The following is a 111,352-nucleotide window of genomic DNA, read 5'->3' on the forward strand; positions in this document are numbered from 1 at the left end:
GGAGTGCCAGACCCGCTCGGCGAACTGGGCCAGCTTCTCCTGCTTCTGGGCCGCCTGCTCGCGCAGCAGAGAGGGCAACACCACCGCCAGGCTCTGGGCGTGATCCAGCCCGTGCAACGCGGTGAGCTGATGGCCGATTGCATGGGTGGACCAGTCCTGGGGCACACCGCGGCCGATGAGGCCGTTCAGCGCCAGGCTGGCGGCCCACATCAGGTTCGCCCGCACCTGGTAGTCGGTGGGGTCCACCAGCGCCCTGGGGCCGTTGTCCACCAACACCTGCAGCAGGCCCTCCGCCAGCCTGTCCTGCACCTCGCCGCCCACCGGGAAGGTGAGGTACTGCTCCGTGATGTGGACGAAGGCATCCACCACGCCGTTGCCGATCTGGCGCACCGGCAGGCTGTAGGTGGTGGTGGGATCCAGCACGGCAAACTGTGGCAGCACGTGCGAGCTCATGAAGGAGAGCTTGGCCTCCCCCCGGCTCACCACGGCGGCGGGATTGCTCTCCGAACCCGTGGCGGGCAGGGTCAGCACGCAGCCGAGGGGCAGCGCGGCTGAGACCTCGGCCTTGTGCAGCAGCATGTCCCAGGGATCCTCCCCAGCGAAGCGGGCGGCGGCGGCCACGAACTTGGTGCCATCCACCACGGAGCCGCCCCCCACCGCCAGCAGGAAGTCGATGCCCTCGCGCTTCACCAGGGCCACCGCCTCCATCAGCTGATCGTACTGAGGGTTGGCACCTATGCCGGGGAACTCCTGCCAGTCCATCCCAGCCAAAGCATCACACAGCTGCTGATAGACCCCGTTCTGCTTGATGCTGCCGCCCCCGTAGAGCACCAGCAGGCGACTGCCCGCCGGAATGAGCTCGGGCAGGCTGGCTATCTGACCCTCCCCGAAACAGACGCGGGTCGGATTGGCATATTGGAAGTTGTACACGGCAAGGCCCTCGGTTGAATACATGCAGGGGGATTGTGCGCCCCCGGACGGGCGAGGTCAAAAAACGGGAACACCCTGCCAACCTGCCAAATTGAGGGGAACCACGCGAAGGGGATGGTACTCAGGTGTGACTTTGCTATGGTGGTAACGGGAAGCGGCCACCCGGCCCTTGCCATCGTCGGCTCATCGTTGCCACTTCGCCATCGGGGCGCACCATTTTCTGGTCACAGGATCTTTATGATGAAACTGAAACACGCTTGGATTGCTGGTCTGCTCACCCTCTCGTCGGTCTCCCTCGTGCAGGCCGCCGTGGTCACCACCAATGTGGCCGTCACCCCCGGGGAGGCGAGCCTGGCGGAGGAGGTCACCGCCAAGGCGACGGTCACCGCCATCGACCTGGCCACCCGCAAGGTCAGCCTGACGAATGCCGAGGGCAAGCCCTTCGATCTGGTCGCCGGGGAAGAGGTCACCAACCTGCAGAACATCAAGGTGGGGGACGTGGTGGCGCTGCGCTACCTGCAACTGCTGGATCTGGAGCTGCTCAAGGGCACCGCCGGGGTGCGCAAACGCCTGGTGGAGGTGGAGGGGAGCAAGGCCGCCGCAGGAGACAAGCCGGGGGCCGGAGCCGGCATGCAGGTGACCATCTACGCCGACGTCATCGAGGTCGACAAGGCGACCCAGACCATCAAGGTCAAGGGCGTGGACAAGACCCTAACCGTCAAGGTGAACGACCCGGCCCAGTTTGCCCTGATCGCCAAGGGGGATCAGATCAAGGCGGTCCAGACCACGGCCATCGGCATCGGGATTGAGCCGGAGAAAAAATAAGGCGCTGGCGGTTCAACCAAGAGAGGGAGGGGATCACCCTCCCTCTCTCGTCATATCACCTGGTCCCGACGGGCAATATCTTGCCTCCATGACACAGAAGATTGCCATTTGGGTCATAACCCCTAGGCGATCGTCACTTCCGATTTCTTGCCGGTGAGTTTCTCCATGGCCGCCTTGAGCATGGCGTCACGCTGCTCGGTCAGGGCCCTGGTCTGGGTCTCCCGCTCCTCGCTCGACAGCTGTTTGTTGCCGGCCACCTCTTTAAGCTGACTCTCGAGATCGTCAAATTTCTTGCGATCGAAGCCCAGGGCCTTGTCCACCAGCTGCTGCACCACCGCATTATTGGCGCTGCCACTCTGGCTCGCGCCCTTGCCGCTCCTGGCCAAATGTTCATAGGTCAGCACCTGCTGCGCCTTGCCGGTCATCACCTGACTGGAGAGGCTGACCTGTTGATCCCAGCCGCCCCCCTGCGGGCTGTCACTGGCGCTGAGGGTGGCCAGGGCCCGTTGCTGGGACGCGCTCTGGGCGAGTTGTTGACCATAGGGTTTGATATCCATGAGGGCTCCACGCTGTCTGCCGGCCTTGCCGGCGTTTGGGGATGTTTCCCCGTCATGGCTAGAGCAGAGCAAGTTGCAGGCCAAGTTGCCGCAGTAGCATCCAAACAGCACCATTCACCGCAAGTCATATTGCCCGGATGAGACGAGACCGCCGATCTCGCCGGCCATCCCCCCCTTTACCGAATGAAAGCCAGGAATGAACCGGAGATCACAAAACAAACAACCACAGAGGAATAAAATGCCAGCGCACAATATGGTCAGGACGCGGTATTGTGGATGAACTGTTTGCGATATCAATAATATGCAGACCAATACACCGGCATCTTCCATTGCCGTCAGGGGCCTGCGGCAAGCCCCATCTCATCACCCAACCTGACATTCATCGACTATCAGCTTCGGGTCATTTCATGAAAAGACACACTTTGAGTCTCCTCTCCGCCACCCTGTTAACCCTGCTCGGCACCAGTGCCGACGCCTGTACCGGCCTCATCGTCGGCAAGGGCGCCAGCGCGGATGGCAGCGTGATGATCGCCAGAAACGAGGACTTCGGCGTCAACAACTGGAACAAGCACCTGGTCTTCCATCTCGCCCGGCAGAACGAGGGCAAGCTGTGGAAGCTCGGCAACGGGCTGGAGGTGCCCATGCCCAAGGCCTTCCTCGCCTACTCCGCCATCCGTGACTGGGACGCCGCCACCGGCGAGCCCGCCGGCGGGTACTACGAGGAGCGCGGCATCAACGAGGCCAACGTCGCCATCTCGGCCACCACCAGCGCCGAGGTCAACGAACGGGCCCAGAAAGCCGACCCCCTGATCGAGAACGGGGTCATCGAGGCCGTCATCCCCACTCTGATCCTGCCCCAGGCCAGGAGCGCGAAGGAGGGGGTCGAGCTGCTCGGCCGCTATGTGGAGCAGCATGGGGCCGGTGAGGGCAACAGCCTCTATCTGGCGGATGTGAACGAGGCCTGGCTGATGGAAATAGGTTCCGGCCACCACTGGATCGCGGTGCGGGTGCCGGACGACAGCTACGCCATGGTGGCCAACGGCCTGCGCATCCACGGGGTGAACCTGGACGACGCCGATGTGCTGCACTCTCCCAAGTTGTTGGAGTTCGTGCGTGAGCACAAGCTGCTGGATAACGCCGATCCGAAAGATTTCAACTTCGCCAAGGCGTTCGGGGTCATCGCCGATCCCTACAACGTGGACAGGGAGTGGCTCGGCCAGCAGATGCTGAGCGCCTCCCACAAACAAGCCACCCGCCAGGCGCAGTACCCCCTGTTCATGAAGCCGGATGCCCCCATCGCCGTGCCGGACGTCACCAGACTGCTGAGCGCCACCTATCAGGGCACGCCCCTCGATGGCAAGGCGGAGCGGCCCATCCGCATCGATCGGCAGCTCGAGTCCCACATCATCCAGCTGCGCAAGGAGATGCCCAAAGAGTTGCAGGGCCTCATCTGGCAGAGCTACGGCGTGCTGGCCGAGTCGGTGATGGTGCCCCTCTACAACACCCTGGAGTCCTATCCCCTGCCCTATCAGAGCGGCAGCGACACCTACTCCGACGACTCGGCCTACTGGCAGTTCCGCAGCCTGACCGCGCTGGCCAACACCAACCCGGACAAGTACCTGCCCCTGCTGCGGGGGGTCTGGCACAAGCAGAGCGACAAGTACTACAGAGAGGTGGCGGTGCTGGACAAGACCCTCAAGCAGACCTACGCCAGCGACAAGGGCACGGCGCTGCAACTGGCATCGGATTACTCCTACGGCCAGCTGGAGCAGAGCTATCAACTGGCGAAAGAATTGCGCTACAAGCTGATGACGGATCTCACCAAGAGCACGGAGAAGAAGTATTCGGAGGAGGAGTTCAAGAAGATCATGAGCCTCTAGGGTTCGGCAAACGGAAGAGGCACCCTGGGGTGCCTCTTTTCATTGCGTCACCGGGCTCAGCGGCGGCTGATCTGGAGCGGCCCGAAGGTCTGGGCCACCGGCATGATTTCTATGCTGTTGATGTTGACGTGGGCGGGCTGCTGGCTGACCCAGAGCACGGTATTGGCGATATCTTCCGGCTGGATGGCCTGCACCCCCTGATAGACGGAGGCCGCCTTGGCGTCATCCCCGTGGAAACGCACGTTGGAGAACTCGGTGCCGCCGCACAGGCCCGGCTCCACGTTGGTGACCCGGATGGCGGTGCCCGCCAGATCCGCCCTCAGGTTCAGGCTGAACTGCTTCACGAACGCCTTGGTGGCACCGTAGACGTTGCCGCCCGGATAGGGATAGGTGCCGGCGATGGAGCCGATGTTCACCACGTGGCCGCGGTTGCGTTCAACCATGCCCGGCAACAGCAGGCGGGTGAGCAGGGTCAGGCCGCTGATGTTGGTGGCGATCATCTGCTCCCAATCCTCCAGCTCCGCCTTGTGGGCGGGCTCGAGCCCGAGCGCCAGGCCGGCGTTGTTGACCAGCAGATCCACCTGTTGCCACTCGACCGGGAGGCCCGCGATGGCGGCACGGGTAGCGGCCTTGTCCTGCACGTCGAACACCAGGGGCAGGAAGCGCTCGCCGAGTTCTTCGGCCAGGGCGGTCAGCCGCTCGGCCCGTCGGCCCGTGCCTATCACCCGATAGCCGGCGTTCACCAGCAGGCGGCTGATGGACTCACCAAAACCGGACGAAGCGCCCGTTACCATTGCAATCATCTGAACCTCCATTGTCATCTATCTTGTTGATAGCTAAAAACAATTCAATTATCTCGCCCAGGATCCGCGAACCGTCGCCAGAGAAACACCAGCAGGTGCAGCCCGAACAGGCCCGAGCCCCCAAGGGCGAACAGCAGGGCGGTGAGGGCATTGACCGAGGCATCGGCCCCCAGCCACCACCAGGCCAGCCAGCCGACCAGGCCAATGGCGAAGGTCTGGCCGGCGCAGACCGGGCAGCGCCCCAGCCTGGCGCGGATGGCGGTGGCGAGGCAGTCATCACAGCTCATGCCAGCCCCTCGATGCCTCGCGGCTTATTCCGCCCCGGATGGCGGCGAAGCCATCGTCGCGGCTCATGCCCGATCCTGTTCAACGGGCCGCAGTGACAACACCAGCCGGTGTGCATGCTGGCCCGGCCCGTAATAGTCCGGCAGCCTGAGCCGGGAGCGAAATCCCAACCCATGGTAGAGGGCACCGGCCTCGGCATTGGCATCGGCCACCTCGAGGCGGATGGCCCCCCAGCCTGCGGCCCGGCCCTCGGCGATCACCTGCTCCAGCAGGCGGCGGGCCCAGCCCTGGCGGCGCACGGTCCAGCGGATGGCGAGGGTCTGGATGGTGAGCCTGTCCCAGCCCCTGTGCTCCAGCACGCACAGATAGCCCATCAGTTGCTCCTTCTCATCCAGCAACAACAGGGTGCGGCCCCTGGCCTGATTGAGCAGATAGTGCCAGCGGCTGCGGCCGAAGGCGACCTCGGGGGGAAAACAGTAACGCTCCAGCCGGGTGATGGCGCCCAGATCGTCGGGTTGGGCGGCACGTAGGGTCAACAAGGCGTGTCCTCGTTCGGTTATTTATCCTCAGCACCAAAAATGCGACTTGTATCACAAGTTACCAAGGCAGATAGTAGGCACTGTAACCTCTTGTTTCCCCTCGCGCCATTGTCGTGCTTGTCGGTGCATCGAAGCCCACTGGGGAGACTGCCATCCGGGCAGTCCTTTTTGTGGAGCCGAAAATATGAGTACCTATGTCATCGTCGAGGAGTTGGGCGACTGGCCCTGCCATGCCGACTATCTGCTGACCGCCCGTACCTACCTGCAGCACGGCCTGCCCACCACGGGGGGGCGTCCCCGCATCATCAACCTCTGTCGCAGCCTGGAGCACCTGAGCGCCGGCTACTACTGCTCCCTGCTGGCCCAGGCCCGCAGCCACCACTGCCTGCCCGGCTTGCAGGCCATCAGCCAGCTGCAACCCCAGCAGCCGCCGGCCAAGCTGTGGCGCAAGCTGCAGGGCTGGCTGAGCCGCCAGAGCGAGGACAGGATCCGGGTACGCGCCATCTTCGGCCAGTGCGAGCAGAGCGAATTGGCGGGGCTGGCCCGCTACTACTACGGCCTGAGCCAGTTGCCGCTGCAGGAGCTGACACTCAAGCGCGGCCGCCACGGCTGGTCGGTGCGCCAGCAGCAGAGCCTGTCACCGCTTGAGCTGAGCCAGGGCGAGAAGGAGCTGATGCTGCAGCACGCCCAGGCCCTGGTGGGGGCCAGCGACGAGGAGCAGGCGGCGCCGCTCTATCAGCTCGCCATCCTGGTGGATCCCAACGACGGCCGTGCCAGCAGCGACGAGCTGGCCCTCGGCCGCTTCATCCAGGCCGCCGCCGCCCAGGGGATCCGGGCCGAGATCCTGGCCCCCTCCGCCATCGAGCGGCTGCCTGAGTTCGACACCCTCTGGCTGAGATCCGAGACGGCGGTGGGCCACTACACCTTCGAGTTCGCCCGCCGCGCCGAGCAGCTCAAGATGCCGGTGATCGACAGCTCCCGCGCCATCCTCGCCTGCAGCAACAAGCTCTACCTCTACGAGCTGATGGTGCGCAGCGGCGTGCCCATGCCCCCGACCATGGTGGTGACCCGCCGCGGTCGCCACCATGTGGACGAGCTGGTGCAGCGGCTCGGTCTGCCGCTGATGGTGAAGGTCCCCGACGGTGCCCAGGGGCGGGATCTCGCCATGGCGAGCGACGAGCAGCAGCTCGCCCGCCTGCTGGACGAGGGGCTTGGTCGCTCCGCCCTGCTGCTGGTGCAGAGCCGGATCCCCGCCGAATTCGACTGGCGCATCGGCTTCCTCGACGGCTCGCCGCTGTTCGCCTGCCGCCGCTTCCGCCCGGAGCCCGGCAACCGGATCCGCCGCCGCAAGCACCCCCTCGACCTGAGCCGCATCGAGGCGCTCCCCCTGAACGAGGTGCCGGAGCGGGTGCTGCAGACCGCGCGCCGCGCCGTCCATCAGCTCGGCAACGGCCTGTTCGGAGTGGACCTGCGCCAGCAGGGGCGAGACTGCGTCTTGCTGGAAATCATCGACAATCCCTGGATACGTGGCGATATTGAAGACAAGGAGGCGAAGGACCTCTATGAGCGCCTGGCCAGGGCCTTCCGGCAACGGCTGGAGAACCGGGGGCAGGGCGCGGCCGGATAACAAGATCGAATGCAGAGGTGAACATGATGACAACGCAGTGGTGGGACATAGCGCCCCTCGGCTGGGAGAACATCCTGGCCTGTCTGGTGTGCGGCGGTCTGGTGGGGCTGGAGCGCCAGCTCCACGGCAAGCCGGTCGGCATTCGCACCTCCTCTCTCATCGTGCTCGGCACTTACTGTTTTCTCGCCATCGGCGCCGCCGTCAGCACGGTAGCCGCCGATCAGGCCCGGGTGCTGGGCCAGCTCATCACCGGCATCGGCTTTCTCGGTGCCGGCGTCATGATGACCCGGGATGGCCAGGTTTTGGGGGTCACCTCGGCCGCCACCATCTGGATGCTGGCGGCCCTCGGTGCCCTCATCGGCATCGGATTGCTGCACCAGGCCCTGCTGCTCACCGGCGTCACCCTGGGGATCCTGGTGGGGGTTCACTACCTGGAGACCAGCTTCAAGAGCCTGCGCCGCGGCGTACACGACAGGCTGGAGATCTGGCGCAACGGCAATGGCCATCCCCCCGCCGGCAACCACAGGGACGAGCTCGGCAGCGGCATCGAGAAGTAACGACGCCTCGAGGGCGGATCAAAAAGGGCTCCCATGGGAGCCCTTTTTCCTGCCTGATGCCCCTCGTTATTGCAGCAGCAGGAAGCGACCCGTCAGAGGCGGCAACTCGACCGTCACGCTGCTGCCGCCGATGCTCAGGCTCTCGCCGCTCTGCAAGTCCACCAGGGCGCTGCCGCTGCGCAGCTTGCCGACCGGCAGGCTGTAGCTCTGGGGCGTGCTGGAGACGTTGAGCAGATAGACGATCTGCTCGGCAGAGTTCTGCTTGATGTCCCCGTAGACGCTGCCGTCCGCCACCAGCTTGACCCGTTCCCCCTGATAGAGGGCGGGGTGAGCGGCACGCAGGGCCAGCAGCCTGCCGAGCCAGGCCTTGAGATCCGCCTGCTCGCCGCTCGGCACGAAGCCGGTGACGCCCGGTACCTTGCCATCGCTGCGGGCCACGTGATCGTCGCACAGCCCCTGGGCCGCACAGTCGCCGCTCACCGCCTTGGCGAAGCCCGGTACCTCGTCGCCGAACTCCTCCCCGTAATAGAGGGTGATGGGACCGGAGCGGGCCGCGAGGAAGCTCAGGGCCGCCTTGTGGCGCAGCCAGTAACCCGCCGGATCGAAGTCGCCGCGCTCCAGCAGGTCGCCGAAGCGCACCAGATCGTGGTTGCCCAGCATCAGGTTCGGCATGGCATGGTTCGGGTAGTTCTCCACCTTGTTCCAGCTGGCGTCGAGCACGCTGGCCCCCTGCCCGCCCTTGCCGGACTCCTCCACCGCCAGGGCCTGCACCAGGCCGTAGCGCAGGGGGAAATCGAACGCCGAGGGGAGCGCCGGCTTGTCGCTCGGGCCATAGGCCTCGCTGCGGATCTCGTCCGCCCCCTTCCACACCTCACCCACCATGTATCCAAGGGTACCCCACTGCTGACCGGCGGCCTTGCGGGCCGCGCTCGCCTGCTCCACCTCGGCGCGGATGGCGCGCCAGTCGTCGAGACCCAGCTGATAGGCCTGATCGAGGCGCCAGCCGTCGATGCCGTACTGCTCGATCCAGTGACGGGCCACCTCCCTGAAGTAGGCGAGGCTCTCGGGCTTGCCGTAATCCACCAGTTGGCCGGGATAGCCGGCGCCGCCGCTCTTGAGGGCTGGCAGACGCCCCTCCGGAGAGGGCTTGCTCACCCCCACTTTATTTACGTGGCCGAACACACCATCGAGCAGGACATAGAGTCCCCGCTTGTGGGCCTCGTCCACCAGGGTCTTGAGCTCGGCATTGGTGCCGAAGTTGGGGTCGATGTTGAAGAAGTCACAGGCGAAGTAGCCGGTGGCGTCCAGCCTGTCGTCCCCCCCCTGACCGGCGCAGGAGTCGAAGACCGGGGTCAGCCAGAGGGCGTTGACGTTGAGACTCTTGATGTGGTCCAGGCTCTGGATGATCCCCTGCAGATCGCCGTTATGCTGGGAGGGGCCATAGCCAACCCCGTAGTTGGCACCGCCGTTCCCGTCGACGAAGGATTCCACCATCACCTGATAGATCCTCAGGTTGCAGGCGGCCAGATCCGTGCCATAGCAGGCCCGGGCGGCCGCAGGCGGAGGCGGAGGCGGATTGACCACGGGCGGCTGGGTCTCGGCATTGGAGCCACCGCCGCCACTGCCGCACGCAGAGAGGAGCAAGGCTGCCCCCAATAGAGCGCCATGGCGCAACTTTCCCTGTTTCATTGTTATCTTCCCGCTGTGGAGGTGCAGGCGCAGGGTGCGCCGTACTGCTGCCATAATAACCAGCGGGCAGAAGGGGGTCTGTGACTGAAAACGTTATCTGGTTCAGCGTGTTAGCGCAGCCGGTTCAATGCAGGTTGCGGCTGTTGAACGCCTCGCGCTCGTCGATGGGGGTGATGAGGTGATAGACCTCGTGGGCGGCCAGCACGCAACCGCCCGGCCAGGCCAGCTGATGGCGGTCGTTGATGAAGACCCGGGCGCAGCGCCGCTCGGTGGTCAGGGTGGCGAACAGGGGCTGGTCGCGCCAGGGGGTCAGATCCAGCGCCCCCGTGGTGCCGTCGGAGAGCACCACGAACAGGCACCACCCCTGCAGATACTCCACATCCAGAAAGACCGGCATGATCTCGGCTCCATTCGAGAGATACCGGCGCCATTATAGAGAAGCCCGCCCCCGGCTTGGTGATGGCAGTCACATTTCAATCAGCCGTTTATACCATCGACTCACCAATAAATGATGGTAAAACAGCGAGATGGCTCCCCGATACACATTTTTCCTGCCCCCGGCAGCAACCTTATTGCATTGCCACTGTCATATCCTTGCAACACAATAAAAAGTGGCCCCGGATGGGCTCTACAAACAGGCTTTTTTCAGGAAAAACAATGACAAGGATAAGGAATTGGATGGGACCTTTTTGGCCCATAGCCGTGTTTTCGGCGATCGCGCTAATCACCCTCTCCGCGAGCCGGATAGGCCTGGGACTCTGGCAGCAGGAGCGGGTTGACGCCGTCGACGGCTGGTCACAGCTGTTGCTGCAAGGCCTGAGGGTCGACTTCGCCACCCTCTGCTGGGTGTGGGGCGTGCCCGCCGTCTTCACCCTGCTGCTGGCCGGCCCCCATACCCTCGGTCGGCTCTGGATGCAGTTGATCCGGGTCTGGCTGACCCTGGGGCTCTGGCTGATGCTGTTCCTCGAGATCTCCACCCCCTCCTTCGTCACCGAATACGGGGTGCGTCCCAACCGTCTCTACGTCGAATACCTCATCTACCCGAAAGAGGTGCTCGCCATGCTGTGGGCCGGGCGCAAGGGAGAGCTGCTGCTCGCCCTGGTGTTCAGCACAGGCGTACTGGCCGGCGGTTGGTGGCTCGGCGGCCGCCTGATACGGGATCTCAGCTTCCCACGCTGGTACTGGCGGCCCGCCTTCGCCCTGCTGATCCTGGCCGTCGGCTTCCTCGGCGCCCGCTCCAGCCTGGGCCATCGCGCCCTCAACCCGGCCATGGTGGCCTTCGCCAGCGATCCCCTGATCAACGCCCTGGTGGTCAACTCCTCCTACTCCCTCTTCTTCGCCATCAAGCAGATGGGGGCCGAGGAGAATGCCGGCGAGTTCTACGGCGAGCTGCCCAGGGAGCGGATCCTGGCGCTGGTGCGTGAGGAGAGCGGCCGTCCGAGCCAGGATTTCAGCTCCGAGACCCTGCCGAGCCAGAGCTTCAACGAGGCCAGCCATACCGGCAAGCCGAAGAACCTGGTGATCCTGCTGCAGGAGAGCCTGGGCGCCCAGTTCGTCGGCTCCCTCGGCGGTCTGCCCCTCACCCCCAATATCGATGCCCTGTCGAAGGAGGGCTGGGCCTTCAACCAGCTCTATGCCACCGGCACCCGCTCGGTACGCGGCATCGAAGCGGTGCTCACCGGCTTCACGCCGACGCCGGCCCAGGCCGTGGTCAAGCTCGGCAAGAGCCAGACCAACTTCTTCACCATCGCGGACTTGCTCAAGCAGCGGGGCTACAGCACCAGCTTCATCTACGGAGGCGAGAGCCACTTCGACAACATGCGCAGCTTCTTCCTCGGCAACGGCTTCAGCCACATCGTCGAGCAGAAGGACTTCGAGAACCCTGTGTTCGAGGGCTCATGGGGCGCCTCGGACGAGGATCTGATGACCAAGGCGGACGAGACCTTCCGGGCCCTGAGCAAGGCGGGCAAGCCCTTCTTCAGCCTGGTGTTCAGCTCCAGCAACCACGATCCCTTCGAGTTCCCTGACGGGCGCATCGAACTCTTTGAGCAGCCCAAACAGACCCGCAACAACGCCGCCAAGTATGCGGATTACGCCGTCGGCGAGTTCTTCAAGAAGGCACGCCAGTCGGATTACTGGAAGGACACCCTGTTCCTGGTCATCGCCGATCACGACAGCCGGGTCGGCGGCGCCAGCCTGGTGCCCATCCCCCGCTTCCACATCCCCGGGGTCATCGTCGGTGAGGGCATAGCCCCCCGCCAAGATCAGCGCATCGTGAGCCAGATAGACATGGCGCCGACCCTGCTCTCCCTGATGGGGATAAGCGCCGACTACCCCATGCTGGGCAAGGATCTGACCCGGATGCCGGCGGACTGGCCGGGGCGCGCCCTCATGCAGTACGACAAGAACTTCGCCCTGATGCGGGGCAGGGACGTGGTGATACTGCAGCCGGAGCGGGATGCGGAGGGCTATGTGTATGATCCGGCCAGCCAGCGGCTCACCCGGGCACAGCAACCGGACGCCATGAAGGAGGCGGCGCTGGGGCTGGTGCTCTGGGGCAGCCTGGCCTATCAGCAAGGGCTCTACCAGACAGCGCCGGACAACTTGACCGTGCTGAACTGATGAGGGTCTAGAGACAAAAAAACCGCCAACTGGCGGTTTTTTTGTCTCTTGCGCGGCTCAGGGCTGGGAGAAGCAGGGCAATGAGCGGCTGAACTTGTGCTCGAACACCAGGGAGGTCTCCAGATGCACCACCTCCTCCCGCGCGGTGAAGTGATCGAACACGAAGTTGCGCAGATGTTCGGTGTCGGCGACGCACAGATGCACCAGGAAGTCGTCCTTGCCCCCCATGTGGAACAGGCTGATCACCTCGGGTAGGGCCAGGATGGCGTCGCGGAAGGCGTCGATGATCTGCCGGCTGTGGCGGGCCAGTTGCAGGGACACCATGGCCTGGATATGACCACCCAGCGCCTGATAGTCCACCTCGCAGTGGGCCCCCTTGAGCACCCCGTCCTGCTGCAGCTTGCGGACCCGCTCCAGACAGGTGGACGGAGCCACCCCGACCAGGGCGGCCAAATCCTTGTTGGTCATGCCCGCATCGCGAAACAGATGGGCCAGGATGTCCAAGTCCAGTTGATCCAGGTTTCTCATCTTCACTCCTTGCATCACTCGATTTTTTTAAGACTCTGCCCGTAAACCGGGCCGAACACAACGCTCATTGACATGGCAATCACTGTCTCTATGCTTTGCCGCACTCGGGCCCGGCGCCGACAGATCCGTTCAACACCAAGCCACCCTCACAAGGAATCCCATGCACCCCTCCCACCCCTTCTGGAGCCTGGAAGTTCCCCGTCTCGACGGCCAGTTGCTGCTGACTCCCTGCCCCGGCACCCAGCAGGTCCCCGCCCCGCAAGCCCTGAGCCAGCTGCAACTGGCCGGGGCCCGGGCACTCATCACCCTGGTGACGACTGATGAACTGGAGGCCCTGGGCCTGAGCCGGCTCGGCGCCGAGGCAAACGCCAGGGGCATGGGCTGGTTCCACCTGCCCATTGCGGACGACGAGGCACCGGATGCCGACTTCGAACAGGACTGGCGCCGGCTGTTGCCGGAGCTCATCGCCCTGCTGCGGGACGGCAAACAGGTCGCCATTCACTGCCGCGGGGGGAGCGGTCGCACCGGCCTGGTGGCGGCCGCCCTGCTGATGGCCCTGGGCCAGCCGCAATCGGAGGCCATGGCCGCCATCCGGGCCCGTCGGCCCAAGGCCTTCACCCTGGCCAGCCACCGCCTCTGGCTCGATGGCTGGGCAAGGAAGCTGGCCGACTGAGGGCATGACTCCTTGGGCTGCGGGTAAACGAACACCTTGCCGATGTCTTCCACCCGATGATCTCTAGGGCTTGGGCTGCTCGTAGGTGAACACCTTGCCGATATCCTCCACCTTGTAGCTGGTGAGCTGGTAGACGTAGTAGTTGAGCCAGTTGGAGAACAGCAGGTGGCCGTGGCTGCGCCAGCTGGCGCGGGGCGTCCGGGTCGGATCGTTGGCCGGGTAGTAGTTGACCGGCACGGCTGGGGTGAGCCCGGCCGCGAGATCCCGCTGGTACTCCCCGTCCAGGGTCGAGGCGTCATATTCCGGGTGGCCGGTGACGAACACCTGGCGACAATCCTTGGTCGCCGCCAGATAGACCCCCGCCTCCTCCGACTCGGCGAAGATCTGCAGATCGGTGTGGGCGCGAATGAGATCCCCGTCGAAGGCCGCATAACGGGAGTGAGGCGCCACGAACTCGTCATCGAAGCCGCGCAGCAGCGGCTCGTGCTCATCGAGACGATGGTGGCGATAGACCCCGGACAGCTTCTCGCCGTGGGTCTGTTTCTCCATGCCGTACAAGGCTTTCAGCGCCGCCTGCACCGCCCAGCACAGGAAGAGGGTGGAGGTCACATGCTGATGGGACCACTCGATGATCTCGACGATGCGCGGCCAGTAGACCACCTCCTCGAACTCCACCAGCCCGAGCGGCGCCCCCGTGATGATCATGCCGTCGTAGTTGTTGCCCCGCACCTGCTCGAAGTCATGGTAGAAGTTCTCGAGGTGAGCCTGAGGGGTGTTCTTGGACTCCCGATCGTCGATGCGCAGCAGATCCACGTCCACCTGCAGCGGCGAGTTGGAGAGCATCCGCATCAGCTGGATCTCGGTTTCTATCTTCTTGGGCATCAGGTTGAGGATGAGCACCCGCAGGGGGCGGATGTTCTGGGTGACGGCCCGGGATTCCGTCATGACGAAGATGTTCTCTTCCCCCAGCACTTCGGCGGCGGGCAACTGGTCCGGGATCTTGATCGGCATGCTGACTCCCTGTACTGCATCGGTAAATATGTCTGGACATCTAGAAGCCTATAATAAAGCGCCGGCCCTGTCATCAGATACCTTTTCTTCATTCCACCCTTTGACTAGCATACGACTTCACTCTGTTTCTCATGTCCAAGCCCATGACAGGTATCAAGATCTCGGTAGATCGGCTGCAAGTCGGCAATTATGTCTCCCTGCCACTGGGCTGGCGCGAACACCCCTTCCTGTTCTCCAGCTTCAAGCTCAAGAACGAGCAGGAGATAGCGCTCATCCGCCGGCTCGGCCTCAAGCTGGTGACCATCATCCCCGACAAGAGCGACACGCCCCCCAGGCCCGTCGACCAGGTCAGAGCGCCATCGACCGACGGCGGCACCCTCGCCAGCCGCCAGCAGGAGATGCAGCAGGAGAAGGCCAGGCGCATCGAACAGCTGCAGCGCTATCGCCGGGATCTGCAGCAGTGCGAGAAGCACTTCCAGCAATCCCTGGCCCAGGTGCGCAACCTGATGGGCAAGATCCAGTCCCGCCCTCTCAACGCCATCGGCGAGGCCAGGGAGCTGATCAACGCCATGACGGAGCAGCTGTTGTCGGTGGACGAGATGGTGCTGCACCTGGTGTCGGGCAGCGAGGATGACAACAGCCTGCAGTTCCACTCCCTCAACGTCAGCGTGCTCAGCATGCTGCTGGCTCGTGAGTGCAAGCTGCCGGCTGAGGCGATCCGCCAGGTCGGCATGGGGGCCCTGTTCCACGACATCGGCAAGCTGAAGCTGCCGAGCCAGTTGCTGCGCAAGAGCGGGCCCCTCACCAGGCCTGAGCAGAACCTGATGGCCCAGCATCCCCGCTACGGAGTGGATCTTCTGAGCCACGCCAAGGATTTTCCGGAGCAGGCCAGGAGCATAGTGCGCCACCACCACGAGTACCTGGATGGCAGCGGGCCAGAGGGGCTCAAGGGGGCGCAGCTCGATCCCCTGACCCAGATAGTCTCCCTGGTCAACGAGTACGACAACCTCTGCCATTTGAAGGCCAAGGTGCCCTACTCCGCCCTCGGCAACCTCTACAAGTTGCGCAAGGGGCAGTTCAACATCGACTACCTCGGCATGCTGATCCGGCTGATGGGGATCTACCCGCCGGGCAGCGTGGTGCAGCTCTCCAACGGCCAGGTCGGGCTGGTGATGTCGGTCAACAGTGCCCGCCTGCTCTACCCCGCGGTGCTGGTGTACGATCCGCGCATCCCGCGCCAGGAGGCGGCCATCATCGATCTCGAGCAGGCCGAACTCACCATCGCCAAGGTGATCCACCCCAAACGGCTGCCACCGGCTGTGTTCGAGTATTTGAACCCGCGCACCCGGATCAGCTACTACTTCGAACACGGCAAGCCCTGAGCAGGGCACTCATCTTTGACCTCAGGAGTCTGCATGCGCATCGAGATAATCAGCACGGGGGATGAAATCGTCACGGGTCTGGTGGTGGACACCAACGCCGCCTGGCTCAGCGCCCTGCTGCTGGAGCAGGGCTGGCAGGTGCGCCGCCGCGCCGCCGTCGGCGATAACCTCAAGGACCTCAAAGCCGTGCTGCAAGAGAGCAGCGAGCGCGCCGAGGTGGTGCTGGTATGCGGGGGGCTTGGGCCCACCGCCGACGATCTCACCGCCCAGGCGGCGGCCGAGGCGTTTGATCAGCCACTCACCCTATACCCAGACTGGCTCGCCACCCTGGAGGCTCGCTACCAAGCCCGGGGCATCCCCATGCCCGCCAGCAACGCCAAACAGGCCCATCTGCCCCAGGGCTGCGAGATCTTGGACAACCCGGTGGGTACCGCCTGCGGCTTCCTGGTCCGCCATAGGGCCGGCCACGGCCTGAGCCAGCTGTTCTTCACCCCGGGCGTGCCGTTCGAGTTCAAGCAGATGGTGCGCGAGCAGATCATGCCGCGCCTCAAGCGCCTCGCCGGGGAGCAGACCGACACCGAGTTGCGCCGTTTCTATACCTTCGGCATCTCGGAATCGGCGCTCTCCGACCGGCTGGATGCCGCCCCCTGGCCGACGGGCATCGAGCTCGGCTATCGCTCCTCCATGCCGCTCATCGAGTTGAAACTCATCGGCCACGGGGCGAGCGTGGTAGACATGGATGCCGCCGAGGCGCGCCTGCTCGGGGAGATCTCGCCCTGGTTGGTGGGACGGGGGAACCAGGAGCCGGCCAGCCAGATCCTGGCCCTGTTGGGCGAGCGGCCGCTCACCCTGATGGAGGGGGAGAGCCGGGGCGCCCTGCTCGGCCTCTGCCACGACTATCCCCAACTGCAGGCGCACTTCGACCCTCAGCTACCCAGCGAGCTGGCGCAGCTTGCAGGTGCAGGAGCTGGGCTCAGCCTCACCATAGGAAGGGCGGGAGCCGATGGTGTGCCCCTGATGCTGTGCGCCGATGGCGAGTCCATCGGCCAGACCCTGAAGGTCCGCCACCCGGATCCGGGCAGCGGGCGCCGGATCCTCGCCTTCGCGGCCCTCGACATGCTGCGCCGCCACCTCTTGGGGCTGCCGGTGATCGCGGACTACCTCACCCTGCCAAGAAGCGCCGAGCGCCGGCGTTAGCCTCCGTCAGCGCCAGTGGCCCCGGGCTCAGAGGATCGGCAACAGGGATGCCAGGGTTCCCAGCCCCTGGCCACCCTGAACCCAGTAACTGGCCAGCGCCAGGGTCAGCAGGCAGAAGGCCGCCTCGTAACCGCCCCCGCTCTTGAGGGGCAGGCCGGGCAACCGAAAGCGCCGACGCAGGGGCCAGAACAGGGGGATCCCCGCCGGGGTCAGCCAGTCCCCCAACAGATGGCTGAGGTAGCCGATGATGAGGGCATCCTTCACCGCCACCGAGATAAGGCCGGGCCCCTGAAACTGCGCCAGCCCCCAGACGCCGGCCCCCACCGCCAACAGGCTGTGGGTGAAGCCGCGATGACCGAACAGCCGCGACAGCGGCCCCGAGATCCAGGGCAGGCGCCGACCGAGCAGGGACTTGGGGTGATCGAGATCCGGCAGCAGGGCGCTGGCCAGGGCCAGCGGCACCAGTTGCCAGAGGCTGGCATCTGCCAGGGCCGGAGTCAGCTCCAGCTTGTGGGCGATCAGGGTGCAGGTAACGGCAAACAGCAGGTGGCCTTGGGCGGTCATGATGGGGAGCGATGGAGCAAGAGATGGACGGATGGGGTGCAGGCCCGGCGAGACCGGGCGGCCGATTAGAATCCCTCCCGTCGCAATGAGCAAGACGAATGTTGCTCAAACCTCACTTTCACAGTCACTTATGCCAGAGAACACCCGTCTCAATCGTCATTTACGACTCATACAGCACCAGTCTCACCATCCGACAAGAAGGTCGACCAGCCAGAGAAGGCCGGCCGACCCGGATCAATCCAGGCTCTTCTTGAAGCGGCGGGCGGCCAGGGTCAGCATCAGCAGGGTGAAGCCCGCCAGCCAGAGCACGTCCGGCAGCAGATCCCCCATGTCGCCGCCCCTCAATACGATGCCTCTGATGAGCCGCATGAAGTGGGTGGCGGGCAGCACCTCGGCGACCCACTGGGCCGGCACCGGCATCCCCTCGTAGGGGAACATGAAACCCGACAGCAGGATCGACGGCAGCAGGATGAACACCGTCATCTGCATCGCCTGCAACTGGGTCTGGGCCAGGGTGGAGATGAGCAGCCCCAGGGTCAGACTGGCGGCGATAAACAGCAGGGTCGCCAGCAGCACCTGGCTCAGGGCGCCGTTGATGGGCACCGCAAAGATGAGGTGGCCGAGGCCGAGGATGATCACTACCTGGACGAGCCCCACCACTATGTAGGGCAGGATCTTGCCGATCATCAGCTCCAGCGAGCTGACCGGGGTGGTGATGAGCAGCTCCAGGTTGCCGCGCTCCCGCTCCCGCACTATGGCCGCCGAGGTGAACATGATCATGGTCATGGTCAGGATCACCCCGAGCAGGCCGGGCACTATGTTGACCGCCGCCCGGCGGGAGGGGTTGAAGTAGAGCACGGTCTCGAAGGTGGGGGGGGCGCTCTCGGCCCCCGGCTTGAGTCCGGTGAGGGGCATGGCGCGCAGCCCCAGCAGGGCGCCGGCGATGACGGTATCCGAGCCATCCACCAGCCACTGGCCCGCACTCTCCCCGTCGCTCAGGCGGCGACTCAGATCCCGGGGCAGCACCAGCACGGCGCGCACTTCCCCCCGGGTCAGAGCGGCCTCCGCCTCCTGCAAGCCCACGTAGCGCCGCTCCATCTGCACCACCTGGGTGGCCTTGACCGCCTCCACCAGCAGCCGCCCCGGCACGCTCTCGCTCATGTCCACCAGCCCGGCCGGGATCTGGCGCACGTCCGTGTTGATGGCGTAGCCGAACAGCAGCAGTTGCAGCAGGGGGATCATGACCACCATGCCGAAGGTCAGCCTGTCCCGCGCCAGCTGCCTCAGCTCCTTCTGGGTGATGGCCCAGAGCCGCCTCAGACTGTTCATGCCCTGCGCTCCTGGCCGGTGCAGCTGACAAAGACGTCTTCCAGGCTGGGTCTGACCGGAGCCAGGCTGGCGTCCGCCAGGGCCGGGCAGGCCTGCCGCAGCCAAGGCACTGGATCCGCCAGCTCCTTGTCCACCAGCACCCGCAGCCGCTGGCCGAGCTGGGCGGCGGAGCGCACCGGCGCCAGTTGCAGCAGCTGCTGCTTGAGCAGCCGCAGATCATTGGCCTGCACCTCCACCACCCGGGTGCTCATGGCCTCCATCAGCGCCTGGGGAGAGCCCTGGGCCCGCACCTTGCCCGCCTCCATGATGGCGAGGCCGTGACAGCGCTCCGCCTCGTCCATGTAGTGGGTGGTGACCAATATGGTGGTGCCCCCCTCGCTGAGATCGAACAGCTTCTCCCAGAAGTCGCGCCGGTTCTGGGGATCCACCGCCGAGGTGGGCTCGTCCAGCAGCAGCAGATCCGGGCTGTGGATCACCGCCGCCGCCAGTGCCAGCCGCTGCTTCTGGCCGCCGCTCATGGCCCCGGCACGGCGCCGTGCCAGCGGAGTCAGCTCATAGGTCGCCAGCAGCTCGTGCAGCCGGGCGTCGAGGGCCCGGCTCCCCATGCCGTGGATCCGGCCCATGAACTCCAGGTTTTCCCAGGCGGTGAGCTCGTCGTAGAGAGAGAACTTCTGGGTCATGTAGCCGATGCGCCGGCGCAGCGCCTCCGCCTGTTTCGGGATGGAGAGTCCCAGCACCTCTATCTCCCCCTCGGAAGGGGTGAGCAGGCCGGTCAGCATCCGCAGGGTGGTGGACTTGCCACAACCGTTGGGGCCGAGGAAGCCCTGGATCTGCCCCCTGGGCACCGCCAGCGCCAGCCCGTCCACGGCGAGGAAGTCGCCGAAGCGGCGGCTCACCCCGTGGGCACTGATGGCGAGATCCCTCAGGGATGCGTCACTCATGGGCCGGCTCCGCGCCATCGGTGGGCTCCGCCTGCACTGGCAGGCCGCTCGGCAAGTCCTTGGCAGCCGGCAGATCGATCTCCGCCAGATAGACCAGCCGGGCCCTGTCCTGTTCGTTGAGGGCATAGTAGGGGGTGAAGGCGGGCTCTTGGGAGATCCAGCGCAGCCGCCCGCTCAGGGGATCCGCCAGACCGTCCACCCGCACCCTGATGCTCTGGCCCACAGGGTAATTCGCGAGGGCCGTCTCCGGTACATAGACACGGGCATAGGGGGCGCTGTCCGCCTGCAGGGCCGCCAGCACGGCACCGACTGGTACCCGCTCGCCGAGGTTGTAGGGCAGGCTGTCGAGGCGTCCGCTGCGGGTGGCCACCACGGTGAGATCGGCCAGTTCACGCTCGGCCAGCACCACATCCGCCCTGGCCGCCTCGAGTTTGGCGGTGGCTTCGTCTATGTCCTCCGCCCGCACGCCCCGGGTCAGCTTGTCGAGCTGCTGACGGGCACCGTCCCGCTCGGCCAGGGCCCCATCCCGCTCGGCGCGCGCCTTGTCGAGCTCGGAAGGGCTCTGCAGCTTCTGCCGCACCAGTCGCTCGGTGCGCTGGAAGCTGCGTTCCGCCTCCCTGAGGTTGGCCTCGGCCTTGTCGAGGCTGGCGCGGGCCGCGGCTATGTCCTCCGGCCGTTCCCCGTTGGTCATCCGGGCCAGGGCCGCCCGGGCGCTCGCCTCCTCGGCGCGGGCCCGGGCCAGCACCGCCTGCTGGCGGCTGTCGTCGAGCCGGGCCAGCACTGTGCCCTCCTCCACCCGGCTCCCTTCCGCCACCGGCAGGGCACGGACTATCTCGTTGGCGGTGGCGGTGAGCAGCACCCTGTCCCGCTCCAGGGTGCCGAGCGCCTCGCCACGGCGATCGGGCTGGCAGGCACCCAGCAGACCCAGCAGGGGGATGAAGAGCAGGCAGTGACGCAGCATGGGGGCTCCTTGGTGCGGCTCCCGGGTCTGGCCCGGAACGGGTATTGATGCATGACTGTCGCCAGCATACCCACTGTCAGCTTATTTTTCCTCAAGCCAGCTCACCCATTTGCACCGAGCTCGTTGACCTAAAAAGAAAAATATCAGAATACTGCGGTTCAGGGCCGCCCAGGCGGCATCCCTTCTGGCCGGCATGGCCCCGCCGTCGGGAGAGGCAGGGAGAGACAAGGAGGTTCCCGGTGTTAGACAAAGCGTGGTTTCAGCTGTCGGCGGACATGACCTATGTCTGCCTGCGCATCGCTCCCGGCCTCACCAGCCCCGTCACCGAGCGCGATGTACTGAGCCTGCTGCGGGCCTCCAACTGCCGCCGCTACCAGCCTCTCACCGAGGGGATCCGGCAGGCGGTCGCCCTGCTCGGCGCCCTGCACGACAATCCCGATGCCCCCTCCCACGCCCCCGTGCCCATCGCCCAGCGCCAGGACGCCCGCCTCTTGCTGCTGGTGGAGAAGGACCAGATGAGTGCCAAGGCCCAGATCACCGCAGACTGGGGGGGCAAGCCCCTGACCCTGGAGCAGTTGCAGCAGGCCCTGGCGGCGAGCCAGATCAAGCGGGGGGTGGATCCGGCCAGGCTGGTTGCCGCCGTGCAGGCCGCCAAGGAGGCGGATCCCGGTGCCCAGCTCAACCCCGTCATCGCCCTGGGCCAGGCCGCCGAGCACGGGCTGGATACCCGGCTGGAGCGGCTGGTGGAGACGGCGGCGGAGCGGATCCTCAAGCCCCAGGAGCGGGATCACGGCAAGGTGGACATGCGCGACCTCGGTACCCTGCTCACCGTCAAGGGGGGCTCCCAGTTGATGCGGCGCCACCCCGCCACCCAGGGCATCGACGGCTTCACCGTGACGGGCCAGCCTTTGCCCGCCAAGGCCGGCAAGGAGAGCGCCATGGTGGCGGGAGAAGGCACCAGCCTCTCCCCCGAGGATCCGGATCTGCTGCTGGCGACCCGGCCCGGCCTGCCCTGCCAGGAGCGGGCCGGCATGCGGGTCGACGAGGTGCTGAGCGTCAAGCAGGTGGACATCCGTCACGGCCACGTCATCTTCGAGGGTTCCCTCCTGGTCACCGGGGACGTCATGCCCGGCATGCGGATCAAGACCAGCGGCGACGTGGTGATCGGGGGCTTCGTCGAGGGGGGCCATATCGAATCGGGGGGCACCATCACGGTGCGCGGCGGCGTCATCGGCCGCAAGCAGGAGAACGACGAATACCTCTGCCACCTCTACGCCGGCGGCGAGATCCATGCCAGCTACGCCCAGTACGCCCGGCTGGAGGCCGATGGCGACATCCATATCCAGAGCCAGCTCAGCCACAGCTATTGCCGCAGCGGCCAGGATCTGAAGGTGGGGGACAGCGCCATGCGCAAGGGCCACCTGATCGGGGGCATCAACATCGCCAACCGACTGATCATGGCCCCGGTGCTCGGTGCCTCGGCGGCGAACCGCACCCGGCTGCAGATCCTCGGCGGCTACTTCAGCCACAAGGAGCAGGAGCAGGTCCTGCGCCAGCGCAAGCAGGCCTGCCGGGAGCAGCTCGACAAGCTGCAGGATCTCATACTGCGGCTGCTGCAACTGCCCCGGGAGAAGCGCAACCCCGAGACCCTGCAGAAGATCAAGGAGCTACGCACCCGCCAACTCGACGAGAGCCAGTTCCTCGACGAGCAGCTGGCGGCGGCCCAGCTCGAGCTGCAGGCCCTGATGGCCAAGATGGATATCATCGCCACCCAGCGCCTCTTCCCCGGTGTCGAGGTGGAGATGGCCCACCATCACAACAGGGTCGACATAGAGCACGGCCCCATCCACTTCGCCATCCGGGACGATCAGCTGCAACTGAACCCGTATCAGGGTCACCGCTGAATCCGGGCTCCCTCTTCAGGGAACACGTGCCAGCGGCTTGGCGTGATCCCGGCGGCGATTTTCGCTACACTCGACCCCCCATTGGCCCCATGGGGCGGGCCAGCCAGACTCAGGTAGTGAGAGATGTACAAGCTGATTGCATTGGATATGGATGGCACCCTGCTGACCCCGCAAGGCCGGATCACCCCCCGCACCCAGGCCGCCATCACGGCCGCCCGCGCCAAAGGCGTCACCGTGGTGTTGACCTCGGGTCGGCCGCTGGAGGGCATGACCCCCTATCTGGCCGAGCTCGGCCTCACCGGTCCTGATGACTACGTCATCTGCTACAACGGTGCCCTGGTCCAGAAGGTGGCGGATCAACGCATCATCCGCAGCCAGCTGCTGACCGGCAAGGACGCCAGCGCCATCGCCCATCTGGCCGATGAACTCGGGGTCAACATCCACGGTTTCTCCGTGCGCCAGGGCCTCATCAGCCCCAGGGTCAGCACCTATACCGAGCACGAATCCCAGCTGGTGGACATGCCCATCAACCTGGTGGACTTCGCCACCCTGCCGGCCGACGAGCAGATCATGAAGGTGATGATGATAGACCCCGAGCCCCAGCTCTCCCGCGCCATCGCCCAGCTGCCCGCCGAGCTCTATGAGCGCTATACCGTGGTGCGCAGCTCCCCCTACTTCCTCGAGTTCATGAACAAGCTGAGTAACAAGGGCACAGGGGTCGCCGCCCTGGCCGAGCACCTGGGCATCACGGCAGACGAGGTGATCGCCGTGGGGGATGCGGGCAACGATCGCCACATGATCGAGTACGCCGGCCTCGGGGTTGCCATGGGCAACGCCACCGACGAGATCAAGGGGCTGGCTCAGCACATCACGGCCCGCAACGACGACGATGGTGTCGCCAGGGTGATAGAAGAGTTCATCCTGAACCCTTGATCCTGACCGGGGCACCACAGGGTGCCCCGCATTTTTCACCATCGATTCTGCATGTTTAATATATCCACCACGATTACCCACTCATCTCGCGGCATCTCCCCTACAGCCCCCTGATAACGGGACTCAAGCTGGCTCAGGCCTCGTGAAAATTAACATAATCGCATCATTTCGTTTGACATATTGAACGGCCTTGGCAGACTGGGATCAGGATCCAGGCTGTCATCGCCCAGGCTGACCGACGATTCTGGCACCCCGGCACGACCCCGGATCCCATGACCATGCCTTGAGGCATGCCCTTGCCGCCGAGGCGCGGAAAGGGCCTTCCCAAGGCGCAGGATGAGACCGCCAAGGATGCGACCTATGCCCAACCCCTCCCGATCCCATGCCAAACCCGTCGTGCTGATGACCATGGGAGCCCAACCCCGCAACGGCCACCCCTATCAGGTGATGACCCACAAATACATCAAACCCCTGGTGGAGATCAGCGGCTGCGTGCCCCTGCTGGTCCCCACCTGCTGCGGCGCCGAGGATCTGGAGCAGTATCTGGATCTGGCGGACGGCGTCTATCTGAGCGGTGCCGGCTCCAACATAGACCCCGCCCTCTACGGTCAGGAGAACCTGACGCCGGACAAGCCCCAGGACAGGGACAGAGACCTGTTCGACATTCCCCTGGTGCGCGCCGCCATCGACAGGGGCCTGCCGCTGCTCGGCATCTGCCGCGGCATGCAGGAGATCAACGTGGCCCTCGGGGGCGACATCCATCAGAAGGTCTATAGCGAGCCCGGCTATGCGGATCATCGGGAGGATGCAGAAGATACGGTGGAGGATCAATATGGCCACAGCCACCAGGTCAGCCTGGTGCCCGGCAGCTGGTTCGCCGAGCTGATGGGGGAGGATAGGATCCCGGTCAACTCCTTGCACGGTCAGGGGATCAAGACGCTGGCCAAGGGGCTGGCCCCCCTGGCCTATGCCGAAGATGGCTTGATCGAAGCCATCCATGCCCCCGAACTGCCCCAGTTCACCCTGGCGGTGCAGTGGCATCCTGAGTGGAAGGCGAGCGAGAATCCCCACTCCATCAAGCTGTTCGAGGCCTTTGGTGCCGCCTGCCGTGAGCGCAGGCAGCAAGGGAGCTAGTCGCCAAAACCCTTGGTCTTCAGTCTCGGCAGCGCCCCCCGATCGGGGCGCAGGGTGCGGCAGACATCCAGCCCCTTGAGCCCCCGCTGGATATGATCCGGGGCCTGGCCGAGCACCATGCCGTTGCCGCGATAGAGCCTGGTCTCTTCCAGTTCGAACAACTCCCCGCCGATCAGGAGTTGCTCCCGGCCGTCCACTATCTTGCCCCGCTTCAGGGGCAGGGTCATGTCCACCAGGATCTCCCCGGTGGCGCAGCCCTCGCGCCAGCTCGCCTGATCCGAGAAGGGGGAGAGGGTGATCTCCCGCCAGGAGCCATCCCTGAACTCCATCCGGTAGTGATCCCTTAGCAGATCGCACCCCGCCAGCATCATGGGGATCGCCAACCAGAAGATGTTCTTTATCCCGCTCAAACGTTTCACTCCCTCGTCAACTTGCGCCAAGGATAAAGAAAAACCCGCCCTCTCGCATCCCTTGCGAAGGCAGGCGAAGGGATGGCAAGAGGGCCGCTCACTGCGCTAGCATGGGCACCTTACCCTCTGCGAGACAACACCATGTTACTGATGGCCATGGCCCTGGGCGCCAGCCTGCAATTTGACTGCCCACCCCGGATAGAGAGCCGCCAGCAACTGCTGAGCACACACACGGGTTGGCAGGGAGTGAGCCGGGATCTGGCAGGCCAGCCGAGCGAGCGCCTGAGCCATCGCCTCGACAACCTCTCCCTGTTCGACGGGGATCCCGCCGAGCTGGCACAGCTCAAACCGGACAACGGCGACAGCAGCGAGACCCACTACTGGAGCCTGGACAAGCGCAACCCGCACCCCTTCTATCTGGTCTGCCACTATCAAGACAGCGCCATCCGGCTGCAGCAGGCGCTACCATCAGGCGTCAGCCATTGCCGGGTCAATGAGACCGGCCCTTATAAGCCGATCGGACTGATCTGCCGCCGATGACCCTCACTCCCCCTCAGAGCAACAGCTCGGCCAACTCGCTCAAGCGGCTCAGCTCCACGTCCGGCAACAGTCGCAGGCTCCGGGCGGACTGACCGGTCTCGTTGAGCCAGGCGGCCCGAAAGCCATGCAATCTGGCCCCCAGCACATCGCTCTCGGGGTGATCCCCCACGTGCAGTATCCGATCGGGAGGCAGCCTGAGGGCCGCCTGCACCGCCAGAAACATGTCGGGAGCCGGTTTCATCCTGGCGCCCAGCCCGGCCTTGCAGACCAGGGTGAAGTAGTCCGCCAGTCCGGCCTGCGCCAGATCCAGGTTGCCGTTGGTGATCACCACCAAGGGATAGCGCGCACCAAGGCGTGCCAGCAGATCGTGGGTGTCTCTGCTGATCTCAATTTTCGAACGCTCGGTGAGGAAGGCGTCAAACACCCGCTCGGCCTCTTGCTGCGCCTGATCCGCCCCCATGCCCCCCTGCACCAGGGCCTCGCGGATCCCCTGCTGACGCGCCAGGCTGACGTCGTCACGCAGCTCGGGGCGGGTCAGCAGCAGGTCGCGCTTGAGGGCGAGCCAACTCGCCTTGTCGAGCATGGCGGTGGCCAGGTATTCGCTGCGCAGGTGTGCCAGCATCCACTGCTCCGCACGGGCAATGGCGGGACCGTTGTCATAGAGGGTGTCGTCGAGATCGAACGAGATGGCGGCCACCGGCTGCCAACGGCGATAGAACTGCATGGGCTCTCCTCTGGGTGGCATGGCTGCCCCCTATTCGTTTTCCTCTGAACCCGGATCCCGCTTGGCTCTGGGATGAGCGCCGTCATACACCTTGGCCAGGTGCTGGAAATCCAGGTGGGTATAGATCTGGGTGGTGGAGAGATCCGCATGGCCCAGCAGCTCCTGCACCGCCCGCAGATCCCCCGAGCTCTCCAGCATGTGGGTGGCGAAGCTGTGGCGCAGCTTGTGGGGATGCACGTGGGCGTTGAGCGCCTGCTTGTTGCCCCAGCCGTCGAGGCGCTCCTGCACGGAGCGCGCCGACAGCCGCTGTTTGCGCTTGGAGACGAACAGCGCCTCTGTCTCATCCCCCGCCAGCAGGGGGCGCACCTTGAGCCACTTCTGCAGCCACTCCACCGCCATCCTCCCCATGGGCAGCACCCGCTCCCGGGATCCCTTGCCGGTCACCCTGAGCTGGCGCTCGTCGAGCTTGATGTCCGCCAGGTTGAGCCCCACCAGCTCGGCCAGACGCAGGCCGGAGGAGTACATCAGCTCCATGATGGCGCGATCCCGCACCGCCAGCGGATCCTGCTCGTCGGTGATGTTGAGCAGCTGATACATCTCGTCCACGTCGAGGTTCTTGGGCAGGGGCCGCCCCTGCTTGGGGGTCACTATGCCCCGGGCCGGATTGGCGACCAGCCGCCCCTGGCGCACCTGCCAGTCGCAGAAGCTGCGCAGGGCGGAGACCTTGGTGGCCAGCGAACGGGGCGCCAGCCCCCCCTTGTGCATCCTTGTCACCAGGCTGCGCACCTGACTCGCCTCCAGCCTGGCCCAGTCATCGAGACCGAGGCGCACCAGCTCGGCGGTCATGGATTCCATATGGGTCTGGTAGTTGCTGCGGGTGTGGGGGCTGAGCTGGCGCTCCACCCTCAGGTATTCGATAAAGGCCGCCAGTTCGTCCGCCAGCGCGGCGGGCAGAGGCTCGGCGGCAGGGGGCTGCGCCTTGGTGGCTGATCTGGCCGGCCCCTTAGCCACGGGCCAGCTCGGGCAGGCGCAGTTGCAGCAGACGGCCGAGCTGACCCAGCAGCAGGGTGTCGTTGTGGGGGGCGAAGTGGCTGGGATCCGAGCTCGCAAACGCCAGTACGCCGAGATCGCCAATGCGCATCAGGGCAACGGAATTGACCAGCACATCGCTGCCAAACAGCGCCTGTTTCTCGCTCTGATTGAGCCGGCCGAAGTAATAGTCCGTTCCCGGCAGGCGCTGGCCCAGCAGCTGATCGAGTTGTTTGCCGTCCGCGAGGAAACGCTGCTCGGGGCCGCTCAGCGAGCACTTCTTCGGGCTCAGCCAGAGGCGCACCCCGGTCAGGCGCAGCCGCTGCACGAAGGCCTTGCCCATGACGGCGCTGACTTCGAACAGGCTCTGGCAGCCGTACAGCTCACCGTAGAGGTCCGCATAGATCTTGAAGATCCGCTCGTTCTCGCTGGCGATCCCCATGAGCTCGGTGATCTCCTGCTCCAGCTGCTCGATACGCTCCCGCTGCCTGTCCATCTGCCGCTCCACCAGGGAGACGCTGCCCTTGCGCTCATGGGGAATGCGAATGCGGTCCAGCATGGCGGCGTGGCGCTGGAAAAACTCGGGGTAACGGGCCAGGTACTCCAGCACTGTGGCTTCGTCCATCAGTGATTCCTGCCGTTTGAGTTCGCTCATAACTTGGTTGATCCATCCGAAAAAGGGGCACAAGGCCCCGACATCTGCTTGTGGTAGAGGGGCTTGCCGCCCCCCTTCATGATTCCATCTACAGCTCTATCTGGCCATCGAACACGTGTTCGGCCGGCCCCGTCATGTAGACCGGCTGACCCGGCCCCTTCCAGGCGATGGTCAGCTTGCCCCCCGGCAGGGTGACGGTGACCCGCTCCTTGAGCTTGCCCTGGCTGATGCCGATCACCACGGCGGCGCAGGCGCCGGTGCCGCAGGCGAGCGTCTCCCCCACCCCGCGCTCGAACACCCGCAGCTTGATCTCGCTGGCGTTGACCATCTCCATGAAGCCGACGTTGACCCGCTCGGGGAAGCGCTCGTGGCGCTCCATGATGGGGCCCAGAGTCTCCACCGGGGCATCGGCCACCGAAGGGACCTCGATGACGCAGTGAGGGTTGCCCATGGAGACCACACCGCACATCACAGTATGCTCCTGCGCGCGCAGCAGGTAGGTTTTTTCTGCCTTCTGGGCCCGGAACGGTACCTTGCCAGGTTCGAACTGGGGCACCCCCATGTTGACCGTGACCTGGTTCTCCCCCTCCAGCTGCAAGGTGATGCGGCCGCGAGCCGTGCTGACCGCGATCTTGTCCCGGTTGACCAGCCCCTTCAGGCGCACGAAACGGGCGAAGCAGCGGGCACCGTTGCCGCACTGCTCCACCTCGCTGCCGTCGGCATTGAAGATACGGTAGTGAAAGTCGAGCTCGGGATCATAGGGGGGCTCCACCAGCAGCAGCTGATCGAAGCCGATCCCGAAATGGCGATCCGCCAGCTTCTTGATGACATCGTTGCTGAAGAACACCTTCTGGGTGACGCCGTCCACCACCATGAAGTCGTTCCCCAGCCCATGCATCTTGGAAAAATCTATCAACATCCTGCGTTCCTCTACCCCTTGGGCAGTAAATCCTCACCACACCGGCGACTGGTCAACGGCTCACGCTCTCGACTCGGCGGAACGTCTGAAAAACTCCGTGAAACCCGCGTACTCAGGGCAGCAGGTGCTCCCCGCGCCAGAGATCCGCCAGTTGCTCCCGCTCCCGGATGAGAAACGCCTTGTCCCCGTCCACCAGCACCTCGGCCGCACGGGGACGAGTGTTGTAGTTGGAGGACATGGTGAAACCGTAGGCACCGGCGGAACGCACCGCCAGCAGGGAGCCCTCGGCGATCGCCAGGGTGCGCTCCTTGCCGAGGAAGTCGCCGGTCTCGCACACCGGGCCCACCACGTCGTACAGCGCCTTCTCGTGGCTCGCGCGGCTGTCCACCTCGATGATGTTCATCCAGGCGCCATAGAGGGAGGGGCGCAGCAGGTCATTCATGCCGGCATCGATCAGCGCGAAGTTGCGGGTCTCGCCGGGCTTGAGGAACTCGACCCGGGTCAGCAGCACACCGGCGTTGGCGACGATGGCGCGGCCCGGCTCGAACAGCAGGGTCAGATCCCGACCCGCCAGCTTCTGCTTGAGGGCCTCGGCATACTCGCTCGGATGAGGGGGCTGCTCGGCCCCGTAGTTGACCCCGAGGCCACCACCCACGTCCAGGTGATGGATATGGATGCCTTCGGCCGCCAGCTCGTCGATGAGTCGCAGCAGCTTGTCCGCCGCCTCCATGAAGGGATTCAGTTCGGTGAGTTGAGAGCCGATGTGGCAATCTACCCCCTTGATCTCTATGTGGGCCATGGCCGCCGCCTTGCGGTAGATGGCGGGGGCCTGCTCGATGGGGATGCCGAACTTGTTCTGCTTGAGACCGGTAGAGATGTAGGGATGAGTGCCTGCGTCTATATCCGGGTTGACCCGCACCGACACCCGAGCCACCTTGCCCATGCTGCCGGCCACCCGGTTCAGGCGCTCCAGCTCGGCTTCGGACTCCAGATTGAAGCAGAGGATCTCTTTCTCCAGGGCGAGGCGCATCTCGGCCTCGCTCTTGGCCACCCCGGAGAAGACCACCTTGGCCGGATCACCGCCCGCCGCCAGCACCCTGGAGAGCTCCCCGCCGGAGACGATGTCGAACCCGGACCCCAGACGGGCCAGCAGGTTCAGCAGCGCCAGGTTGGAGTTGGCCTTGACCGCATAGCAGATCAGATGGGGGATGTCGCCCGCCGCCTGATCGAAGGCGTGCCAGTGGCGCTCAAGGGTGGCGCGGGAGTAGACGTAGAGCGGGGTGCCATACTGCTCGGCAAGTTGTTGCAGGGGCAGTTGCTCGACCTGCAGCTGGCCGTCGGCGTCGTAGTTAAAATGATCCAAGGGGGCGGTTCCTTCCTAAATTATTGCGGCGCGGCCTCGGAGGCCGGTTTGGCGGTCGCAGACGAGGTGGCTTGCGGTGTACTCTCTGTCTTGGATGGGGCAGGCTTGGGCTGCTCCGTCGGAGCGGGTTGCTCGGGGGGCGGCATGTAGAGCGGCCCCGTCAGACCACAGGCGCCCAACCCAAGGGAGAGAAATGCGGCCAACAGGCACTTGGTGAACTGGGTAGTCATAATGGTTCGCTGCGAAAAAATTTTTGGCCCTCTATAATCGCACTCACATTGTTAAAAGCAACAGGATAAACCGATGAAGGATCACGAGTATCACGCCCTGACAGACGCCTTTTTCCAGTATGTGGAGGACGTCATCGACGAGGGGTATCCGGATATCGACTGTGAACGGGCCGGCGGCGTGCTGACCCTGAGTTTCGAGAACAAGACCAAGGTCATCATCAACAAGCAGGAACCCCTGCACCAGATCTGGGTCGCCACCCGGGAGAACGGCTTCCACTTCGAGCTGCGCGGGGAGAGCTGGATAGACAACCGCTTCGGCGAAGAACTCAAGACCCTGCTGACCCGGGCCTGCACAGCCCAGGCCGGCGAGCCGGTGCGCTTCCCATGATAGATCTGCACCCCGACGGCGCTCGCCATGCGGTGATCTGGCTGCACGGGCTGGGGGACTCAGGCGCCGGTCTGGCGCCCCTGGTGGATGCCCTGGCGCTGCCCGACTCCCTGCCGGTGCGCCACCTGCTGCCGGACGCGCCGGAGCGGCCCATCACCATCAACATGGGCTACAAGATGCGCGGCTGGTACGACATCCGGAGCTTCGAGCACCCGGAAGATCGCGCCGTGGAGTCACATGTCCGTGAATCCGCCGAGCGCATCCAGGGCCTGCTGGACAGCCTGATCGCCGAGGGCTTCGCCCCCGAGCGCATAGTGCTTGCCGGTTTCTCCCAGGGGGGCGTCATCGCCTCCTTCACCGCCCTGCGCTGCCCTCAGCCCCTGGCGGGCCTGCTCTGCATGTCCACCTATCTGGCGTCCCCCGATGCCCTGATGGCGGAGATGAGCGAGGCGGCTCGCGCCCTGCCCATCTGCTACATGCACGGCATCTATGATGACGTGGTGGCGCTCTCCATGGGCTGGGAGGCGAAGAACCGGCTGGAAGCGGCTGGGCTCACCCCCGAGTGGCACGAGTACCCCATGCGCCACGAGATCTGCCGGCCCCAGCTCGCCGACGTACGCGGCTGGCTGCTGGCCCGCCTCGACGGCTGAGCCCGGACGACCAATATGACAACGGCCTGCATCTGCAGGCCGTTTTCGTTGGGTTCAATCCGGTAGCACATCAACCTACCTCGCGGGCAGGCCCCGGGTTATCACGCTGCGGATTCTGGCTGCGGTAGGGGATCACCTCAAGCTCGTCGCCCTGCTGCACGATTTCGTAATACTGGGGCAGGTTGAAGTTGCTGAACTGGCCGGCGTCGCTGAAGCGCTCATGGCCCGACGAGGTGTAGAAACGGTTCACCCCCTGCACCAGCTCATCCTTGTTGCCGGCGAAGTGCTGGTAGATCTCCACCCGGTTCGCCTCGTCCAGGATATAGATGTTGGTGCCGGCGTTGCGGGTGTCGAAGAAGAACTGCACCAACCCCTCGCTGGCATAGGCGTCGACGATGCCGGGCAGGTGCTGGCTGTGGGTCTTGTCCAGGCGCAGGGGCAGGTGATCCAGCTTGTTGTGGGAGATGTGGCGATAGAAGTCGATGGCGTTCTCCAGCTTCTTCACCGACACCCCGCGTCGCTCGAAGAAGATGCCGTACTTCTCCTTGCCGAGGGCGAGCGTCTTGACCAGCTGTTGCTTGTCCCGCGCCAGGCGCAGCTCGATGCACTCGGCCACCAGCTGCTGGAAGCGGGAGCGCACCAGGGAGCGGAAGTGCTGGCTGTAGCAGAACACCTCTATCATCTCGGGGGCGGCGGCATCCTGGTGCATTTTGCCGAGTATGGTGGTGAGGGCATCCACCACCGCCTCTTCCCCCTGGAAGTGCAGGGTGCGGATCTCGCTCCAGGAATTGCGATAGACGAGATCCACCGAGCCCACCAGGCACTCCTGGTTGCGGCCGAAGGAGAAGACGTCGGCGGCATTGGCATCGAACTCGATCACCTGCCCCACCCAGTGGCTGGACGGATCCGTCTCCAGGTTGAGGAAGATGGAGAGCTGATGGATCTCGCAGGGGCGGCTCAGGGCCAGGTTGGTGGCGCGGGGATACTTCACCGGGAAGGTGCCGGAGAGATCGCGACAGAACTGGTGCAGGTTGTCGATGTGGAGATCCGAGCCCTGATTGAACAGGTGCACCCTGGACTGGGGCGTCATCAAGCCGTTGAAGTAGGCCCAGGCCACCAGCTTGCTGATGTAACCGTTATATTCGAGCGGCGCCCGGCCTATGATGTCCACCGGCTCCAGGGAGTGCTTGTAGAGATACCAGCCGGCGCGGTTCAGGCGGCCGTGGGGCACCTGCACCAGGCTGAGATCCGGCTCGCTCAAGTCCGGCGCTATCTTGAGGTTGATGCGCTGCACCTTGCCCGGCAGGCTCTCGAAGGCGGCATAGAGCTTGCGCGACAGTATGCCGATGTCTTCCGGGTTGATGGACTCGCTGATGTTGTTGCGCCGGGCGAACTGGATGAGATTGCGGTAGCTCTGCATCAGGGCTTCCAGCAACTCGGCGTAGGCCACCTTGACCTCCTCCACCTTCCACTCCTCCCGGTGATCCAGGTGGTGCAGGCGCTCCGGGCTCCAGCCCCAGTAGGAGACCAGCTGCGCCATCAACTCGCGGCGCCAGCTCGGGCTGTGTGCCTCCTTCGGATGGCTCAGGCCGTCGCACACCTTGAGGTAGAAGCAGCGGCGCACCAGGTCGAGGCGCTGCATGTCGCCGATGGACTTGAGGTAGTTGGTCACCTTGTCCAGCATCAGGCAGTAGTTGTCGAGCCGGTAGTGCATCCCCTCGTTGTGCTGGAACCAGTCGCGACTGGTCACCGACAACAGACGGGTGTTGGGATACTCGTGGGAATAGGCTTCCATCAAGAGCGACTTGAGCACCGCCTTGTAGGGGGAGTCGATGCCCTTGTAGAGCTGCCAGAGGGCGGAGCCAAAGTACTCCTCGGCGGGAATGCGGTTGAAGCCACCGAGATCGAGCCAGTCATCCTGGCTCAGCTTGCCGTGGGCAAACAGGCCGTTCACATAGTCGTCGTAGTGATCGTCATAGTCGCTGGGCACCAGATACCAGAGCAGGCGCTTGCCGGCGATGTGCATGGCGCTGCGGTAGAACTCATCGAGCAGCAGCAAGTGCTGGGCGCTGCCGCAGCTCTCCCCCTGCATCTGGGCATCGTTGCGCTGGCGGAACTTGTCCTCGGGGATCAGGAAGAAGTTGAGATCGACCCCGCGCTGCTCGGCCCATTTGGAGAGGAGCTGGCACTTCTGATCCAGCAGGGCGAGCCGCTCCTGCGACAAGCCCGCCACGTGGCAGACCCAGATGTCGAGATCCGAGTGGCAGCACTGTCCGATGGAGGAGGTGCTGCCCATGGAGTAGAGGCCCTGGATCGACTTGTCGTGGGTGTTGAGGCCACCCTGACAGTTCGCGTTCTGACACAGGTCCTGAATGAAGGCCTGCTGGACATCGCTCGCGACAAAACTCCAGATACCATGGGGCACATCACCTGCCACATAGCCGGGCAAGAGGGGGTGATTGAAGTGCAGCATGACGGGCAGCAACTGAAACACCTGCTGCCCATAGCGACTCATGAGATCCAGCGCCCGTTGCGTCTTGAGACTATTGATCTCGTCGTAGCGCGCCACCAGCGTGTCGAGTTTTACCAGCAATGCCCTACCTATCGGGGATAGAAATGACGCACCAAAATGGGGAGACGTCAAAAAAGTGTGATCATGTTAACAATGCAAACCGCCGTGGTAAACAAGCCCGCATGGAATCACCGGATTATTTCTGGTGGTGTCAATAATGGTATCGTAGGAAAGTAATAAATTTCAATGTTTTCAATCAATTAAATATCCATAACGGATTAATGAAAATCATTTTCAGCCGCCTTTTTTGAGCCTGCCCCCGCTTTTGCCGGCTGCGCCATGAAAGCCCCTGCAAAGGGTGATAAGATCGTTTGCCTCACTAAAGATGAAACAACTGATTGATATGGCAGCCCGAACCCTGAGAATCGCCACTCGCAAGAGCCCATTGGCCCTGTGGCAGGCCAATTTCGTGAAAGATCGCCTCGAGGCGCTCTATCCCGATCTGCACGTCGAACTGGTGCCCATGAGCACCCAGGGGGACAAGATCCTGGATACACCCCTCGCCAAGGTGGGCGGCAAGGGCCTGTTCGTCAAGGAGCTGGAAACTGCCATGCTGGAGGGGCGCGCCGACATCGCCGTCCACTCCATGAAAGACGTGCCGGTGGAGTTCCCCGAGGGGCTCGGCCTGCACACCATCTGCGAGCGGGAAGACCCGCGCGATGCCTTCGTTTCCAACCATTTCAAGCAGATAGGCGATCTCCCCCAGGGTGCAGTGGTCGGCACCTCCAGCCTGCGCCGCCAGTGCCAGTTGCGGGCCGACCGCCCGGATCTGGTGATCCGTGACCTGCGTGGCAACGTCAACACCCGTCTCGCCAAGCTGGATGCCGGTGAGTACGACGCCATCATACTCGCCGCCGCCGGCCTGAAACGGCTGGAGATGAGCCATCGCATCACCGCCTTCATCGAACCGGAGCAGAGCCTGCCCGCCAACGGCCAGGGTGCCGTCGGCATCGAGTGCCGCGTCGACGATCACGAGTTGCACGCCCTGCTGGCACCGCTCGAACACGGCGAGACCCGGGTGCGGGTGCTGACAGAGCGTGCCATGAACCGCGCCCTGCAGGGGGGTTGTCAGGTGCCTATCGGTGCCTATGCCCTGGTACAAGGGGACGAGGTCTGGCTGCGTGGCCTGGTGGGCAGTCCGGATGGCAGCCGTATCATCCGTGACGAGATCCGCGGTCCCCTGGCGGACGGCGAGGCCCTCGGTCATGCCCTGGCCCAGCGCCTGCTGGCCGATGGCGCCGACGTCATCCTGGCCGAGGTGTACCACCCATGAAGGCAGGCCGGTCAGCCCTCCGGCCCCTGTCGATGAGGGGGATTGGATGATCCCGCTGGTGGTACGCCCGGCCGAGCAGGCTGTCGAGCTGGCGCAACTGCTGCGCCAGCAAGGCCACCACCCCCTCTGCTGCCCTCTGCTGGAAACCCGGCCGGGGGACGAGCTCTTCCGTCTGCCAGAATTGCTGTCCGTTTCGGACATCGTCATCGCCGTCAGCATGCATGCGATTCATTTCGCTCATCATTTTCTGTTGCAAACTGGTCTGACCTGGCCACATATTGAGTACTTTGCAGTTGGCCAGGCGAGTGCCGACGCCTTCGCCGAAGTGGGCATCCAGGCACTCTGTCCGGACGATCCCCGCAGCGAGGGGCTGCTGTTGCTGCCCACCCTGCAGGCGGTCGCCGGCAAGCGAGTGCTGATCCTGCGCGGCAATGGCGGGCGGGATCTCATCGCCAGTACACTGGCCTCACGCGGCGCACTGGTGCACTATTGTGCCACTTATGAGCGCCACTACCCCGAACTCGACGGGGACGCATTGACCCGCCATTGGCAGAGTGCCGGCCTCGACAGCCTGCTCATCACCAGTGGTGAACTGCTGCAGCGGCTGCTGGAACTGGTGCCAAGCCAGCAGCAGCCCTGGCTTTATGACCGCCTGCTGGTGGTACCCAGCCCCCGCGTGGCCGAGCAGGCCGAGGCGGCTGGCTTTACCCGTATCGTGATTGCCCAAGGTGCATCCAACCAGGCTCTGGTGGCCGCCCTGGAACTGAGGAAAATGGAATGACTGAACAACAAGAACCCGAGGTCAAATCCCAGCCGAGCAGTGCGGCCCCTGCGGCCAACGAGGTGGCAGGCAAGAAGCAGGGCCGCTCCGGCGCTCTCCTCGGCGGTGTCGCCATTTTGCTAGCCCTGGGGCTGACCGGCGGGCTCTATCTGCACGGCCACAAGAATGCCGTCACCCAGCAGGCGGAGATCGGTGCCCTCAAGCAGCAGCTGGCCGATGTCATGGGCAAGCTGGATCAGAGCAACAGCCAGGATGCCGAGCGGCTGGCTACCCTCGGCAAGAGCCAGCAGCAACTGCAGGAGGCGTTGGATGCCCTGCAGCACAAGGTTCTGGATCTGGATGACAAGCGTCCCAACGACTGGATGCTGGCCGAATCCGAATACCTGGTCCGCATGGCAGGGCGCAAGCTGTGGCTCGAACATGACCTCATCTCCGCCATCACCTTGCTCGGCAACGCCGACGAGCGGATCAAGGCCCTCAACGATCCCAGCCTGATGCCCATCCGCAAGGCGCTGGCGGAAGACATCGCCCAGCTCAAGGGCATGCCGCGGGTGGATCGCGAGGGGCTGACCCTGAAACTCGCCGCCCTCTCCGATCAGATCGAGCTGCTGCCCCTCTCCACCGTCAGCATGCCGGAAGCCAAGGCCGAGGCCGACCAGGCCGTCAGCACCAACCCGGACGAGTGGGAGAGCAATCTCAAGAAGAACTGGGTCAAGTTCACCGAGAACTTCATCACCATACGTCGCCGCGATGGCGCCGTGGAGGCCCTGCTTTCCCCCCAGCAGGAGATTTTCCTGCGGGAGAACCTCAAGACCAAGCTGCTGCAGGCCCAGCTCGCCGTCTATCGTGAGCAGCAGGCGCTCTACACCGACAGCCTGGACAAGGCCGAGCGCTGGCTGACCCAGTATTTCGACGTCGACAACAGCGCCACCCAGTACATGCAATCCGAGCTCGACAAGCTCAAGGGTGAGCAGATCCAGTTCGACTATCCGGATCAGTTCAAGACCCAGGCCATGCTGGAACAGGTGCTGACCGAGCGCCTGCAACGCATCCTGGCCGGCAACTGAGGAGAGCACCATGATCCGTCTTATCGTCATCGTCGCCGTCATGGTGGCGGGCCTCATCTTCGGCCCGCAGGCCTCCGGCAACAAGGGCTATGTGCTCATCTCCCTCGGCAACTACACGGTGGAGTCCTCGGTCACCAGCGCCGTCATCTTGGCGGTGCTGTTCTACGGCGCCCTGCTCATCGTCGAGTGGCTGCTGACCCGGGTATTCGGCCTGCGCCGCAAGACCCAGGGCTGGTTCGGTTCCCGACGCCGCCGCAAGGCAAACCTGCAGACCGTCAACGCCACCCTGGCCATGGCCGAGGGGCACTATAGCCAGGCCGAGAAGCTGCTGATCAAGGGGGCCGACAACAGCGACACCCCGCTGCTCAACTACCTGAGCGCCGCCAAGGTGGCCCAGGCCCGTGGGGATGACATTCGCCGGGATCACTACCTGCAGAAGGCCCAGGAGGAGAACCCCAAGGCCGAGCTGGCGCTGACCCTGATCCAGACCCAGTTGCAGATAGAGCAGGGGCAGTACGACAGCGCCCTCGGTCGCCTCGAGTCCGTCTATGCCCTCAATCCGCGCCATCCCATGGTGCTGGACCAGCTACGTCAGGTCTATCTGGCACGGCAGGACTGGGCGGCCTTGGTCGATCTCGCCCCCGCCCTGCGCAAGGTCGGTAAGCTGACCCCCCAGCAGGAGGAAGATCTGCTGCAACAGGCCTGGTGTGGCCGTCTCGAGGCCGCCGGGGATGCCCTCGACAACCTGCGCCCGGTCTGGCAGGAGCTACCCCGCAAGCTGCGCCAGGATCCCGCCCTGCTCGCCAGCTACGGGGATCGTCTGCGCCGGCTCGGTGCCGACAGCGAAGCGGCCGAGCTCTGGCTGGAGGCACTGCGCAAGCAACCCGCCGCCGAGCTGTTCGCCCGCCTGCCCAAACTCAAGCTGGATGACTACCAGCCCATGCTGACCCAGCTCAAGAAGATGCAGGATCAACCGGGCGCCGAAGCGGCACTGGCCCAGGTCTATCTGCTGGCCGGTCAGCTGGATGAGGCCCAGCGCCTGCTGGAGCAGGAGGTGGCCAAGGCGCCGAGCCCGGCCCTCTGCCACGCCCTCGGCCAGCTGATGGACAAGCGCCGGCTCACCAACAAGGCCAACGAGTACTATCGCCAGGCCCTGGAGCTGGCCGGGATCTGATCCCTAGCCATTGAGTCATCGAATGAAAAAGAGGCCGCATGATGCGGCCTCTTTCTATTGGTGTTGCTCCGGATGATGTTGCCACGCTTTTCTCCCTTCTCCCCTCGCGGGAGAAGGGCTCGGGATGAGGGGCGACAGGCAAGCATCCTCTTCCTGAGGGAGAGGGCCGGGCGTTCAGGCCGTCAGTCGCTCCAGCTCGCCGATCAGCCAGATGGCCTCCTGGCTGTGAGTGCCGCACACATCCGCCATGGGGCGAAAGCCGCTGCACACCGCCGGGCGTTCGGGCTGACCGAAGATCTTGCAGCCGAGCTCGGCATCGAGCTGGATGCAGGGGACGCCGGCCGGTTTGCCCTGGGGCATGCCGGGAATGGCGCTGCTGATGCTGGGGGCGATGCAGCAGGCACCGCAGCCCTGACGACATTCCATGTGATTCTTCCTCAGTAGGGCGAAGCAGTGTAGCAAGGAGTCGGATTTCTCCTAAGCCTTATCCCTGCCCGAAAGCACGGCGCCCTGCCGCAGGCAACAAAAAGCCCGACGGGTGTCGGGCTTTGGCGTTCCAATGACGGCATTGACGCATCACAAGATGATATCGCGCACCACACTGTCCTTGCGATCCAGGAAGTGGATCGACTCGATGCGGCGGCATGAGAGTACGCGACTTGCCGCCACTGCGCTCATCCCTCTTACAGGATGATATCCCGCACCACGCTGTCCTTGCGATCCAGGAAGTGGATCGACTTAATGCGACGGATGGTACGCGACTTGCCGCGGATCAGCAGGGTCTCTGTGGTCGCCATGACGCCGTCGCTGGTGATGCCTTCCAGCAGATCGCCCTTGGTGATACCGGTGGCCGAGAAGATGACATTGTCGTTCTTGGCCAGATCTTCCAGCTTGAGCACCTTGGTCACGTCGATGCCGAGGGCCTCGCAGCGGGCGATCTCCTGCTCGCCGAGGGCACGCACGTCCGGGCTGTCACCCTTGACCTGATGGCGCGGCACCAGGCGAGCCTGCATGTCGCCGTCCAGGGCGCGGATCACCGCCGCCGAGATGACTCCTTCCGGTGCGCCGCCGATGCCGTAGAGCATGTCCACTTCGCTGTCCGGCAGACAGGTCAGGATGGAGGCGGCCACGTCGCCGTCTGGGATGGCGAACACGCGCACGCCCAGTCCCTGCATCTCCTTGATCGCCTTGTCGTGGCGCGGCTTGGCCAGGGTGATCACGGTCAGGCGGGAGAGCGGCTTGCCGAGCGCCTTGGCCACGGCCTTGAGGTTCAGCTCCAGGGCCTGATCGAGGTCGATGGCGCCCTTGGCCTTGGGACCGACGATCAGCTTCTCCATGTACATGTCGGGGGCCTTGAGGAAGGAGCCCTTGTCGCCGACCGCCAACACCGCCAGGGCATTGGCCTGACCCATGGCGGTCATGCGGGTACCTTCGATGGGATCGACCGCGATATCCACCGCGTCGCCCAGACCCGTGCCCACCTTCTCGCCGATGTAGAGCATGGGAGCCTCGTCGATCTCCCCTTCGCCTATCACAATCTCACCGTCGATCTGGATCTGATTGAGGATGTGACGCATGGCCGCCACGGCCGCCCCATCGGCGATATTCTTGTCACCACGTCCGAGCCACTTGTAGCCAGCCAGAGCAGCCGCTTCCGTCACTCGGGAAAACTCGATTGCCAGTTCACGTCTCATCGCAATATCCAACCTTTGGAGCCCGAAAACGGGCGGCATTCTATCACAAGGGCAAACCTTTGCGCGTAAAAGTGGCGGATCGCCACATAAATCGCGGCTTTCATCGGAATGACACCAAACCGCAATCCCTTGTTCACGGCACGGTCACCCCGCTGTCATCTGCCGCTTCTAGCATGGCCCCGTCTTTTAAAACAGAAGCTTGCAACACAAGGGATTAAGATGAAAAAGCTGACAGTAGTCGCATTGGCGCTCACCGCGGCCTTCCAGGCTCAAGCCGTCGAAGTATACAAGAATGACAGCACCATGCTGGACATCTACGGCCGCATCTATGCCGGTCAATTCTTCGGAGAGAAGAAGGAACTGGATGCCAACGGCGACATCAAGAACGAATATAGCGACAAACAGGGTGCCAACCAGTTTGTTCGCCTGGGCGCCAAGGTAGAGAGCGCCATCAATCCTGGCCTCAAGGCCCTGGCCCAGTACGAGCTTCAGTTCTACATCAACGACAGCGAGAAGACCGTCAGCGAGAACTCCGACAACCTGCGCACCCGTCTGGCCTTCGCCGGGGTCGGCGCCGACTGGGGCAACGTGACCTTCGGTCGTCAGCAAGGCGCCCCCGGCATGCTGGCCAACTGGACCGACGTCTCCCTCTCCGATGGCTATGGCAACGACGCCCTCGGCGCCAAGACCGACACCTTCGCCACCAACCGCGCCGGCTCGGTGCTGAAGTACTCCGGCCTGTTCAACGGCTTCCAGGTCGATACCAGCTACAAGTTCGACGGTGGTGACACCGAAGAGACCACCAGCAAGGACAGCGATGCCGCCTACGGCGCCGCCGTCTCCTACACCTTCCCGTTCAACCTGGCGCTGGGCACGGCCTACAACGTGGGGATCCGCGACAAGAGCAACGAGGAAGACGCCAAGCTGTGGCTGCTCTCCGCCAAGTATGACAACAAGGCCGTCTACGCCGCCCTGAGCTACGCCGACGGCACCGACTTCCTCGCCACCGGCAAGGATCACACCGGCTGGGAAGCCGCCCTCGGTTACAACTTCGAGAACGGCATCGGCCTGATGGCCCTGTGGAACAAGCAGAAGGTCGAGCAGGACGGCAAGGCCGACTACGACTCCATCGACTACTACACCCTGGGTGCCCAGTACAAGTTCAACAAGAACCTGCGAGTCATCGGCGAGTACCGCATCAATAACCTGGACAGCCAGGATAGCGGCAAGCTGAACACCAAGGATGACTTCCAGCTGGCGGCCCGTTACGACTTCTAAGTCGGGCCTGACTTAAGCTGAACACCATAGAAAAACGGCGCGCAGAACCCTCTGCGCGCCGTTTCTATTCCCCTCTGATCTCAGAAGCTGTTCACGATCTGTCGCGAGAGGTCGTCAGCAAGGTGAAGAGCAGCGCAGGAACCGGAGTGTATGTGAATACATGAGCCTCTTTACCACACATAAGCGAGCAGCACATGAGCCTTGATCACGGCCTCGCAGCAAGATCATGAACAGGCTCTCAGCCCAGCGGCTTTTGCGCCGACACCAGCAGCAGCATGGGGCGCTCGGCCTCCTCCGCCAGCGCCGGGTTGGCAGCGATCTGCTCGGCCGTGGGGCCCCAATCCTCCACGTGACGGATCTCGAATCCCGCCGCGATCAGCGCATTGAGATAGGTACCCAGGGTGCGGTGATACTTGATCACCCCGTCCGCCAGCCAGTTGCTGACCCGCTTGCCCTCCGCCTGATAGCCGTTGATGGGCCAGGAGCGACGACCCTCCTCATCCACCAGCCAGCCTTGCGGCTGAGGGCAGGTGAAGATGGGATGCTCCACCGAGAACACAAAGCTGCCGCCCGCCCCCAGGGCGCCGTGGATCTGCGCGAACAGGGGGGCGACTTCCGGCAGGTAGTGCAGCGCCAAGGAGCTGTAGACCAGATCGAAGGACTCACCGGCCAGATCTAGTCGACTCAGATCCCCCTGCCGATAGTGGATCCCCGCATCCTGGGTCAGCTCAGCGGCGCGGGCCAGCATCCTGGCGGAGAGATCGATGCCGACCGTCTCGGCCGCTCCCTGCTCCCTGACGGCGCGGCAAAACCAACCATAGCCGCAACCCAGATCCAGCACCCGCTTGCCGCCAAGGGGCGGCAACATGGCCTGCAACGCAGGCCACTCAGGGGCGCCAGCCAGCCCCTGCTGGGAGCGAGGCAACTGGGCATAACCTTCAAAAAAGCCTGGGTTATCATAGATATTTTGTGACATCTCACTGTTTCCTCATGAACGTTACAGGCCCGCAAGTGCGGCGGCATGGCCCTCGATGAGCATACCAGCCTGCCGCTGCAGACAATAAAAAAGCAGAGAACCCGGGCGGGCCTCTGCTCTGTTTCGTACCCGCATCCAGGATGCGGGCCAACAAAAAAGGCCATAGACGAGGCAGCGTCTATGGCCTTGATTCATTCGCACGATCGCGACTCGGCGCCTGTGTCAGCACGGGCTCCGATAGGCAACGATGCGATGAATGAGTGGGAGGCTCAGGCCTCCCCGGGCTCCGGACAATGCTTCATCGTGCGCATCTGTTCGGAGTTCACTCGGGTCACTCGCTGATCCGAGGCATAAAGGGTCATCTGATTCACCGGGCCAAGGCTGGCCGTTGAGAGAATGGAGAAATTGGGCGTCACTCTAGGGGCTGATCGGCCCGATGACAAGCAGACTGTCTCGATTCTGCCAGGCGGCTCACGGCAGCGTCTTCTGCCAGAACATAGCCCGCCCCACCTCTGGGCTCAGCTCATAACCCGCAAAACCGCTGGCGCGATAGGCGGCCTGCGCCACCTTGTTGCCCTCCAGCACCTCCAGGGTCAGCTTGCAGCAACCGAGCTCCCGGGCCAGACGCTCCGCCTCCGCCAGCAGGCGCTTGCCGAGGCCACGCCCGCGATGGTCCGGGTGCACGGCGATGTCGTGAATGTTGAGCAGGGGCTGGCAGGCGAAGGTCGAGAAGCCTTCGAAACAGGTGGCCACCCCGGCGGGCTCGCCATCCACCCAGGCCAGCAACACATGGGCGTTCGCTCTCGCCGCCAGCGCCTTGGCCAGGTTCGCCTGTACCTCATCCGTGAGGGGACTGCCGCCCCCCATCTCGTCTTTCGCGTATTCGTTGAGCAGATAGACCAGCGCCTCGCCGTGCTGCCGGTTGTGAAGATCTGCCCTGATGATCTCGTCCATGTTTCTCTCCTCCGAGTCCCTGAGATGGGTGATGAGAGCCGATGGTAAACCAGCGCCTCGCCCTTACCAAGACTCGCCCGATACGCATAAACACCCTGATAGGCGCCATCTGGCGATCCAACTGGTCGTAGGTGTGGACTTTTTGCATCTTTGCCTTGCCAGCCAAATGAAAATAAATATCATTAGCGCCCTCCCAGTTCGGGAGCATTTTAATAATTACTAATAAATCAATAAGTTCAGGCCAACAGGTCGATTAGAAGAGTCACACGCAGATGCAGAACCCCAACCACCCGCGCGCCCTGCTGGGCGTCGCCTTGCTGTCCCTTTGCGCCAGCGCCCAGGCCGAGGACGAGACCCTCACCGTCGTCGGCAAACGCAGTCAACACGAAGAGGTCGCCACCGCGACCCGTACCGCCACCCCGGCCAAGCTGGTGCCCCAGACCATAGAGAGCGTGTCCGCCAGCGAGCTGACCGCCTACGGCCAACCGACCCTGAGCGAGGCCCTGAGCGGCATTCCCGGGGTCAACGCCAGCGGCGACACCCGCTTCGACGGCGTCAACATCCGTGGCTTCAACGCCAGCAACGACTTCTACCTGGATGGCCTGCGCGACGACATGCAGTACACCCGCGACCTTGGCAACATAGAGAGAGTCGAGGTGCTCAAGGGCCCGGCCGCCGTGCTCTACGGCCGTGGCAGCACGGGCGGCATCGTCAACCGGGTCAGCAAGAAGCCCCAGCGGGGCCAGGCCTCCAGCGTCACCGCCCGGGTCGGCAGCTTCGACAGCCAGCGCCTCGCCGCGGATCTCAATGCCGAGGCCGGCGAGCGGGTGCAACTGCGCCTCAACATGGCGCAGGAAGACAAGGAGAGCTTCCGCGACGGGGTGACCAGCAAGCGCACTCTGCTGGCTCCGTCCGCCAACTGGGAGATCACCGACAACCTGAACTGGCTGGTGCAGTACGAGCGCAACGGCAGCGATCGCACCCCGGATCGCGGCATTCCCGGCGTCAACGGCCGCCCCGCCGATGTACCCATCGAGAGCGTCTACAGCGACACCAGCCGCGACTACATAGATGACGTGGCCCAGTCCACCCGCTCCCAGCTGACCTGGGATCTGAACGAGCAATGGCAGCTGCGCCAGCAACTCGGCTATACCACCCTCGACAGCCAGTTCGACAACACCTATGTCACCAGCGTCAAGGGCGACCAGGTGACCCGCGCCCGCTGGCAACAGGATCTCAAGGCCAAGAGCCTGACCAGCAACACGGAAGCCGAAGGCCAGCTGCAGACCGGCCCCGTCGAGCACCGCCTGCTGGTCGGGCTGGAGCAGAGCTGGCAGGAGCGCACTCCCAAGCTGTACCAGAACGCCACCCCGATCCCGCCGGGCAACTTGTACGATCCGGGCTCACTGCCCACCTACAACGGTGCCATGAAGCTCTCCAGCGACGCCAACCACAAGGTGCGTGGCTACGGCCTCTATGTGCAGGATCAGCTCAGCCTGGGTGACTGGCACCTGCTCGGCGGCCTGCGCCGGGACGAGTTCACCGTCACCAGCCGCCGCAACGATCTCGACAAGGAGGAGACCCTCTCGGTCACCAGCCTGAGCCCGCGTCTGGGCCTGGTGTGGAACCCCATCGAGGAGCACGCCTTCTACACCTCCTACAGCAAGACCTTCACCCCGGTCGGCGGCGAGCTTATCGGCATCACCCCGGGGGACAAGAACAACAACCTGGATCCCCAGCACACCCGGCTGTATGAGGGTGGGGTGAAGAGCGACTGGCTGGATGGCAAGCTGGCCACCACCCTCTCCATCTACCGGTTGGAGATGTACAACAAGCGCAGCAAGGATCCGCTGGATCCCACCAAGGTGATCCTCACCGGCCTGCAACGCACCGACGGCATCGAGCTCAGCGCCCGTGCCCAGCTGACCGACGAGATCTACCTGCACGGCGGCGTCGCCATTCAGGACGCGGAGCAGGTCAAGGCGGATGCGGAATTGCAAGGCAAGCGACCGATGAACGTCTCCCGCGAGAACGGCCAGCTGTTCGCCGGCTACCAGAGCGGCCCGCAGGGCTGGTATGGGGAAACCGGGGTGACGGCGGTGGGGGATCGCTTCGCCGACAACGCCAACACTACTGTGCTGCCGGGCTACGCCCGCTATGACGCCCGCGCCGGTTACCGCTGGCAGCACTGGGATGCCCAGCTCAGCGTGGAGAACCTGACCGATCACGAGTACTACGTCAGCGCCACCAGCGCCTCCCAGATCATGCCGGGCAGCCCCCGTCAGCTGAACCTGACCGCGGCCTACCGCTTCTGATCCCCTCCTGACCAGACTGGCCGGCGCAAGCCGGCCAGATACGTATGAAAACCAAGAAACTTCCGCTCCACAACAACAAGTGGGTGCGCCGCATCCACGCCTGGGCCGGCTTTGCCACCCTGGCACTGATGCTGATCTACGGCCTCACCGGCCTCTGGCTGCAGCACAGGGCCGTGTTGCCCCTGCCCGGCCCCCATACCGACAAGCAGAGCGAGACCCTGGCGCTGACGACACCGCTGGCGGATCCCGCCGCGCTCACGACGCTCTTGCAACAACACTATGCCGACGGGCTGGCAGAGGCGCGCACCGCCATCACCCCACCCCAAACCCTGCCCACCCCGAACGGTACCCTCACCCTGCCCGCGCGCTGGGAGCTCAAGGGGGTCACCCTGAGCGAGAGCCTGGCCGCCAGCTATGTGGTCGGCACTCTTGAGGTGCGCATCGAGCGCCAACAGGCCAACTTCGCCGCCAGCCTCAACCGGCTGCACCGCGGCATGGGCACTGGGCTCTCTTGGCAACTGATGGGGGATCTCGCCGCCCTGGCGCTGCTGCTGCTCGCCCTCACCAGCTTGCTGATGTGGAACAAGCTGCACGGCCCGTCCCGCCGTGGTATAGCCTTGCTGCTGGGCGGTGCCCTCGCCACCCTGCTGATCGCCCTGCTCTAGACTCCAGCCCTGTTACCTGCACCGAAGCGGGATCTCCCTCTCAGAACCTGTTCACGATCTGCGACGAGAGGTCGTCAGCAAGGTAAAGAGCAGCGCAGGAACCGGAGTGTGTAAACACACATGAGGATTCCGAGCAGCGCATGAGCCTGGATCACGGTCTCGCAGTCAGAGCGTGACCAGGTTGCCACAGGGGGTAACGTTTTTTTCGGGGGAGGTAACAAAGGGTAACCGGGCGCAGGTCCGGGTCACAGTTGCGGCCACCACGGCTGGCGGGGGTCAGGCGCGGCTGTTAGGGTGCGGCCAGAACTCCAGATCCCGAGAGGAATCATGCGCATCGCCAGCATAGAGTGTGGGCGGGTACTGGCCATCCTGGCCGTGATGACCATTCACATCTCCCCCTTCAGCAATCCCTTCGATCCCGGCCTCTGGGGTGATCCCTTCTATCTCTGGCTCGGGGGCATCATCAACCAGCTGTGCCGCTTCGCCGTGCCCCTGTTCTTCCTGTGCGCCGGTTACTTCCTGCAACCCAGGCTGAACCAGGATCCCATGGGAGTGGCGCTGCGCTACTGCCGCCCCCTGCTGCTGCTCTGGCTGGGCTGGAGCCTCATCTACCTGCTGGTACCCTTCAACCCGCTGGCGGCGGTGCAGCAGGGTTATCTGCCGACCATGGCGGGTCAGTGGCAGATGCAGATTGGGGATCGCCTCAACGCCTGGTTGGTCGGCGGCATGATACATCTCTGGTTCCTGCCCGCCCTGATGCTGGCGGTACTGATCCTGGGGTTGTGCCAACGTATCGGGCTCCCCGGCCTGGCGCTGGTGATGGGCGCCCTGCTCTATCTGCTGGCCCTGCTCGGCGGCTCCTATGGCAAACCGCTGCTGGGCGGTGAATGGGCCCTGCTGACCCGCAACGGTCCCTTCTTCTCGCTGCTGTTTGTGGCCCTGGGCGCCTATCTCAAGGCTCGCGACTGGCGACCGGATACTGCTTCAAGTATTCGTCTGCTGGGGGTGGGCCTCGCCCTCTACGCCCTGGAGGCCTGGGGGCTGCTGCGCTTTGCCGAGGTGCCACTCAATCGTCACGACTTCCTGCTGGGCTCCATCCCCTGGGCCCTGGGTCTGTTCGGCCTGCTGCTGGCCAACCCCCATTGGGGCGAGGGAAGCTGGCTGGCGCGCCAGGCCCCCAAGGTGCTCGGCCTCTACTGCGTGCATATGATGCTGGTGGTCTGGCTGATGGTGTTCGGTCCGCAAGGCAAACACCTCTGGTGGGAACTGCTGAAGGTGCCGGCCCTGCTCGCCAGCTCCCTGCTGGCCTATCGACTGCTGGAGGTCATCCCGGCCAGCCGCTGGCTGCTGCGGGCTCGCTGAACGCACACTGGTAATGACAGCGATAGGAGCCGCGCCCAGTCGGGGCGGCTCAGCCGTACACCATCAGGCCAGTTGTGATGGGGGCGACAACTTGGCCCCCCATGAGGTGACGACGGAACGCCCCCTGCTACCATGCCCTCTTTATCATCAATCCAGGCGAGACCATCATGCAGATCCGCGCATTCACCCCTGCCGATACGGAGGCAGTCCTCACCATCTGGCTGGAGGCGTCCCTGCAGGCTCACCATTTCATTTCGCCAGCATACTGGCATACCAATTTGGACCCGATGCGGGAACGTTATCTGCCTGCCGCCGACAACTGGCTGCTCTGCCAGGATGCTGTCGTTCTGGGCTTCTACTCCCTGTACGAAGAAAATCTGGCAGCCATCTTTGTCGCGCCAGGAAAGCAGGGGCGCGGCCATGGCAAGGCCCTGCTCGCTCACGCGAAACAGCAGCGACAGCACCTTCGGCTGCGGGTGTATCAGCAAAACAGGGCCAGTTGCGACTTCTATCTCTCTCAGGGTTTCCAGATCGAGGAGGAAGGGTTGGACAGTGATACAAACAGTCCTGAGTGGCGCATGCGCTGGTCGGCAAAAGGCTAGCACTGCCCTGAGGATCGCAGGGGAGACTCACTCGCCGAGATCACTGCGTGCCAACAGCTCACCGTGGATCAGGGCAAAGTCATGCATCTGTTGCAGCAAGGGGATAAGGGTGGTACCGAGCGGACTCAGGGCGTATTCCACTCTGGGTGGCACCTCGGGGTAGAGGGTACGACGGATGACCCCATCGGCCTCCAGCTCCTTGAGCTGGGCGGTGAGCACCTTCTGGCTCACATCCGGCAGGCAGCGACGCAAGTCCCCGAAACGCAGGGTCTGCTCGCGCAGATGAAACAGGATGGCGGGCTTCCACTTGCCGGTCAGCAGGCGCAGCACCTCGTAGGCGGGACAAAGGGCAGAGGTCACGGCAAGTCTCATGAGTGGTTACTTTGGGGTAACTATGCCACGAAAAGGTGCCTTCTTGCAGTCAAGATGCCGGCTTCTTATGATGTGGACTCAGCCATTCCAGCCCACCGAGAGGTCGACCATGCCCAGCCTGCTGCAGATCCATTTCAACTTCCCCCGCGAGATGATGGGGCCGGCCCTGACCGAGGCGGCGCTGCCGCTGGCCGAATCCATCACCCGGGAGCCCGGCTTCATTTCCAAGATTTGGACCGAGAACCCGAGCACAGGAGAGGCCGGCGGCATCTATCTGTTCGAGGATGAGGAGAGCGCCCTCGCTTACGCGACCATGCACGAGCAGCGGGTGCTCGCCATGGGTGCGAGCGACGTGCAATACAAGCTGTTCAAGGTCAACGAGCCCCTGAGCCGGATCACTCGCGGTATCCCCTGATTTCGTCAGCCAGCTTCAGTTGGTAATAAGTATCTTGCTGCCAGACGAAGCCCAGCCGCCGAAACAACCGCTGGCTGGGCAGGTTTTCCGGCGCTATATCCGCCTGCAGCGTGGTCAGGCCCAGCTCCCGCGCAAACCCCATCAGGGCGCCCAGCGCCTCCCCCATCAGCCCTTGCCCCCAATGGTGCCGGGCCAGCATGCAACCCACTTCGGCCTGGTGAAGATCCCCCTCGAAGCTGTGCAGGCCGCATGTGCCGACCAGGCGCTTGCTGCCCAGCGCCACCAACCCCCACTCCAGAGACTCCCCGGCTGCCAGCAGGCACTCGACGCTCGCCAGCATCTGCGCCACGGTAGCGAGTTCGGGAAAAGGCGGCTCCCCGACGAAGCGCATCACGGCAGGATCCCCGTAGATGGCGAACAGATCTGCGCTGTCTTGCCCATTGAGCGGGCGCAGCAACAGCCGCGGGGTCAGCAGAAGAGGTAACTCGCAGGGTAATGGTTGCAGCAAATTCAGCGCCTTGAAGGTGTGGGAACGTCTCCCATCATGGGGCTCAGAACCTCAGGGTCAATCCTACATTGGCCTGCCACTGGGTGACCAGATCCCCCCGCACCCGAAAGGCGCACACCTCTGGGTTGCAGAGAAAATTCGTGTCCTCGTTGAGCAAGGAGCCGTAGCCGCGCACCTCGGCCCGCAGCGCCAGCATCCTGGTCAGGCGTGGCTGCACCCCGAGCGCCAGGGACATGGAGGGGGCCGTCTCGCTGCCGTAGGCATCGAAGTGGGTCACCCCGATCCCGGCGCCTATGTAGGGGGCCATGATGTTGTCCGACAGGGTCAGGGCACCGGCGAAGTGCAGGGTATCCACCGTCAGTCGATCCGGCTGATCCGGTGACATTGGGGTGGACTGATGGCTGTAGAGCAGCTCTATCATGCCGGGACCGTCCACCTCCTTGCTGATGAAGAAGCCCCAGTTGGCCGAGCTCTCCCCTTGCAAGGAGTCCAGGCTGGTCGACACCGGCGCCGGGGCCGGCTCGTCCGCCTTGTCAAAGTCGATGGCCGAGCTGTAACCCATGAAGGGAGTCAGCTGCCAACTGAGATCCCCATCCTCGGCCGCCCAGCTCTGACCCAGCGGCAACAGCAGCCCCATCACCATCATTCCCGCTCTTGTCACGGCCCTCTCCCTGCTCGTCAGTTGATTGCAACTCGTTGTGCCAAAAGCATATCAGAGCCCTTCGCTTCCCATCCTAAATAGGGGCTGTATCGCACCGATTTGGTGGCAGGCAAGGGGCGTGGTCCCGAGCACCCATAAAGATCCATCCGGTTTACGCCATTCATCTGGGATTAACCTCCACCCCGTAAGCTAGCGGCGCCACAGAGGTGGCATTCACAGACGAGGATTTCAGGAATGGTTGCCGCGCAACTCAACGACCCACAGAACAAGCTGTCCGATACCTTGCGGACCACGGCCCATGCCATCGAAGAGAGCCACATCAGCCTGCGGGAGATGCTGACCCTGGTGGGCGAGCAGGGCATGCTGCTGTTTTGCGTGCTGCTCACCGTGCCCTTCCTGCTGCCCGTCTCCATCCCGGGCGTCAGCACCCCGTTTGGCCTGCTGATCCTGTTTATCGGCATCGGCATCACCCTCAACCGGGTGCCCTGGCTGCCCAGCATACTGATGGAGCGCCGCTTCGCCGCCGAGCAGCTCAAGCCAACCCTGCACAAGGGGGCCGATCTGCTGGCCCGCATCGATCGCTTCATCCGCCCGCGCCTGCTGCTGCTGACCGGCAGCACCACCATCAATCGCTGCAACGGCCTGCTGATCATGCTGGCGGCCATGTTGCTGATGCTGCCCCTCGGCGCCATTCCCTTCACCAACGCCATGCCCGCCTGGGCCATCCTGCTGCTGGCCATCGGCATGCTGCAGCGAGACGGCCTCTTCGTCGCCGCCGGCTACGCCCTGGTGAGCGCCACCGTCGTCTGGTTCAGCGTGCTGGCCCTGGGGCTGCTGATGGCGGGCCAGAACGTCTCGACCCTGTTCAGCTAAAGCGAACTCGGCCAAGGCCGGGAGAAACGACAAGGGCGACCCTGGGGTCGCCCTTGTTCGTTGGAACGCCTTGCCGTTCAGGGATCGGAGTCGTGGGCCACCCGGTTGCGCCCGCCCCGCTTGGCCCGGTAGAGCCACTCATCCGCCCGCGCCAGCACGGCGCTGACCGTCTCCCCAGGGCGCACCAGGGTCGTGCCCAGGCTCACCGTGATGGGGGCCGGATCCGGTGCCATGGCCGCCACCGCGACGCGGATGCGCTCGGCCACCTTCAACAGGATCTGCTCGTCGATCTGCGGCAGCAGGATCAGAAACTCCTCGCCGCCGCTGCGCACGAACATGTCCTCGGCCCGCAGCTGGGCGGCCACGCACTCGCTGAAGCTGCACAACACCCGGTCCCCGGTCTGATGACCGAAGCGATCGTTGATCTGCTTGAAGTGATCGATATCCAGCATGATGAGGCCGGTGCGCCCCTCCCCCTGCAACTTGTGGTGATAGTGCTCGAAGAAGAAGTGCCGGTTGTAGAGGCCGGTGAGCTGATCCGTCTCGCCGAGCCGCTTGAGCCGCTGCTGCAGTTCGTACTGGCGGGTGATGTTGCGGGTCATCCAGGCCACCGCCCGCTTGCCCTCGTACAGGGATGGCAGCGGCGCTATCTTGCCCTCGAAGCGCTGCATCCCCTGGGGGCCCGCATCGGCGTTGATGCCCTCCACCTCGGCCGGGGAGAGGTCGTACTCCACCACCTGCACCTCGCCAGTGGCGAAGGAGCGAGCCACCTGCTCCAGCACCCACTGCGCCTTGTCGATGGGCAGAATATCCAGCAATCGCTTGCCGATCAGCGGGTTACCGTCCTGATAGGACTGCTGCTCCACCCCGCCGATGTATTCCACGTAGTAGCCATCCTCGCTGAGGATGAAGACGGGATCGGGCAGTTGGGTCATCACTTCATAGAGTTGTGCCACCGAGAGTGTCATCTGTGTTCCTTTCACTACGCGGTCGAGCGACCCAGTGTTGTTTGTTATACACGACCCGTTAAGTATCGCACACGGTCCCACCGCCCGTATGGCGGGCCCCCGAGTGCGACATGCCGCCGTTGTCAGGGCGACCGACGGGGAAAGAGGGGTAATATGCCGATTGCTTGTCGCCAGCCGGCTCACCGCCAAGATCCCTGGTGGCAAGCGATATGGCGGGCGAGGCAGTGACTTATGACAGGTCAGTTCCGCTCGGCATCGATACTAAGTCAGCACATGGCTATCGAATAGTGATTAATATCAACAAATGCATCATCTGCAGATTTATGCACTTAAAAACTGGAGGGCGGTGGGGTTGAGGCGAGAGGGTCAGGATATTGCGCTGCCAACAAGGCGGGAGTCCAAGGCCGGCGGCGCGACCTCCCCAGCCCGCCATCTAGCCCCGGGAGTGAAAACAAAAAAGCCATCGGGCAGGGCGCGATGGCTTTTCGGGAAGGTGTTGGGAGAGGCCTTAGCGATTGGCGGAGCGGCTCCCGTTCCACAGCAGCTCGCCGCTTTTCAGGTCCATCAGGCTCATGGCGAGGCTGTAACGGCTCCCCTCTGAGACCAGATCCCCGTACAACATGTAGTTGGCCCCGGTCTGGCGACCCAGACGCACCAGGGACGCCGGGTTCATGCCCCCCTGCTGATATTCGAGCTGGCCGGTGATGGCCGCAACCTGACCTGGGTCGGCGAAGCTGAAGCCGCCGTGCTGCTGGATGCGCTGGCTCATGGCCACCGCCATGGGCTGGGTGCTGAACGGCTCGCCAGTGCCGTTGCGCGGCGGGGTCAGCAGCAGCACAGGGTTGCTGCCTGCCAGCGCCTTTACTTCCGGGGCCTTCAAGAAGGCATCCGCCATGGCCAGCGCCAGGCCGGTCGGCGCCTCGGGTTTGGGGGCTGGTTTCACCACCTCGGGCTCGGTCACCGGTTTCTCCGGCTGGGTCACCGGCTGCTGTGGTTCCGACACCGGCGCCTGAGTGCCACCATAGGGATTGACCGCACAACCGCCCAGCACCAGGGCACCCAACACCAACAAGGAACGCAGCTTCATCTTTTCTCTCCACCAAAGTCCGTAACCGGACAGCGCCAACAATCCATCATGACGGAGCCCGGCTCCGCGCCCCTCCATGCTAGAGAAAAACCGGCCCAAGAGCGAGGCAGCTTGCCCGCCAAGCGACAGGGATTGGCCCAATCAACCTGTCATCTCCACAGGCAGCACAGTGAGAGACGGCCGACAACCACCCGTTCTCCACCTTGACCATCTGCCGTTGCCGGGTGATGCTGCTCACTCTTCATTTGGAGCTAATTATCATGCAACTGACCCTACCCCAACCCCCACAGAGCGATGATCTGGATGCCCTGCGCTCCGGCCTCTCCGGCTACAACCTCGCCATGGTGGGATCCCATCAAAGAGAGCAGATCGCCAGCTTTATCAAGGACGAGGAGGGCAAGGTATTAGGGGGCATCCTCGCCGACATCAAGTGGGGCTGGCTGCACGTGGACTGGCTCTGGATAGACGAAAGCATCCGCCGCGACGGCTGGGGCGGCCGTCTGCTTGGCGCCATGGAGCAATACGCCCAGAGCAAGGGCATCACCAATTTTCACCTCGAAACCACCAGCTTCCAGGCCTTGCCCTTCTATCAAAAACAGGGCTATTCCGTCTTCGGCGAACTGCCCGATATGCCGCCGGGGCATGTCAGTTACTTTCTCAAAAAGCAGGGCAGCCAATGACATTCCAGCCCCTTGCCAACGCCAAGATCCTGATCCGACCCTTCGAGCCGGGCGATGCCGATGAGTTTGTCCGCGCGGCGCACGAATCCATCAACACGGTCGGCACCTGGATGAGCTGGTGCACTCCCTCGTTCAACCGGGAGCAGGCGCTAGGGTGGTTTGCCACCTGCGATCAGGATCGTGAGGCGGGGCGCGCCTACGATATGGGGATCTTCTGCGCCGCCACCGGTCAACTATTGGGTGGCGCCGGTATCAACCAGCTGGCCCCCCATCATCGCTACGGCAATATCGGCTATTGGGTAAGGCAATCCCGGCAAGGCAAAGGCATAGCCCGACAGGCGGTCGCCCTGCTACGTGATTTCGGCTTTACGCAGTTGGGGCTATTTCGGTTGGAGATCGTGATGGGAGTTGGCAACGCGGCCAGCGAAGCCGTCGCCATCGCCGCCGGGGCTACCTTCGAATGCCGGGCCAGAAACCGCATCTTTCTTCATGGACAGCCCCTTTATGCGCATGTCTACGCCCTTGTTCCCTCAGACTGATTTCTGCAGCAGGCGAATTGAAAGAATCCACATGAACCCCTCCATTTTGGTACATTCACCTTTTGCTGGCATATCTGAAGTTTATAGCAACCGTCTTCCCCTGAACCTTTTCGCCCACGACTCAGTCGTCAAAAATCCTAGCCTCCTGAATTTTATCAGACTGGAGCAGTTTATGTTCATAAGAATCATCTCTGATGGTAACATCAGATGATAAATGGTGTGGTTACATTGTTATGTGAGGAACATTATTTTGAGCATACATAAGGAAAGCATCAAAGCATTTAAGTCTGTCGCAACATCCAGCCAAAATCTGATAGTAAAAACATATTGTGGAATGGTTTCGATAGAATTGGTTTTAAAAAGCACAACCGGATTGAAAAACCACGATATTCCTGCGGCCTTAAAGAAATTCTCTCTTAAGTACGCAACAGGTTTGAAAAGTGGCTGTCAAATTAAAATTAATGCATTAGCCACACAACTTTCGAATGCATTACATGAAATAACTGTTCAAGGAACTGACGGGCAGGCAAAGTCCACGCCAAGTGACTCATACCCTAACATAAGATATATACGGCATAGTTCAGATGGGTGGCCCTCCCCTGTAACAGAGGTAGATAAAATTGAAAATTTATCACTATTAGTTGAAGAAACAAGAAAATATCTTTCTGATAAGTTTCAACAGGACTGCTAATAAAATGACAATATCAGATATAATTTCAAAAATTAATGTTATAGATAAATCAAATATAAATATTGATTTTCATTACTCACATCCAACCCTTTATTTTTTCGTTATATCAAATGCGTTTATATCATTACAAAATGAAGCTAGGCTTTCCCTTTTAGCAAGGGAAATGGGAATATCTTCTGATGATTTCCAGCCAATCATATCGAACCCGGCAATAGAATTTAAATTATTAACTGACTTTGAACGAACAGATGAATACGGTTTCCTTAATGGTATTAGCCATAATACAAGTTGGTTAAATGCATTCAATCCTCTTGGATTAAATGACATGCCTTACCAAAATGGGCAGGCTAACATTAATAACCCTAAAGTCATCCATTTTTATGGGTATAAGGGTGGTCAGGGTCGCTCGACAGTCCTATTGGCGCTGGCAAAAAACTTGTCAAATGCAGGGTATCGAGTCTTGTTGGTTGATGCTGATATAGAAGCACCATCACTTGATGCTATGTTAAATGCTGCGTCACTAGATATTCACTCAACCCTCATGGGATTAGTTGGAAATACTTCTAACTTTAATCCATTAGAGAATGGTTTATGTAGGTTCACCCAATGCTGGGTATATTGATTTAGTAACAGCAAGGCCATCTCATGCTCGATATGATATGGATTTTGCTGCATTTTTAATGAACTCCAGCTTTGATTCTGGTTTATTACAAAATGCAATCAGCAATCTTAGAAAAATAATAAATAACAATGGAAATGTGTTGTATGACATTGTTTTATTCGACCACAGAACAGGTTTAGCGCCATCAGTCTTACCCATTATGAGTGCATGGCTAGGATCATCCGTGATCTTTGCAAGAACTGATGGTATGGCAAGGCATATTCAAGATTCCAGACTAATTGATATTTTGCTGGGCTGTGACAATGAATATCCCGGTGCATTTGTGAGTTTTTCTCTGGATCCAATAAAATCCAACTCTGAATTAAGAAATGATAACTCTAAATTTATCGAGTCGCTTTTGGAAAAAATTGGCAGTTCAATGGGTATTGAAGAAAATGAAGTAGACCCTCAAGAACTTGAAGCTTATTGGATATTCTGGCGTCATGACCAAGCATTTATCGATGGCGGACAGCCAGACCCAGTCAATATGTCAACAATTAATAGACAAGCACTAGAACAGCTGAGGTCTGTCTTAGGTATTATTGGCAACAAACAGATTGAGAAAAAGCCAACTATACTAACTAGCAGTGGTTCATCAGATGAAGGTTTATTCATACAAACACCATGGCTAGCAAGACTGTTTAGTAAAGACAGTCCATACACTTATATTTTTGGAAGAAAGGGAACAGGTAAAACCCGTTTATTAAGTGAGCTCGTAAAGAGTGAACTTGCTGAACCATTATTGGTCGCTACCGACTATAAAAATGGAGGGTTAAAAAGCTCCGGCATGGTATTTAATAAATTATTGTCAGCATGTGACCATGATTTTGATTCTTTTTTCTGGGCTCTATTGAATGCGGCTTTAATGACAGAAAATACAAGAGAGCAAGATTGCCTTGAGCATTGTATAGAAAGCAATCTCAGCCAACTTACTATGATAGGTCCATCGATCGCAAAACAAAACTTATCGATTGATAAAAAACGTATATTTATAATTGACGGTGTTGAAACCGCAGTGCCTGCTGCAAAGTTACGTAGTTTTGTTGAGGCATTGTTCAGATTTCTGTCTGCAATACAATATGATAGCTTCTACTCCAAGTATATTACAATTCGTCTTGTACTTCGAACTGACCTCGCACAAGGTGCAGCTCAAAATATAGAGCAACAAATTGAAGGTTCTGTTATAAATCTTCACTGGACAAAAACAGCGATATTGAATTTTGCTCTTGCTAGAATTGTTAGCCTTCCATGGTTTAATGAGAATTTTAGTGGCGTCTGCGAGAGAATCGTTGAAAAGTCTGACAAAATATCTCGTGGCGACCTCCCTGATGGTGAAGCCGAAGCATTACTTTTAGAAATTTTCCCTGATGGGTTGGACAGAAACAAATTAAAAACAACCACTTTCTTTTCAATTTATTTCTCTGATGCTGGTGGTGATGTTAAAAGCGACTCAGCTTTTTACCCTCGACTTTTTGATGGTTTTCTCAGAACGTTAGCAAGAAACTGCAGCAATGCAGAGTCAGGAAATATAGAAAATGGGCGATTATCAAGACAGTGCGTACTTAAGGCATATGATCAAGCTTCGGCATCTTTCATTGAGGATGTGAGAACAGAGCTTTATTCATTCTTAAGTATTGATAAAGATGACAATGAAGAAAACCAAAATCAAGTAAATAAGCTAGTAGCTGCATTTAACGGTCTACAAACACCATTCAGTATCGAGGCGATCACTCCAATAATAAGTCAAAAAACAAATATTACACCTGACAAAGTAAGGCAATCTATTATTAGCATGCAAAAAATTGGTATTTTCGAGTTGAGACCTGGCTATCCCGGCGAATTCAGAACACGGCAAATTTATAAATCTGGTCTTGGTATGAAATATGTTAGAAAAAAGAGCTAACAACTCAATCCCACATAATCCCCACCCTGATCGGCAAGGCTAGAAACGCCATCAAGGATTATGGTGTAGATGGCACAGGGATGTGCCGTCTGCGGCGGTCCGCCCGACCTTGCCCCTGACCCGAGGGCAACTGCGTAGCGGTCGGATTGGCGGGGATGGCCTTTCTTTTGGTGACTTTTCTTTGGCCACGCAAAGAAAAGTTACTCGCCCCGGCCCGAAGGGCGGGCGAAATCCCTTCGAGGCCAACGGCCTCGCGTCCTGCGCGGCGTAGCCGTGCATTTCCCCCATCACGCGGAAGGACGATTACGCCTGACGGCTAATCGACCCTACGGCTGCACGGCAAAGCCGTGCCCTCTCGCCACAGGCACGGAGTTTGGCTGAACTCCATCCCTAGCCCTATCGGCCCAAGAAGGGTTCCCAGTCCTTAAACACCGGTTGCAACCCAGCTTGTTTGACGGCAGCGGCCACCTCCCCCAAGGATCTGTCATCATGGATGGCGAACTGCTCCAGCTCCTCCTGGCCGCCGTCCGCGTAACCGCCGGGCTGGGTGCGCGACTCCGCCGACATCTGGGTGATGCCAAGGCGCAGGGCGCCGTTGCGAAACGCCGGGGATTCGCGGGTGGACAGCGACAAGTCCAGGGTCGGCGAGAACAGGCGCCAGGCGCAGATCAGCTGCACCAGTTGGCGGTCCGACATGGTCACCTCGGGCTCCAGCCCCCCGGTGCAGGGGCGCAGGCGCGGGAAGGAGAGCGAATAGCGGCTCTGCCAGTGATGGCGCTCCATCCAGGCCAGGTGCTCGGCGACGAAATAGCTGTCGGCACGCCAGTCTGCGGAGAGACCGATGAGCGCTCCGAGGCCTATCTTGTCCACCCCGGCGCGGCCGAGCCGGTCCGGAGTGGCGAGGCGCCAAGCGATATCCTGCTTGTTGCCACGCAGGTGATGGCGGGCGTAGGCGGGGGCGTGATAGGTCTCCTGATAGACCATGACGGCATCGAGGCCGAGGCTCTTCAGCTCGGCGTATTCGGCCTCGGACAGCGGCTGCACCTCCATCCCGACCGTGCTGAAGTGGCGGCGAATGATGGGCATCATCTCGCGAAAATAGGCCATGCCGACCTTGGTCTCGTGCTCGCCGGTCACCAGCAGAACGTTGTCGAAGCCCCGCGCCTTGATGGCGAGGCACTCGCGCTCTATCTCCTCCGCATTCAGGGTCTTGCGTTTGAGACGATTGCTCATGGAGAAACCGCAGTAGCTGCAGTCGTTGGCACAGAGGTTCGACAGATAGAGGGGTACATAGAAGCCGACCGTGTTACCGAAGCGCTGGCGGGTGAGACTCTCTGCCAACTGGGCAAGCTGAGGCAGATAAGCCTCTGCCGCCGGGGAGATCAGCGCCATAAAATCCTGCAGATTGCGGCGCGACTTGCCCAGCGCCAGCTCCACATCCCGGGCCGTCTTGGCCCGGATCTGCATGCCTATATCGTCCCAGTCGAGCTCGCGCCAGCGGTCGGCAAAATCCAACCCCCTCCCGGCCTCCCCCTTGGGAGGGGGAGGAGCAAAGGCCCCGATCCCTTCGAGTACCGAGTCAGCCGCAGCCCTCACCCCCAGTCCCTCTCCCAGAAGGAGAGGGGAGCGTATCCCCTCCATCTCAGGAAGAGGGGCGAGAGAGGCCATGGCCACCGAGTCTTGCCCCACGCTCTGGCTCATAGGGCCTCCAGAAAATCGGTGAGGGGGCTGGAGGCGCTGGCCTGGAAGCCGCGGATCCCGAGTCCTGCCATATAGGCGCTACGCCCCGCCTCGCAGGCCAGCGCGAAGGCGCGCCCCATGGCGACGGGGTCACCGCTCACCGCGATGGCCGTGTTGACCAACACCGCATCGGCGCCGAGCTCAAACGCCGCCGCCGCGTGGCTGGGGGCCCCGATCCCCGCATCCACCACCACGGGCACATTGGCCTGTTCAATGATGATGGAGAGAAACTCCCGGGTCACCAGCCCCTGGTTGGAGCCGATGGGAGCGCCAAGCGGCATCACGGCGGCGCAGCCCACCTCTTCGAGCCGCTTGCAGAGCACGGGATCGGCGCCGCAGTAAGGCAGCACCACGAAACCCTCCTTCACCAGTTGCTCAGCGGCCTTCAGCGTCTCTATGGGGTCGGGCAGCAGGTATTTGGGGTCTGGGTGGATCTCCAGCTTCAACCAGTTGGTCCCCAGCGCCTCGCGGGCCAGATGAGCGGCAAACACCGCCTCGGCGGCTGTCTTGGCCCCCGAGGTGTTGGGCAACAGCTTGACCCCGAGTTGCAGCAGAGGGCTCAGGATATCGTCGTGGCGCTTGCCCGGCTCCAGGCGCTTGATGGCCATGGTGACCAGCTGGGAGCCGCTCGCCTCGATGGAGGCAGCCATCAGTTCCGGACGGGCGAACTTGCCGGTGCCGGTGAAGAGGCGGGATGAGAAATTGTGATCGGCAATGCGTAGCATCTTAGCCTCCGGCGATGGCGGTAAACAGGTGGATCTCATCCCCGTCGTTGAGGGGAGTCTCGGGCCAGCGGCTGCGAGGCAGCACGGCGCCATTGAGGGCCACAGCCACCCCCTGGGGAGAGACCGCTTGCGCTGCCAACAGGGCGGCCACGCTGGCCGCCTCTTCCGTCGTCAGGGCCAGTGCCTTGTCGTTCAGTCGAATATTCATTGGCAATCCTTGTTGGCGCTGCCGTTGCCATTGCTACAAACAGGGCAGGCGGGATCCGCGGGCAGGCGCAGGCTCTGCCACTCGTGGGTCAAAGCATCGAAGCGGCGCAGGGTGCCCGCCACTGGGCTCTCACGGCCAAGCAGCAGCTTGATGGCTTCCAGCGCCTGCAGGGAGCCCATCACGCCCACCAAGGGGCCTGTGACGCCGCTGCTCTGGCAGCTCTCTCTTATCTCGGTATCCGCCGGGTAGAGGCAGGCGTAGCAGGCGTGCTCAGGGGCGCTTCGCACCATCAGCTGCCCCTGCCAACCGACCGCGGCGGCGGAGATCCAGGGTTTGCCCTGAACCACGCAGGCGGCGTTGATGGCGTGGCGGGTGGGGAGGTTGTCGCAACAGTCGATCACCAGATCCACCTCGGCCACGAACTCCGGCAGGCTCTGCTCATCGAGGCGCTGGTTGATGGCAATCAGCTCCACCAGCGGGTTATGGGCCGCCAGCCGCTCCCGGGCCAGCTCGGCCTTGGAGCGGCGCAGATCCTCCCCGGTGTAGAGAAACTGGCGCGGCAGATTGCTGGAATCGACCACGTCGCCGTCGGCGAGCCACAGCGTGCCAACGCCAGCACCGGCGAGATAGAGGGCCAGCGGCGACCCCAGGCCGCCGAGGCCGACAATGAGCACCGACTTCTCTTTGAGCCGTGCCTGCCCCGCCTCGCCAATTTCGGCCAGCATCAGCTGCCTGCCGTATCTCAGGTACTCTTCATCGCTTAAAGACACCTCGTCAGAGAGCATGTTCCACCTCCTTTGCCGGGATGGCGGAGAGCGCCGGATCCCCTGCCCCCACGGCGGCCAGCAGCCGGGCCGTAGCCCCCTGCCAGTCATCACTCGCAGTAATGGCGGAAACCAGAGCAATACTGCTCACCCCGCTCTCCTGCACCTGGGCTATGCGCGACTCGCCTATGCCGCCGATGGCGACCGTGGGCCAGTCCGCCATCAGGGCGCGGTAGTGGTGCAGCCGCACCAGCCCCTGGGGGCGGGACGGCATCTGCTTGGTATTGGTGGGGAAGATATGGCCGAGCGCGATATAGGACGGCGCGAGTTCGCGCGCCCGCATCAGCTCGAAGTAGCCGTGGGTGGAGATGCCAAGACGCAAGCCGGCGGCCTGGATAGCGGCGAGATCCGCCGTCTCCATATCCTCCTGTCCCAGGTGCACCCCGTAGGCGCCAGCCTCGATGGCCAGTTGCCAATAGTCGTTGATAAAGAGCCGGGCCTTATGCTTGCGACCGAGCGCTACCGCCCTGGCGATGGCGGGCATCACTTGGGCATCTGGCAGGTCTTTGATCCGCAGCTGTATGGTCTTGACCCCCTCACCGAGCAACCGCTCCAGCCACTGCACCGAATCCACCACGGGATAGATCCCGAGGCGATATTCGGTCGGGGCGAACGGGCCTTGCGGCAAGCGTGCCTCGCCGGCAGGACAGAGACCGAAGCGGCGATCCAGTTCAGACCCCGGCAACACGGCGCGGGGGAACCGGGCGAGATCCCCGGGCCAGCCGAGGTGGGCGATGGGGCCAGGGCCGGCCCCCACTCCCTGCGCCCCCGCCAACCCTTGCTGCAAATAAGCGCGGGCCAGAGTGATGGCGTCTTCGATGGGGTAGTCCAACGCATAGACGGCGGCTATGGCGCTGGCGTAACAGCAGCCGGTGCCGTGGCCGTGACGGGTCGCCAGACGAGGTGCCGCAAGCCAGAACTCGCGACTCTCGTCCTGGTAGTAGTCGAGGCAATGATCCCCGCTCCAGCCGAGGTGGCCACCCTTCACCAGCACGGCGCGTGCGCCGAGTTCCCGCAGCCGCGCCGCCCCCGCCCGCACCAGCGCCGGGCTGGTTGCTGGGATGCCGGTCAGGGCTTCCAGCTCGGGGCCATTGGGGGTGATAAGCGACAGGCGTGGCAGCAGGTGCTCGCGCACCGCCGCCAGCATGTTCGGCTCCGCCATGGGGGTGCCAGTGCTCGCGATGGCGACAGGGTCATAGATCACGAAGGGGGCGCTCAGGGTATCGAGCCGGCGGGCCAGCACCTCCACATGCAGCCGGGTCGGCAGCAGACCTATCTTGATGGCGGCGGGGGGCAGATCGACGCCGAGGGCGTCGATCTGGGCGGTGAAGCTCTGCATCAGCACGGGATCCACCATCTTCACCGCCACCGAGTTCTGGGCCGTGATGGCGGAGATCACCGAGCAGCCGTGCACCCCGAGGGCGTGCATGGTGTGCAGATCGGCCTGGATGCCGGCGCCGCCCCCGGAGTCCGAACCCGCTATGGTCCAGACGATGGGTTTGGATTCGCCGTTCATGCCTCTTCCCGTTCCTGTTTGAGCGCGGCGGCCTGATGGTAGAGCTCGCCCCCCTTCTCCTTGAAGACTTCGGCCATCTGGGCCATACCGGTCTCGACTTCCGCCACGACCCGCTCCTGCTGGCCATCCATGCCCACCAGTTTCACCTCGACCGCTTCGAGCTTGGCGGCATAGTCGCGCACGTCCTGGGTGATCTTCATGGAGCAGAACTTGGGGCCGCACATGGAGCAGAAGTGCGCCACCTTGCCGGACTCCTGGGGCAGGGTCTCGTCGTGGTAGGCGCGAGCGGTCTCAGGATCCAGCGCCAGGTTGAACTGATCCTCCCAGCGGAACTCGAAGCGCGCCTTGGACATGGCGTTGTCGCGGATCTGGGCGCCCGGGTGACCCTTGGCGAGATCCGCGGCGTGGGCGGCGATCTTGTAGGTGATGAGGCCCTGTTTCACGTCCTCCTTGTTCGGCAGCCCCAGGTGCTCCTTGGGAGTGACGTAACAGAGCATGGCGCAGCCGTACCAGCCGATCATGGCGGCACCTATGCCGGAGGTGAAGTGATCGTAGCCGGGAGCTATGTCGGTGGTGAGCGGGCCGAGCGTGTAGAAGGGTGCCTCGTGGCAGTGCTCCAGTTGCTCGGTCATGTTACGTTCGATCATGTGCATGGGCACGTGGCCCGGCCCCTCGATCATCACCTGCACGTCGTACTCCCAGGCGATCTTGGTGAGCTCCCCCAGGGTGTGCAGCTCGGCGAACTGGGCCTCGTCGTTGGCGTCATAGACGGAGCCCGGACGCAGGCCGTCCCCCAGGGAGAGCGCCACGTCGTAGGCCGCGCAGATCTCGCAGATCTCGCGGAAGTGCTGGTAGAGGAAGTTCTCCTTGTGGTGTGAGAGGCACCACTTGGCCATGATGCTGCCACCGCGAGAGACGATGCCGGTGAGGCGCTTGGCGGTCATGGGCACGTAGCGCAGCAGCACGCCGGCGTGGATGGTGAAGTAGTCCACCCCCTGCTCGGCTTGTTCGAGCAGGGTGTCGCGGAACAGCTCCCAGGTGAGATCCTCGGCGATGCCGTTGGTTTTCTCCAGGGCCTGATAGATGGGCACTGTACCGATGGGCACAGGGCTGTTGCGCAGGATCCACTCGCGGGTCTCGTGGATGTAGCGGCCGGTGGAGAGATCCATGACGGTGTCGGCGCCCCAGCGGGTAGACCAGACCAGCTTCTCGACTTCTTCCTCGATGCTGGAAGTCACCGCCGAGTTGCCGATGTTGGCGTTGATCTTCACCAGGAAGTTGCGGCCGATGATCATGGGCTCGGCTTCCGGGTGGTTGATGTTGCTGGGGATGATGGCACGGCCGGCGGCGACTTCATCGCGCACGAACTCAGGCGTGATGTTCTCCGGCAGGCGAGCGCCGAAGCCCTGACCCGGATGCTGGCGCAGCAACAGCTCGGAGCGCACGCGCTCGCGGCCCATGTTCTCGCGAATGGCGATAAATTCCATCTCGGGGGTGACTATCCCCTGGCGGGCATAGTGCAGCTGGGTCACCCAGTTGCCAGCCTTGGCGCGGCGGGGTTTGGGCAGGTGTTCGAAGCGCAGATGATCCAGCCCCTCGTCCGCCAGGCGCTCCTGGGTGAAGGTGGAGCTCAGGCCCGGCAGCGGCTCGGTGTCGCCCCGCTCCAGCACCCAGGCTTCCCGCAAGCGCGGCAGGCCGAGGCGCACGTCGATCTCGGCGTTCTCGTCCCCGTAGGCGCCCGAGGTGTCGTAGACGGGCACGGGATCGTTCGGCTCAAACTTCGGCTCCTCCTTGGTGCCGCCGACGAAGGTGTCAGCCAGGGCGATCTCCCGCAGCCCCACCCGGATGTCGGGGCGGGAGCCTTCGATAAAGATGCGCCTGGAGTTGGGATGGGCCATGCCCTTTAGGTTGTCGATAAAGCGCTGGGCGCTGGCACGTTGCTCGCGGCGACCGGCAGGTTTGGCTTGTTCTGAAACGGACTGGACTTCTGGTGCAGACTGGATTGGGGTAGACATAGCAAAACTCACATTAACTGGTTGAAGTTATGGGTGTTTGCTTGTCTGGAGTTCGAGGAGAAGATGAACCTGCGAGCGGATGTGCGTCGAGAGGGAGTGGCGCCAGTCTGCTGACCCCTCCAGCCTTGCACAGACCCTCCCTGATGGGATGGTTCGGCGAGGCAGACTCCCTCTCGTGCGCTGGCTTGCCGGGGCTGGCCCTGTAGCAAGCAGGAAGCGGATGCTCCCGAGCGCGGCAACTCGCAAGTTACCCTTGTTTCCCTTCGCAGGTTCTAGCCTGATCAGGTTCCACGGATCCCGAATTAACGGTCTCAGCTTAGCGTCGTTCGACGGTCAGCACTCCGACAAGATGGCGCCAGTATAAGTGGGTAAACAGAAAGTACAAGCCTATAACAAATCGGACCTCATCATCAGGCCGACTCCCAACCTCAGCGCTCGGGCAGCAACTCTTCCGGATTGGGGATCAGCACCTCGGTCAGCCGCCCGTCCTCATCTCGGGTCAGCACCAGTTTGCGCCCCCCTTGCAGATCCGCCGGGCTGCCGTTCAACCAGCGGGTCTGGGTATCGAACACCAGCACTCCCAGCTCCTCGAGCAGCAAGGTCTGCCCCACCACGGCGAGCAGCCTGTCTTCCGCCCGCAGCCACTGGCTGCTCTGGGCCGCGCTCGGCGGGCTGCTGAGGAGGTGGATCAGCTCGGCGACCCCATGGCGGCTCTCGATGGCGAGCCGCATGCCTGGCTTGAGGGCATCCGGCCCGTCGATGCCCACCAGATCGGCGCTGCCGAGCTCCAGTTCGGCCCCCTGAAACTGCAGGCGGATGCCGTCGTTGTGTTCCAGTTCCACCAGCCAGAGCTCGGGCTCCATGGCCAGGGCACCGAGTGGCAGCATGCAGAGGATGAGCGGGGTATTTGTCATGGGGACCTCAGGGTCGTGGCGACTCGAGGTTTAACTATGGGCCGGGTCCGGCCTTTTTTCCGGCCGTCGGCAATCCGGGGGTCAGTCCTCTTCCTGGCAACAACTCAGACGCATGCCGTCAAACTTGCACTCCAGCTCCAACCAGCGTCCCTCGAAGGGGGCCAGGCTGCCATCCGAGGCGACATAACCCCAGATCCGTCCCTGCTCCACCGGCCCCTCCAGATCCATCTCGTCATCCTCCTCCAACGCCTCCACCTCGCGGATCAGGCGGCGATCGCCCCGCATCTCCCCCTCCAGCTCGACCCAGGTGCCGCCGAGATGGTCTTCATCGAGACCATCCTTGAAGCGGGTCTCCTCATCGATGACGAAGGGAATGCCGTTGACCATCAGCTGACCCAGCTGCCAGCTGGTACGGCCGATCAGCTTGAACTCAGATGCATGCGCCGCGCCAAAGGGCAGCAAAATCAATAGCAAGAGAGCACACAGGGGCTTCGTCATCGGGGATCCTCGGGGTTACACTGGCACACAGCATGCCTCATCCGGTGTGAAGCGGCCGTGAAATCGCGGCCACAACCAGGAGATCAGAACATGAAAATACTGGTGGTGGAAGACAATCCCCAGGTGACGGAGACCATCATGGACTACCTGGAGCTCGCGGGGCACCAGCTGGACTGCGCCTATCACGGCCAGGCCGCCCTGCAACTGCTGGCGGAGCAGCGCTTCGACGTCATCATCATGGACGTCATGATGCCGCGCCTCGACGGCCTGCGCACCGTGGAGCAACTGCGGGCCGACGGCATCCCGACCCCTGTGCTGTTTCTCACCGCCCGGGACAGCCTGGACGACAAGCTGGCAGGCTTTCGCGCCGGTGGCGACGACTACCTGGTCAAGCCCTTCGCCATGGAGGAGCTGGAAGTCAGGTTGCAGGCCCTTGCCCTGCGTGGCCCCCGCGGCGATCTGGGGGTGCTCAGCTTCGGCGAGCTGACGGTGGATCCCGCCAGCGGCCGGGCCAAACGGGCCGGCGTCGAGCTGAAACTCGGCAAGATCCCGTTCCAGATCCTCAGCCTGCTAGTCAAACGCGCCCCCCAGCTGGTGACGCGCCAGGAGGTGCTCGATACCGTCTGGGGGGATGAAGAGCCCGACTCCGATGCCCTGCGCAGCCACATCTATGCCCTGCGCAACGCCCTCGACAAACCCTTCCCCACCCCCATGCTGGAGACCCTGCACGGCCAGGGTTACCGGCTGGTCTCCCCATGAGACGACCACCGATGCCGAGGGCCATCCCATGAGCCTGCCGAGACTGCGCCATCGCCTGATCCTGGTGCTGGGGGGGGCCGGGCTCCTGCTGCTGGCCACCCTCAGCCTGCTGATGGTGGTGGCCGAGAACAAGATGGAAGAGCTGAGCCTGCGCCACTGGCTGGAGGCGGAAGTCACCCGTTACGGCGACGACTGGCTGCGCCTCGGCGAGCTGGCCCCCGCCCCCAGCCCGCGCCAGTTCTCCAGCTACTGGACCCAGGCCGGGCGCCTCCCCGCCTGGCTCAAGCCCTACCAGACCCCGGGCTTCTATGAGCACCAGCTCGGCGAGGAGGACAAGCACTTCCTGGTGCGCCCTCATCCCTCCGGCCAGGGCCTGCTCTATCTGGTGTTCAACGACGACGCCGACGATTATCTGGATCCTTACGAGGACAGGCTGCACCTGATCACCCGGCTGATCGGCCTCACCCTGCTGCTGGGCAGCGTCGCATTCGGCATCTGGCTGGTGCGCCACATCACAAGGCCGCTGGAGCGGCTGCGTCAGCGAGTCGCCCACCTCACCCCGGATCAGGCGGACTTCGTGCCGGACGCCCCCTGGCAGGAGCTGCGGGAGATAGAGCTGGCGCTGCTGGCGGGCAAGCAGGAGGTTGCCGCCGTGTTCGCCAGGGAGCAGGAGTTCAGCCGTTTCGCGAGCCATGAGCTGCGCACCCCCAACATGGTGATCCAGGGCTCCGCGGCCCTGCTCGGCAAGGTCACCGACCTGCCCGCCCCGGCGGCCCGGGCGGCGGGGCGCATCCGAGCCGCCAGCGACGAGATGGCCCTGCTCACCGAGACCTTCCTGCTGCTGGGTCGCAAGGAGGCGGTGGAACGTCCGCCCCAGCAGGTCGCCCCGCTGATCCGCCGGGAGCTGGCCCGGCTCGCCCCCCTGCTGCAGCGGGAGAGCGTCGAGATCAGGTTGCAGCTGGACGAGCAGAGCGAGGTACAGGCCCCCCTCTCCCTGCTCGCCATCGCGCTCGGCAACCTGCTCAAGAATGCCCTCAGCTACGCCGACGGTCACATCGAGATCACCCTGAGCCAGCAGACCCTCACCATCAGCAACCCCACGGCGGCGGCGCCGGATCAGATCCTTGGATACGGCTGTGGCCTCACCATCATCCAGCGCATCTGCGAGAAGCTGGGCTGGCATATCAGCACCCGGCTGGAAGAGGGGGTCTTTAGCGCCAGGCTGGAGATGGGCCCAAGTACCTTGAGTAATGAAGCCTCATCAAACGCTGATGAGGCGGAGTGAGAACTCTAAACCTCTCCAGGATCCAGAAAACGACAAGGCGCCCTCGGGCGCCTTGTCTGTTCCAACCATCCGTTATGCCGTCACTCCGCCGGCTTGTGCTTGCGGCTCGCCTTGAGTTCGAGGAACTCGATGATCTTGCCCGCCACGTCCTTGCCGGAGGCGGCTTCCACCCCTTGCAGGCCAGGGGAAGAGTTCACCTCCAGCACCAGGGGGCCACGGGCGCTGCGCAAGATGTCCACCCCGGCCACGTCCAGCCCCATGATCTTGGCGGCCTGCACCGCGGTTGCCCGCTCTTCGGGGCTAATCTTGATCGCCTCGGCGGTGCCACCCCGATGCAGGTTGGAGCGAAACTCCCCCGGCTGGGCCTGACGGCGCATGGCGGCGACCACCTTGCCGTTGACCACCAGGCAACGGATGTCGGCGCCGTTCGCCTCGCGGATATACTCCTGCACCAGGATGTTGTTGTTGGTCTGGATGAAGGCCTCGATCACGCTCTCGGCGGCCTTCTGGGTCTCGCACAGAACTACCCCTATGCCCTGAGTCCCCTCCAGCAGCTTCACCACCAGGGGCGCACCGCCCACCATGGTAATCAGATCCGGCACATCGTGGGTGCTGTGGGCATAGCCGGTGATGGGCAGGCCGATGCCGTGGCGTGACAGCAGCTGCATGGCGCGCAGCTTGTCCCGGGATCGGGAGATGGCCACCGAGCTGTTCAGGGCCATGGTGTTCATCATCTCGAACTGGCGCAGCACGGCTGTGCCGTAGAAGGTGATGCTGGCGCCGATGCGCGGGATCACGGCGTCATAGCTCTCCAGCTCCCGGCCCTCGTAGTGGATGGAGGGGCTGTGGGAGGCGATGTTCATGTAGCAGCGCAGGGTGTCGAGCACCTCGACCTGATGTCCGCGGGCCCGGGCCACCTCGACCAGGCGGCGGGTGGAGTAGTTGTTGGGCTCGCGGGATAAAATGGCAATATTCATGGAAATGGCAGACCTGATAATCGGACTGGAGAGTATAAGGTGCCATGAACGACTGGCAACGCCAATCCTTTCCCCTCACCATTCGCCGTTCTGCAAGAAGGCGTCAAGACGAAGAGTGCCGTTCTGCAAGAACGGCGCAAAGCAGAGAGCGCCCCATCCGGCGAGAAGGCTCTGCGACTCCTCAGTGAGGGCCCCGCAGCCTCTGTTGCAGTCCGAGCAGCAACCCCACCTCCTGCAGACGGCGTGCCGTGACCCCGGCCCATCCCGCAGGGGGGATAGGCGCCAGCAGGGTCTGGGCGATGCAGTGACGATAGAGGGAGCCCTCCAACTGCCAGTTCTGCACCAGGCCGTTTTCATGATGGTGCAGCCGGGCCTGGTTGCCGCTGCGCAGCAGCTCCAGCACGCGGTCATCCTTGAGCGTCAGACTGAGCCCCTTCTTCTCCACCCCGGGCCCTGCGTACTTGTCGAGCCAGAGGGTCAACGGCACCCCGGCCGCCTCCCCGCGCAGGCAGGCGCGCCCCTCGGCGGTGCTCAGATCCCCAAACGCTATGGGCTGACCCAGCCGATCGCAGACCCCCTCGGCCACCAGACGCAGGCTGTCGTCCCCGCCGAGGGCCACCAGCAGCTCGCGGATCATGGCCAGCACATGGGTGCCGATGTCGAGGATGACCCCATCCGGGTGAAGGAAGGTCCGCTGATCCGGCTCACCGGTGGCGAAGTTGAGGGCAAAGGGATGACCCTCTGCATCTATGCCGCAGGGCTCCAGCAAGAAGCCCTCCACCTCGACCACGTCCAGAATGGTCGCGGGCCGGACGGCGCCACCCCGCCGAGGCTGCCAGCCGGCATCCAATCCACCGCCGAGCAGTTGCTGAACGGCGCTGCGCGCCATCCAGTGATCCAGCGCCAGCACTCGCTCCGCCACGGCGGGATCCGCCAGCAGGGCCTGAAGCCGGTCATGCTGGGCCAGGCTGGCCACCACGGGTTTCTCCACCAGGATCAAGGGGATGGCACTAGCCAGCGCCTGCTCCAGCACAGGCAGGTGAAGCAAAGAAGGGGTGGCGATGACCAGCCGGTCCAATGGCAGAGCCAGCAGGGCCTCCAGACTCGGAGTTTGCGTCACCCCAGGCAGGGTCCGCGCCGGATCAAAGCCCCAGATCTCAGCATCTTCCGCCAGCGCAGCGAGGGCAGGCAGATAGGCGGTCTGTACCACGGCCCCCAGGCCGACAAATCCAATCTTCATAACAACCTCGCTGCAGAGTCCATAGACCCGTGAATAGGGCAACCGGGTGGCAGGTTACACTGAGCTGGCACAGACCAGGTGACACGCCGAGAGAAAGCATCACCTTCATATCAATGAAAAGGGGAAGCTGACTCAATGGAGGTGGCCGACACCGCTTTGCTCCATGCGCCAGCGCAGCACTGCCCGATCAAAATCTGCCCTGGCCCGGGTGATGTATCGCTCCGACCGTTGCAGAAAGCACGCAAGATGATCCCGATGGATCTGCGCCCTCTTTACCACGAACCGGGCCGGTTCATGGGAAGTGCCGTCCCGCCGCTTGCGTTCACGCCACTCCACCCTGTGGTTCAACCCTTCACGCAGGGCCACCATCTCCGGTGAGTCATAGAAGCGATCCCGCTCATGGAAGAAGCCGGCCAGCGCAGAGGCCGATACATCCAACGCCCGGCAGAAGACCTTGAAGTCGATAAATCCCTCGTCATCCGCTTCGGCCAGACAGCGGCTGATCAGTGCCTCATCCGGCCATGCCTCATTATCTCTTGCCTTGTCCATGTCTTCTCCTGGCCACTTACTGACCTGATCAATGCAGGTTAGGCCCCAGCCAGCGCTCGGCTTCCACCAGCGTCATGCTCTTGCGCACCGCATAGTCTTCCACCTGATCGGGCTGAATTTGGGCCACCGCGAAGTACTTGCTGTCCGGGTGGGAGAAGTACCAGCCGGACACCGCCGCCCCCGGCCACATGGCGTAGGACTCGGTGAGCTTCATGCCGATGGCCTGTTCCACCTCCAGCAACTCCCAGATGCTGCCCTTCTCCGTGTGCTCCGGGCAGGCCGGATAACCGGGTGCCGGGCGTATGCCGCGATAGTTCTCGCGGATCAGCTCCTCGTTGCTGAGCGCCTCATCCGGGGCATAGCCCCAATGCACTTTGCGCACCTGTTCGTGCAGGTACTCGGCGAAGGCCTCCGCCAGACGGTCGCACACCGCCTGGATGAGGATGGCGTTGTAGTCGTCGTGCTCCGCCTTGTAGGCGTTGGCGATGGCCTCCTCGCCGATGCCACCGGTCACGGCGAAGGCACCGATCCAGTCCGCCTTGCCGCTCTCCTTCGGCGCCACATAGTCCGCCAGGCAGTAGTTCGGGAAGCCCTGCTTCTCGCTCTGCTGGCGCAGGTGATGCAGCACTTTTCTGACCTGGGTGCGCGACTCGTCGGTATAGACCTCTATACTGTCCCCCACGGCGTTGGCGGGGAACAAGCCTATGATGCCGGCGCAGCGCACTCTTTGATCCAGCTCGAGTTTATCCAACATGGCGTTGGCATCGGCAAACAACTTGGTCGCCTCCTCACCCACCACCTCGTCCTCCAGGATGCGCGGATACTTGCCCGCCAGCTCCCAGCTCAGGAAGAAGGGCGTCCAGTCGATGTAGGGGCGCAGCACCGAGATGGGCACGTTCTCGAATTTCTGCACCCCTGGCTCACGGGGTGCGGGGGGCTCATAGCCGACCCAGTCCAGCTGATGACGGTTGGCCCGGGCATGGGCCAGGCTGACCGGCTTGGATCTCGGTTGCTTGCGGGCGTGCTGATCCCGGGCGATCTCGTACTCCTTGTCGATGCGAGCGACGAAGGCGGGCTTGAGCTCGGGGCTCAGCAGGCTCTGGGCCACCCCGACCGCGCGGGAGGCGTTCGACACATAGACTACGGGCTCGGAGTAGTTCTGCTCTATCTTGACCGCGGTGTGGGCCTTGGAGGTGGTGGCGCCGCCGATGAGCAGCGGCAGCTTGAAGCCCTGACGCTCCATCTCTTTGGCCACGTGCACCATCTCGTCGAGAGACGGGGTGATCAGACCCGACAACCCTATGATGTCGGCATTCACCTCCCGCGCCGTCTTGAGGATGGTCTCGCAGGAGACCATGACCCCGAGGTCGACGATCTCGAAGTTGTTGCACTGCAGCACCACGCCGACGATATTCTTGCCGATGTCGTGCACGTCCCCCTTCACCGTGGCGAGCACTATCTTGCCGTTGCTGAAGCCCCCCTGCTTCTCCGCCTCGATATAGGGCTGCAGATAGGCCACCGCTCGCTTCATCACCCGGGCGGACTTCACCACCTGGGGCAGGAACATCTTGCCGGCACCGAACAGGTCTCCGACCACGTTCATGCCGTCCATCAGGGGTCCCTCGATCACGTGCAGCGGTCGCTCGGCCCCGGCCCGCGCCTCTTCGGTGTCCTCCTCGATGAAATCGGTGAGCCCCTTGACCAGGGCGTGCTCCAGCCGCTTGCCCACGGGCCAGCTGCGCCACTCCTGATCCCGCGGATCCTCAGCCTGGGCACCCGCGCCGCGATACTTCTCGGCGATGGCCAACAGCGCCTCGGTGGCGTCGGAGTTGAGGTTCAGCACCACGGCCTCGACCTTCTCTTTCAGCTCCGCCGGGATGTCTTCGTAGATGGCGAGCTGACCGGCGTTAACTATCCCCATGTCCATGCCGTTCTGGATGGCGTGGTAGAGGAACACTGCGTGAATGGCTTCGCGCACCGGCTCGTTGCCCCTAAAGGAGAAGGAGACGTTGGAGACGCCACCGGAGATCATGGCGTGGGGCAGGTTCTCCTTGATGTCCTTCACCGCCTCGATGAAATCCACCGCATAGTTGTTGTGCTCCTCGATCCCGGTCGCCACCGCGAAGATGTTGGGATCGAAGATGATGTCTTCCGGCGGGAAGCCCACGCTGTCCACTAGGATGCGATAGGCGCGTTGGCAGATCTCGAACTTGCGGGCGCGGGTGTCCGCCTGGCCCACCTCGTCGAACGCCATGACGATGACGGCGGCGCCGTAGCGACGCAGCAGTTTCGCCTGCTGGATGAATTTCTCCTCCCCCTCCTTCATGGAGATGGAGTTGACCACAGGCTTGCCTTGCACGCACTTGAGGCCAGCCTCCAGCACCTCCCACTTGGAGGAGTCGATCATCACGGGCACTCGGGCGATGTCCGGCTCGCCAGCGATCAGGTTCAGGAAGCGCACCATGGCCGCCTCGGCGTCCAGCATGCCCTCGTCCATGTTGATGTCGATGATCTGGGCGCCGCTCTCCACCTGCTGCTTGGCCACCTCGAGGGCCTCGTCGTAGAGCCCCTCCTTGATCAGCCGCTTGAACTTGGCCGAGCCGGTGACGTTGGTGCGCTCCCCCACGTTCACAAACATGGAGTCCGCCTGGATGATGAGGGGCTCGAGGCCGGACAGCCGGCAGGCCACCGGGATCTCCGGCAGGGCGCGAGGGCAGATGCCGGCGACCGCGTCGCTCATGGCACGGATATGGGTCGGGGTGGTGCCGCAGCAGCCCCCCACCAGGTTCAGGAAGCCGCTCTGGGCCCACTCGCGGATATGTTCCGCCATCTCGACTGCATCGAGATCGTACTCACCGAACGCGTTGGGCAGGCCGGCATTGGGGTGGGCACTGACATGGGACTCGCTGATCCGCGACAGCTCTTCCACGTACTGACGCAGCTCATCCGGGCCCAGCGCACAGTTGAGACCGAAGGAGATGGGTTTGACGTGGCGAAGCGAATGATAGAAGGCTTCCGTGGTCTGGCCGGAGAGGGTGCGACCGGAAGCGTCCGTGATGGTGCCGGAGATCATCACCGGCAGGGCGTGGCCCAGTTCCTCGAAAACCCCTTCCACCGCGAAGGCGGCGGCCTTGGCGTTCAGGGTGTCGAAGATGGTCTCAATCAGGATGATGTCGGCGCCCCCCTCGATCAGGGCATGGGTCGATTCGGTGTAGGCGGCCACCAGCTCGTCATAGGTGACGTTGCGCTTGCCCGGATCGTTCACATCCGGCGAGATGGAGGCGGTGCGGTTGGTGGGGCCCAGCACCCCTGCCACGAAGCGCGGCTTGGACGGGTCCTTTGCGGTCCACTCGTCCGCCACGGCGCGGGCCAGGCGGGCGGCCTCGCGGTTGATCTCGGCGGAAAATTCCTCCATCTCGTAATCGGCCATGGCGATACGGGTGGCGTTGAAGGTGTTGGTCTCGAGGATGTCGGCCCCGGCGGCGCAGTATTGATCGTGGATCTCGCGGATCACCGCGGGCTTGGTCAGCACCAGCAGGTCGTTGTTGCCCTTGATGTCGGTGTGCCAGTCGGCGAAACGCTCGCCCCGGTAGTCCGACTCGCCCAGCTTGTAGCCCTGGATCATGGTGCCCATGGCCCCGTCGATGATCAGGATCCGTTCCTTCAGGCAGGCTTCCAGCTTCTTTTTTATGTTCGACATTGTGTTCGACACCGCTCGTTCCTCTTACATCCATGCAACTGCGCGAAGCCCATCCTAGCAGCAAACAAATCAAATGGAAATCTAGCCGTCTATCTGTCTATTTCAACGATTAAATATAACCATAAATAGGTAATGAGTGCATCAGGTGCCGAGAGTACCCTATGCCCGTCCTCCATAGGGATACGTGCTTGCTGTTTACTAAAGATAAAGAGAAAAATAACTATGAGCGTCTACTACACACTCTGCTTCCTGGCAGCGTTGGCGATCTTCATCGCCTTTGCCAATCAGTATGTTGTGAAGATCCAGACCACCATCGCCATCACCGCAGGATCCATGCTGATCTCCGCCCTGATGGTGCTGTTTGGTAAGTTGGGATGGTTCAATCTGGAACCTCTTGCCGTCAAAACCATGGAGAGCATCGACTTCCAGAACTTCCTGTTGAAGGGGATCCTGGGCTTCCTGCTGTTCGCTGGTGGCCTCGGCATCAATCTGAAGGCGCTGCGTAGCCAGAAGTGGGAGATCACCATCCTCTCCATAGTGGCGACCCTGCTCTCCACCTTCCTCATCGGCTACGGCTTCTGGTTCATCGCCAAGCTGCTGGGCTGGGAGCTGCCGCTGGTCTACTGCATGTTGTTCGGTGCGCTTATCTCCCCCACCGACCCCATCGCCGTGCTGGCCATCGTCAAGAAGATGAAGGCACCACCCCAGATCGCCATCCAGATCGAGGGGGAATCCCTGTTCAACGATGGCGTCGGCCTCGTCATCTTCGCCACCGTGTTTGCCGTGGCCTTCGGCGGCGTGGAGCCCACCTTCACCAGCGTGGCCGGCCTCTTCCTGCATGAGGCTCTCGGCGGCATCCTGTTCGGCGCCGTGCTGGGACTCATCGCCCACGTGATGATCAGCGCCACCGACGACGGCTCCCTGGAGCTGCTGCTGACCCTGTGCATCCCGACCGCGGGCTTCGCCTTCGCCAACATGATCGGCGTCTCCGGCGCCCTGGCCATGGTGGTGACCGGTATCATGATCGGCAACTGGACTCGGAATGTGGGCTTCTCCGAGCAGAGCAAGCACCATCTGGACCACTTCTGGGAGTTGATGGATCAGTTCCTCAACGCCCTGCTGTTCCTGCTGATCGGTCTGGCGCTGGTGCTGCTGGAACTCGAATGGCAAGACTGGATCCTGCTGGTCATCGCCGTGCCGCTCTGCCTGGCCGCGCGCTTCATCAGCGTCTCCCTGCCCTATGTGGCCTTCCGCCGCTTCCGCCGCTACAACACCTTCTCCATCCGCATCCTGACCTGGGGTGGCCTGCGCGGTGGCCTGGCCATGGCCATGGCCCTGGCGCTGCCCTCCGGCGTCATGGTGCTGCCGGAGCACGGTGTCGACCTGCGGGAGGTGATTCTGGTGATGACCTATGCGGTGGTGATGTTCTCCATCGTGGTGCAGGGGATGACCATCACCCCCATGATCACGGCGGCCAAGAAGGCCAGCGGCGGCTACTAAGTCGCCTCCTGAATGGCATATCGCCAATAAAAAGGGCTCCCCATGGGAGCCCTTTTTCTATCCGGTACGGCCAAAAATAGACATGACCATCACATCATAGGGATCACCGCGGTCAACAAGGCCAGCGGCAGCGACCAAGCCGCAGCTTGTATGACATATCGCCAATAGAAAAGGCTCCCGACGGGAGCCCTTTTGCTGTGCTGTCACTGGTGAACCCGGTGGCTTTTTTACTCACCAGAGAAATATCTGTTTGCTTTTCATTCATTTTGCGGAGAGAATGCGCGCCGGCTAGTTAATCAGCCCTGATTATGTTCGCAATGCTTCACCGTTAGATGAATCCTGCCAGTACACACATAACCTCCCTCTGATTTACTCGCCTCGAGAACCGTCAGGCTGTCTGCCTGCGTTGCCCGGTTTTCACGGCGCAGACCCGATCTGCCCACTCCCAAGTAGCACCATGCCTTCGCATGATCCTTGGCGCATTCCTTGAAAAGTGCAGACGCCCCTGTGGGGCTGGGTATTCCTGCGTGGATCTGACCACGCCCATCGACCTGATATTTGCAAAAACAAGGAGCAAAACACCTAATTTATATAGAGAAATACCATGATGAAAGCAGTACAAACACACAAACCCCTGCGTCGCAGCAAGCCCATCAACCTGCCCCCGCAAGAGCAGGATCATGATGCCTTCCTGATCCAGTTCAGCACCCGTTTCAGCGGTGGCTTCGCCATCTCCTGTGACGGCATCCCCGGCGAGTTCTCCATCGAGGATCTCAACTGATCACCCTGCCTCACGGCAGATCCGACGCAGACAGGCCGCAACTCACGGCGGCCTCCTTTGCTATCTCGCAGACTCAGACCGGCACGCTCTCCCTGCCCGGATCCTCCAGCAGCAGGCACTCCTCCTCGCTGTCACCCAGTTTGACCAGTTTGCCCTGACTCAGCCCCAGCTTGGCCAGCAGCGCGACCGAACGCTCGTTGCCCGGGGTGACGATGGCGATCACCCGCTCTATGCCGAGCCGCTCCCGCCCATCCTTGAGCGCAGCCTGCGCCGCCTCGACCCCGTATCCCAGGCCGCGATAAGCGGGCAGGAAGGCGTAGCCGATGTCCTCGCAGGGCAGGGTATCGCGCTTGATGAGACCACAGATGCCGATCCTGGCGTCATCCTCCCGCCGGCTCACCAGATAGAGGCCGTGCCCGTGCCGGGCATAGCTGACCGCAGGCCCCTGCTGGATATAGTCTTCGGCATCGCTTAGGGTGCGAACACCCCGATCGCCGATCCAGCGGTGGAAATCCCCATCGTTGAGCAGTTCGAGGATGAAGGGGGCATCGGTGAGATTGAGCTCGCGCAGGGCGAGACGCTCGGAGAGGATCATGGCAAGGGCTCTTCTTCTGGTCATAAACGGGAACACGACGAGCCAACAAGACTGCCCCCCCGCTTCGCCCTTGGCAAGGGGGGCTGGTAAAAAGTGCGGCAACCCTGTCGCCACATGGCCGGGAGTCACGAGCCGGAACCGGCTATACTGCTCCCCCTATTGAGACAATCAGTACCAAGATCAGGACAGAGACCATGACGGAATCCACCGAATTTTTCGACGAACAGACCCTGCTGGAGATGGTTGATAACCAGCTCGCCGACGGCAACCCCCTGCAGGTGAAGGCCACCCTGATGCGGTTGGTGATGAAGGGCACCCCGCGGGACGAGGCGCTGCAATATATCGCCTGCGCCCTCGGCGCCGAGCTGATGGCGATGGAGGTCGACCAGGGTCCCTTCAACCTGACCCGCTACGCCGAATTTCTCGACAGCCTGCCCGAGATGCCCTGGGCCGAATGACCTCCCCTCGTTAGGCAAGGCGCTCTGCCAGCCATTATCATTACTGCCACGGCCAATCACGGGAGCAGGCAGACATGCGCTGGCAAAATCGTCGGGAGAGCAACAACGTGGAAGACAGGCGCCAGGAGGGCGGTGGCAGCGGGGGCGGCGGCTTTCCCATCGGCGGCAAGGGTCGTCTCATCCTGGTGGTCGTGGTGATGATCGCCGGCTACTACGGCGTGGACTTGAGCCCGCTGCTCAACGATCCCGCCCCGCAGACCCAGGCACCGCGCCAGAATGTGTCTCAGCCGGCCAATGATCCCCTCGCCAAGTTCACCTCAGTGATGCTCGCCTCCACCGAGGATGCCTGGGGGGAGATCTTCGCCCAGAGCGGCAGCCGGTATCAGCCCCCCAAGCTGGTGCTCTATCGCGGTGCCACCCGTACCGGCTGCGGTCAGGGCCAGTCGGTGATGGGCCCCTTCTACTGCCCGGCGGACAGATCCGTCTACATCGATCTCTCCTTCTATCAGGACATGCGCGACAAGCTCGGGGCCGACGGCGACTTCGCCCAGGGCTATGTGGTCGCCCACGAGGTGGGCCATCACGTGCAGAACCTGCTCGGCATCTCCACCAAGGTGCGCCAGCAGCAACAGGGGCTGAGCCAGGCCGCCCAGAACAGGCTGTCGGTCAAACTCGAACTGCAGGCCGACTGCTTTGCTGGGGTCTGGGGCCACTACATGGAGCGGGAGCAGGTGCTGGAGCACGGCGATCTGGAAGAAGCCCTCAACGCCGCCCAGGCCATAGGTGACGACCGACTGCAGCAGCAGGGTCAGGGCCGAGTGGTGCCGGACAGCTTCACCCACGGCAGCTCGGCCCAGCGCCTCGCCTGGTTCAAGAAGGGCTTCGACAGCGGCAAACCCGCCAGCTGCGACACCTTCGCCGCCCGCTAGGCGAAGATGCAGCAAGTTAAAGAGCCGACCTCAGGGTCGGTTCTTTGTTATGGATCCGTCGGTGTTATGGTCTATCGACATCGCCGGATCAGGACTCGTCACTCGCCTCGGCCACTGAGCCGACCGGCAGCAGATCCGTAAAGACGAAGCCGTCCCGCACCACGGTTTCCCCTGTTTCAATGGCCAGCGGCCGCAGGAACATGGGGCCATCGTAGGCCAGGGTGTGAAACTCCCCGTTCTCCCCGCAAGGGTCCACTCCATCGGGCAGGGCCGCCAGCAAGGCTTCATCGAAGTCATGCCCCCCCAGGCTCATCTCCAGCTTCCTGGGATCCAGCGTGCTGATCCGTGCCTTGAGCCCAGCCGCCATCATCTCCCGCGCCAGGACCCGGGTATCGCTACCCCAGAGCGGGAACAGGGCCGTGATGCCGGTTCCCGCGAGCTGGCGCTCCCGATAGGCACGCACATCCTCGAGGAAGAGATCCCCGAACGCCATATGCCGGATCCCCCGCGCCACCACCCCCTCGATGAAGCCGGTCATGATGCGGCCATAGTCTTCGTTGCTGCAGGGCCAGGGCAGATCGATGGCCTCGATGGGCAGCCCCACGCACTCGGCCTGCTGCATCAGCAACTGCTTGCGCACCCCGTGCATGGCGACCCGCTCGAACGCCTGGTTGAGGGTGGTGAACAACCCCACCACCTCGATGGCCGGGTCCTGGCGCAACCGATGCAGCGCCCAGGCGCTGTCCTTGCCGCTGCTCCAGGAGAGCAGCACCTTGGTCTTCGTCATTCTCTATCCAACCCTCGTCTATGGGAGCCATGCAACCTCTGCCGCGGATCCGGGCTCCACGGCCGGTCGCCATCAGGTCCGCTTGTGACCTCAGTGTTGCAAGACTGTGTTGCGAATTGTGCGATTTACATTTCGGGATACAAAAGCATACCCTCGTGGGTGAGCGTATCCCCGCAAAGGATGGGGAACAATAACTAAAAAAATGATGGGAAACATAAGGATATGACTACAATCCGCACACCGCATGAGCACAATCGCCCCCTCAACCGACAGGATTACAAGACCCTGAGCCTGGCGGCCCTCGGCGGCGCCCTCGAATTCTACGACTTCATCATCTTCGTCTTCTTCGCCGTGGTCATCGGCGAGCTGTTCTTCCCGGCCGACATTCCCGAGTGGCTGCGCCAGTTCCAGACCTTCGGCATCTTCGCCGCCGGTTACCTGGCCCGCCCCCTCGGCGGCATCATCATGGCGCACTTCGGCGATCTCATCGGCCGCAAGCGCATGTTCACCCTGAGCATCATCATGATGGCGCTGCCCACCCTGCTGATCGGCCTGCTGCCCACCTATGCGGCCCTCGGCATCGCCGCCCCCCTGCTGCTGCTGTTGTTGCGGATCCTGCAAGGGGCCGCCATCGGTGGCGAGGTGCCCGGCGCCTGGGTCTTCGTGGCGGAACACGTGCCCGCCAAACGGGTCGGCGTCGCCTGCGGCACCCTCACCGCCGGGCTGACCGCCGGCATCCTGCTCGGCTCTCTGGTGGCCACCGCCATCAACCGCGGCATGAGCCCGGTCGAGGTGAGCGAGTGGGGTTGGCGTCTTGCCTTCGTGCTGGGCGGCGTGTTCGGCATCGTCGCCATGTACCTGCGCCGCTGGCTGCACGAGACCCCAGTGTTCGCCGAGATGCAGGCCAACAAGGCGCTGGCCGAGGAGCTGCCCCTCAAGACGGTGCTGCGCGAGCACAAGGGCAGCGTCATCGTCTCCATGCTGCTGACCTGGCTGCTCTCCGCCGGCATAGTCGTGGTGATCCTGATGACCCCGACCTATCTGCAGAAGGTGCACGGCATCAGCCCGACCGACGCCCTGACCGCCAACTCCCTGGCGATCCTGGCCCTGACATTAGGCTGCGTCTTCTACGGCCGGCTCATCGACGCCATCGGCAGCGGCCCCACCTTCATGCTGGGCTCCTTGCTGCTGGCCGGCACGACCTACGCCTTCTACCACGGTCTGGCAGCGGGCATGGATCAGCTGATCCCCCTCTACGCCCTGGTCGGCTTTGCCGTCGGTATCGTCGGGGCCGTGCCCTACGTCATGGTCAACGCCTTCCCGGCCGTGGTGCGCTTCTCCGGGCTCTCGTTCTCCTACAACGTGGCCTACGCCATCTTCGGCGGCCTGACCCCCATGCTGGTCACCCTCTGGATGAAGGAGGACCTGCTCGCGCCGTCCCACTACGTGGTCAGCCTGGCTGCCCTGGGCTTCATCCTTGGCCTGATCTTCTGGTTCCGCCAGCGTGGTCAACATCAGGGCCGTCCACAAACCGCCTGACCCAGGCAGCGTCAGCTCGTGCCACAAGAGATACAATATGAACAAGGGCCCCGACTTTCGGGGCTCTTCCGTTCCGGCTATATTCAGCCGGGCTCCCGTAGAGTAGCCACCCTTTCGGACCAGACCCACGTCTGGTCCCTGTGTTTGCCAACCCTTCCGAGGTGAAAGATGTTCTTCCAGGTCGTATTCATCGCCTTGCTGGCACTGCTGCCCATGGTCAATCCGCCCACCACCGCCACCCTGCTGCTGGGGCTGAGCAAGGGCATGTCCCGCGAGCATATCCGCCGCCAGATCAATCTGGCCGCCATCTACCTGTTCAGCACCCTGTGCGTCAGCTTCTTCATCGGCTCCTCCATCCTGGATCTGTTCGGGATCTCCATTCCCGGCCTGCGCCTGGCCGGCGGCCTCATCATCGCCTTCATCGGTTTTCGCATGCTGTTCCCGGCGCCGTCCCAGGCCACCGAGAACGACATCAACCAGAGCATCGCCTTCGTGCCCCTGACCATGCCCAGCATGTGCGGCCCGGGTACCATGGCCCTGGTGATCAGCGGCGCCGCCCAGATTGCCGAGCTGCCGGCGGACTATAACCGCTTCGTCATCTACTCCGGCATGGTCACCGCCTTCGCCCTGATGAGCCTGCTCAGTTGGGGCGTGCTCAAGCTGGCGGATCCCGTGTGCAAGATCCTCGGTGCCACCGGCATCGACGCCATGACCCGCATCATGGGCTTCCTGCTGGTGTGCATGGGCATGCAGTTCTGCATCAACGGCATCAAGGAGGTGGCGCAGGATCCCGTGTTCCACGGCGCCCCTGCCCCCCAGGTGCAGCACCATATCCCCGCAGGCGAGCACGGCATCAAGCCTGGTCTGGTCGTCCCCGGATCCTGAGGACGGCAAGCAGCCCGGTTAGCGCATTTTTTGTACAGCAAGGGTTCAGCTTGTGAGGCCTACAGTGGCTTGGCCCGTCAAGCTACCACTTAGGAGAGATGGAATGGATAAGATGCTGACCGAGATCCGTAGCTACAGTCTGTTTCATGAGTACCTGAACGTGGTGGGTGCCACCAGCCCCAATCCGGCTCAAGTCACGCAGGACTGGGAGTACAAGAGCGCCAACCGTCTGCTCGCCAGGATCAAGAAGGATCCCCAGGGCAACACCCGCTACTACATAGATGCCCGCGCCATTTCGGTCAATTGACCCGCCTCTGCCCAGCCCCGGCCTTCGCCGGGGCTTTTTATTGCCCGCGCGCCCAACAAAAACCCCGGCACAGGGCCGGGGTTTCTATTGGATAGGTCAGGGCGAGCCGCCCTACTGGGTACCGCCCACGGTGAGGCTGTCGAGCCTGAGGGTCGGCTGACCCACGCCGACGGGGACACTCTGCCCCTCCTTGCCACAGATGCCCACCCCGCGATCCAGCTGCAGATCCCGGCCCACCATGGAGACCTGGCTCATGGCCTCGGGGCCGTTGCCGATGAGGGTCGCCCCCTTGATAGGTGCGGTAATTTTTCCGTCCTCGATGAGGTAGGCTTCGGAGGCGGAGAAGACGAACTTGCCCGAGGTGATGTCCACCTGACCGCCGCCGAAGTTCGGGGCATAGATCCCCTTCTTCACCGAGGCGATGATCTCCGCCGGATCATACTGACCCGCCAGCATGTAGGTATTGGTCATGCGCGGCATCGGCAGGGCAGCGTAGGACTCGCGCCGGCCGTTGCCGGTCAGCGGCACGCCCATCAGGCGGGCATTCTGCTTGTCCTGCAGATAACCCTTGAGGATGCCGTTCTCGATCAGGACGTTATAGCCACCCGGCGTCCCCTCATCGTCGATGGAGACGGAGCCGCGACGCCCTGGCAGGGTGCCGTCGTCGACTATGGTGCAGTGCTTGGAGGCGACCTGCTCGCCGATGCGGCCGGCGAAGGCGGAGGATCCCTTGCGGTTGAAGTCCCCCTCCAGACCGTGGCCCACCGCCTCGTGCAGCAAGACCCCGGGCCAACCTGCCCCCAGCACAACGGGCATAGCGCCGGCCGGCGCATCGATGGCCTCTAGGTTCACCAGCGCCTGGCGCACGGCTTCGCGCACATAGCCGAAGGCACGACTCTCCAGACCATCCAGCTCCAGGAACCAGTCGTAACCGAAGCGGCCACCGCCACCGGCGCTGCCGCGCTCGCGCTTGTCACCCTTCTCGGCGATCACGGTCACCGACAGCCGCACCAGGGGGCGCACGTCGGCGGCCAGGGTGCCGTCGGTGGCGGCCACCAGGATCTCTTCATAGACGCCGCTGATGGAGGCCATCACCTGATTGATGGCGGGATCCAGGCTGCGGGCAAACTTGTCCATCTGCTCCAGCAGGGCGATCTTCTGCTGCTTGTCGAGGGTCTGCAGGGGATCCATGGCCGGATAGAGCAGGTTTGCCGAGGTTCTGGCCCAGGCCTTCACCTTGCCCTGGGCCCCGGCGGCGGCGATGCCGCGGGCGGCGGTGACCGACTGCTGCAAGGCCAGCAGGCTCAGCTCGTCCGAATAGGCGAAACCGGTCTTCTCGCCGCTGACGGCGCGCACCCCCACCCCCTGATCGATGTTGTAGCTGCCATCCTTGACGATGCCATCCTCCAGCATCCAGGACTCGTGCCAGCTGCGCTGGAAGTAGAGGTCACCGAACTCCACCTGATGGCTCATCAGGCTTCCGAGCAGCTGCTGCAGTCGCCCTTCATCGAGATCGTTCGGGGCCAACAAGGAGGCACTAACCTGGCTCAATAGACTCAATTTCTTCTCCAATCTCGATATGAGATGTCATGACGATTCATTCATGGGGACCAACCCATGGGGATCACAGCAAACGGGCGTGCTCCATCACGGGCATGGTGCGTTTCAATTCATCGATAAGCCCGACATCCATCCGCGCCAGCACGGTGGCGCTGCCCGATGGCTGGCAGGCCAGCACCCGACCCCAGGGGTCGATCACCATGCTGTGGCCCCAGGTCTGGCGCCCCGTCTCGTGGGTCCCCCCCTGGTTGGCGGCCACCACGTAACACTGATTCTCGATGGCGCGGGCCCGCAGCAGTGGCTCCCAGTGCGCCTCCCCGGTCACAGCGGTGAAGGCGGCGGGCACCAGCAGCACCCGGGCACCGGCGAGGGTCAGCCGACGATAGAGCTCGGGAAAGCGCAGATCATAACAGATAGAGAGGCCGAGGGGACCAAAGGGGGAGTCCACCAGTGCGGGCTCGCGGCCCGGGCTGAAGGTTTCCGACTCCCGGTAGCGGCCGTGGTTGTCCGCCACGTCCACGTCGAACAGGTGGATCTTGTGATAATGCCCCTTGCACTCCCCGTCCGGTGCGAACACCAGCGAGCTGGTGTGGATATGCTCGGAACCCGCGATAACGGTGGGCATGGCTCCGGCCACCAGCCAGATCCCGTGGGTTTTGGCCCAGTCGGCCAGCTGTCGCTGGATGGGGCCATTCCCCAGGGGCTCGGCACCATCCAGATAACCCTGCCGATCCCCGAAGAGGGCGAAGTTTTCCGGCAGCAGGGCCAACAGCGGGCGATCCGGTGGCAGGGCCGCCAGCTCGGCGGCAATCCTTGCCTGGTTGTCTTGCCAGTGACGGCCTGAAATCAACTGTATGGCGGCTAACCACATGACGCGCTCCTTGTCGTTGGGCAAGCCATGGGGGTCTCCCTTTCGCTTGCCGGGATTACAGCACTATGAGGGCTTTGGGGGCGAGGGGAAAGGGAAATGAGCGGCCCCTTGCAAGGGCTGGCACTCAACGCTGGCCCGAGCCCTGATGCTTGGGATTGAGCAGGAAGGGGGTCACCTCTTGCGCCGGCAGGCTGGGGGCGACCGCATCCACCGCCTCTTTCTGCTGCTGGTTGAGCTTGATCCTGGCCCTGTCCCGTCCCGCCTCGATGAGCTTGGGATCGTCCAGCGGGCCCGAGACCCGGAAGTCGATGCGGGTCACCACGTCCACCACCGGCTCCAGCAGCTTGGAGAGGGCCAGCACATAGAGGCCTGTGATGGGCGTCAGGGAGAAGGCGGCCACCACAGGCAGGGTGCCACCCAGGTTCGGAGAGAAACTCAGCTCGTAGTCGAGGCGCCAGCGCACCAGATCGGCGATGCCCTCCCCGCGCAGGTTGCCCGCCGCCCCCTTCATGTAGAAGTCCTTGTTCTCCGCCACCCCCTGCTTGATCTTGGCCGAGGCGGACATGGACTCGAAGTAGAAGCCCTTGTCGAACACGTCGCGAAAATCGAGGCGCAGCTTGCGCAGCAGGGAGTCCAGGCTCAGCAGGGAGAGCAGGCGTGCCCCCTTGTCGTTGACCTCCCGCAGGGTCCCTCCTTCCAGCTGGTAGTCGGCCGTGCCGGCCAGGGTCGGCAGGTTCAGGCGGTAGGGGACGTCCTGCCAGTTCAGATCCAGCGCTAGCTTGCCAGGGGCGTCGCCTATTGGGGAGGTGAAACCGAGCCGCTTGAGCAGCAGCTCGCTGTTCTGGGTGCTGAGCCGGGCGCTGGCCCGGGTCTGCATCTGGCCGGACCGGGACAGCCATTGTGCGTTGCCCTTGAGGGTGCTACCGGCGAGCTTCATCTCCAGCCCTTTCAGCGAGAGACTGTTGGTGCCTGGCACCAACTCCCCTTTCAGCTCCCCGAGGGGCAGCTTGCCGAAACGGCAGTCCACGCAGCTGAAACGCAGCCAGGGGATGGCATCCATGATGGCCTGATCCTGGCGGGCATCGGCCTTGGGACTGAGATCCGACCCCTTGCCGGACCAGAAGATGCGGGCGAACTTGGCGTCAATGGGTTGCTTGTCGGTGACGGGTACCCGCACCACCCCCATCACATCCGGGCTGTCTATCATCACCTCGGTGGCCTGGCTGACCGGCCCCACGGTGAAGTGCACCGCCTTGAGGTTGGCGCTGCCGATGTCGGCGCGGGCCAGCTGACCATCCACCCACCACTCCTGGGGAAGGAAGGAGGGGCCAACCACGGCGTTGCCGCTCTGGGCCTGGCCTGGCAGCCACTGCTTGAGGCGCGCCAGCCAGCCGGCCACATCCGCCTGCTGCTGATTGATGGCGAGCAGCATGGGCTTGTCCTGCAACACCCGGGCACCGGGCTGACCGACATCGACCCGCACCCGGCTCAGGTAGGGGGCCCCTTCGCCGTACACCAGCCGGCTCTGCATATCCACGTCCGCCCCCAGCACGCCGCGAATGTCGGCGCTGCCGTCGCGCCCCCGCGCCGTGACCTTCAGCGGCAACCGGCTGTCGGCGGGCTTGGCGAGGGGAGACGGCAAGTCCAGCCCCATGCCCTGCAGGTTCGAGTCCAGCGCCAGCTGGAAGCTGAACGGCTTGTCGTGGGGCAGGGTCAGCCCCAGGGTGCCGCTCCAGTTGCTGCGTCCCTTGAGCAGATCGAGGGCCGGAATATCCCGGCGCTGGCGGCTGCTGTCCCAGATCCCCCTGAACTTGAGGTCGACCTGGTAGTGATTGGGCTGTTGCTTGCCCTGATAATCCAGGGTCAGCGGCTGGTTCCACAGGGTCGCCTTCAGGTTGCTGAAGCGCGTGTGCTCGTTGTCATATTCGAGCCTGCCCTGAACCCCCTCCAGAGGCATGTCCAGGGTGGCGATCCTGACCTTGTTGTTGTGGAAGCTGGCATCCCCGCTGGCCTTCACCTCCCCCTCTCCGTCGAGGGGGATATCCAGCTTGACCGTGCCCTTCATGGGCCCGCGGATCTCGATTTCCCGCAGCGCCTGACCGACCGAGCCCCCCAGGGGGGAATCCTGCAAATAGTCGCTGATGGCCTTGCCCTCGCCCGCCACCTTGGCATCCACGTAGAGGTGGGCTCCGGGGGAGAGATCCGGGATCCAGGCGTGCACCGAGTCGGAGCTGGCCTTGCCGAGGCGGGTGGAGCGACTGTTCATGTCCAGGCCCGCATTCTGGAACAAGAGATCGATCTGCAGGTCGGTGAGGGGTTGCCAACCGGGGAAGAACTGGAAGGTGGCCTTCTCCAGGGGCACGGCCACCTGGAAGACGCCCTTACCGTTGTCATAGGGGAAATCCCTGAACTCCCCATACCAGAGCAGATCGGCGCTCGAGGCCTGACCCCCCTTGATGGCGCCGCTCAGGTAGTCCACCAGACCATCGCTCATCACCGCCAAGGGGTAGTAGCGATCCGCATGGGCCGCCGTCTTGACGTCGATGCGACCGGTCAGGGCGAGGAAGGGGTGCTCGAACAGCTCGAGCCGGAAGCGGCTCGCGAGGTGCAGGTCTGAGTTGTCCAGCACTATGTCCTGGCCATAGAGCACCCAGCCCTGAGGCGCTTTCCACCAGTCGAGGCGCGCCTTCAGGCTGTCGACCGGAATGGGCTCCTTGAAGTGACGGGCCGGATCCACCTTGCCCTTGCCGAGGGTCAACCGGGTGCTGCCCCCCTCCGGGGTCAGCCAGAACTCGCCGTTCAAGCCCTGCAGGCCGGGCACATCGTGCCAGGCCTTGGTGCCGAGCCCGACGAACTGACCGCTGAGGGAGAGTCCCTGCCAGTTCGCATCCGCCTGCAGGATGAGATCCTGCAACCTGCCCTGAGGCTGGGTGCGCTTGAGGGTCTCGGTCAGCCTGGGATAGAGGCCGGAGACCAGCTGACTCAGGCCGGCGACCTGCTTGAAGTTGATGGCGGGCACATAACCCTGGATGCGATCTCCCACCCGTTCGAGCTGTAGCCGGCTGTGCAGCCAGGTGGCCCCATCGAGCTTGAAGATGACGTCATGGCTGGCGAGCTGCCACTCCTCCCCTTCCCGCCGCAGCTGGATCTTGCCTCCCCGCAGTTCGAGGCGATGGGGATCGCCCTTCTCCTCGTCTTTCCAGATGAGGTGGTTGTTGCCAAAGGCCAGCAGGGAGTCACCGAGCTGACCGTTCGCAAAGTCGCTCCAGAGCTGGAAGTCGAGCTGACCGGTCACCCTGGGCTCGCCGGCGTGGATCCGGGCCAGCATGGGGCTGATGTCGAGCTCGCTGGCCCCCAGGTAGATCCGCCCCTTGAGCCTGTCGAGGCGAACCTCGGGGGCATCCACGTCCAGGATGAGATCTATGGTGCTCTCGCCGATGCCGTTGATGAGGTAGGCCTTGCCCACCCCCTGGTGGCGCTTGCCGCGATTCTGCCAACGGAGCTGGGCGATGTTGAGGGCGCGCACCTCCCCCAGGGCCGTGGTGACGCTGAGGCGGGTGTCGTGGATGTCGAAGGTGGAGAGCTGGGTCAGCAGGAAGCGCAGCAGGGCCTCCTGCTGGTTCGGGTTCTTCTCGCCGCTCGGCGCCGCTGGCTGGGCCAGATCCAGCGCAATGTCCCCATCGTTCAGCATCAGCTGGCCGAAGACGGGCTTCCATTCGTTGAGGGAACGCCAGAAGTCGAGGTGGGCCCACACCTTGCCGAGGCGCAGGGAGAAGCGGCCGGAGTCGGGGTCGATGGCGAGCCCCTGTAACTCGAGGGCCGGCCCGCGCTGGGTCCAGTCAAGGCCGACGTGCTCGACGCTGACCTCCAGCTTGCTGTCTCCCAGCAGGGTGGCGATCAGCGCCTGTCTGTGCTGGTTGAGCAAAGGGCCGCCAAGACGCACCACACTGACCAGGATGGCCAGCAGCACGAAGAAGACCCCGAGGGCTAACCAGCCCCGACTCAACCAGCGATAGACCAATTACATCATCACCACGTCGAATTGTTCCTGCCCACAGAGCGGCTCCGTCACCACCCTGACCTGTTTGCCGATGAAGACTTCCAGCTCGGCCAGACTGTGGGACTCCTCGCCACGCAGGTAATCGGCCACGGAGGGCGCCGCATAGACGGTGAACTGATCCGCATCGTAGGCGCGGTTGACCCGGATGATCTCCCGCAGGATCTCGAAGCAGACCGACTCCACCGTCTTGACCCGACCGCGCCCCTTGCACTCGGGGCACTCGGAGCAGAGCACGTGTTCCAGGCTCTCGCGGGTGCGTTTGCGGGTCATCTCCACCAGGCCGAGCTGGGAGAAGCCATTGACGTTAGTCTTGGCCCTGTCTTTCGCCAGCGCCAGCTCCAGGCTGTGCAGCACCCGGCGACGATGATCCTCGGACTGCATGTCGATGAAGTCGATGATGATGATGCCGCCCAGGTTGCGCAGCCGCAGGTGGCGCGCGATGGCGGCGGTCGCCTCGACGTTGGTGTTGAAGATGGTCTCTTCCAGATTGCGGTGGCCGACGAAGGCGCCGGTGTTGATGTCCACCGTGGTCATGGCCTCGGTCTGGTCGATGATAAGGTAACCGCCGGATTTCAGTTCCACCTTGCGCTCCAGCGCCCGCTGGATCTCGTTCTCCACGTCGTAGAGATCGAAGATGGGGGAGTCGCCGAGGTAATACTCCAGCTTGCCGGCGAGCTCGGGCACGTACTCCTCGGTGAAACGCTTGAGCTGATCGAAGCTCTGGCGGGAATCAACCCGGATCTTGTCGAGCTCGGTGCCGACGAAGTCGCGCACCACCCGGAAGGCCAGGCTGGGATCCTCGTAGAGGATCTTGCAGGGGGGATACTTCTGCTTGCGCTCCAGGATCTTGCGCCACAGGCGCTTGAGGAAGGCCGCATCCTGTTCCAGCTCCTGCTCCCCCACCCCTTCGGCGGCGGTGCGGATGATGTAGCCACCGAGATCGTCCACGTAGCCAGCCACGGTGCGCTTGAGGCGCTCACGCTCGGCTTCCGATTCGATGCGCTGGGAGACCCCCACGTGGGCGCTGCCCGGCATGAAGACCAGATAGCGGGAGGGCAAGGTGATGTCCGTGGTGAGGCGGGCCCCCTTGGTGCCCAGGGGATCTTTCACCACCTGCACCATGATGTCCTGACCCTGGCGCACCAGCTCGGCGATGTTGCCGGCCTGGAACTGCTCCTTCTCCTTGATCGCCACACACTCGGTGTGGGGCACTATGTCGGAGGCGTGCAGGAAGGCGGCCTTGTCCATGCCGATGTCGACGAAGGCGGCCTGCATGCCGGGCAGCACCCGGCTGATCTTGCCCTTGTAGATGTTGCCCACTATGCCGCGCTTGGCCTGGCGCTCCACGTGCACTTCCTGCAGCAGGCCATTCTCGACCAGGGCAACCCGGGTCTCCGAGGGGGTGACGTTCACCAGCAGTTCTACTGACATAAGTTACCTTGCCTTTCTAGTTTTGAATTCTGACTGGCCATCTGGCACATGAGTGCACGCAAGTGGTAACGCAGCAGGGATCGCTGGACGGGTTATCGACCCTGTTCGAGCTGCTGACGGATCAGCAGATCCGTCTCCAGCAGGGGCAGGCCGACCACGGCGCTGTAGCTCCCCTCGATCCGGCTGACAAACTTGCCGGCTATGCCCTGAATGGCGTAAGCGCCAGCCTTGTCGCAGGGTTCACCGGTGCGCCAATAGGCCTCGATCTCGGCCTCATCCAGCTTGCGAAACGCCACATTGGTGGTGACCAGACGCACGTCGCAGCGCTCCGGGGTAGCCAGGGCCACCGCCGTCATCACCTGATGGACCTTGCCGGAGAGCGCCTCCAGCATGTCCTTGGCGTCGAGCAGATCGGACGGCTTCTCCAGCACCCGCTCCCCCAGCACCACTATGGTGTCGGCGCCCAGCACGGGCAGCGCCGTCGGGGCCGCCGCCACACCGGCCATCGCCTTGTCACGGGCCAAGCGGCAGACGTAGTCCTGGGGCTTCTCCCCCTCGCTGCGCTGCTCGGGCACATCCAGCCTGAGCACCTCGAAGCGGTAGCCCAGCTGGGTCAGCAGTTCGTGCCGGCGGGGAGAGCCCGAGGCGAGATAGAGTTGCAGTTCGTTGTGCTTGTTCATATTCGCTTAAATGAGATGAGGTACGGTTACAATTTATTGTTTTTACTCATATTCACTTGATATTGAAGTGACGGCGCACCTTGCGCAAGACCATAAAGATCCAGGGCCATATTAGCATCGTCGTCAACGTCGACCAAAAGTAGGCGAAGTTGAGGCTGGCGCGGCTGAACAGGTGCTCGGCCCAGAACACGGTGATCTTCCCCACCAGGGAGAGCAGACCGATGATCAGCGCCTGTTGCCAGAGGGAGAAGTTGCGGATCTTCTGGAACTGGAAGGCCGCCAGGTAGGTGGTGATGGCCATGGCCATGGCCCGCACCCCGAGCGTACTGCCGAGCAGCACGTCCAGCAGCAGACCGGCTACCCAGGCGGTACCGACATTGGTCCTGTGGGGCAGCGCCAGCGCCCAGTAGATGAGCACCATGGCGAGCCAGTCCGGCCGGAAGGGTTCGAACTGAAAGGGAAGCGGCAGGATGGAGAGGCACAGGGCCAGCAGGATCGAGACCCAGATCCAGATCCTGCCGCTGGCAGGTTGCAGCATCAGCGGGTCGCCCCCGCCGCCGACGTCGCGGACGCGGCAGAAGCTGCCGCGGGCGCGTCCAGAGCCACGTTATCATGCACTTCCGGCTTCTTGTCGGTCCACAGCAGCAACAGGTAGCGCAGACGATCCAGCGCCACCAGAGGCTTGGCCTCGATCTGGGCGAAGGGCTTGCCCTCCACGTAGTCGGAGCGGGTCACGGTCGCCACCGGATACCCTTCCGGGAAGCGGCCGCCGAGGCCCGAGGTCACCAGCAGATCGCCGACCTGCACGTCGGTGTTGCGCGGCAGGTTGCGCAGCTCCAGCTTGTCCAGCTCGCCACTGCCGGAGGCGATGGCACGCAGGTCGTTGCGCAGCACCCGCACCGGGATGCCGTGGCTGGAGTCGGTGATGAGCAGCACCCGGCTGGTGGTGGAACCCACGTGCAGCACCTGGCCGACCACCCCCTGATCGTTGATCACCGGCTGGCCGTTGTAGACGCCGTCCAGCGCCCCCTTGTTGATCAGCACCTGATGGCTGAAGGGATCGGAATCCACCGACAGCAGCTCGGCCACCATCTTGCGGGACTCCTTGTGCACCGGCGAGCCGAGCAGTTCGCGCAGACGCTGGTTCTCGTGCTCCAGCTGATCCAGCTTGAGCAGACGCGCGCGCAGGGTGAACAGCTGTTGCTCCTGCTGCTTGGTCTGTTCGATCAGGCTGGAACGGGTCTGCACCTGGGTCGACATGGTGTCGAGCAGGGTGCCGGGCGCGTTGGCGATGTACTGCAGCGGGCTGACGAGGGAGCTCAGATAGACGCGGACGTGCGTGAACACACCGAAGCGGGAATCCGCGACGATGGCAGCAACCGAGATGATGACGGCGAGAAACAACCGTAACTGAAGCGAAGGGCCTCTACCAAAGATGGGTTTCATGAGTCGTCAAAAAAGAGCCGGCGCTCGGCCGGCTTTGGGTCTTATTCGTAGTGGAACAGATCGCCACCGTGCATATCGATCAGCTCCAGCGCCTTGCCGCCGCCACGGGCGACACAGGTGAGCGGATCCTCGGCCACGACGACCGGGATGCCGGTCTCTTCCATCAGCAGACGGTCGATGTCTTTGAGCAGGGCACCACCACCGGTCAGCACCATGCCACGCTCGGAGATGTCGGACGCCAGCTCGGGCGGGGACTGTTCCAGCGCCACCATGACGGCGGAGACGATACCGGACAGCGGCTCTTGCAGCGCCTCCAGGATCTCGTTGGAGTTCAGGGTGAAGCTGCGCGGTACCCCTTCGGCCAGGTTGCGACCACGCACCTCGATCTCGCGCACCTCTTCGCCCGGATAGGCGGAGCCGATCTCGTGCTTGATGCGCTCGGCGGTGGCTTCCCCGATCAGGCTGCCATAGTTGCGACGCACGTAGCTGATGATGGCTTCGTCGAACTTGTCACCACCGATGCGTACGGATTGGGAGTAGACCACGCCGTTCAGGGAGATGATGGCCACTTCTGTGGTACCACCACCGATGTCCACCACCATGGAGCCGGTCGCTTCGGAGACCGGCAGGCCGGCACCGATGGCGGCGGCCATGGGCTCGTCGATCAGGTACACCTCACGGGCGCCAGCGCCCAGTGCGGATTCCTTGATGGCACGACGCTCTACCTGGGTGGAGCCGCACGGCACACACACCAGCACACGGGGGCTGGGGCGGAAATAGTTGTTATCGTGAACCTGCTTGATGAAGTGCTGCAGCATCTTCTCGGTCACGTAGAAATCGGCGATCACGCCGTCTTTCATCGGACGAATGGCGGAGATGTTACCAGGGGTACGACCCAGCATCTGCTTGGCGGCATGACCGACAGCAGCGACCGATTTGGCGTTCCCGCGCTCTTGGCGAATGGCGACAACTGAGGGTTCGTTAAGGACGATCCCTTGATCTTTTACGTAGATCAGGGTGTTGGCAGTTCCCAAGTCGATCGACAGATCGTTGGAAAAGACGCCTCTGAGCTTTTTGAACATGGCTACGGGAAATCCTAAGAATTTGGAGGTGCAGAAAACCGGCTAACTTTACCAATGCCCACCCCAATCGGCAAGCGCTCAAACTGTCGCCAATCAATCAGGCGCGACAAAAATGCGAGTCATCACTCACCCGCACAGACCGACAAAGACTAAGAAACAAGGAGATAAGGTGCTGACTCATGCCAAAGCCCTCCTCTCCCCGTCAGCATATCAATTTCAGGGCATCACTTCGCGGCGATAAATAATCCGATCATTGCCCCGATCCCGGCCAAAAATAGCCTCTCCCAGCAGGTGATCCGCAGTCGCGGGATCCGCCAGCCAGATCGGTTGGGACGGCTGCTTCTCCAGCACGATGCGATAAGGAATGCGAACGGACTGGTTCGGCGGCGCAAAGTGGAACCAGGTTGCACCGGCATCGAAGCGAGTCTGGCTGCCACCGGGAGCCTGGTTGCCCAGCCCGAGGCGAATGCGGGTGCTGTCTTTTAGGATCAGATCCCCGCTCGCGGCATCATAGCGTTGATCGGCATCGGTGAACTCCATGCCGCCCCCGACCAGGGCTATCTGGGTGCAGATATCCTCCGAATTGGCGCGCCACAGCCCCCCTTCGAAATACTGCACCTGCATGGGCAGCGCCAACGGGGCGCTGTCCACCCCCTGGCGGGTGCTGGCCAGCAAGCGGCCGTAGTAGGCGACCATGGTGTCGCCCGCCCCCTTCGGAATGGAGAGCTGCCTGGCGGTACAGTTCACCCCGCTCTGGCAACTGCCGTTGACGGCCGGATTCATGTTCCGATCCGCGAGGAAGCTGGTCTCCGGCGTTTCGCCGTCCCCTACCTTGAGCCCCAGCCGCAGCAGCCGCAGTGGCTCCTCCGGGGCGGTCAGGGTCGGGGTGAGTTCGCGCAGGCGCACGAAACGGATCTGGCCATCGAAACTGGTCTGCCCGCTCACCCAGTTTTGACTCAAGGGATCCAGCCGGTTGGATCTGTCGACCCCATCTTGATTGTTCGCGGCCACCAGGGAGACCACCCCCTTGGCGAAGGCGTCCCGGTAGTTCTGGGTGACCCCACCCTGCTTGTTGCGCGCCTGCACCGTCGTCTGTACCCCGAACGGCTGACTCATATAGCTGAAGCCGCCGCAGGCGGGGGTGACGGTGCCGTTCACCAGATTGAAGTCCCAGGGCACGAAACGCCCCACGGGCACGCTGATGGCGGCGGGTATGGTGTAGCCGAAATAGCCCGTCGAGGCCGAGGTCGCAACCGGCGGTGTCGCCGTCATCCGGAAGACCCCGACCTCGTTGACCGACTGGGTGAGGGTGTTGAGGTTGTTGCTGCCTTTCGCGTTGGAGTGGTCATAACTGGCCGTGCCGACCACCGCCTCCACACCGGGCTTGGGGGCCACCAGCTGGCTGCCGAGGGCAATATTGGCCAGCGCAAAGTTCGGGGTCGCCAGGTTGCCGCTGCAGAAGTCGGTATCGTTATCGGCCTGCCAGGCCACGGCGCCTATGTTCAGCTGAAACTCTTCCCCCGTTCTCTTGAACAGGGGGCAACTGCTGCTCCCTGCCGTGCAAGCCCCCTGGGTGGGTATGATGCAGAGCCCGACCGGGCGGCTGACGAAGAGATCCGATCCCGTCATCACCAGCCCCGCCGTCTCACCGCTGCCATCGTGGCGGGCATTGAGCCGCACCTGGCCCGCATCCGGATAGTTGACCGTCAGTGTGGTCTCACCCTTGGCATCGAAGCTCAGATTGCTGGTCACCGCCGTCCCTTGCGAGGTGGCGATGGCACTGCCGTTGACCGTTACCTTGCTGCCGAAGGGGTTGCTCGCCGGATTGACATAATCGCTCCAGAAGCTGACCGGCTTGCTCACGTCGGCGAAGCTCGGCACACACTGCTGGGTCGCGTTGTCCTTCCTGACCGCCTTCATCGCCACTTGTTGTGGCTTGTTGGCCAGGGTATCCAGCACGTCAAACACGAAGCCGCTGTCGGCGAAGTTGAGGGTACAGGCGGCGGCGCTCAGGGCGCCGCTCCCCGCCCGACATAGGGTGGTGCTTAGCGGCTTGGTGGACGGCGAGGAGCCGCTCACCCCCACCGTCACGGCGCTTGCCAGACTGTTGCGAAGCTGCAAGGTAGTAGTGCCGCCGCTGAAGGTCACTATGGCTGTGTTACCGCTATAGGTCACCTGGTTGCTGGCCACCCAGCCATTGCTGCCATTTTTAGCTGGCGTCAACGTGGCACTGACCTGCTCTGTGACGAGCTGGCTGCAACTGGCATTGGCACAAGCGCGTATGGTCAGAGTCTCGGGATTGCAGGTCAGGGCATTGCCGCTGTGATCGAACTCGAAGTGATCGATCTGGGTTCCCACCGGGCTGGAGTTGAGGGCGCAGATCTGGACGTTGTCGATCTGGTGGGCGTTGGTGAGATCCCCGGTAGACCCTGTCAGCGATAGCAGGAGATTCTCAGGAATGGCCGCCTGACCGCTCTGTCCCGCGGCATTGAAGCTGCCTATCAGGGTGCTGTAGCCGCTGCCAGTGTTTCGCTCCACCTTGACCAGAGACTGGCCGCTGGTGCGGGAATCCACCGTCAAGCGGTAACGGTGGGGGCGGTTGCCATCCGAGCCGCTGTCCACGGTCGGCGAGAGGCAGTTGCCCGTGGTATTGCTGCTGCCGTCGTTACAGGTGCCCTTGAGGTAGTTGTAGCCGCTGGTGCCGGAGCCCGAGCCACGCACCGCCACGGCCTGCTGGCGCCGTCCCTTGTTGATGCTGCCACCTTCGCCGGAGAAGTTGCCGTACTCGTCGATCCCCACCCCGAGCCAACCGCCGGCAAAGCCGTTCACCCCCGTCTTGAAGCCATAACCGAGGGGCCCGCCGAAGGCACCGGGTTGAGGGGTTATCTTGGCATCGGACAGCACCACCGCCATGCCGTCCGCCCCGTTGCCGCCATAGGCGTAGTGATCGAACTCTATGGTCACCAGGTTGTTGGCGGCAGGGAACAGTCGCTGATAGGTAGCCGAGGTGGACTGGCGGGTGCTGGCCTGGGTCATGCCGAGGCGACCGTTGACGATGGAGGGGGTAAAGGTGCCGCTGCTGCTCGCCACCACCCAGCTGTTGCTCAGGGTGCTGGAAGAGAAATCGTCGTTGAAGCAGGCGAGCGGCACGGGAGGGGCCTTGTCATTGATCGCCGTGGAGCCGGTCATGAACAGCGAACGGCTGGTCGTTCTGCCGTTGATGACGCTGGAGCCATTCATGTTCAGGGTCTTATCCGAATACACCAGGCCATTGATCAGACTATCCCCATTCAGATTGATGTCGGCATAGCCAAACAGCAGCACCGACCCCAGGTTGTCCGGATTGAGGCGTCCATCGTTCAAAGCCGTTTGCTTATTGACGAAAATGCGCACGGCACCCTGAGTTTCAATCACCCCTCCCTGGTTGATGGTCAAGCTGTCAATCCAGTAATCTCCGGCAGGCAGTATGACCTTTGCCCCCCCTCCGATGGCGAGGCTCTGAATCCTATATTCAGTACGGGCAGAAGAGAATGTCAGGGTACAGGCACTGTAAAGATCGATCGCACCGAACTGATATTGGCTGGTACTGCCCAAGTTCAACTGTTGCCCCGCATTACAGAACCCCAGGCTACCATCGCTGCCTGAACTGCTCAGGAAGCTGTTACCGCCCGACGTAGACATCCCCCGGATAGAACTGCCGCTGATGGAGCAGAGTCGGCGAGAGCCATTGGCACTGTCGCAACCATCTAATGGCATGCCAGCCCCCTGATTCGACTCGCAAAAATTCAATGCGGCACCTGCAGTGCCCGTGATTTTCGCCTGATTGTTCTGGGTCAGCTTGGCAGCATCCTGACCTGTGCAGACAGCATTGTTATTACCCCGGTGGCCTTGAGCCACCGCCGGGAAATAGGTGTCACTGTCGACGGTTTCGAATCCATGAACCATGCCAGACAGCATTGTTAAGACCAGCAACCAGAGTCTCATGGATTCACTCCATCAAAGGCTTCCGCCACCAGGGTGCGGCTGACGGCAAAGTCCGGGTTGGGGCCACTGTTCACCCCGGGATCCCCACAGCGCCCCTCGCTGCTGAAGCGATAGCCGGTCTGGGTGATACCGGCCGTGCTCACCGGCACCGGGGTACAACTGACGATCGCCTTGCAACCCACCAACCCCGCCTCGGTAAAGTTGAGCGTCAGGGGGGCGCAGATCTGCCCGATCCATTGGCCGCTTGGATAGAGGCGGTAGAGGGCGACCTCCAGCCCGCTCTGGGCCGCCATCAGGGCTCGTACCCCGCGCACCTCGGCGGTGTGCTTCTCGCCGCTGTCCAGCAAGAAACGGCCCATGGCCGCCGCCAGCAGGGCCATGATGACGATGACAAAGAGCGCGATCATGATGGCGCTGCCCTGCTGATGCCTGTGGGGCGCTGGCTTAAGGGACATTGAGCACCTCCAACTTGTGGTTGAAGCTGACGCTCTCGCCGCGCTGCTCGAGTACCAGCCTCAGCCCTGCCTCACTCTGGCTGAAGGCGGCGGGATCCCGATAGAAGTAGTAGCTTGCCGGTCGGATGCGTTCGGCCATCAGCTGTGTGGTCTCGCCGCTGGTCAAGCCATCGCCGACGGGCTTGGCCATTCGCCACAGGCCCCCCCCTCTTATGCAATAGAGCACCTGCTGGTTCGCAAAATAGATGCGCTGGCCCGGGGAATCCTTGGCAAGAGCGGCGGCCAGGGTCAGCGGCAAGGCCCCGGACACGGGCGTCCCCACCTCGGTCACCCTGGCAGTGCAACGCCCCTGCAGACACCCCTTGTCCAGCGTGGTTGTATTGCCTGCCGTGACATATGGCAGCGGATAGACGATGGCCAAATCCTGTTTGGCAGGCCGTTTGACCGGGGTGACGATGCGCAGTGCCGTGCTCGCCGCCGGTCCCAGATAACGGCTGGTGGTGGCGATGGGCCAGAAGCGCAGGCAGCTCCCCTGCTCCGCCAGGCCGCCCGCATCATCCTCCACCCGCACCGAGCCGGGCACGGCGTCGCGCAGCTCGCGATTGAGCCGCTCCAGGGCGAAGCGGGCATCGCTCATCAACTGCTCGCGACTGCTGGCGTCCCCGTAGATCTGGGTGCCGATGCCGATAAACTGGCTGGTGAAGGTGGCCATGACCCCGAGCAGCAGGATCACCATCACCAGCTCTATCAGGGTAAAGCCTCTGGCCCCGCGCATCAGTAGTTCCCCCGATAGAGGGCAAACGCCAGCTCGCTGCGATCCGGCAGCCGCACCCAGAGCTCGATGCGCTTGCCGGTGAAGCAGGTGCCGCTGCAGGTTGGCAGCGGATCCTTGGTCAGATCGACCCCGCTCACCCGGATCCGGATCCCGAACTGGCGATACTCGCTCGCATCCAGGTTTGAGCCGCTCTGAGCACTGAAGTAGTTGGCAGGCACCCAGCCACCGTCGCAGCTGGCCAGCCCCTGGGCGCAGATGGCGCTGGTCTGGTAGTCATCCACATCGTTGAACTGGTAGGGACGACACTCCCTGCTACCGGGACAATTACTGACATTGTCCGGGCCATAGCTGGCGCTGTCGGTGCAGGCCGGGTAGGTCACCGCCGGAGTGCCCGCCGTCTCGCCGCAGCGAAAACGCCCACCGTTATGATCCGAATGCTCATCGAAGGACTTCTCCAGCACCTCGCTCAGGATCCGCTGGGCCAGTTGGGCGGCCCGCACCTGCTGCACCGGATCCACCGCCTGGGGCGCCTGGTTGATAAGCAAGCCCAGGATGCCGGTGAGGGCCACCGCCAGCAGCACTATGCCGACGATAAACTCGATCAGGGTGAAGCCGCGGTGTGCATCAAGGGAGGGCATGGATATAGCCCTCCGGCTCGATGCGCAGGCGGGCGCTCTCCCCACCATCGCTCACCATCAGGTTACAACCGCTGATGCAGGCTGACGGGGATAGGGGACGACCACTGCGCTTGTCGAAAGAAAAGCTGCCCTGAGGCAGGGAGATACTGCCGGAGGCCTTGACCACTCGCCCACGGACCTGCTCATTCTGATTCCAGCCTGAGATGGCCTTGGGGGTACAGTTGCCAAGCTGGGTCAGATGGCCGAACCGCGTCTGCTCCACCACCAGCTGGGTGCAGCGCGCCACCCCTTCCTGCATGTTCATGGTCTGCACCAGCCGCAGGCGGGCCACCAGCTCGTCCCTCAGGGTATGGGTTTCAAAGCCGCCTTTGCCCAGCCATTTGGGCACGGCAAAGGCGGCCAGAATCCCGAGCAACAGGATCACTATCACCAGTTCAATCAGGGTAAAGCCTGTGTCCCGTTCAATCATGATGGGTAACCATTGAAAGAAATAGAGAGAGGGTAGCCTCTCTCTATTTCATTAATTTATAAGGTTTACTTACAGGCAGTAACAGCTGCGGTTGGCTGAGAGCCAGAGGTAGCTTGGGTATAGGTGACGAAGCAGTCAGTCGCAGTGCTAGCGGATACACCAGCCGGGAAGATCTTGATGCTGCTAGATGCTGGAGTACCAAAACTCCAATCATTAGTGCTCAATTGCAGCACTTTCTCCAGATCATCCTTGGTCGCCTTGGGATACCCAAAGGCAATACCAACATTGACACCATTACCGATATCCAGCGTATCGGAAGGAGTGGTGTCCTTACCTGCAATAACGGCCTTGCTATAGACCATTGCACCGGCTGAATTCAGAGAGCCTTCAACTCCTTTAAGGGTAGAAGTACGCGCATCATCCTGCAGATTCAGGAACTTGGGAGCGGCGGTGACCGCCAGAATGCCCAGGATGATGATCACGATCACCAGTTCGATCAGGGTAAAACCCGCTTGCTTCTTCATTGCATTTTCCTCGGTTAATCAATTGATATTGGTAATTACCTGGCCGGAGGCCGGGCGATAACTGAAACTCATGAACTCATTCGTGCTCCCTTGCGGGTCCTGATAGCGTCCATCACTGCCCTTGCTCAGGCTGTTGACCAGATAGTAACGGCAGACCGAATCCAGCCCGTTGTTGCTCACCGTTGCATAAAACTTCAGGTCATTGCCGCTACCGCGCACTTCATCGAAGCTGGCAGTCGCCTTGGGAGGATTTTGCAGCAATCCCTCCCAAATATAGAGACAGCGCTGGGCCGTCAGATTGGCCGGGTCCACGTCGGCATTGCCACTCGCCGCAGTGTCCATAGGATACCCGGGAGAGAGTTCACCGTTATTGACCTGAGTGTCGGTGGGCGTCGTCAAATAGAAACGCGACCCGTCGTAGAGCACAGTATTGAGGCCATCCTGCTTGGCGCGCCCTTCCGCTTCCCACTGGGCCCGCACCAGGGAGACGCCGGTCGCGAACCCGCCGGAGACCCCCTCCACGCTGGCCTTCTTCGCCTCGTCGGTGACGTCGAGGAAGCGAGGCAACGCGGTGACTGCCAGGATCCCCAGGATCACGATGACGATCACCAGTTCGATCAGGGAAAAACCCGTTATCTGACCGGGCCCACGACCGGATATCACTCTTCTTGCTGCCATGCTGCCTCCGTAATGATCCGCATTATTTCATGCAGTTAGAAAAAAATCATGTTGCCGGACCCACACGCTCACCTATTGAGGGAGCGATTGCACCCGCCCATCGCCAAAGCGGTAGAGGAGTCGCTGGGCCTCCCAGCCAAATTCACAACCGCCCCCATCCTGGCTAGCCAATGCCTGTAGCGGCGGCAGGTTCTGCCCCCCGTCGCCAATCAGGGTCAACCAGAGCCCACGACAGTCGTCGGACGGGGACTGCTGCGGCATCACCCCGAGGGGCCAGCCTCGCTCATCGAACTGCCAGGCCACCCCTTGCGCATGCAGCACAGCGGGGCGCCGCTCGTCGAGCCAGAGCCCGTGCAGGCGTTGAACCCGTTCGGCAAATTGCTCCCCCAGCAGGGTCACGCTGACCGCCAGCGCCTCTTCCCTGTGGCTGCGATAGCTCATGGCCAGGGTGGCGATGATGACCAGCAGCAGGATCACGGCGGCAATTCGCCTATACCCCCCCAGCCAACGCTCATCCTGCTCGGACTGTCTGCTCATCCTTGTCTCTCCGACAGGGGGCCGTTACGAACCGCCACGAACGGCCCGCATCATGTCCCACATGGGCGTAAAAATGCCGAGCGCCAGGATCAAGACCATGACGGCCACTATGCCGATCAGGATGGGTTCGATACGGGCGGTGAGACTCTTGAGGTCGTAGTCCACCTCCCGCTCGTAGTATTCCGCCGCCTCGTGCAGCAGGTCGTCCACCTGGCCCGTCTCCTCCCCCACGGCGATCATCTGCATCACCAATGGGGTGAACAGGCCGCTGCCGCCCGCGGTGCGCAGCAGGCTCTCCCCCCGCTCTATGCCGGCCCTCATGTCGCGGATCCGGCCCGCCATCCAGGCGTTGTCCACCGCATCCGCCACCTGGGTCAGCGCCTGATTGAGCGGCACCCCAGCCTTGAGCATCATGGAGAAGCTGCGGGCGAAGCGCGCCAGCAGGGAGCGCTCTATGATGGTGCCGACGATGGGCAGCCTGAGCTGCCATCTGTGCCAGGTCAGCTTGCCGTTTGTCGTGGCGACCCAACGCCGCCAGCCGACCACGGCCCCCACCAGGATGGCGAGCAGCAGCCACCAGTAGTGAACGAAGAAGTGGGAGGTAGCGAGCAGGATCCGTGTCGCCAGCGGCAGCTCCACCCCGAACTTGGCAAACATGTTGGCGAACACCGGGATCACCATGATGTTGAGGATCACCATGGCGACGGCGATGGCCATCATCACGAAGCTGGGATAGCGCATGGCGGTCTTGATCCGTTTGCGGGTCTCCAGCTCCAGATCGAAATAGTTGGCGAGCTGCAGGAAGGCCTCCTCCAGCTGACCCGTGTTCTCCCCCACGTGGATGATGGAGACGAAGAGGCTGCTGAACACCTTGGGATGAGACTGCATGGCGCTCGACAGGGGGCGACCGTTGCCAAGATCTTCTCCCAGGGCGTGGAGCGCCCGCTTCAACGGCTTGCTGTGGGTGCTATCCTCCAGCCCGGCGATGGCCCGCAGTATGGGGATGCCGGCCCGGGTCAGGGCGTACATCTGGCGGCTGAACACCACCAGCTCCTCGAGCCTGACGCCGCCCTCCAGCAGCAATGACCAGTCGATGCTGGCGGATTTCGCCCGGCCCGGTTTGAGCTCGGTCGGCATCACGCCGCGGCGCATCAGTTGCTCGGCGGCGGCCATCTCGCTCGCCGCCTCCAGGGTGCCGTTCACGGCATTGCCCTGGCTGTCCCGTCCCTTGTAGTTGAAGCTGCCCATGGCTTAACCGAGATCCTCCGCGAGCCTGAGCACCTCGTCCACCGAGGTGATCCCTTCGCGGGCATAGTCCAGCGCCGTCAGGGCCAGGGGGCGGTAGTGTTCGTGCTCCCGCGCCGCCCGGGCGAAGCCCTCGGCGTCGTTGCGGCGCAGGGCATCCATCATGGGTTGATCCAGCTCCAGCAGCTCGTAGACCCCGATCCGGCCGGAATAACCGGTGAAGTTGCAGCTCTGGCAGCCTCGCCCCTTGTGATAGGCGTGCTGGCCCGGAGCCTCCCCGGAGAGCACGGAGAGCCAGGTGGCCTGGCCCTCGTCCGGTGCGCTCACCTCGACACAGTGCTCGCACAGCCGCCGCACCAGGCGCTGGGCCACCACGGCCCGCAGCGCGCTCGCCACCAGATAGCCTGGGGCCCCCATGTCGATGAGGCGCAGGGCGCTGGTCACCGCATCGTTGGTGTGCAAGGTAGTCAGCACCAGGTGGCCGGTGATGGCGCCGCGCAGGCCTATCTCCACCGTCTCGTTGTCACGCATCTCCCCCACCAGCAGGATGTCCGGATCCTGACGCAGGGTGGATCTCAGCACCTGGGAGAAGGTGAGGCCTATCTTGGGATTGACCTGCACCTGATTGATCCTGGGGAGTCGGTACTCCACCGGGTCTTCCACCGTGATGATCTTGTGGCTCGCCTGATTGAGTTCGGACAGCGCACCGTAAAGCGTCGTGGTCTTGCCGCTGCCGGTGGGCCCCGTCACCAGTATCATGCCGTGGGGGCGTTTGAGCTGACGGCGGAAGCGCGCCAGGATCGCTGGCGGCATGCCGGTTTCGGTCAGGGACAAGATGCCGGAGGATTGATCCAGCAGACGCATCACCACGGATTCCCCGTACTGCACCGGCATGGTGGACAAGCGCACGTCCACGTCGCGCCCGCGCACCTTCATGGCGAAGCGGCCATCCTGGGGCAGCCGCTTCTCCGAGATGTCGAGCCCGGCCACCAATTTCAGGCGCAGCACCAGCGCCTGGGCGATGCGCACCTCGTTCAACACGTTCTCGTGCAGGATGCCGTCGATGCGCTGGCGGATGCGCAGCACCTTCTCGTCAGGCTCGATATGGATGTCCGAGGCCCCCACCTGCACCGCGTCCTCGAACAGGGAGCGAAGCAGCTTGGCCACCGTCGCCTCCCCCTCGTCGGCCCCGCCGTTGAGGTTGCTGGCCCCCAGCTCGAAGCCGGTGTCCTGGTGCTCCTCGTGCAGCTGCACCGCGAAGTTCTCGATCTCCCGGGTGCGGCGATAGAGGCGGTCGAAATACTCCAGCAGCTGGCCTTCCCGCGCCACCGCGAGCACCAGCTCCCGCGGGCTCAGCAAACCGGCGATGGCGTCGAGGGCGCTGAGATCCGCGGGATCCGACATGGCCACCGTCACCCTGTTGTCGCTCTGGTTCACCGCCAGCGCCCGGTAGCGACGGGCCTGCACCTCGGGCAACAGGGCCACGGCGGCGGCATCTATGGTGAGGTTGTTGAGATCGAAGAAGGGCACATCCAGCTGGCGGGCGAGGAATTGCAGCAACTGCACCTCGCTGATGAAGCCGAGGTCGATGAGGGTGGTCCCCAGCTTGCGACCGGTCTGGCGTTGCTGCTGCAGGGCGAGCTGGAGCTGGTCATCGGAGATGATCTGCTCTTGCACCAGCAGGTCGCCGAGCCGCATTTTCAGTCTGGGTTGTGCCATGGCTACTCCGAAAAAGTGAACACAGCCCCTCAGGGGGCGAGTTGGGCGATGCGCTGATCCAGCCACTGGCTGGATGCCTCGCCGAGGTTGCCGTGCAACTGGGCGTTGCGATAGGCATCCAGCGCCTGCTGGCGATGGCCCTGGCCATCCTCCGCCACGCCGAGGCCGAGCCACCAGCGGCCCTGATCCGGCTGCTGACGCAGCAGCCTGACGTAGAGATCCGCCGCCTTGGCATTCTGTCCCAGCTCCTGGGTCAGCCCAGCCCAGGTGGCGTAGTAGTCGAGGTTGGCGGCGAGTTCGGGCTGATAACCCGCCAGCCAGTCCAGCGCCTTCTGGCGATCACCGGCGCTGATGGCCACCCGGGCCAGCAGCAGGCGGAAATCCGCCTGTTGAGGCTCCAGTCTGAGCCCCTCCTCCAGCACCTGGTTCGCCTCGTTCAGGCGTCCCTCCCCATAGAGCAGCGCCGCCAGCTGCTCGCGGGCCCCCTGGTTGTGGGGATCGTGGGCCAGCACCTGGTAGTAGCTGTCCTGGGCCCCCCGCATATCGCCCTTGGCCAGGGCGGTGGTTGCCTTGCGCTCGGACAGGGCCGCCAGCTCGGGCTCGGAGAGATCCACCTGCTCAATCTTGAGCACCCCGGGCTTGCGGGGCGGGGTGGCCGCTTCCCGCTCCGCCGCCAGCTCGGCCTGCAGATCCGGCTGCAACTCCTCGTCGCTCAAGGTGACCTCCCCGGCTGTCTGCTCCTCCCCGGCGGGGTCAGACACCTCGTCCGATGGGGGGAGCGCCTCGTCGGCAGCCTCGTTGATGTCGGCCTCGTTCATGTCAGCCTGAGTCGTCATCAAGGTAAGGGGCTCTGGGGAAACTGACCCGTCTTCCGGCTCCGGTTGGGCGGCTATGCTGGCCGCCGCCGACACCGGCAAAACTACCGGCGTTTCGGCAGCCGAAGGCGCTGCTTTCGAAGGATCCACTACGCTGACTGGCCGAGAAACCTCGGTCGAGACAGTGGCAGTCTCTGCCTGATGGCTCTGCTGCCAGTAGATCCAGGTACGCCAACCGAGGATGCCGAGCGCCAGCCCGCACATCAGGGTCAATACCAGCATCCACCAGCCTTGCTGGCGAGGGGGCACCACGTAGACGGCGGTTCCCTCCCCCGGTTGACGCCGTTCCAGATCCTTGAGCATCTGATTGATCACGCTCATGACCAGACTCCATAAGCCAGGGCACCGCCCAGCAGCAACAACAGCGGCCACCAGCGGATGAATGGGAAATGGCTGGCGTCCTCGGTATCCCGGATGGCGAGGCGCACCAGCTTGCCGTCTATCTGCCGCTCGCCCCGGCCGTAGGCCAGCATCAGGCACTTCTGGGCCAGCACATTGATGAGGCGCGGCACCCCGCGGGACGCCCGCCACAGCTGGCGCAGGGCGCGGCGACCAAACAGGGATGCCCCGCGATAGCCGGACATGTGCAATCTGTGCTCCACATAGGCACGGGTCTCATCGAGACGCAGGGCCCGCAGGCAGTAGGAGAAACCGATGCGCTGACGCAGCTGGCGCAGATGGGGCTTGGCCAGGCGGGCATCCAGTTCGGGCTGACCGAACAGCACTATCTGCAGCAACTTGCAAGACTCCGTCTCCAGGTTGCCGAACAGGCGGATCGCCTCCAGGGTCTCGTCCGGCAGGGCCTGGGCCTCGTCGATCAGCACCACCACCCGCTGCCCCTGCTGGTGCAGGGCGATGAGGTGGCGGTGGATGCGATCGGTGAGATCCAGCTCGCTGCCGTCCCGCACCGCCAGTCCCAGCTCCAGCGCCAGGGCGATGCGCAGCTCGGCGGGGCTGAGGTGGGGGTTCGGCAGCCAGGCCAGGCGCACGGGCCGCTGCTCCGACCCCAGCTCGGTCAAGAGCTTGCGGCACAGCAGCGTCTTGCCGGTGCCCACCTCGCCGGTCACCTTGATGAAGCCCTCCCCCTGATCCAGCGCCCAGTTCAACACCTGCAGGGCCTCCTCGTGAGGGGGCAGGCCGTAGTAGAGGCTGGTGTTAGGGGTGAGGCCAAAGGGCGCCTCCCGCAAGCCGAAGTGACTCAGGTACATAAGACCTCCCCGCCCCCATCACGACCGGCGCCGTTCAGGCCAAAGGCGTTCCCCCGCAAGCCGAGGTGACTCAGGTACATGAGGCCTCCCGAAGCAGGGAGGCATGGGGATCAAGCCGCAGCACGCTCATGGTTTAACCCTTGGGGGGATACCACTTGTCGAGCAGCTCGGAGGAGCGCTGCAACTCGTTCTGCCAGGTCCCCTTCTCCACCACGGTCGGCTTGAGCATGATCACCAGCTCCACCTTCTTGGTGCTCTCCCGGCGGTTGGTGAAGGCCTCGCCGACCCAGGGAATGTCCCCGAGCAGGGGCACCTTGCTGACGATCTCCTGCTTGTCGGTCTTCATCAGGCCGCCGATGACGACGATGTCGCCGTTGTTGGCCTGCACCACGGTATCCGACTCGCGGATGGAGCTCTTGGCCAGCGGCAGCACCAGGGGATCGGCGGTGCCGACGTTGATGGTCTTGCTCTGCTCCTCGGTGTCGATGACCGAAGGGTGAATGTGCAGCAGCACCCGGCCTTGCTCGTCGATCTGCGGCGTCACGTCCAGGGCGATGCCGGAGAAGAAGGGGGTCAGCTCCACGTTGGGGGTGACGATGGGAGCCGAGTTGCCCGAGGTGGTGGTGGTGGTGGAGGCGTTGGTGACGAAGTATTCGTCCGTCCCCACCTTGATCACCGCCTTCTGGTTGTTGGTCGCCGTGACTCTGGGGCTGGAGAGGGTGTTCACGTCCCCCTGGGTCTTGAGCAGGCTGACCGCCACGTTAAAGTTGCCGTCCGAGATGGTGAAGCCGGCGCCGCCCCCCAGGGCCCGGAAGATCTGGTTCGGGGTGCTGGCGATGGGGCTGTTCATCAGGGAACCGCCGCCCGTGATCCCCTTGCCCCCATCCCAGCTGGCGGAGAGACCGCTCCAGTCCACCCCCTGCTCGTAGCCTTCGTTGAGGGAGACCTCGAGGATCCGCGCCTCCAGCACCACCTGGCGCTTGAGGTGCTCGCCGGACTGATCCAGGAACTCGCGCACCGCCTTGAGCTCCTTGGGATAGGCCCGCACCGTCACCAGGCCCGCCTGGGGGCTGGTGATGATGGCGCGGCCCTCGCCGTTCCCGATCAGGGTCTGCAGGGAGTCCCGCAGATCAGTCCAGTAATCGTTGTTGCTGTCCGTCTCGATCCGGGTGCCGTTGCTGTTGGGGTTGTTGTCACCGTTGGAGGAGGAGCCGAAGTTGTTGTTGCCGTTATTGTTGTTCAGGCCGTTGTCGAAGTTGTTGTTATTGCCGTTATTGTTGTTGTCGTTCGCGGTCACCCCGCCGGTGCTGACCGAGGTACGGGAGAGACCGCGGCGGGCCATCATCAGGTAGTTGACCGGTATGGTCTCGGTGCGCAGGCCGGCCGGGTAGACGTGGAACACGTTGCCTTTGCGCTGCACGTCGAAGCCGTACATGTCTCCCACCGTGGCCAGCGCCTCCTGCAGGGTCACGTCCTTGAGCTCCACCGAGATGGAGCCCGCCACCCCGGGATGCACCGCCACGCTGTAGCGGGAGCCCTTGAACAGGGAGCCGAAGAACTCGACCGCATCCACATCGTGGGCCGCGATCCGCAGCCGTTTCTCGGGGATGGCCATGGGCTGCTGGGGGCGGTTGAGCTGCAGCAATTCGCTTTGCACCGATGGCGGCAAGGTGGTCAGAGGGGCGGTCGGGGTCTGCTCCGCCATGGCCTGCTTGAGGGCATCCTTGGCCTGCACCGGCTCAGGGTGCCTGTAGGTCGTGCAACCCGCCACCGCCAACGCGAGGGGAAGCAGACAGAAATGGTGTTTTTTCATGTTATTAATGCACCTGACTCGCAATTAAACTCGGACAAACCGGCCCACGACATCCCGCGCTGGGCCTACTTCAGATTCTGATCTTGCTGCCAAACAGGGTCAGCGACTGGCGCTTGCCCCCCTTCTCCAGCACCACGGAATCGGTGCTGATGGCCACCAACTGATAACCCTCTATCCGCTGGCCGACGCGATAACTCTGGCCGTTGAGCACCGCGAGGGCGGGGCCGTTGCCGATGATGATGCTCTGCAGCCTCGGCACACCGGCCGTGGCCGACTGGCCCGCCCCCTTGCCGGCGCTCATCCCCGCCAGGGGGGCCGTCGGATCCTGCAGCACCTCGGCCTGGGCCAAAGGGCTCAGCAGACAGGCCCACAGCAGACACCAGGCAGAGCCCGGCATCATTTGAATGTTGTTTTTACTTATCAGTCTGTTAGCCACGGATAAACTCCTTGCTGGTGCTGAGGGTGTAGATCTCCATCGTCACCGCGGCCCTGGGGTGCTCGACCACCCTGTAGTCAAATCCCTGCCAGTAGAAGTGGCGGGGCAGCGCCTCCAGCGCCTTCAGATACTGGTAGACATCGAAATAGCCCCCCTCCAGCTGGAGGCGGATCCCGTGCCTGAACAGGTTGACCTTCTGCTCCCCCGCCATCAGGGGCTCGGGCTTGAGAGAGGTCAGCGCCAGCATGTGCAGGTTGGCGGAGCGGGACAACAGGGCCTCCAGCACGGCGGGCATCTCCCGGGCCGGGATCAGGTCCACGGTCTGGGCCTTGAGCTCCCCATCCAGCCTGGCGAGATCCGCGTCCACCCGCGCCAGCTGTTCCCGCACCTGGGCGTTGGGATCCCGCGCCAGCCTGGCCTGCTTGCCCTGATTCTCGAGATCCAGGATCTCCAGATCCCGCTGGGCGGCCGTCAAGGCGGCGCGATCCTGGCTCAGACGCGTGTCGGCGTCATCCAGCCAACCGTAGATGCCCGCGGCGCCGATGAGCACCAGCCCGGTCAGCAGGATCAGCACCCGTTCCCGCAAACTGAGGGCGGCCACCCTCTGGGCCCACTCCTGCCACTGCGCTTTCAACTCCATCAGGGCTTCTCCTGCTCGATGCCGCTGAGCTGGAAGGCCAACTGGCCCTCCTTGTTCCGGCTCAGAGTCAGCTCACCGAACTGCTTGCCGGCCAGGGACGGCGTCTGTTTGAAACGGTTCACCCAGGCGGGCACATCCTGACTGCGCTCGGCGAAGCCGGAGAGGTTGATGTGCCCCTCGTTGATCTCGATCCGCTGCAGGGAGAGACGGGCGTCCCGCAGGCGGGCGAGATCCGCCATCAGACCCGCATACCCCTGGGATTTTTGCAGGGAGAGGCTGCCAAGCTGCTGCATCAGCCCCTGTCTCGCACTCAGCTCCTCCTGCTTGTTAACCAGTTGCTGCCGCAGCTGGTCGTCGGCCTGATGGCGGGCCAGCTCGGCGTCCAGGCGCTGAGCCTCGCCCCGTTTGACGTCGAGGGCGGCGCGCAACTGCCCCAGTTCGCGGCTGACCCCCTGCTGTTGCCAGCCATAGAAGGCCGCGACGGCGAGCAGCAGCAGCAGGGCTCCACCCCAGGCCAGCGCCATCTGATTGAGGCTGGCCCACTGACGCTTGGGTCTGAATTCGGCTCCGTAGAGGTTGACATGACGCTTCATCACTCGCTCCTGCCCAGGGCGGCGCCGTAAGCCGAGAGGTACTCAACCCCGGCCAGGACCGCCTTGTTGGCCATGGCAGACACCGGGAAGCCGAATGCCTGCTCCAGGTGGCGCACCAGAGTGCCGATGAAGGAAGAGGCGATGGCGAGCTGCATCTGCCCCGGTTCCGGCAGCTTGAGTTGACCGGCGAGATAGTCGATGGAGCGCTGGATCTCGAGGGCCAGCCCATCGAGCAGCCCGGGATCCGGCTCCTGACCGCCAGCGAGGCTGCCAAAGCCGCGCAACTGGCGGGAGAAGCAGAGCCCCCCCTGATGGAACACCAGCAGCTGCAGATCCTGACCCTTGGGTTGCCAGAGCAGGATGCGCACCGTCTGATCCGCCTCGTACAGCGCCGTCATGGCCAGCTCGTCGCTGACGATGGCCTCCAGCTGTGCCACTCCGTTGACCGCATCCGCCAACTGCTGCACCCGGCTCTTGGGCAGGCAGATCACGTTGACCCTGGGCCGGCCCGCCGGGGGCGTCGGCAGATCCACGTAGTCCATGGCGAGTTGCAGCACGGGTTCGTTGACGAAATCCTTGATGGCCCAGGGCAGGGCTCCGGCCATCTCGGCATCGGGCACGGCGGGCTTGTCGATCTGGATCTGTTGATAAAGGCTGGCGGCCAGCGCCACCCGCACCTTAGACTTGGCCAGCCCATGCTGGCCGAACAGCTCGCCCATGGCCTGGGGCCACTCGTGAGGGCCGTTGATGGCACGGCTGGTGAAGAGGGGGCGTGGCTCCACACAGGCCAGCAGGATGCGATCGCTGGCCAACAGGAGTCCGACCTGATGGCTGGGAGACGAGCGGCGGAAGAGAGATTTCATCGAGACCGGCACCTGGCTGCGTGAAACGGATTAAACCTTAACATAAACAGGCGATTAGCCTCCATACTTATGAAAAATGATGCATGGCTGGCCATGGCGCCGCCCCAGACCGACGATCCCCTCATCCCCTCACCGCTGCACCCGATCCGGCATCCCTTGCTGGATGCGTACGGAGTCAAACTCTGGTGC

Annotated in this window: 109 protein-coding genes and 1 riboswitch (2 of these 110 only partly in view); of the genes, 40 read left to right on the plus strand and 69 right to left on the minus strand. The window is 63.2% G+C overall.

What is annotated here, in order from left to right; translation table 11 throughout:
• Positions 1–954, minus strand: partial view of an iron-containing alcohol dehydrogenase gene (locus tag ACT5M9_RS09815; RefSeq protein ID WP_457981818.1) — the 5' portion only. Its footprint begins 222 nt before the window's first position; only the first 954 of its 1,176 coding nucleotides appear in the window; it begins with the start codon at positions 952–954; its stop codon lies beyond the left edge, outside the window.
• Positions 955–1,170: 216 nt separating this feature from the next.
• On the opposite strand from ACT5M9_RS09815, the gene ACT5M9_RS09820 reads away from it, so the two are divergent.
• Entirely contained in the window at positions 1,171–1,755 is a 585-nt protein-coding gene (locus ACT5M9_RS09820; protein WP_457981817.1) for a hypothetical protein, read from the plus strand.
• Between the two features lie 122 nt (positions 1,756–1,877).
• On the opposite strand, the gene ACT5M9_RS09825 is transcribed toward ACT5M9_RS09820, so the two are convergent.
• Positions 1,878–2,312, minus strand: coding sequence for a hypothetical protein (locus ACT5M9_RS09825; protein WP_457981816.1), 435 nt, complete (start codon positions 2,310–2,312; stop codon positions 1,878–1,880).
• A gap of 407 nt (positions 2,313–2,719) precedes the next feature.
• Here ACT5M9_RS09825 and ACT5M9_RS09830 point away from each other — a divergent pair, with 407 nt between their 5' ends.
• Positions 2,720–4,192, plus strand: coding sequence for a C69 family dipeptidase (locus ACT5M9_RS09830; protein ID WP_457981815.1), 1,473 nt, complete (start codon positions 2,720–2,722; stop codon positions 4,190–4,192).
• Between the two features lie 56 nt (positions 4,193–4,248).
• Here the strand turns inward: ACT5M9_RS09830 and ACT5M9_RS09835 are convergent, their stop codons facing one another.
• From ACT5M9_RS09835 to ACT5M9_RS09845, 3 genes are all read right to left on the minus strand, one after another.
• Complete coding sequence (locus ACT5M9_RS09835; RefSeq protein WP_457981814.1) at positions 4,249–4,995, minus strand: SDR family oxidoreductase; 747 nt, start codon at positions 4,993–4,995, stop codon at positions 4,249–4,251.
• A 44-nt stretch (positions 4,996–5,039) separates the two neighbouring features.
• A complete protein-coding gene (locus tag ACT5M9_RS09840) occupies positions 5,040–5,282 on the minus strand; it encodes a DUF3624 domain-containing protein (protein ID WP_457981813.1) in 243 nt (80 codons plus the stop codon).
• Between the two features lie 63 nt (positions 5,283–5,345).
• Positions 5,346–5,819, minus strand: coding sequence for a GNAT family N-acetyltransferase (locus ACT5M9_RS09845; protein WP_457981812.1), 474 nt, complete (start codon positions 5,817–5,819; stop codon positions 5,346–5,348).
• Positions 5,820–6,003: 184 nt separating this feature from the next.
• Here ACT5M9_RS09845 and ACT5M9_RS09850 point away from each other — a divergent pair, with 184 nt between their 5' ends.
• Both ACT5M9_RS09850 and ACT5M9_RS09855 read left to right on the plus strand, forming a co-directional pair.
• Entirely contained in the window at positions 6,004–7,446 is a 1,443-nt protein-coding gene (locus ACT5M9_RS09850; protein ID WP_457981811.1) for a RimK family ATP-grasp domain-containing protein, read from the plus strand.
• 23 nt (positions 7,447–7,469) lie between these two features.
• Complete coding sequence (locus tag ACT5M9_RS09855) at positions 7,470–8,003, plus strand: MgtC/SapB family protein (protein WP_457981810.1); 534 nt, start codon at positions 7,470–7,472, stop codon at positions 8,001–8,003.
• A 66-nt stretch (positions 8,004–8,069) separates the two neighbouring features.
• Here the strand turns inward: ACT5M9_RS09855 and ACT5M9_RS09860 are convergent, their stop codons facing one another.
• Together ACT5M9_RS09860 and ACT5M9_RS09865 are read right to left on the minus strand one after the other, a co-directional pair.
• A complete protein-coding gene (locus ACT5M9_RS09860; protein ID WP_457981809.1) occupies positions 8,070–9,692 on the minus strand; it encodes an alpha-amylase family glycosyl hydrolase in 1,623 nt (540 codons plus the stop codon).
• 124 nt (positions 9,693–9,816) lie between these two features.
• The gene (locus tag ACT5M9_RS09865) at positions 9,817–10,089 is read right to left on the minus strand and encodes a DUF2442 domain-containing protein (protein ID WP_438551640.1); all 273 of its coding nucleotides are present in this window, start codon (positions 10,087–10,089) and stop codon (positions 9,817–9,819) included.
• Positions 10,090–10,349: 260 nt separating this feature from the next.
• Here ACT5M9_RS09865 and ACT5M9_RS09870 point away from each other — a divergent pair, with 260 nt between their 5' ends.
• On the plus strand, positions 10,350–12,314 hold the full coding sequence (locus tag ACT5M9_RS09870; RefSeq protein WP_457981808.1) for an LTA synthase family protein: 1,965 nt from the start codon (positions 10,350–10,352) through the stop codon (positions 12,312–12,314).
• Between the two features lie 57 nt (positions 12,315–12,371).
• On the opposite strand, the gene ACT5M9_RS09875 is transcribed toward ACT5M9_RS09870, so the two are convergent.
• Complete coding sequence (locus ACT5M9_RS09875; RefSeq protein ID WP_438551642.1) at positions 12,372–12,842, minus strand: Lrp/AsnC family transcriptional regulator; 471 nt, start codon at positions 12,840–12,842, stop codon at positions 12,372–12,374.
• A 160-nt stretch (positions 12,843–13,002) separates the two neighbouring features.
• On the opposite strand from ACT5M9_RS09875, the gene ACT5M9_RS09880 reads away from it, so the two are divergent.
• Positions 13,003–13,515 carry a phosphatase domain-containing putative toxin gene (locus ACT5M9_RS09880; protein ID WP_457981807.1) on the plus strand — a complete coding sequence of 171 codons (513 nt, stop codon included), beginning with the start codon at positions 13,003–13,005 and terminating at the stop codon, positions 13,513–13,515.
• A gap of 63 nt (positions 13,516–13,578) precedes the next feature.
• Here ACT5M9_RS09880 and metA read toward each other — a convergent pair whose 3' ends face one another.
• Positions 13,579–14,526 carry a homoserine O-succinyltransferase MetA gene (metA, locus tag ACT5M9_RS09885; protein WP_457981806.1) on the minus strand — a complete coding sequence of 316 codons (948 nt, stop codon included), beginning with the start codon at positions 14,524–14,526 and terminating at the stop codon, positions 13,579–13,581.
• Between the two features lie 143 nt (positions 14,527–14,669).
• Between metA and ACT5M9_RS09890 the strand changes: the two genes are divergently transcribed.
• Both ACT5M9_RS09890 and ACT5M9_RS09895 read left to right on the plus strand, forming a co-directional pair.
• On the plus strand, positions 14,670–15,908 hold the full coding sequence (locus ACT5M9_RS09890) for an HD-GYP domain-containing protein (protein WP_457981805.1): 1,239 nt from the start codon (positions 14,670–14,672) through the stop codon (positions 15,906–15,908).
• A gap of 33 nt (positions 15,909–15,941) precedes the next feature.
• Positions 15,942–17,105: a CinA family nicotinamide mononucleotide deamidase-related protein gene (locus ACT5M9_RS09895; RefSeq protein ID WP_457981804.1), complete on the plus strand. Its 1,164-nt coding sequence runs from the start codon at positions 15,942–15,944 to the stop codon at positions 17,103–17,105.
• 27 nt (positions 17,106–17,132) lie between these two features.
• On the opposite strand, the gene ACT5M9_RS09900 is transcribed toward ACT5M9_RS09895, so the two are convergent.
• The 4 genes from ACT5M9_RS09900 to ACT5M9_RS09915 form a co-directional block, all read right to left on the minus strand.
• The gene (locus ACT5M9_RS09900) at positions 17,133–17,669 is read right to left on the minus strand and encodes a metal-dependent hydrolase (protein ID WP_457981803.1); all 537 of its coding nucleotides are present in this window, start codon (positions 17,667–17,669) and stop codon (positions 17,133–17,135) included.
• A gap of 234 nt (positions 17,670–17,903) precedes the next feature.
• Positions 17,904–18,998: an ABC transporter permease gene (locus tag ACT5M9_RS09905; RefSeq protein ID WP_457981802.1), complete on the minus strand. Its 1,095-nt coding sequence runs from the start codon at positions 18,996–18,998 to the stop codon at positions 17,904–17,906.
• Entirely contained in the window at positions 18,995–19,924 is a 930-nt protein-coding gene (locus ACT5M9_RS09910; protein WP_457982035.1) for an ABC transporter ATP-binding protein, read from the minus strand. The genes ACT5M9_RS09905 and ACT5M9_RS09910 overlap by 4 nt, the downstream gene beginning before the upstream one ends.
• Before the next feature lie 7 nt (positions 19,925–19,931).
• Positions 19,932–20,900 carry an HlyD family secretion protein gene (locus ACT5M9_RS09915; RefSeq protein WP_457981801.1) on the minus strand — a complete coding sequence of 323 codons (969 nt, stop codon included), beginning with the start codon at positions 20,898–20,900 and terminating at the stop codon, positions 19,932–19,934.
• A gap of 239 nt (positions 20,901–21,139) precedes the next feature.
• Here ACT5M9_RS09915 and ACT5M9_RS09920 point away from each other — a divergent pair, with 239 nt between their 5' ends.
• The 3 genes from ACT5M9_RS09920 to ACT5M9_RS09930 all read left to right on the plus strand — a co-directional run bounded on the left by ACT5M9_RS09920 (position 21,140) and on the right by ACT5M9_RS09930 (position 24,871).
• Positions 21,140–22,804 (plus strand): flagellar assembly protein A, encoded by a 1,665-nt coding sequence (locus tag ACT5M9_RS09920; protein WP_457981800.1) that lies wholly within the window; start codon positions 21,140–21,142, stop codon positions 22,802–22,804.
• A gap of 123 nt (positions 22,805–22,927) precedes the next feature.
• Positions 22,928–23,737 carry a sugar-phosphatase gene (gene yidA, locus ACT5M9_RS09925; RefSeq protein WP_457981799.1) on the plus strand — a complete coding sequence of 270 codons (810 nt, stop codon included), beginning with the start codon at positions 22,928–22,930 and terminating at the stop codon, positions 23,735–23,737.
• 360 nt (positions 23,738–24,097) lie between these two features.
• On the plus strand, positions 24,098–24,871 hold the full coding sequence (locus ACT5M9_RS09930) for a gamma-glutamyl-gamma-aminobutyrate hydrolase family protein (RefSeq protein ID WP_457981798.1): 774 nt from the start codon (positions 24,098–24,100) through the stop codon (positions 24,869–24,871).
• On the opposite strand, the gene ACT5M9_RS09935 is transcribed toward ACT5M9_RS09930, so the two are convergent.
• Positions 24,868–25,242, minus strand: a complete 375-nt coding sequence (locus ACT5M9_RS09935; protein WP_457982034.1) for a hypothetical protein — start codon at positions 25,240–25,242, stop codon at positions 24,868–24,870. The two genes, ACT5M9_RS09930 and ACT5M9_RS09935, sit on opposite strands and share 4 nt — an antisense overlap.
• Before the next feature lie 180 nt (positions 25,243–25,422).
• On the opposite strand from ACT5M9_RS09935, the gene ACT5M9_RS09940 reads away from it, so the two are divergent.
• Positions 25,423–25,821, plus strand: a complete 399-nt coding sequence (locus ACT5M9_RS09940; protein WP_457981797.1) for an STY0301 family protein — start codon at positions 25,423–25,425, stop codon at positions 25,819–25,821.
• A 13-nt stretch (positions 25,822–25,834) separates the two neighbouring features.
• Here the strand turns inward: ACT5M9_RS09940 and ACT5M9_RS09945 are convergent, their stop codons facing one another.
• From ACT5M9_RS09945 to lptM, 6 genes are all read right to left on the minus strand, one after another.
• Entirely contained in the window at positions 25,835–26,545 is a 711-nt protein-coding gene (locus ACT5M9_RS09945; protein WP_457981796.1) for an HAD-IA family hydrolase, read from the minus strand.
• Between the two features lie 30 nt (positions 26,546–26,575).
• Positions 26,576–27,556: a tyrosine recombinase XerC gene (xerC, locus tag ACT5M9_RS09950; protein WP_457981795.1), complete on the minus strand. Its 981-nt coding sequence runs from the start codon at positions 27,554–27,556 to the stop codon at positions 26,576–26,578.
• Entirely contained in the window at positions 27,549–28,229 is a 681-nt protein-coding gene (locus ACT5M9_RS09955) for a DUF484 family protein (RefSeq protein ID WP_457981794.1), read from the minus strand. Before ACT5M9_RS09955 ends, xerC begins: the two co-directional genes overlap by 8 nt.
• 88 nt (positions 28,230–28,317) lie before the next feature.
• On the minus strand, positions 28,318–29,148 hold the full coding sequence (gene dapF, locus ACT5M9_RS09960) for a diaminopimelate epimerase (RefSeq protein WP_457981793.1): 831 nt from the start codon (positions 29,146–29,148) through the stop codon (positions 28,318–28,320).
• A 112-nt stretch (positions 29,149–29,260) separates the two neighbouring features.
• Entirely contained in the window at positions 29,261–30,511 is a 1,251-nt protein-coding gene (gene lysA / locus ACT5M9_RS09965) for a diaminopimelate decarboxylase (RefSeq protein ID WP_457981792.1), read from the minus strand.
• A 20-nt stretch (positions 30,512–30,531) separates the two neighbouring features.
• Positions 30,532–30,741 (minus strand): LPS translocon maturation chaperone LptM, encoded by a 210-nt coding sequence (lptM, locus tag ACT5M9_RS09970; RefSeq protein ID WP_438551659.1) that lies wholly within the window; start codon positions 30,739–30,741, stop codon positions 30,532–30,534.
• Positions 30,742–30,814: 73 nt separating this feature from the next.
• Here lptM and cyaY point away from each other — a divergent pair, with 73 nt between their 5' ends.
• Positions 30,815–31,129 carry an iron donor protein CyaY gene (cyaY, locus tag ACT5M9_RS09975; RefSeq protein ID WP_457981791.1) on the plus strand — a complete coding sequence of 105 codons (315 nt, stop codon included), beginning with the start codon at positions 30,815–30,817 and terminating at the stop codon, positions 31,127–31,129.
• Positions 31,126–31,779 (plus strand): alpha/beta hydrolase, encoded by a 654-nt coding sequence (locus ACT5M9_RS09980; RefSeq protein ID WP_457981790.1) that lies wholly within the window; start codon positions 31,126–31,128, stop codon positions 31,777–31,779. The genes cyaY and ACT5M9_RS09980 overlap by 4 nt, the downstream gene beginning before the upstream one ends.
• A 70-nt stretch (positions 31,780–31,849) precedes the next feature.
• Here the strand turns inward: ACT5M9_RS09980 and ACT5M9_RS09985 are convergent, their stop codons facing one another.
• Positions 31,850–34,372, minus strand: a complete 2,523-nt coding sequence (locus tag ACT5M9_RS09985; RefSeq protein ID WP_457981789.1) for a class I adenylate cyclase — start codon at positions 34,370–34,372, stop codon at positions 31,850–31,852.
• 322 nt (positions 34,373–34,694) lie between these two features.
• Here ACT5M9_RS09985 and hemC point away from each other — a divergent pair, with 322 nt between their 5' ends.
• Genes hemC through ACT5M9_RS10005 form a run of 4 tightly spaced genes read left to right on the plus strand, consistent with a single transcriptional unit; the run spans position 34,695 to position 38,646 of the window.
• Positions 34,695–35,624, plus strand: a complete 930-nt coding sequence (gene hemC / locus ACT5M9_RS09990; protein WP_457981788.1) for a hydroxymethylbilane synthase — start codon at positions 34,695–34,697, stop codon at positions 35,622–35,624.
• Positions 35,625–35,670: 46 nt separating this feature from the next.
• The gene (locus ACT5M9_RS09995; RefSeq protein WP_457981787.1) at positions 35,671–36,405 is read left to right on the plus strand and encodes a uroporphyrinogen-III synthase; all 735 of its coding nucleotides are present in this window, start codon (positions 35,671–35,673) and stop codon (positions 36,403–36,405) included.
• Entirely contained in the window at positions 36,402–37,472 is a 1,071-nt protein-coding gene (locus tag ACT5M9_RS10000) for a uroporphyrinogen-III C-methyltransferase (protein WP_457981786.1), read from the plus strand. Before ACT5M9_RS09995 ends, ACT5M9_RS10000 begins: the two co-directional genes overlap by 4 nt.
• Positions 37,473–37,482: 10 nt before the next feature.
• Entirely contained in the window at positions 37,483–38,646 is a 1,164-nt protein-coding gene (locus ACT5M9_RS10005) for a heme biosynthesis HemY N-terminal domain-containing protein (protein WP_457981785.1), read from the plus strand.
• 174 nt (positions 38,647–38,820) lie between these two features.
• Here ACT5M9_RS10005 and ACT5M9_RS10010 read toward each other — a convergent pair whose 3' ends face one another.
• Together ACT5M9_RS10010 and glpX are read right to left on the minus strand one after the other, a co-directional pair.
• Positions 38,821–39,072, minus strand: a complete 252-nt coding sequence (locus ACT5M9_RS10010) for a YkgJ family cysteine cluster protein (protein ID WP_457981784.1) — start codon at positions 39,070–39,072, stop codon at positions 38,821–38,823.
• Positions 39,073–39,329: 257 nt separating this feature from the next.
• Positions 39,330–40,340 carry a class II fructose-bisphosphatase gene (glpX, locus tag ACT5M9_RS10015; RefSeq protein WP_457981783.1) on the minus strand — a complete coding sequence of 337 codons (1,011 nt, stop codon included), beginning with the start codon at positions 40,338–40,340 and terminating at the stop codon, positions 39,330–39,332.
• Positions 40,341–40,559: 219 nt separating this feature from the next.
• Between glpX and ACT5M9_RS10020 the strand changes: the two genes are divergently transcribed.
• Positions 40,560–41,618 (plus strand): porin, encoded by a 1,059-nt coding sequence (locus tag ACT5M9_RS10020; RefSeq protein WP_457981782.1) that lies wholly within the window; start codon positions 40,560–40,562, stop codon positions 41,616–41,618.
• A gap of 238 nt (positions 41,619–41,856) precedes the next feature.
• On the opposite strand, the gene ACT5M9_RS10025 is transcribed toward ACT5M9_RS10020, so the two are convergent.
• Together ACT5M9_RS10025 and ACT5M9_RS10030 are read right to left on the minus strand one after the other, a co-directional pair.
• Positions 41,857–42,594 (minus strand): class I SAM-dependent methyltransferase, encoded by a 738-nt coding sequence (locus ACT5M9_RS10025; protein ID WP_457981781.1) that lies wholly within the window; start codon positions 42,592–42,594, stop codon positions 41,857–41,859.
• Positions 42,595–43,065: 471 nt separating this feature from the next.
• Entirely contained in the window at positions 43,066–43,548 is a 483-nt protein-coding gene (locus tag ACT5M9_RS10030) for a GNAT family N-acetyltransferase (RefSeq protein ID WP_457981780.1), read from the minus strand.
• A gap of 272 nt (positions 43,549–43,820) precedes the next feature.
• On the opposite strand from ACT5M9_RS10030, the gene ACT5M9_RS10035 reads away from it, so the two are divergent.
• The 4 genes from ACT5M9_RS10035 to ACT5M9_RS10050 all read left to right on the plus strand — a co-directional run bounded on the left by ACT5M9_RS10035 (position 43,821) and on the right by ACT5M9_RS10050 (position 48,492).
• On the plus strand, positions 43,821–45,863 hold the full coding sequence (locus ACT5M9_RS10035; RefSeq protein WP_457981779.1) for a TonB-dependent receptor: 2,043 nt from the start codon (positions 43,821–43,823) through the stop codon (positions 45,861–45,863).
• 44 nt (positions 45,864–45,907) lie between these two features.
• Complete coding sequence (locus ACT5M9_RS10040; RefSeq protein ID WP_457981778.1) at positions 45,908–46,528, plus strand: PepSY-associated TM helix domain-containing protein; 621 nt, start codon at positions 45,908–45,910, stop codon at positions 46,526–46,528.
• 327 nt (positions 46,529–46,855) lie between these two features.
• Positions 46,856–47,890 (plus strand): acyltransferase, encoded by a 1,035-nt coding sequence (locus ACT5M9_RS10045; protein WP_457981777.1) that lies wholly within the window; start codon positions 46,856–46,858, stop codon positions 47,888–47,890.
• Positions 47,891–48,057: 167 nt separating this feature from the next.
• Positions 48,058–48,492, plus strand: a complete 435-nt coding sequence (locus ACT5M9_RS10050) for an N-acetyltransferase (RefSeq protein ID WP_457981776.1) — start codon at positions 48,058–48,060, stop codon at positions 48,490–48,492.
• Positions 48,493–48,519: 27 nt separating this feature from the next.
• Here ACT5M9_RS10050 and ACT5M9_RS10055 read toward each other — a convergent pair whose 3' ends face one another.
• Positions 48,520–48,852, minus strand: a complete 333-nt coding sequence (locus tag ACT5M9_RS10055; protein ID WP_457981775.1) for a winged helix-turn-helix transcriptional regulator — start codon at positions 48,850–48,852, stop codon at positions 48,520–48,522.
• 121 nt (positions 48,853–48,973) lie between these two features.
• Here ACT5M9_RS10055 and ACT5M9_RS10060 point away from each other — a divergent pair, with 121 nt between their 5' ends.
• Complete coding sequence (locus ACT5M9_RS10060) at positions 48,974–49,279, plus strand: monooxygenase (protein ID WP_457981774.1); 306 nt, start codon at positions 48,974–48,976, stop codon at positions 49,277–49,279.
• Here the strand turns inward: ACT5M9_RS10060 and ACT5M9_RS10065 are convergent.
• Positions 49,260–49,784, minus strand: coding sequence for a GNAT family N-acetyltransferase (locus ACT5M9_RS10065; protein ID WP_457982032.1), 525 nt, complete (start codon positions 49,782–49,784; stop codon positions 49,260–49,262). The genes ACT5M9_RS10060 and ACT5M9_RS10065 overlap by 20 nt on opposite strands.
• A gap of 46 nt (positions 49,785–49,830) precedes the next feature.
• Positions 49,831–50,448 (minus strand): outer membrane beta-barrel protein, encoded by a 618-nt coding sequence (locus tag ACT5M9_RS10070; RefSeq protein WP_457981773.1) that lies wholly within the window; start codon positions 50,446–50,448, stop codon positions 49,831–49,833.
• A gap of 234 nt (positions 50,449–50,682) precedes the next feature.
• Here ACT5M9_RS10070 and ACT5M9_RS10075 point away from each other — a divergent pair, with 234 nt between their 5' ends.
• Positions 50,683–51,321, plus strand: coding sequence for an exopolysaccharide biosynthesis protein (locus ACT5M9_RS10075; protein WP_332504606.1), 639 nt, complete (start codon positions 50,683–50,685; stop codon positions 51,319–51,321).
• A 77-nt stretch (positions 51,322–51,398) separates the two neighbouring features.
• On the opposite strand, the gene ACT5M9_RS10080 is transcribed toward ACT5M9_RS10075, so the two are convergent.
• Both ACT5M9_RS10080 and ACT5M9_RS10085 read right to left on the minus strand, forming a co-directional pair.
• Positions 51,399–52,289, minus strand: coding sequence for a sensor domain-containing diguanylate cyclase (locus ACT5M9_RS10080; RefSeq protein WP_457981772.1), 891 nt, complete (start codon positions 52,287–52,289; stop codon positions 51,399–51,401).
• Positions 52,290–52,797: 508 nt separating this feature from the next.
• Entirely contained in the window at positions 52,798–53,376 is a 579-nt protein-coding gene (locus ACT5M9_RS10085) for an LpoB-related protein (protein WP_457981771.1), read from the minus strand.
• 260 nt (positions 53,377–53,636) lie between these two features.
• Between ACT5M9_RS10085 and ACT5M9_RS10090 the strand changes: the two genes are divergently transcribed.
• The 5 genes from ACT5M9_RS10090 (at position 53,637) to ACT5M9_RS10110 (ending at position 57,850) form a co-directional block, all read left to right on the plus strand.
• Complete coding sequence (locus ACT5M9_RS10090) at positions 53,637–54,056, plus strand: GNAT family N-acetyltransferase (protein WP_457981770.1); 420 nt, start codon at positions 53,637–53,639, stop codon at positions 54,054–54,056.
• Positions 54,053–54,595 (plus strand): GNAT family N-acetyltransferase, encoded by a 543-nt coding sequence (locus ACT5M9_RS10095; protein ID WP_457981769.1) that lies wholly within the window; start codon positions 54,053–54,055, stop codon positions 54,593–54,595. Before ACT5M9_RS10090 ends, ACT5M9_RS10095 begins: the two co-directional genes overlap by 4 nt.
• 250 nt (positions 54,596–54,845) lie before the next feature.
• Positions 54,846–55,286: a hypothetical protein gene (locus ACT5M9_RS10100; protein ID WP_457981768.1), complete on the plus strand. Its 441-nt coding sequence runs from the start codon at positions 54,846–54,848 to the stop codon at positions 55,284–55,286.
• A gap of 4 nt (positions 55,287–55,290) precedes the next feature.
• On the plus strand, positions 55,291–55,908 hold the full coding sequence (locus tag ACT5M9_RS10105) for a P-loop NTPase (RefSeq protein WP_457981767.1): 618 nt from the start codon (positions 55,291–55,293) through the stop codon (positions 55,906–55,908).
• 37 nt (positions 55,909–55,945) lie between these two features.
• Entirely contained in the window at positions 55,946–57,850 is a 1,905-nt protein-coding gene (locus ACT5M9_RS10110; RefSeq protein ID WP_457981766.1) for a hypothetical protein, read from the plus strand.
• 396 nt (positions 57,851–58,246) lie between these two features.
• Here ACT5M9_RS10110 and thiH read toward each other — a convergent pair whose 3' ends face one another.
• From thiH to ACT5M9_RS10150, 8 genes are all read right to left on the minus strand, one after another.
• Positions 58,247–59,491 (minus strand): 2-iminoacetate synthase ThiH, encoded by a 1,245-nt coding sequence (thiH, locus tag ACT5M9_RS10115; protein WP_457982030.1) that lies wholly within the window; start codon positions 59,489–59,491, stop codon positions 58,247–58,249.
• Between the two features lie 56 nt (positions 59,492–59,547).
• Positions 59,548–60,315: a thiazole synthase gene (locus tag ACT5M9_RS10120; protein ID WP_457981765.1), complete on the minus strand. Its 768-nt coding sequence runs from the start codon at positions 60,313–60,315 to the stop codon at positions 59,548–59,550.
• A 1-nt stretch (position 60,316) separates the two neighbouring features.
• Positions 60,317–60,523 (minus strand): sulfur carrier protein ThiS, encoded by a 207-nt coding sequence (gene thiS / locus ACT5M9_RS10125; RefSeq protein ID WP_457981764.1) that lies wholly within the window; start codon positions 60,521–60,523, stop codon positions 60,317–60,319.
• Complete coding sequence (locus ACT5M9_RS10130) at positions 60,520–61,308, minus strand: HesA/MoeB/ThiF family protein (protein ID WP_457981763.1); 789 nt, start codon at positions 61,306–61,308, stop codon at positions 60,520–60,522. Before ACT5M9_RS10130 ends, thiS begins: the two co-directional genes overlap by 4 nt.
• Positions 61,298–62,863, minus strand: coding sequence for a thiamine phosphate synthase (thiE, locus tag ACT5M9_RS10135; RefSeq protein WP_457981762.1), 1,566 nt, complete (start codon positions 62,861–62,863; stop codon positions 61,298–61,300). Before thiE ends, ACT5M9_RS10130 begins: the two co-directional genes overlap by 11 nt.
• Positions 62,860–64,878 carry a phosphomethylpyrimidine synthase ThiC gene (thiC, locus tag ACT5M9_RS10140; protein WP_457981761.1) on the minus strand — a complete coding sequence of 673 codons (2,019 nt, stop codon included), beginning with the start codon at positions 64,876–64,878 and terminating at the stop codon, positions 62,860–62,862. Before thiC ends, thiE begins: the two co-directional genes overlap by 4 nt.
• Before the next feature lie 240 nt (positions 64,879–65,118).
• Positions 65,119–65,232, minus strand: a riboswitch (TPP riboswitch).
• Between the two features lie 74 nt (positions 65,233–65,306).
• Positions 65,307–65,792, minus strand: a complete 486-nt coding sequence (locus ACT5M9_RS10145; RefSeq protein WP_457981760.1) for a hypothetical protein — start codon at positions 65,790–65,792, stop codon at positions 65,307–65,309.
• Between the two features lie 81 nt (positions 65,793–65,873).
• Positions 65,874–66,290 (minus strand): DUF5666 domain-containing protein, encoded by a 417-nt coding sequence (locus tag ACT5M9_RS10150; RefSeq protein WP_457981759.1) that lies wholly within the window; start codon positions 66,288–66,290, stop codon positions 65,874–65,876.
• 90 nt (positions 66,291–66,380) lie between these two features.
• Between ACT5M9_RS10150 and ACT5M9_RS10155 the strand changes: the two genes are divergently transcribed.
• Both ACT5M9_RS10155 and ACT5M9_RS10160 read left to right on the plus strand, forming a co-directional pair.
• Entirely contained in the window at positions 66,381–67,049 is a 669-nt protein-coding gene (locus ACT5M9_RS10155; RefSeq protein ID WP_457981758.1) for a response regulator transcription factor, read from the plus strand.
• A gap of 28 nt (positions 67,050–67,077) precedes the next feature.
• On the plus strand, positions 67,078–68,334 hold the full coding sequence (locus ACT5M9_RS10160) for a sensor histidine kinase (RefSeq protein WP_457981757.1): 1,257 nt from the start codon (positions 67,078–67,080) through the stop codon (positions 68,332–68,334).
• Positions 68,335–68,414: 80 nt separating this feature from the next.
• On the opposite strand, the gene rimK is transcribed toward ACT5M9_RS10160, so the two are convergent.
• The 4 genes from rimK to metH all read right to left on the minus strand — a co-directional run bounded on the left by rimK (position 68,415) and on the right by metH (position 74,800).
• Positions 68,415–69,311 (minus strand): 30S ribosomal protein S6--L-glutamate ligase, encoded by an 897-nt coding sequence (gene rimK, locus ACT5M9_RS10165; protein WP_438551695.1) that lies wholly within the window; start codon positions 69,309–69,311, stop codon positions 68,415–68,417.
• Positions 69,312–69,492: 181 nt separating this feature from the next.
• The gene (locus tag ACT5M9_RS10170) at positions 69,493–70,551 is read right to left on the minus strand and encodes a Gfo/Idh/MocA family oxidoreductase (protein WP_457981756.1); all 1,059 of its coding nucleotides are present in this window, start codon (positions 70,549–70,551) and stop codon (positions 69,493–69,495) included.
• A 132-nt stretch (positions 70,552–70,683) separates the two neighbouring features.
• Positions 70,684–71,100, minus strand: a complete 417-nt coding sequence (locus ACT5M9_RS10175) for a hypothetical protein (protein ID WP_438551697.1) — start codon at positions 71,098–71,100, stop codon at positions 70,684–70,686.
• Between the two features lie 28 nt (positions 71,101–71,128).
• Positions 71,129–74,800 (minus strand): methionine synthase, encoded by a 3,672-nt coding sequence (gene metH, locus ACT5M9_RS10180; RefSeq protein WP_457981755.1) that lies wholly within the window; start codon positions 74,798–74,800, stop codon positions 71,129–71,131.
• A 222-nt stretch (positions 74,801–75,022) separates the two neighbouring features.
• On the opposite strand from metH, the gene ACT5M9_RS10185 reads away from it, so the two are divergent.
• Together ACT5M9_RS10185 and ACT5M9_RS10190 are read left to right on the plus strand one after the other, a co-directional pair.
• Positions 75,023–76,300: a cation:proton antiporter gene (locus tag ACT5M9_RS10185; protein WP_438551699.1), complete on the plus strand. Its 1,278-nt coding sequence runs from the start codon at positions 75,023–75,025 to the stop codon at positions 76,298–76,300.
• A gap of 604 nt (positions 76,301–76,904) precedes the next feature.
• Positions 76,905–77,081 carry a hypothetical protein gene (locus ACT5M9_RS10190; protein WP_438551700.1) on the plus strand — a complete coding sequence of 59 codons (177 nt, stop codon included), beginning with the start codon at positions 76,905–76,907 and terminating at the stop codon, positions 77,079–77,081.
• 73 nt (positions 77,082–77,154) lie between these two features.
• On the opposite strand, the gene ACT5M9_RS10195 is transcribed toward ACT5M9_RS10190, so the two are convergent.
• Entirely contained in the window at positions 77,155–77,676 is a 522-nt protein-coding gene (locus ACT5M9_RS10195; protein WP_457982029.1) for a GNAT family N-acetyltransferase, read from the minus strand.
• A 194-nt stretch (positions 77,677–77,870) separates the two neighbouring features.
• On the opposite strand from ACT5M9_RS10195, the gene ACT5M9_RS10200 reads away from it, so the two are divergent.
• Positions 77,871–78,134, plus strand: coding sequence for a hypothetical protein (locus tag ACT5M9_RS10200; protein WP_457981754.1), 264 nt, complete (start codon positions 77,871–77,873; stop codon positions 78,132–78,134).
• A 74-nt stretch (positions 78,135–78,208) separates the two neighbouring features.
• Positions 78,209–79,063: a KPN_02809 family neutral zinc metallopeptidase gene (gene ypfJ, locus ACT5M9_RS10205; RefSeq protein ID WP_457981753.1), complete on the plus strand. Its 855-nt coding sequence runs from the start codon at positions 78,209–78,211 to the stop codon at positions 79,061–79,063.
• Positions 79,064–79,151: 88 nt separating this feature from the next.
• Here ypfJ and ACT5M9_RS10210 read toward each other — a convergent pair whose 3' ends face one another.
• Positions 79,152–79,850 carry a Dph6-related ATP pyrophosphatase gene (locus ACT5M9_RS10210; protein WP_457981752.1) on the minus strand — a complete coding sequence of 233 codons (699 nt, stop codon included), beginning with the start codon at positions 79,848–79,850 and terminating at the stop codon, positions 79,152–79,154.
• Positions 79,851–80,072: 222 nt separating this feature from the next.
• Here ACT5M9_RS10210 and ACT5M9_RS10215 point away from each other — a divergent pair, with 222 nt between their 5' ends.
• The 3 genes from ACT5M9_RS10215 to ACT5M9_RS10225 all read left to right on the plus strand — a co-directional run bounded on the left by ACT5M9_RS10215 (position 80,073) and on the right by ACT5M9_RS10225 (position 82,581).
• The gene (locus ACT5M9_RS10215) at positions 80,073–81,389 is read left to right on the plus strand and encodes an MFS transporter (RefSeq protein WP_457981751.1); all 1,317 of its coding nucleotides are present in this window, start codon (positions 80,073–80,075) and stop codon (positions 81,387–81,389) included.
• A 168-nt stretch (positions 81,390–81,557) separates the two neighbouring features.
• Positions 81,558–82,274, plus strand: coding sequence for a MarC family NAAT transporter (locus ACT5M9_RS10220; RefSeq protein WP_457981750.1), 717 nt, complete (start codon positions 81,558–81,560; stop codon positions 82,272–82,274).
• Positions 82,275–82,377: 103 nt separating this feature from the next.
• Positions 82,378–82,581: a hypothetical protein gene (locus ACT5M9_RS10225; protein WP_438551706.1), complete on the plus strand. Its 204-nt coding sequence runs from the start codon at positions 82,378–82,380 to the stop codon at positions 82,579–82,581.
• A 111-nt stretch (positions 82,582–82,692) separates the two neighbouring features.
• Here the strand turns inward: ACT5M9_RS10225 and tldD are convergent, their stop codons facing one another.
• The 25 genes from tldD to ACT5M9_RS10350 form a co-directional block, all read right to left on the minus strand.
• Positions 82,693–84,141: a metalloprotease TldD gene (gene tldD / locus ACT5M9_RS10230; RefSeq protein ID WP_438551707.1), complete on the minus strand. Its 1,449-nt coding sequence runs from the start codon at positions 84,139–84,141 to the stop codon at positions 82,693–82,695.
• Between the two features lie 64 nt (positions 84,142–84,205).
• A complete protein-coding gene (locus ACT5M9_RS10235) occupies positions 84,206–85,012 on the minus strand; it encodes a carbon-nitrogen hydrolase family protein (protein WP_457981749.1) in 807 nt (268 codons plus the stop codon).
• Between the two features lie 124 nt (positions 85,013–85,136).
• Complete coding sequence (locus ACT5M9_RS10240; protein WP_457981748.1) at positions 85,137–89,033, minus strand: YhdP family protein; 3,897 nt, start codon at positions 89,031–89,033, stop codon at positions 85,137–85,139.
• Positions 89,034–90,503, minus strand: coding sequence for a ribonuclease G (rng, locus tag ACT5M9_RS10245; protein WP_457981747.1), 1,470 nt, complete (start codon positions 90,501–90,503; stop codon positions 89,034–89,036).
• A 92-nt stretch (positions 90,504–90,595) separates the two neighbouring features.
• Positions 90,596–91,183, minus strand: coding sequence for a Maf family protein (locus tag ACT5M9_RS10250; RefSeq protein WP_438551711.1), 588 nt, complete (start codon positions 91,181–91,183; stop codon positions 90,596–90,598).
• 52 nt (positions 91,184–91,235) lie between these two features.
• Positions 91,236–91,721, minus strand: coding sequence for a rod shape-determining protein MreD (gene mreD / locus ACT5M9_RS10255; protein WP_332503961.1), 486 nt, complete (start codon positions 91,719–91,721; stop codon positions 91,236–91,238).
• The gene (mreC, locus tag ACT5M9_RS10260) at positions 91,721–92,629 is read right to left on the minus strand and encodes a rod shape-determining protein MreC (protein WP_457981746.1); all 909 of its coding nucleotides are present in this window, start codon (positions 92,627–92,629) and stop codon (positions 91,721–91,723) included. The genes mreD and mreC overlap by 1 nt, the downstream gene beginning before the upstream one ends.
• Positions 92,630–92,670: 41 nt before the next feature.
• On the minus strand, positions 92,671–93,711 hold the full coding sequence (locus ACT5M9_RS10265) for a rod shape-determining protein (protein WP_005308111.1): 1,041 nt from the start codon (positions 93,709–93,711) through the stop codon (positions 92,671–92,673).
• A 216-nt stretch (positions 93,712–93,927) separates the two neighbouring features.
• Positions 93,928–97,695 (minus strand): DUF6701 domain-containing protein, encoded by a 3,768-nt coding sequence (locus tag ACT5M9_RS10270; RefSeq protein WP_457981745.1) that lies wholly within the window; start codon positions 97,693–97,695, stop codon positions 93,928–93,930.
• The gene (locus ACT5M9_RS10275) at positions 97,692–98,150 is read right to left on the minus strand and encodes an MSHA biogenesis protein MshP (protein WP_457981744.1); all 459 of its coding nucleotides are present in this window, start codon (positions 98,148–98,150) and stop codon (positions 97,692–97,694) included. Before ACT5M9_RS10275 ends, ACT5M9_RS10270 begins: the two co-directional genes overlap by 4 nt.
• The gene (locus ACT5M9_RS10280; protein WP_457981743.1) at positions 98,140–98,925 is read right to left on the minus strand and encodes a PilW family protein; all 786 of its coding nucleotides are present in this window, start codon (positions 98,923–98,925) and stop codon (positions 98,140–98,142) included. Before ACT5M9_RS10280 ends, ACT5M9_RS10275 begins: the two co-directional genes overlap by 11 nt.
• The gene (locus ACT5M9_RS10285) at positions 98,925–99,563 is read right to left on the minus strand and encodes a prepilin-type N-terminal cleavage/methylation domain-containing protein (protein ID WP_457981742.1); all 639 of its coding nucleotides are present in this window, start codon (positions 99,561–99,563) and stop codon (positions 98,925–98,927) included. The genes ACT5M9_RS10280 and ACT5M9_RS10285 overlap by 1 nt, the downstream gene beginning before the upstream one ends.
• Positions 99,550–100,032 (minus strand): prepilin-type N-terminal cleavage/methylation domain-containing protein, encoded by a 483-nt coding sequence (locus tag ACT5M9_RS10290; protein WP_457981741.1) that lies wholly within the window; start codon positions 100,030–100,032, stop codon positions 99,550–99,552. Before ACT5M9_RS10290 ends, ACT5M9_RS10285 begins: the two co-directional genes overlap by 14 nt.
• Before the next feature lie 65 nt (positions 100,033–100,097).
• On the minus strand, positions 100,098–100,556 hold the full coding sequence (locus ACT5M9_RS10295) for a prepilin-type N-terminal cleavage/methylation domain-containing protein (protein ID WP_457981740.1): 459 nt from the start codon (positions 100,554–100,556) through the stop codon (positions 100,098–100,100).
• An 18-nt stretch (positions 100,557–100,574) separates the two neighbouring features.
• Positions 100,575–101,234 carry a prepilin-type N-terminal cleavage/methylation domain-containing protein gene (locus tag ACT5M9_RS10300; protein WP_457981739.1) on the minus strand — a complete coding sequence of 220 codons (660 nt, stop codon included), beginning with the start codon at positions 101,232–101,234 and terminating at the stop codon, positions 100,575–100,577.
• A 72-nt stretch (positions 101,235–101,306) separates the two neighbouring features.
• Positions 101,307–101,771, minus strand: coding sequence for a hypothetical protein (locus tag ACT5M9_RS10305; protein ID WP_457981738.1), 465 nt, complete (start codon positions 101,769–101,771; stop codon positions 101,307–101,309).
• A 24-nt stretch (positions 101,772–101,795) separates the two neighbouring features.
• Positions 101,796–103,019: a type II secretion system F family protein gene (locus ACT5M9_RS10310; protein ID WP_457981737.1), complete on the minus strand. Its 1,224-nt coding sequence runs from the start codon at positions 103,017–103,019 to the stop codon at positions 101,796–101,798.
• Between the two features lie 3 nt (positions 103,020–103,022).
• A complete protein-coding gene (gene mshE / locus ACT5M9_RS10315; RefSeq protein ID WP_457981736.1) occupies positions 103,023–104,735 on the minus strand; it encodes an MSHA fimbrial ATPase MshE in 1,713 nt (570 codons plus the stop codon).
• A 29-nt stretch (positions 104,736–104,764) separates the two neighbouring features.
• Entirely contained in the window at positions 104,765–105,931 is a 1,167-nt protein-coding gene (locus ACT5M9_RS10320) for a tetratricopeptide repeat protein (RefSeq protein ID WP_457981735.1), read from the minus strand.
• Positions 105,928–106,818 carry an ExeA family protein gene (locus tag ACT5M9_RS10325; protein WP_457981734.1) on the minus strand — a complete coding sequence of 297 codons (891 nt, stop codon included), beginning with the start codon at positions 106,816–106,818 and terminating at the stop codon, positions 105,928–105,930. The genes ACT5M9_RS10320 and ACT5M9_RS10325 overlap by 4 nt, the downstream gene beginning before the upstream one ends.
• A gap of 133 nt (positions 106,819–106,951) precedes the next feature.
• On the minus strand, positions 106,952–108,631 hold the full coding sequence (gene mshL / locus ACT5M9_RS10330) for a pilus (MSHA type) biogenesis protein MshL (RefSeq protein ID WP_457981733.1): 1,680 nt from the start codon (positions 108,629–108,631) through the stop codon (positions 106,952–106,954).
• A gap of 70 nt (positions 108,632–108,701) precedes the next feature.
• On the minus strand, positions 108,702–109,031 hold the full coding sequence (locus ACT5M9_RS10335; RefSeq protein ID WP_438551725.1) for a SctD/MshK family protein: 330 nt from the start codon (positions 109,029–109,031) through the stop codon (positions 108,702–108,704).
• A 28-nt stretch (positions 109,032–109,059) separates the two neighbouring features.
• Complete coding sequence (locus tag ACT5M9_RS10340) at positions 109,060–109,707, minus strand: MSHA biogenesis protein MshJ (protein ID WP_457981732.1); 648 nt, start codon at positions 109,705–109,707, stop codon at positions 109,060–109,062.
• Positions 109,707–110,300, minus strand: coding sequence for a PilN domain-containing protein (locus ACT5M9_RS10345; protein ID WP_457981731.1), 594 nt, complete (start codon positions 110,298–110,300; stop codon positions 109,707–109,709). The genes ACT5M9_RS10340 and ACT5M9_RS10345 overlap by 1 nt, the downstream gene beginning before the upstream one ends.
• Positions 110,300–111,163, minus strand: a complete 864-nt coding sequence (locus ACT5M9_RS10350; protein ID WP_457981730.1) for an MSHA biogenesis protein MshI — start codon at positions 111,161–111,163, stop codon at positions 110,300–110,302. Before ACT5M9_RS10350 ends, ACT5M9_RS10345 begins: the two co-directional genes overlap by 1 nt.
• Positions 111,164–111,232: 69 nt before the next feature.
• Between ACT5M9_RS10350 and ACT5M9_RS10355 the strand changes: the two genes are divergently transcribed.
• Positions 111,233–111,352, plus strand: the 5' portion of a protein-coding gene (locus ACT5M9_RS10355; RefSeq protein ID WP_457981729.1) for a 1-aminocyclopropane-1-carboxylate deaminase/D-cysteine desulfhydrase. It continues 816 nt past the right edge of the window; the window shows 120 of its 936 coding nt (coding positions 1–120); it begins with the start codon at positions 111,233–111,235; its stop codon lies beyond the right edge, outside the window.

The organism is Aeromonas sp. AE23HZ002T15, assembly GCF_054165525.2.

What these genes read in the sequence shown, in the direction of transcription:
- ACT5M9_RS09820 (WP_457981817.1), top strand. Translation starts at nt 1,171, where the DNA reads ATGAAACTGAAACACGCTTGGATTGCTGGTCTGCTCACCCTCTCGTCG.
- ACT5M9_RS09825 (WP_457981816.1), bottom strand. Translation starts at nt 2,312, where the DNA reads ATGGATATCAAACCCTATGGTCAACAACTCGCCCAGAGCGCGTCCCAG.
- ACT5M9_RS09830 (WP_457981815.1), top strand. Translation starts at nt 2,720, where the DNA reads ATGAAAAGACACACTTTGAGTCTCCTCTCCGCCACCCTGTTAACCCTG.
- ACT5M9_RS09835 (WP_457981814.1), bottom strand. Translation starts at nt 4,995, where the DNA reads ATGATTGCAATGGTAACGGGCGCTTCGTCCGGTTTTGGTGAGTCCATC.
- ACT5M9_RS09840 (WP_457981813.1), bottom strand. Translation starts at nt 5,282, where the DNA reads ATGAGCTGTGATGACTGCCTCGCCACCGCCATCCGCGCCAGGCTGGGG.
- ACT5M9_RS09850 (WP_457981811.1), top strand. Translation starts at nt 6,004, where the DNA reads ATGAGTACCTATGTCATCGTCGAGGAGTTGGGCGACTGGCCCTGCCAT.
- ACT5M9_RS09855 (WP_457981810.1), top strand. Translation starts at nt 7,470, where the DNA reads ATGATGACAACGCAGTGGTGGGACATAGCGCCCCTCGGCTGGGAGAAC.
- ACT5M9_RS09860 (WP_457981809.1), bottom strand. Translation starts at nt 9,692, where the DNA reads ATGAAACAGGGAAAGTTGCGCCATGGCGCTCTATTGGGGGCAGCCTTG.
- ACT5M9_RS09865 (WP_438551640.1), bottom strand. Translation starts at nt 10,089, where the DNA reads ATGCCGGTCTTTCTGGATGTGGAGTATCTGCAGGGGTGGTGCCTGTTC.
- ACT5M9_RS09870 (WP_457981808.1), top strand. Translation starts at nt 10,350, where the DNA reads ATGACAAGGATAAGGAATTGGATGGGACCTTTTTGGCCCATAGCCGTG.
- ACT5M9_RS09875 (WP_438551642.1), bottom strand. Translation starts at nt 12,842, where the DNA reads ATGAGAAACCTGGATCAACTGGACTTGGACATCCTGGCCCATCTGTTT.
- ACT5M9_RS09880 (WP_457981807.1), top strand. Translation starts at nt 13,003, where the DNA reads ATGCACCCCTCCCACCCCTTCTGGAGCCTGGAAGTTCCCCGTCTCGAC.
- metA (WP_457981806.1), bottom strand. Translation starts at nt 14,526, where the DNA reads ATGCCGATCAAGATCCCGGACCAGTTGCCCGCCGCCGAAGTGCTGGGG.
- ACT5M9_RS09890 (WP_457981805.1), top strand. Translation starts at nt 14,670, where the DNA reads ATGACAGGTATCAAGATCTCGGTAGATCGGCTGCAAGTCGGCAATTAT.
- ACT5M9_RS09895 (WP_457981804.1), top strand. Translation starts at nt 15,942, where the DNA reads ATGCGCATCGAGATAATCAGCACGGGGGATGAAATCGTCACGGGTCTG.
- ACT5M9_RS09900 (WP_457981803.1), bottom strand. Translation starts at nt 17,669, where the DNA reads ATGACCGCCCAAGGCCACCTGCTGTTTGCCGTTACCTGCACCCTGATC.
- ACT5M9_RS09905 (WP_457981802.1), bottom strand. Translation starts at nt 18,998, where the DNA reads ATGAACAGTCTGAGGCGGCTCTGGGCCATCACCCAGAAGGAGCTGAGG.
- ACT5M9_RS09915 (WP_457981801.1), bottom strand. Translation starts at nt 20,900, where the DNA reads ATGCTGCGTCACTGCCTGCTCTTCATCCCCCTGCTGGGTCTGCTGGGT.
- yidA (WP_457981799.1), top strand. Translation starts at nt 22,928, where the DNA reads ATGTACAAGCTGATTGCATTGGATATGGATGGCACCCTGCTGACCCCG.
- ACT5M9_RS09930 (WP_457981798.1), top strand. Translation starts at nt 24,098, where the DNA reads ATGCCCAACCCCTCCCGATCCCATGCCAAACCCGTCGTGCTGATGACC.
- ACT5M9_RS09935 (WP_457982034.1), bottom strand. Translation starts at nt 25,242, where the DNA reads ATGATGCTGGCGGGGTGCGATCTGCTAAGGGATCACTACCGGATGGAG.
- ACT5M9_RS09940 (WP_457981797.1), top strand. Translation starts at nt 25,423, where the DNA reads ATGTTACTGATGGCCATGGCCCTGGGCGCCAGCCTGCAATTTGACTGC.
- ACT5M9_RS09945 (WP_457981796.1), bottom strand. Translation starts at nt 26,545, where the DNA reads ATGCAGTTCTATCGCCGTTGGCAGCCGGTGGCCGCCATCTCGTTCGAT.
- ACT5M9_RS09955 (WP_457981794.1), bottom strand. Translation starts at nt 28,229, where the DNA reads ATGAGCGAACTCAAACGGCAGGAATCACTGATGGACGAAGCCACAGTG.
- dapF (WP_457981793.1), bottom strand. Translation starts at nt 29,148, where the DNA reads ATGTTGATAGATTTTTCCAAGATGCATGGGCTGGGGAACGACTTCATG.
- lptM (WP_438551659.1), bottom strand. Translation starts at nt 30,741, where the DNA reads ATGACTACCCAGTTCACCAAGTGCCTGTTGGCCGCATTTCTCTCCCTT.
- cyaY (WP_457981791.1), top strand. Translation starts at nt 30,815, where the DNA reads ATGAAGGATCACGAGTATCACGCCCTGACAGACGCCTTTTTCCAGTAT.
- ACT5M9_RS09980 (WP_457981790.1), top strand. Translation starts at nt 31,126, where the DNA reads ATGATAGATCTGCACCCCGACGGCGCTCGCCATGCGGTGATCTGGCTG.
- hemC (WP_457981788.1), top strand. Translation starts at nt 34,695, where the DNA reads ATGGCAGCCCGAACCCTGAGAATCGCCACTCGCAAGAGCCCATTGGCC.
- ACT5M9_RS09995 (WP_457981787.1), top strand. Translation starts at nt 35,671, where the DNA reads ATGATCCCGCTGGTGGTACGCCCGGCCGAGCAGGCTGTCGAGCTGGCG.
- ACT5M9_RS10000 (WP_457981786.1), top strand. Translation starts at nt 36,402, where the DNA reads ATGACTGAACAACAAGAACCCGAGGTCAAATCCCAGCCGAGCAGTGCG.
- ACT5M9_RS10005 (WP_457981785.1), top strand. Translation starts at nt 37,483, where the DNA reads ATGATCCGTCTTATCGTCATCGTCGCCGTCATGGTGGCGGGCCTCATC.
- ACT5M9_RS10010 (WP_457981784.1), bottom strand. Translation starts at nt 39,072, where the DNA reads ATGGAATGTCGTCAGGGCTGCGGTGCCTGCTGCATCGCCCCCAGCATC.
- glpX (WP_457981783.1), bottom strand. Translation starts at nt 40,340, where the DNA reads ATGAGACGTGAACTGGCAATCGAGTTTTCCCGAGTGACGGAAGCGGCT.
- ACT5M9_RS10020 (WP_457981782.1), top strand. Translation starts at nt 40,560, where the DNA reads ATGAAAAAGCTGACAGTAGTCGCATTGGCGCTCACCGCGGCCTTCCAG.
- ACT5M9_RS10025 (WP_457981781.1), bottom strand. Translation starts at nt 42,594, where the DNA reads ATGTCACAAAATATCTATGATAACCCAGGCTTTTTTGAAGGTTATGCC.
- ACT5M9_RS10030 (WP_457981780.1), bottom strand. Translation starts at nt 43,548, where the DNA reads ATGGACGAGATCATCAGGGCAGATCTTCACAACCGGCAGCACGGCGAG.
- ACT5M9_RS10035 (WP_457981779.1), top strand. Translation starts at nt 43,821, where the DNA reads ATGCAGAACCCCAACCACCCGCGCGCCCTGCTGGGCGTCGCCTTGCTG.
- ACT5M9_RS10040 (WP_457981778.1), top strand. Translation starts at nt 45,908, where the DNA reads ATGAAAACCAAGAAACTTCCGCTCCACAACAACAAGTGGGTGCGCCGC.
- ACT5M9_RS10045 (WP_457981777.1), top strand. Translation starts at nt 46,856, where the DNA reads ATGCGCATCGCCAGCATAGAGTGTGGGCGGGTACTGGCCATCCTGGCC.
- ACT5M9_RS10050 (WP_457981776.1), top strand. Translation starts at nt 48,058, where the DNA reads ATGCAGATCCGCGCATTCACCCCTGCCGATACGGAGGCAGTCCTCACC.
- ACT5M9_RS10060 (WP_457981774.1), top strand. Translation starts at nt 48,974, where the DNA reads ATGCCCAGCCTGCTGCAGATCCATTTCAACTTCCCCCGCGAGATGATG.
- ACT5M9_RS10075 (WP_332504606.1), top strand. Translation starts at nt 50,683, where the DNA reads ATGGTTGCCGCGCAACTCAACGACCCACAGAACAAGCTGTCCGATACC.
- ACT5M9_RS10080 (WP_457981772.1), bottom strand. Translation starts at nt 52,289, where the DNA reads ATGACACTCTCGGTGGCACAACTCTATGAAGTGATGACCCAACTGCCC.
- ACT5M9_RS10085 (WP_457981771.1), bottom strand. Translation starts at nt 53,376, where the DNA reads ATGAAGCTGCGTTCCTTGTTGGTGTTGGGTGCCCTGGTGCTGGGCGGT.
- ACT5M9_RS10090 (WP_457981770.1), top strand. Translation starts at nt 53,637, where the DNA reads ATGCAACTGACCCTACCCCAACCCCCACAGAGCGATGATCTGGATGCC.
- ACT5M9_RS10095 (WP_457981769.1), top strand. Translation starts at nt 54,053, where the DNA reads ATGACATTCCAGCCCCTTGCCAACGCCAAGATCCTGATCCGACCCTTC.
- ACT5M9_RS10105 (WP_457981767.1), top strand. Translation starts at nt 55,291, where the DNA reads ATGACAATATCAGATATAATTTCAAAAATTAATGTTATAGATAAATCA.
- ACT5M9_RS10110 (WP_457981766.1), top strand. Translation starts at nt 55,946, where the DNA reads ATGGATTTTGCTGCATTTTTAATGAACTCCAGCTTTGATTCTGGTTTA.
- thiH (WP_457982030.1), bottom strand. Translation starts at nt 59,491, where the DNA reads ATGGAGGGGATACGCTCCCCTCTCCTTCTGGGAGAGGGACTGGGGGTG.
- ACT5M9_RS10120 (WP_457981765.1), bottom strand. Translation starts at nt 60,315, where the DNA reads ATGCTACGCATTGCCGATCACAATTTCTCATCCCGCCTCTTCACCGGC.
- thiS (WP_457981764.1), bottom strand. Translation starts at nt 60,523, where the DNA reads ATGAATATTCGACTGAACGACAAGGCACTGGCCCTGACGACGGAAGAG.
- ACT5M9_RS10130 (WP_457981763.1), bottom strand. Translation starts at nt 61,308, where the DNA reads ATGCTCTCTGACGAGGTGTCTTTAAGCGATGAAGAGTACCTGAGATAC.
- thiE (WP_457981762.1), bottom strand. Translation starts at nt 62,863, where the DNA reads ATGAACGGCGAATCCAAACCCATCGTCTGGACCATAGCGGGTTCGGAC.
- thiC (WP_457981761.1), bottom strand. Translation starts at nt 64,878, where the DNA reads ATGTCTACCCCAATCCAGTCTGCACCAGAAGTCCAGTCCGTTTCAGAA.
- ACT5M9_RS10145 (WP_457981760.1), bottom strand. Translation starts at nt 65,792, where the DNA reads ATGACAAATACCCCGCTCATCCTCTGCATGCTGCCACTCGGTGCCCTG.
- ACT5M9_RS10150 (WP_457981759.1), bottom strand. Translation starts at nt 66,290, where the DNA reads ATGACGAAGCCCCTGTGTGCTCTCTTGCTATTGATTTTGCTGCCCTTT.
- ACT5M9_RS10155 (WP_457981758.1), top strand. Translation starts at nt 66,381, where the DNA reads ATGAAAATACTGGTGGTGGAAGACAATCCCCAGGTGACGGAGACCATC.
- ACT5M9_RS10160 (WP_457981757.1), top strand. Translation starts at nt 67,078, where the DNA reads ATGAGCCTGCCGAGACTGCGCCATCGCCTGATCCTGGTGCTGGGGGGG.
- rimK (WP_438551695.1), bottom strand. Translation starts at nt 69,311, where the DNA reads ATGAATATTGCCATTTTATCCCGCGAGCCCAACAACTACTCCACCCGC.
- ACT5M9_RS10170 (WP_457981756.1), bottom strand. Translation starts at nt 70,551, where the DNA reads ATGAAGATTGGATTTGTCGGCCTGGGGGCCGTGGTACAGACCGCCTAT.
- ACT5M9_RS10175 (WP_438551697.1), bottom strand. Translation starts at nt 71,100, where the DNA reads ATGGACAAGGCAAGAGATAATGAGGCATGGCCGGATGAGGCACTGATC.
- metH (WP_457981755.1), bottom strand. Translation starts at nt 74,800, where the DNA reads ATGTCGAACATAAAAAAGAAGCTGGAAGCCTGCCTGAAGGAACGGATC.
- ACT5M9_RS10185 (WP_438551699.1), top strand. Translation starts at nt 75,023, where the DNA reads ATGAGCGTCTACTACACACTCTGCTTCCTGGCAGCGTTGGCGATCTTC.
- ACT5M9_RS10190 (WP_438551700.1), top strand. Translation starts at nt 76,905, where the DNA reads ATGATGAAAGCAGTACAAACACACAAACCCCTGCGTCGCAGCAAGCCC.
- ACT5M9_RS10195 (WP_457982029.1), bottom strand. Translation starts at nt 77,676, where the DNA reads ATGATCCTCTCCGAGCGTCTCGCCCTGCGCGAGCTCAATCTCACCGAT.
- ACT5M9_RS10200 (WP_457981754.1), top strand. Translation starts at nt 77,871, where the DNA reads ATGACGGAATCCACCGAATTTTTCGACGAACAGACCCTGCTGGAGATG.
- ypfJ (WP_457981753.1), top strand. Translation starts at nt 78,209, where the DNA reads ATGCGCTGGCAAAATCGTCGGGAGAGCAACAACGTGGAAGACAGGCGC.
- ACT5M9_RS10210 (WP_457981752.1), bottom strand. Translation starts at nt 79,850, where the DNA reads ATGACGAAGACCAAGGTGCTGCTCTCCTGGAGCAGCGGCAAGGACAGC.
- ACT5M9_RS10215 (WP_457981751.1), top strand. Translation starts at nt 80,073, where the DNA reads ATGACTACAATCCGCACACCGCATGAGCACAATCGCCCCCTCAACCGA.
- ACT5M9_RS10220 (WP_457981750.1), top strand. Translation starts at nt 81,558, where the DNA reads ATGTTCTTCCAGGTCGTATTCATCGCCTTGCTGGCACTGCTGCCCATG.
- ACT5M9_RS10225 (WP_438551706.1), top strand. Translation starts at nt 82,378, where the DNA reads ATGGATAAGATGCTGACCGAGATCCGTAGCTACAGTCTGTTTCATGAG.
- ACT5M9_RS10235 (WP_457981749.1), bottom strand. Translation starts at nt 85,012, where the DNA reads ATGTGGTTAGCCGCCATACAGTTGATTTCAGGCCGTCACTGGCAAGAC.
- rng (WP_457981747.1), bottom strand. Translation starts at nt 90,503, where the DNA reads ATGTCAGTAGAACTGCTGGTGAACGTCACCCCCTCGGAGACCCGGGTT.
- ACT5M9_RS10250 (WP_438551711.1), bottom strand. Translation starts at nt 91,183, where the DNA reads ATGAACAAGCACAACGAACTGCAACTCTATCTCGCCTCGGGCTCTCCC.
- mreD (WP_332503961.1), bottom strand. Translation starts at nt 91,721, where the DNA reads ATGCTGCAACCTGCCAGCGGCAGGATCTGGATCTGGGTCTCGATCCTG.
- mreC (WP_457981746.1), bottom strand. Translation starts at nt 92,629, where the DNA reads ATGAAACCCATCTTTGGTAGAGGCCCTTCGCTTCAGTTACGGTTGTTT.
- ACT5M9_RS10265 (WP_005308111.1), bottom strand. Translation starts at nt 93,711, where the DNA reads ATGTTCAAAAAGCTCAGAGGCGTCTTTTCCAACGATCTGTCGATCGAC.
- ACT5M9_RS10270 (WP_457981745.1), bottom strand. Translation starts at nt 97,695, where the DNA reads ATGAGACTCTGGTTGCTGGTCTTAACAATGCTGTCTGGCATGGTTCAT.
- ACT5M9_RS10275 (WP_457981744.1), bottom strand. Translation starts at nt 98,150, where the DNA reads ATGTCCCTTAAGCCAGCGCCCCACAGGCATCAGCAGGGCAGCGCCATC.
- ACT5M9_RS10280 (WP_457981743.1), bottom strand. Translation starts at nt 98,925, where the DNA reads ATGCGCGGGGCCAGAGGCTTTACCCTGATAGAGCTGGTGATGGTGATC.
- ACT5M9_RS10285 (WP_457981742.1), bottom strand. Translation starts at nt 99,563, where the DNA reads ATGCCCTCCCTTGATGCACACCGCGGCTTCACCCTGATCGAGTTTATC.
- ACT5M9_RS10290 (WP_457981741.1), bottom strand. Translation starts at nt 100,032, where the DNA reads ATGATTGAACGGGACACAGGCTTTACCCTGATTGAACTGGTGATAGTG.
- ACT5M9_RS10295 (WP_457981740.1), bottom strand. Translation starts at nt 100,556, where the DNA reads ATGAAGAAGCAAGCGGGTTTTACCCTGATCGAACTGGTGATCGTGATC.
- ACT5M9_RS10300 (WP_457981739.1), bottom strand. Translation starts at nt 101,234, where the DNA reads ATGGCAGCAAGAAGAGTGATATCCGGTCGTGGGCCCGGTCAGATAACG.
- ACT5M9_RS10305 (WP_457981738.1), bottom strand. Translation starts at nt 101,771, where the DNA reads ATGAGCAGACAGTCCGAGCAGGATGAGCGTTGGCTGGGGGGGTATAGG.
- ACT5M9_RS10310 (WP_457981737.1), bottom strand. Translation starts at nt 103,019, where the DNA reads ATGGGCAGCTTCAACTACAAGGGACGGGACAGCCAGGGCAATGCCGTG.
- mshE (WP_457981736.1), bottom strand. Translation starts at nt 104,735, where the DNA reads ATGGCACAACCCAGACTGAAAATGCGGCTCGGCGACCTGCTGGTGCAA.
- ACT5M9_RS10320 (WP_457981735.1), bottom strand. Translation starts at nt 105,931, where the DNA reads ATGAGCGTGATCAATCAGATGCTCAAGGATCTGGAACGGCGTCAACCG.
- ACT5M9_RS10325 (WP_457981734.1), bottom strand. Translation starts at nt 106,818, where the DNA reads ATGTACCTGAGTCACTTCGGCTTGCGGGAGGCGCCCTTTGGCCTCACC.
- mshL (WP_457981733.1), bottom strand. Translation starts at nt 108,631, where the DNA reads ATGAAAAAACACCATTTCTGTCTGCTTCCCCTCGCGTTGGCGGTGGCG.
- ACT5M9_RS10335 (WP_438551725.1), bottom strand. Translation starts at nt 109,031, where the DNA reads ATGATGCCGGGCTCTGCCTGGTGTCTGCTGTGGGCCTGTCTGCTGAGC.
- ACT5M9_RS10340 (WP_457981732.1), bottom strand. Translation starts at nt 109,707, where the DNA reads ATGGAGTTGAAAGCGCAGTGGCAGGAGTGGGCCCAGAGGGTGGCCGCC.
- ACT5M9_RS10345 (WP_457981731.1), bottom strand. Translation starts at nt 110,300, where the DNA reads ATGAAGCGTCATGTCAACCTCTACGGAGCCGAATTCAGACCCAAGCGT.
- ACT5M9_RS10350 (WP_457981730.1), bottom strand. Translation starts at nt 111,163, where the DNA reads ATGAAATCTCTCTTCCGCCGCTCGTCTCCCAGCCATCAGGTCGGACTC.